Origin of the sequence: Shewanella sp. P1-14-1 (genome assembly GCF_001401775.1) — a bacterium.
Lineage (GTDB): Bacteria > Pseudomonadota > Gammaproteobacteria > Enterobacterales > Shewanellaceae > Shewanella > Shewanella japonica.
The window spans coordinates 115,344-230,686 of record NZ_LKTL01000005.1; the positions used below are offsets into that span (position 1 = coordinate 115,344).

The following is a 115,343-nucleotide window of genomic DNA, read 5'->3' on the forward strand; positions in this document are numbered from 1 at the left end:
ATCAGCACCACACCTTGATTGCCAAAGTCGATTTAGCAGGCGTTGATACTGAGGAATTTAGCCTGTTACATACACAAAATCTGGGGGGCTTTTTGAATTTATCTGGTGAGTCGAATGATGCCCTTGTTGGCAGCCAATTAGCTTACGGTGCGCTTATTTACCAGCGCCGCTCAGATTGGCAAATACTCAATAAAAATGTCCCTGTTTATATGGGATTATCAGTTGAAGCGGGCAATGTTTGGCAGTTAAAGTCTGAGCGCGATATGAATGACTTAATCTACGCCGCGAGTGTATTTGTGGGCACTGAAACAGACTTTGGTCCTGCTGTATTTGGTTTCGGAGTTAATGACTTACACCACCAATCTTTTTACTTAACCTTAGGTAAACGCTTCTAACACTGCGTAACATCGAAATGCCCATTGCCAAAAAAGCCCGCAATAAAGGGGCTTTTTTGGCTTTATTAATATTCATCAATTTATATGGCACCAATAATCAAGGTTTGCTCCTCTGCCTCCATATCATATGACCACATTTGATAAATAGGATCTGAACCATCGTAAAACCACACCACTGCCACTAAGTTTTGCTGATGGTTTGCCACTAATAGCGCTTCATTTAAGCTACCTTCATCTAATGCGCCACGTAATAAGCATGACTCAAAGTTAACCGTCACTTGGGCACCATTTTGCTCATATTGGTCACATAACGAAAAATAACCTCGCTGCGTAGACTCAAGCGCCACATCAATATCCAAATTAAAAGCCGCTTGTAAGTCAAAATCAGCATCAACAATCAGATCATCAATTGACGTTGCGGGTATCGTTGGCTCCTCAGGCGTTTCAGGATCCGTTGGTGTTTCTGGCGTCGTTGGCGTCGTTGGCGTCGTCGGTGTTGTTGGTGTCGTCGGCGTCGTTGTTGTGGTGGTTGTCGCTGGTGTTGCAGCCACTGGCGCTGGAGAGCTGTCATCGCCGCCCCCCCCGCCACCACAGGCAGTCAGTAATGTGAGTAACATTGTCGCCGCTACCGTTACACCTTTATTCGACGTGATTAACATTGCATTTTTAGCCGTAGTTGTTTGAGTTAATGTGTTCATAATATTCACCTTAAAATTCCGTTTATGACTTAAGTTAATTGGGTTTGCAGTTATGCGATTCATCGTGACTTTTAGTCTTTAAAAATCAAAGAATCTTGTGCATTTAGGTACCAGTAAGGTTTAGTCTCACCAGTTTCGTCTGCAGCAAATTCAATAAACTCAATGTAAGCACTATCAACACGTTGGTTTTCTGCAGGATGCTGCCATGAATCAGGTACTTCAATCGCCCAGCTCATGCCGTTTTGATCTTGGAAATACTGGCCTTGTGAAGCCGCTGACGCATCGTCATGCATGCCTAAAAAGCGCGTATCAAACAAATCAGTTGGTGCTTTATTTTTCAAATGGATTTCTAATTTACGGCCAGGGTTTTGCCCGTCAGTAATATTCTTCGCCGCTAAGCCATGATCTGTACCTGGAGTGGCAAAAATAAATGGGTCATAAGGAAATTCAGGCATGTCATCGACATGAACCGAATCAATAAATGGCACGGTCATTTGCCATGTCGCACGATACTGAGTACCACAACCTGGCTCTGTTCTGAAGTATAAACAGCCGTTACCTGGTGTAGCGTGCTGCCATAAATCTTGACTGAACAGTAATACCGCATTAGTTTGATTTTCTTCTAATGGCGAGGTGGTTTGTTTCACCCCTTGCATGCTCCACTCAATCGCAGACTCTTGCACATTACCGCGTCCCACATCAGGCAGTTGCACCGCAAAGCCGTTATGGTAAGCAGCGCCCATTGCCACTAACTGCGCATCAAATGCCACACGACGCACCATGTCATTTTTACTGAACTGGCTAATACGTAATTGCATCACCACATCATTCATATCAAAGTCACCTTGGTTCGGATATAAATCCTCATAAGCCAGCGTGGTGTACTCAGAAGAAGATGGGTAATAACTGATCGTGATACCCGTTTCAGTGACTGTAATAGGGTAATCCTCTACCTCACCATCACTCACACCACCAGTAGGCAGTAGATCAGCAACCGAACTTAAACGAAATCGTGCCCATGTCTCACCGGTTTTAGCCCAATTTGGGACATCAATTGATAAGGTGGTTGTACCCGCATTTAATGAGCGAGCAGCAATCACTTTTTCGTCAGTATCAAACTCGCCATTTTGGTTCCAATCAATCCAACCATTTAAAAATGCCGCATCACCTTGGGTTGTGACAATCAACATCGCATTTTCGCCGATTTCAAACCCTGTAGGCATACTGATACCGTCATCATCATCGATACCATCACTTTCATCATCAGATAATGGTGCTGGATAACCGTCTGATTCATTATCAACGACACTACCCAATTTCATATTGCCAACAATTCCGTGGCGAGCACCATTTGAGCCTATTAAGGTGCCGTAAGTGTCTGGCGCATCACCAAAATCAACACTGTCTCCTACTGGCACTTCGGCAAGCGCACAACGCGCACCGTCATTAGAAGTAGAAGAAGGACCATAAGAGAAAAGTTCAGCTTGTGGAGTATCAGCATCAACGTTGACTTTAAATACATTACCATCACCGTTGTTACTCAAGTATAAGTTGCCATCTGGATCAAAGAACTGCGCACCAAAGGTAAAGCTACCACTGTCTTTGGTGATAACGGTTCCAATAGTTTCTGATGCACCACTACTTGGATCAATTTTGATTAATTTACCTGAACTACCATTGGTAACGGCATATAAAAAGCCATTGGTTGGATGGAATGCAAAATCGGTAATATTGTAAGTGGCATTATTTTTACTGCCCGGCACAATGTTCATAGGATGGTCATTACCATCAAGCGGTACGGTAAATAACCCTTTACCTTTACGGTAGCCGTACCAAACGTTTTCGTTAATGGCGACGTCACCAACATAAAAGTTTTGATTAGCTGCTGCGCTGTCTTTGGTGATTGTTAATGGCTCTACTTGGTAATCTTTACCCACTTTACCGACTGTGGCATTTTCGTAATCCCAACCGTAGAGGTAATTATCAAGATAACTAAAACCCACACCGTTGAGTGCTTTGTTAATCCCCATATCTGGTGACAATACAGTATAACTACCTGTACCAAGTTCAACACCAAAGGTCTTTGGAATACCCGATGGCGTTTGCACGATAAAGGCTTCCGTCGGACAAGCATCAAATGCTTCAGCAGCATAGGTATTAGCACTAAATAGCGCCATGCCAGTGCCAATAGCAATACTACTGAAACCAAGAATATTGATGATTTGGACGTTCAATGAATTTACATTATTTGCTTTTACAGTTGCTGTTTTCATATTGCATCTCGCTATTCGTTATCAGGATGTAACGGTATAATGCACAGCGAATGCCAACTTTAATTATACTTTAAATACAGCAACTTATATGGTCAACAAAGATTTTCATTATGGCTAAAATGCATTCTGCAACGCATTCTGATTTTGAGAAGATGGGTGTTTATAACGCCAATCTTCGTATGAATTAAGGTCAAAGTCTTGGGGCTTCGCCCACACCAGGTTTAATGGTGCTTTCTCTATTTCCAAACTCCGTTTGGGTTAGCACCACGACTTTGATCTGCAAAAAAATGAACTCAAACGATATATTCATAAACGAAATTTGTATGATGCAAACAGTGTAACTAACTCTAATAATTTGATAATTCTCAATTTAAAGTAATAATCCTTTTTGCTGTCACTTTTATCAGGTAACCACACTTTGTTTTAAGATATTAATAATCAATCAGTATTTACATCAATAAGATAGAAAATATAGGATGGCATTAATCAATAATTTAAGCTGCCGACGTTAAAGCGTGAGCCGTTCAATAAGCTGTTATATGCAAAAAAGAGTTTAAAAGTGCGTAAACTTATTGTCTTTGATAAAAACACATTGAATGTCTGGGGTTATAGATATAATCCTTCTTAATACTCAAATTCAGGAAATTGAAAATGATGGATGGAAAATAATTTCGGTTACAGCAAACACAGCATTGTTAGGCAAGATGATGTCCTTTACCATCTTGATAGAATCTCCAGAAACCTAAATCAGTGGGGGGGACAGAGTAAACTTAATTACAAGCAGTCCGAAAGATGACTCGCTGGTACTCCTAAATTTCAGCTGTTTCGGACATTAGGCATCACTATGAAAATCACTCTATCTATTTTACTACTCATTATGTCAGCAAATAGTTTTGCAACCGATGTGAAGCTGGGAAATCTACAGCGATATGGCACCTCTCCGCATCTGGAGCTATTTCTAATGCCAAGCGGAGGCAATAGCATAGCTGAAGTTTTCGAAGTAATTACTTATCGTGAGCGCGAATTTACAGTCCGTCTCATTGGCCAGTCATCTGAATTAACCAATCAAGAGCTGCTAACCTTTTATCAAACTCATTACCCAATCGAGCTAGAGGCTGCATTTAAATCTTCAGGCAATATGCATAACCCCGCAATAAGCGGAGTGAGAGATAAGTTTCCGGAAGCGTTGAAGTCTACGACTATTTTCAAGCAGTTACTTATCGAATTAAATAAACTAGGGTATGAAGTGACTAACATTGAGTTTGAAAAATTTACCGCATATAAAAAACATGGCATATCAATACCTGATGTCTATATAAGAGTGGTAAAAAGTACCAAGCAAGACGAGGTAAATTAGCCCTACGCACAGTTATTGCCACGAATGGACAGTATTTTTATAAGTGGATATATAAAACCGTACTAAAAGATCAAGCTAAAATACGCACTGTTTTAAAAAGTAATGACCTGTACATTTAGCAATGTCTTCTTTCCAGCAAAGCTGTCAGGACGATAAACAGTTGTTTTTGCGTCTGCACCGCCTATGTTAGCCAACACATTTTAGCTCATTATTGTGGACGTTACTTTTTATCCACTTGCCATATATTCTCTAATGGAACGCATCATTTTAAGCGCCTTAACTCTAATAAGCTTTTGTCCATAAGCGAACCACGGCGTTTGCTTCATTTCGTTACTCACCCAATTCAATTACATCGAAAGTAAAATTATTCAAGCTTGTCGTTTTTATTCAATCTTAACGCTCTTAGCTTGATTACTATTTATCCCATTCAGAACAGCGCTCATGACTAAAATAAGCCTCTGTTCGTCATTTATAATTTAACCCGGTAACAGTAATGATAGACATTAAACCAATCGATAAGCTGGAAAATATCAGCCAACTTAAAACACAGTATTTTGCGCTATCAAGTGCTCCGCTAGATGGCATGTGGCATTTTGGCTTTGTGCCTATGGCGAGTCACTTTGGGTTTTATGAGCAAGATAACTTAGTCGGCTTTTGCTGTATTAATGATGAAAATTATTTACTGCAGTTTTACCTTGCCCCTGAAGCGGAAACTGATGCCAAAGCCCTATTTCGTTTTATTGCGCAGCAACAAAGCCAAGTCATCAAACAAGTAAAAGGCGCTTATGTGAGTACAGCGGAGCCACACTATTTGTCTCTTTGTATGGATAACTCAACACAATTTGCAGTGAGCGCCTTGATGTATCAGCAGCTTGTTCCAGTTAACAATAATGTGACTACGCTTACTTTAGCTTTAGCAAAACCAGAGCAATTGCAGCAATTTGTTGAGTTTGCCGCCACCAATATCGGCGCACCAGAGCAGTGGGTATCGGGTTATTATGGCAATCTAATAAGCCGTAAAGAGTTATTTGGTTATTGGCAAAATGGTGAATTGTTGGCAACAGGCGAATGTCGTTTATTCGATGAATATCAGACCGAGTATGCAGACTTAGGCATGATAGTAGCGCAATCTCATCGTGGTAAAGGCTTGGCGACTCAGGTGCTTTCAAGCTTGATTAACTTAGCCAATGATCGAGGTTTAACTCCTATTTGCTCAACTGAAACTGGCAACATCGGAGCACAAAAGGCCATTGAACGAGCAGGCCTAATGCCACAGAACCGCATTGTTCAAATAACGTTTGAAGCAAAATAATGATTGCTATTGTTAATCAGGTTTAGCGAGTATCACTTTGTGATTGGCACTGTGATTCTCGCCTTATTTCTTGTTGTATTGGCCGCGATGTGACATATAGTGATAAGTCATATTTTAACAAGGTTAATCTGGTTATGATCCATTGGTTGCGCTCGCCTAGTTCCCCTAGCATTGCTAAATATGTGCAATGCTATTGGTTAATTGAAAAACGCCCAGATGTGAATAGCCATAACTATCCAAAGCTTAACCCTGATCCTGCTACACATTTAATTATCTCGCCGGCAAATCAAGCCTACCGCTACGATACCAGTTCTGGTAGCGAAGCAGGCAAAGGTAGCCATTGGTTATACCCTCATCAAAATACATTCGAACTCGATCATTCACAGCCATTTATCCACCTTGGGGTTAAATTTCATATAGGTGCGCTTTATAGCTTGCCTGAATTTTTCGGTAAGACACTGCCACTTGATACAGTAGAGCAAGTCCAAGGGACGACATTGCTCACTGAACGTCAGCTCAATGAAGATGCACTGATGACTATGGCGAGAACGGATGCTGCCTTATGTTGTCAGCAATTAGATGCGTTATTAATGCCCTGGTTTGAGCAATGCACTGAAGATCAACATAGTAAGATTACCCGTAAAGCATTACATCACCTTGATGACAGCATTATATCTTCACTCGGAGAACAACTTCATTGCTCACAGCGTACATTGGAAAGAAGTTTTCAGCGTGTGACAGGACTAACGCTTAAACAATGCCAATCGATGAATAAACTTGAAGCTATGTTGGAGTATCTTTATCAACGCTCATCTGCCGAGCTTGATTGGGCTGAAATCGCGCTTAACTTCGGCTTTAGCGACCAACCTCATTTGATTCGGTATTTAAAAAAACAATTAGGTTTTACCCCTAAAACTTATGAAAAAGAGCGTGGGCTTACCATTGATATTTATGGTGGCGTGAGTTCTATCTCAAGCTGATATTGTCGGAAATATTCAATCATTCATCGCAGGCAACTTTTATAGTGTGGCTAACATGCTTAAAGTATCAATTATCACTGACTTGTAGATACAGCAACTCACGACACTTACGTTATAAAGACGTCAATGACACTAAACTTAGCACTAGCATTAAGGGCTGAAACACAAATGATAAGAGTAATGCGAGAACAGGATCTAGATAGTGCCGTCGCTATCTGGCTGACAGCATCAATCAAAGCACATAGCTTTGTAGCGGAAGAATTTTGGCAATCGCAACAGCAAAATATGCGTGATGTATATCTTCCTCATAGCGAGTCTTGGGTTTATGAAGACAATGGCCACATCCTCGGTTTTATTTCATATTACGAGGGCAGTATTCCAGCCATTTTTGTGGATCCTCAATCACAATCTAACGGGATCGGAACCCAGCTGTTAGATACGGTAAAAAACCAATATGAACAGTTAACATTAACCGTTTACGCTGAAAACGAAAAAACACACCAATTCTATCTTCGCCATGGCTTTAGTGATGTGGGCAAGTGTATTTGCGAACACACAGGGCAAAAGCAGCTTGAGATGCGCTGGATACGCGCCTAGTTATAAGTCGTTATGACTAACTATCTATGAAGTATCTATGATTAAGTCGCTTTGATTAAGTAGCTATGATTAAGTAGTTATGATTAAGTCGCTCGAAATCTTTGGGGTCATGTGGTTCTATCACGTGAGGGTAGAACGCTTGTTTAACGCTTTAATTTTCCTTCTAGAAATACATCAAAGCGAACATTTAATGACGCTTATCTTCAAGCAACTGCTTAAACAAGTTTTTCCATGCTTGCTGTAGCTCAAACCATTGTTGCTGTTTCCAATGATTGATATAGCCAATATTGGGGACAGGTGGATGTATTGAAGCCGTTTGAGACAGAAATTGATTAATTGCATCGGCAATAGAGTCAGCACTAACAGGCTCAGAAATAGGATGAATAACAGGAAGGTTTTCCCCTTGATTAACATCGCATGCAGCATGCTGACTAACTTGATCGCCTAAGCCATCAACTTGGCTTGAGATAATTGTTTTATTCATTGCCAATGACTCAATAAATATTAGCCCAAAGGGCTCCCAGCGAGATGGGATAACCACAGCATCAACTTGATTTAAAAACTCAGGGACACGTTCAACTTTCCCCACAAACTCAACATTCGCAACGCCACCAGCTAATTGCTCTAGCTCATCGACCAAGGGGCCTTCACCCGCTATTTTGAGTAAACAAGGTTGATTAATCAGCGACATCGCCTTTATCAATAAATCAAAGCCCTTTTGATAATGAAAACGCCCATAAGCGGCTATAACAGGCACTTTTATGTCAGCGGATGTTTTATTAACATTGCTTCGTTCAGCGTCGATTGCGGCGTTATTTAGGTCGTTAAGTTTAGGAATAAACCCACTTAAATCACGTCCTTGGCCTAATAAATTGATCTTATTTTTTGGCACTAAATCATGGTTAAGCATCCAAAACTGCTGTGAAGGCGCAATGGCAATAACCCTGTCCACTAGCCAATAATTGAGTTTAAGCATCCAGTAAAAACGTTTAGGAGACTGAATTTGCGAGCGCACAAAGCTTGCGCTGTAGTGATGTTCTTGCAAGACGAATTTTGCCTTGGGGTGCCGTAATGTAAATATGAAAATATTGAACAGATTTCGCCAATTTGAAGCACCATGTAAGCAAATGATATCCGCTGTTGAATTCAAAGAAACCGGCTTTGAAAAATCCACATATTTGATGTCGAATTCAAAGTCGTGTTGCAATGTTGAGCCACATAAGCTTTGAAGCGCAAAATTAACGCCGCCCATGTTTGGATCGTCAACACAATGCAATACTTTTGGTTTCACTCTCACCTCTTATCTACAAGGGCATGCCATAACACGTTTATTCACTGACACTCTATTCATCTCGGTTATCACGACTTAACCTAATGCACTCATCATAAACATAACCTTATCTTATTGATTTCGCAAAATTTGAATGACTCATTAATCAGTTAGTCAATTACGTTTTTAGTCAGTTTTAGCCACTTATTCGGCTATGTCGCCGCTATTTAAGCAGCGATTTGAGCAGTAATTATACCCGCCACGGTATTTGCTAAATAAAAAAGGCTAGCACTGCTGCTAGCCTCTCCCTTAACGAATCAAACAACTATTTTTTAGCCTTAAATTCGTCTTCAAGACCCATGGTCGTCATCCATTGCTCGAAATTAATCAAGTTAGCCGGTAATACCACTCGGTTATCGGCATCACTTAACCCTTCAAGTTGCTTGAAGTATTGCTCACCTAATTGCAAACGCAGTGCGCTGTGTCCGCCAGGTTTTGAAATAACGACAGCAAGACGCTCAATCGATTCAGCGGTCGCTTTAGCAAGGGTTAAAATCTCTTCAGCCTTACCTTCAGCTTCGTTAATACGGCGTTGCATCTCACCTTCTGACAAGTTAATGGTTTCAGCCATAAAACCTTCAGAGCGATTAATCTTACTTTGTTTATCACCTTCACTTTTTGCCAATAAAGCACGACGCTCACGCTCAGCATTTACTTGCATTTCCATGGCATTTTTAACTGTTTCTGGCGGGGTGATGTTTTTAATTTCATAACGATGAACTCGAATACCCCAAATCGCTCCAGCTTCATCAAGCACTTCAACCACTTTGGCCGATATAATATCGCGCTCTTCGAAAGTACGGTCTAAATCCAGCGTACCAATAACGGAGCGTGTGGTTGTTTGTGCCAATTGAATTGCTGCATAACGATAATCAGTAATCCCGTAACTCGCTTTAACGGGGTCCACCACTGAGATATAGATTACCCCGTCCACTTCAACATTAACCTCATCACTTGAGAAACATTCTTGTGGAGGAACATCAATGGTTTCTTCTTTCAAATCGTGGATATAAGCCACTTTATCAATAAAAGGCACTAAGGCATGAAAACCTGCATCTAGTGTATTGTGATATTTTCCTAAGCGCTCAACAATGTAAGCAGACTTAGTAGGCACTAATCGAATTGACTGAAATAACTTCAATACAAATATTAAAAAGATTGCGCCCCAAATGATCATCACGATGAAATCTGTATCAACTCCGTTTAACATTATCGTGCTCCTTTTGTGGCTGTTGATGGTTTAGCTACGGCGTGGGTCACTTGCTCCATACCTTCAAAAAAGCCTTCTAATTTAGCCATTTCAGCAGGTACTACCGACACTTGAGACTCAGACAAAATGTTACCCACTTGGCTAATAAACTGCTCTTTTAGCATCATGTTCATCGCATCATTACCGCCTTCGTTAGCCAGTGCAGTACAAATCATATCCATGCCTTCTGATTTTGCTTTAGCAATGATGGTAATTTCTTGCCCTGAACCAATTGCTTCGTTGATCCGTTTTTGTTTTTGACCTTCTGACAAGTTAATCGCCTCTTGGCGTTCACCTTCTGACATGTTGATCATGGCCGCTTTTTCGGCGTTCGCTAGGGTGATCTCAGCACGTTTACGACGCTCTGCTTCCATTTGCTTTTCAAGCGTATGAATCACATGAATAGAAGGAGTGATGTTTTTGATCTCATAACGCAGCACTTTGATCCCCCAAGGATCGGATGCTTTATCAATCTCACGTACAATCGATTCATTCAAACTGTCACGTTCTGAGAACGTTTGCGATAGGGTTAATTTACCAATCTCTGAACGCATGGTGGTTTGTGCAAGGTTAACTGCAGCGCGGCGATAATCTTCAATACCGTAACTGGCTAACTTACCGTCCATGACTTTTAGGTACACTAAGCCATCAACTTCTAATTGAGTATTATCTTTTGAAATACAGCTTTGCGGTGGGACATCGAGTACTTCTTCACGGGTATCGTGACGGTAAGCAACTCGGTCAACAAAAGGCACTAAAAAATGAAATCCCGGTTGTAATACGGTTCTAAATTTACCTAAACGCTCAATCACATTGACCTCACGCATCGGTACAATCAACATGAGTTTATACAAGATAAAAACGATGAATAAAAATGCTATGGTTAGTTCAAACATACTTCCCCTTCCTTTTGAAAATAATATTCAAGCCAATAATGAGCATGGCTTTAATATGACTTTATCCGTGATTTTTTATTAATTTGGCTTACGGTTTTGCGCTTTTGAAATACACATATAGCGCCTCGTTAAGGCGACACTTCAGTTTCGATATATGGCTCAACAATTAACGCGATGTTTTCACGGCAAATAATACGCACTTTGCTACCTGACTTAATCTCACTACCGTCGCCTAATGCTGGCCATTCAGTGCCTGAATAAGTCACCCGACCTTCTCGTTCACCTGGACCAATATCAGCCTTTACCGTGACAATTTGATTATATAAATCCATTTCTTCGTCGGTATTATCCACGTGAGCATCCCCTCCAATCATTCGTTGAGTGACATGACGAAAGCTCAGAAGTAATACAATTGAAGTGATAAACCACAGGGTAAAACTTTGTGTAGCACCATCAACAACACCAGTAAATAGTGCAGCCGCAACGATGACACAGGCTGTGCCGAGTAAGATAACGATGCCCCCGGGAACAATAATTTCCGCGAACATTAAGATGAGACCAACAATTAACCAAATGCTGGTTGGATTTGAAAACTCCATATACCCCCCTGTAAACACGTTATCATAGAATCCTTTAAGCTATTAAACCCTGATCCAACCCAGATTTTAGGCAGGGAGTTTATAGTCTTGATAACCATTGGAATGCTAAAAGCACTTTGACAATATCTGTACTGTTCACACCGATTAAGATAAGGGTTAACAACACGACATATTATGTCAACAATACAGTAAAATGACTAAATTGCAATCATATTCCACACTTGGACACGTTCGTTTACATTAAAAACACTGCGCAATTTACCAAATACAACCAATAAAAAAGGTGCCTAAGCACCTTTATATTCAAACAGTTAAGTTAATTTATAAACTTAACGATTACGCCATGAGTTTTCGAGCAGCATCAACTACGATAGTAATTGCACTGACTTCGGTTTTCTTCATCATCGCTTCGTCAGGGATCTCTTGTTGAGTACGATTCACAATCACGCCAGCAACGCAGGCTGCGCGCCAACCTTGTGAAGCACACATAGTAAATAGCGTCGCTGATTCCATTTCGTAGTTTAATACGCCCATCGCTTGCCACTCTTTCATTGAGCCAACAAAACGACTAGTCACTCGGCCTGAAACGGTATCGTAACGCTCTTGACCTGGGTAGAAGGTATCGGATGACGCTGTAATACCAACATGAGGCTCTAAGCCATAATCACGACAAGCGGCAACCATTGCTGTTGTACAGTTGAAGTCTGCAGCTGCTGGGAATTCAAGCGGAGCGAAATGTAAGCTCGCGCCATCTAAACGTACCGATGCCTGAGTCACAATCACATCACCAACATTAACTTGAGGCTGAATCGCACCAGTGGTACCGACACGCAAGAATGTGGTCACACCAAGTTGTGCTAACTCTTCAACCGCAATTGAAGTCGAAGGACCACCAATACCAGTTGAACAAACCACCACAGCTTTACCATCGATATAAGCAAGATAACTGGTATATTCACGGTGACTGGCTAGAAACGTTGCGTTGTCCATTAATTCAGCAATTCGCTTAACACGCTCTGGATCGCCCGGAACAATTGCCGTTGTTGCGCCATCAAGCATTTGCTTGGTTAAACCTAAGTGAAATACGTCGGCCATGTTGAAAACCCCTTTCATTATTGAATATAAAATCCTAATTATGTCGACTTTACCCCACTATTAACTCAGTTAGGGTTAACTCGATCACATAAATCTTGATACTTATAAAACGCTTGTTGTGACAAATTTACAAATGCCAATACCAATCTCTAATTTAGCGCACCATAAACTACCTGAAACTCAATAGTCAATTTTAGTTTATATTCAGTAATAACAAGCATTTTAATAATAATTGATCTTGGTCACGATACTGGCTTAAAAGTCGGCGTAATTTGGTATTAACAATAGAAAAAAAGGAGCCCTTCTATGTTTCCAGAGTACCGTGATTTAATCAGTAAATTAAAAACCACCAATGCCCATTTCTCAAAGATTTTCGATGAGCATAATCAGCTAGATGAACAAATTAAACAGTACGAACAGCACTACAGTAGCGATACCACTCCCGAGCTTAAAATTCTCAAATCCAAGAAATTGCATTTAAAAGAAGAAATTTTCTCAATGCTGAAAAAGCATTAACGCTGACACTTTTATCAATTTTCAGCCAATAAAAAAGGACGCATATGCGTCCTTTAATATTGTCAGGCATCAGTGAGATGCCATCGAGTTTGTCATTACTGAGAAATAGCTTCAGTAATAGCTTCACTTGAATCAAAGTGCTCAATGCTAACGACATTGAATTTATCTAATTTGATGACTGACGCCATGTCTTTTTCTGATGGGAAAGTTGCTGTGACATCACCTTCACGATCTAACCCCATTGAAAAGGGTAAGCCTTTCATTTTTGGGATAGCGACAAATCTAGCAATAAGAGAAGGCATACCGCTGATATCAGCAATATAAACTAAGTTCTCTGGTTGTTTTTCAGCTGGCAATGATTCAAGCGATGCTTGAATAAGCTCGCCACCTTTCATGCCTCGGCTAAATAATACCCATTGAGTTTGTTCATTTACCACTAAAGGCTGCTCAAACTGATCTTCTAAAGTCACTGGTTCAATTTTATCATTCACAACAAACACCTCAGCTTGTGCTGTCGTCATAAACAATAAACTTGCTACAAATAAAATGGCTTTCATCTTGTTATTCCTGAAGTAGAGTACAAACCTTACCGTGAGGCAAAGTGATAAATGTAATTGCGCACTAAACTATACCTTCAATGTGATTTAACACCGATGAAATTGCATTGGAACCTTGAGGTATCTCACGGAATGGCATCATTGTTATGTATGAAATAAGACTATTGCAATTAACTCACCTTTAAATGATTAAAAGTGTTAATAAACTCGACAAATTAGTGCTTTTTCGCAACACTATATTCAATGCATTCATGTTCCATCATTCACAGTAAAGAACACTATTATGAACGAAACAGGATTAGACCAAGAGCTAGCCCAACTGCAAAATGTTTACGATTTGCTCACCGAGTTTATTGTGCAATATAGCTTCCAGATTGTTGGTGCCGTAATCATCTTTTTAATTGGTGTATGGGTTGCGAATAAAGTCTCTAATGTCGTTACGAATCAATTCGAAAAACACAATATTGATGTCACCCTAGGTAACTTTGTTTCGAACTTAGTCAGAATCACAATTATCGTGATGGTGGCAATCATTGCACTTGGTAAGCTAGGTATTAGTGTCACTCCAATGGTAGCAGCAATTGGTGCGGCATCATTAGGTGCAGGTTTAGCACTTCAAGGCATGCTGGCAAACTACGCTGCAGGGGTTACCATTATCGTGACTCGCCCTTTTGTGATTGGTAACACTATCGAAATCCAAGGGGTTTCTGGTGTGGTGCAAAAAATCCAGTTGGGCTTAACGATACTGACCAATGAGGAAGGCGAGCTAATTAGTATTCCTAATAAACATATCGTCGGTGAAATTTTACATAACTCTCAAGAATATAAATTGGTCGACACTAAATTTAATATTGATTATCAAACCGACCCACAACACGTCATTCAACTGATTGCTCAAGCCCTACAAACGCAAGACAATATTAATCAGTCTCGCCCGCCTCAAGTGGGTATTAATGACTTCAACAGTATTGGTATGGAAATCGGCGTACGTTACTGGGTGCCAACTAATAGCTACTATGACGACAAATACCAAAGCAACTTGGCCATTATAAATGCCTTAAAAAATGCTGATATCACGATTCCTTGTCCGGTTAGAGAAATCCATTTACAACAGTAAACTTTAGTTGTTTCCATTAATTAGCGTTCAGCCAGAATAATTGCACTCTGGCTGAATAGGCTATTTCAAACAGTGCTAACTAAACTGGTGCCATTCTTAATATCAAAACCTTAACGACTTACCTACTCTACTTTCTCCTATTGGTTACCTCATCTGGCAAGCAACACCCTTGTCTTTAAAAGCAAGTTAGACAATACAAAATGTCGTCAAAACTTGACACGAGCAATATTTGAATACATATTTAAGTCAAGTTAGTTTGACATTTAGACAAGTTTACTTGAAGGAATCAGCGATGAAAACACCTCAATCAACGACAACAGGTTGGAAAGAGCGTAACGCTAACTACACAAAAAAACTGGCCAAGTGGACCGCTGCTTGGGTTGTGACGTTAGCGATTGCAACGTTTGGTCCAGTCTTTATCTGGCAACAAGAAGCGATAACCATAACAGCAATTGTGATTAACTTTTTAGTGGGGATCGGGATGATTCTAGCCAATAAGCATCATTTACTGAGCCTTGATGAGTTACAACAAAAAATACAACTTAATGCCATGGGGTTGAGTCTTGGCGTTGGGCTAATTTCAGGCATCAGTTACTCTACACTGAGTACCACTGGCGTAATAAACAGTCATGCAGAAATCTCCCATTTGGTGATTGTAATGAGCTTAACTTACATGGTCGGTATTATTCTCGGTAACAGGAAGTACCAATGAAAAACAGATTAAAAGTACTTCGAGCTGAGCGTGATTTAACTCAAGCTCAACTGGCGGATTTATTGGGAGTATCTCGACAAACGGTCAACGCTATTGAGAAGGGAAAATTTGACCCAAGTTTACCGTTGGCGTTTAAGGCCGCTAAACTGTTTGGCCTCACTATCGAGGACGTCTTCGAAGATGAGGCTTAGTTCAACGAGATTTTTTGTCGTTTACTTTTATAAAGAGAGCGACATAAAAATGCTATTTTCATCCGCTTGGTAATCAGCAAATGGGCCAGTTTCGATAAAACCATGCTGGGCGTAAAGTTGTCTTGCTGGTGCAAAAAATGCCATTGAACCTGTTTCTAGGTAAACAGTTTTAGCGCCAGCACATTTAGCTTCATGTAGAATATGTTGCAATAGTTGTGCAGCAACACCTTGGCGTCGATAAGCGTTTGCCACTCTCATTGACTTAATTTCCACACTTGTTGCAGAGTAAGTCTTTAACGCTCCGCAGCCTGCGAGCATTTGCTCATCCCATATGGTCCAAAATTTAATATTGGACTGACGAAGTTTAGATAAATCCAATGCGTGAACAGACTCAACTGGTGACGTCGCATACATATCTTGCAGATGCTCATTTAATAACTGCGCCACCTCATGACCAGATAAATCGTCCAATTTTATTGTAAACTTACTGACATCCATATCGCTTCACCTTTGTTTTCACCGAACATTGCAAATGTTTTATTGTTAGCCCACAAATCAAGAAGACTAGAGTGTTCTGACCACCGTTATTAACAATAATAGCCAGTGATGCTTTTTGTCATGCACTAGAACCAATATTGACTCTACCTTAATTCCTGCCATATTAATTAGCATCATGTAAATTAAGGGATTAAACATATGCGTCATATCAACACATCACATATCGCTATGGCAGGACTCGTTGTATTTAGCTTGTTTGGTTGTGCAACTCAGCCAGCCACACTTCAGCAAGGGCCAGATGCAGAAATCACCAAGGATGGGCTTGTTAAAGTCGATAACTCTAGATTGGCACTTTCGTACGTTCGACCTGACGTAGATTGGACCCAATACTCCAAACTCTATTTCAGGCCAACAAAGGTGACTAATGATCACCCTAAAGATTACCGTGCTCCTAGAGTCGATCCACAGACTGACGGCTTAAATGCCACCTATGACTTACCACAAGAATCGCTGAATAAAATGGCGCAACAGTTTTTAAAGACGGTGCAGGATGTCTTTAATCATGAGCAACCATTTGAGTTAGTGACTCGCGCAGGCCCTAATACCTTAGTGATTGACACTGCCGTTAGCGACATTCGCCTTAGCGCACCTGTTGAAAGCAGCCGCAGAAGCTATAATTCTATGGGTAAAACCTACACACAAAACTCAGGTTCAATGGTATTACTGGCTGTGCTGAAAGATGGCCAAACAGGTGAGGTACTCGCTAAGGCTGCCGATCGCGCTATCGGATTTGATCAATGGCGTCAAAACACTAAGGTATTTAATTGGGGTGATGTGAAAACAGTTTATCGACGCTGGGTAAATGACTTTAAAAATGCCTTGATGACCGCAGCTGCTGATACGCCTGAGACAAACTAACGATTGCTCATTTCCAATCGATATCTGAAAAAGTGAGTCACTAGCAACAACGATATGTGACTGCCAATTAGCGCAGCCACGCTTGTGACTCTTCGTTGCGGCCTTACAAACCTCGTTGCCATTCCTGTCGTAATGGCACCATACCTTGCATAGCCTGATTTACTTGGGCTAGTAACTGAGGTTTATCTTTACCAAGTACGCCCTTTAGCACCAAATAATTCGAAGCGTGATCAGACCTAAAAATCGTTTTGTCTAATTCCAAATTAGCCAATAGTGTTTGCATCTCATCAAGTAGACCTATCTGATCGGGTAGTTCAAAATGACCGTCAAATGCTGCATCCATTCTGTCAGTACCAAGCGGTAAGGTGACCACTAACGTAGATAGATACTCAGGCTGCGCTGCATTCATCAATTCAGCAGAGGCTTTAGCATGTTGCAATGACAAACTTTTGCCGCCCAGCCCCATTAAAATCATCACTGACGACTTGATACCCGCTTGCTTTATTTTATTGAGCGCCGCTAAAGATGAGTCAAAATCCTCCCCTTTTTCGATACGAAGAAGTACCTCGTTGTCACCACTTTCACAACCAACATAAAGCAATGACAAGCCCATTTGACGAAGCTCTGTAAGCTGTTCTACTGTCTTATTAGATAAATTACGAGGTAAGCAATAACTGCTAATACGAGTCACACTGGGTAAGTGCTTGTTAATTAGTTGGCAAATTTCTTTTAGCCGCTTAAAGGGCAAAGTCATTGCATCACCGTCGGCTAAGAATACTCGAGTAATGGAATGTCCCGATGCCGCTGCTGCTAATATGTCTTGTTCAATTTTATCAACTTTATGAGCTCTAAACTTTTTTTGCTCTTGAGTATACATATCGCAAAAGCTACAGCGGTTCCAACTGCAACCATTGCTCACTTGTAAAATCAGTGATTTCCACTCAGAAGGCGGCCTAAATACTGGCTCTATATAGCTAATCAATGTCGTATCCTTTCGACCTCTCAAAACACATTTTGTATAAACAGTGAGCGTAATGACTGTTTTTTATTCTATTTTCTGATCCAAAATGTTTGAAATGATCGTATTAGTTGTTATATTCATTTTGTTAACTCAATAATTATTCAGGCTTATTGATTATGAATCAAGTTGCATATGCTATCGGCGAGCGTCGTGGGGAACCTCTCGATCAAGAACAGCATTGGGAACGGATGACAGCAGACCAAAAAATGGCGCTGTATGATTTAAACCGGTTTGGCTACCGATTACTGTTTGTAAGAATGATGCCAGAAGGCCCTCTCGCGGTTGTTTCACAACAAAGTGAATTAGCAGTGATTGATTTTGAAGGCGAAGTGAATTTGCGTCCTGACATCAAATTACGTGAAGAGTCTCAATAGCAAGACGGTAATCTAATCATTGGTTCTATCAGTCACGCATAAAAAAGAGTGCCTCTGCACTCTTTTTTGATCCAATTTAAATCACACTTTAAGCAATGACTTCATTAAACACTTCCACATGATGAGACTCAACGAGCTCAGGCATGACGTTGTGGAAATAATGTTGAATATCATCTTTAGCGCAATGCTCATCAAACGTCGCTTTATCAGTAAATTTTTCAACGAATGCGACCTTACGATCGTCTTCTAAACTCACGTTTAGCTCATATCTAATACATCCCAATTCACGACGTGTGTCTGGGATCAACGATGCTAGCGCTTCAACTAATAACTCACGTTTGCCTTCTTTAGCGACAAACTGCGCAATACAAACTATACGAGTCGTATTAATTCTATAATCTGACATAGATATCCTTGAATAGTAAACTTAACTAGGTTTTAAAGTGAGTAACATATCAATATGTGGGATGCCGTCTTCAAGGTACATCTCTGAATTATTGATAAACCCTTGCTGCTGGTAAAAATGGTTTAAATGTTGCTGAGCGCCAATTTGAATATTTTCCTGTGGCCACAAATCCTTTACCACATCGATTGACCGTTGCATTAATGCATGGGCAATTCCCTTTCCGCGTGCAGATTCAGCAATAATAACTCTGCCAATACTCGCCTCAGGGTAGCTCACGCCTGCGGGTAAGATTCTTGTATATGCAATCAGTTCGCCTTGCGCATTGAGTCCTAATAAGTGTTTAGCGCCTGGCAACCTGTCTTTATTATCCAGTTCTGGATAAGGGCAGTTTTGCTCAACCACAAACACGTCAACTCTAAGCTTTAATACTTCGTATAGCTCATCTAGGCTAAATTCATTAAAGCTAAGTAATTTCCACTGCGTTGTATCTAGTTGCGACATTCTGATTGATCACCACTTAATGATTTTATCGCAAGCTTACCATGAATAAACAACATCACTAAATGGACAAATCAGGTTCAAAAACACAAAAAAATACCGAGCCTAAGCTCGGTATTTTTCAACAGGTTCTTGTTAGAACATGTATTTTACTCCAACCTTAATCTGCCATGCTGACTGATTAATATCGTAAGTATTGAAGTTGGAAGTATCTATGCCGTCTTGACCAAACGGAGTTGAGTAAGTGTAAACACCAGTTTCTGCATCATAGCTGTGATCAACAAGCACCTTGTTGCCATAACTTTGATATTGCACCTTACCCCAATCATCATTAAGCAAGTTCAATACGTTCTTAACATCGAAGTACAGCATGCCTTTATGTTTTTGAGTAAAGCCCGGTAATTCTTGGGTGAAACGGAAGTCTAATTGATGTACCCAAGGTTGATTGTGAGTGCCTTTATCAATGAGTCCGCCTGCGTATTTACCTAACCCAAGCTCATCAATGGCCTTTTTAAACTCTTCATAAGTTAAGCCACCAGCATATTCAACATTGGCATCATCTGCACCTGTTGGAATATACGGTAGATATGCATCAGAGTAGGCGTAATCACCTTGGTCACCAAATCCGCGGTCATTATACGAACCTAATACCCAGCTCATTGGGTTACCTTGGCGTGCTTCATAGAACATATTGAAGCTAGAGTTATAACCTGCAAATAACTCAGTGTCGTAACCTAAGCTAAGAGTGAAACGATGTGGTGTTTCATAATAGCCAGGCCCCATAGTGGTGCCGTTACGATCTGCGCCAACAATCGGGTATTGATAGTTTGAACCTGCTGTTGAAGATGAACCTTGATTACCTTCATCCACTTGGTTATATGCATAACCAAAGCGCATGTTCAGACCCATGTCCCAATTCTTCGCCAAGCTAAAGCTTAACGTTTTGCTTGAGCCGTCAGTATCTGCATTAGTGAGCATTAAATCTGAACGCTCTGTGTGTCCACCTTGTCCGTTGTTCGCTAATGGATCCCAGGTTTCATAAATTACACGGCCAGTATCATCAGTTCTGACTTTACGGCGAGATAAATCAACCCAAGTTACATCATTTTCTTTTTGGATGTAGAGGAATTCACCACCAAAGAACCAATCTTGACCTAAGGCCCCTAAGTCCCAAGTACTGTCAAAGCCAACACTGACTCGCCAATCTGATGGTAACTCAAAGTTCGGGTCAAGTGAGTTAGTATTACCGTCTCCACCCACAAGGCCATCTTGCGCTTCACCTGGAACATTACCAAAATCAGGTGTGCCCCACGCATCGTTCCAACCGCCGGTATAACTTAATAAGCTGTTGCCGTCATTTGAGAAACTATTCGACATCCAAACCGTTGGGTAACCACCACTGTAACGACCGACACCACCGCGTAACGTCACATCATCCGTTAGTACGTAATTTAATCCTACCCGTGGCAGCCAAATATCTAGACCATCCATTGTGCTGTTATTAGCAAAGCCGTAACGATCAACAAAGTTGCTATTTAACTCTGGTGAGTCTGACATCATGATCCTTTCATAGCGCACACCAAAGGTCATTTCTAAGTCATAGTTAATTTCCCAGGTATCTTCTAGGAATAATGCCAGCGTTTCCATGTTAAATTGAGCGGCAACATCATCTGGATTGCCTGATAAAGCATTTTGATAGCGGAAGCGATCAACAATGCCACGCTCGAAGTCTTCGATAGAATCAAAATCCCATGTACCCATAGTGTCTTGAGCAAACAGGTTAAAGACGTCAATGCTGTTGTACTGGAAACCAAAACCAATCTTATGCTCGTCTAGGTAATAATCACCCACAAAACGCACTTCCAAGTTTTGGTTATCAAGCTCATTTGATTGGCGCGAACGCTCAGTTCCAAAGGTTACAGTACCGTTGTCAGTTCTCACTGCAACTTGTCCAATACCCAAATTATCTACTGGGTTAGAGCTACTTACAGTGTCTTTATAAGCAACTTTAAATTCAGTCGTGAAGTCATGGCTCCAGTCACTGTATACAATCGCTGCGTAAGATTCGAAATCTTCTTCTTTATCGTACCAATAGCTTGATAAGTTTAAGTAACCTTCGGTATCAGAAACACGGTTAGTCATATTACCGACCGTTTTTTGATAGGTTAAAGAAGCACGGTGATCATCGTTAATGTTCCAATCTAACTTAGCCAGAATCTTCTCATCTTTTTCTTGAGGTGTGGCGTTATAACTACCAATATTATCAAGGCCATATACGCTACTAGCAATGCTGTTGATTCGATTTAATTCGTCTAGCGTTACATTTGAATCATTAGGAAAACCCGCTCCTGCAGGTCCCCATTCAGCCGCTTGTGGTGCATCAAAATTCTCGTAAGAGCCGAAGAAGAATAGCTTGTCTTTAATCAAAGGAAAGCCAATCGTGCCACCAAATGTGGTTTCTTCGAAATCCTGCTTTAAAGCTTCACCAGTGATTTGATCTTTACCATCACCTGCCATGCTGTCATTGGTGGTTTCCCAAAACATCGTACCCGATAGCTCATTGGTACCCGACTTGGTTACCGCATTAACCTGTGCTCCAGAAAAACCACCACTACGCGCAGTAAATGGCGAAGTATTTAATGCAACGCTCTCTACAGCATCAATAGATATTGGCGAACGCTGAGTTGGGTAACCATTTGAATTTAAGCCGAAATCATCATTTTGAGAGACACCATCAACCACAAAGGTGTTAAAACGAGGGTTAATACCCGCAACACTCATAGAGATACCATCATTCCCCACAACCGCCATTGGGTTTTGACGTAATACATCTTTTAAGTCACGGTTTATACCAGGTGAATTAGCAATATCGTCAGCACCAAACTCACTGTTACTGCCAGCTGAACGGTAGTAGTTTGCGTTGCCGACTACCCCAATTCGCTCGATATCAGCAGCAGATTTTAATTCACGATTAAAACGCAGTGTTTCGCCTACATTTAAAAACAAACCTTGCTCAACATCATCGGCAAATTCATCAGAACCTACTTTAATAATGTATGGACCACCAACACGTAAACCACGGGCGGCAAACTGACCGTCAGCGCCTACTGGCACTTCTGTAACGGTACCTGTTGGCTCGTGAATAATAGTAATAGTTGCATCAGTTACTGCATTACCCATTGGGCCAACAATGTGGCCTCGAATGTTAGATGCAGTCTGCGATGCGGTAGCTGGTAGAGATACGACACCTAAAGCAAAGCAAGTCGCCAGCGCTAAGCGACTAATTTTATGGTTAAACATTATCTGACCCCTGAAAATTTTTATAATTTAGCTAGTTGTTCTAGCTTTATTTGAAGCTGTAGAGTAAAACTTCAGGGCGGATGCTATTGAGCATATATTTCAGTGCCATTTCATATTTGTAGCAAAACGCATCAATGGCAAAGTACATCTATTTACAAAGCGTTAATTAACATATCGAATTTACCATCACCGAAATAACGGCATCTGGCTAAAAGCCCGATGAGACCTAGGTTAACTAATGTTAATCTTGTGAGAAGGGTATGATTTTTTTAAAAACTGAGGCAATAAAAAGCAAATTAATTCGGTTAAAAAGTATTTTAACACTTCAAAAAAACAAACAAACAAGTATCAATAGGCAAACAAACAAACCTCAATGCACAAACAAATAAAAAACAAATTACCCACCAACCAGTAACAACCTTGAGTGGTAGGCAAAAAAATACCGAGCCTAAGCTCGGTATTTTTAAACGTTAAATATGCTCAAATTAGAACTGGTATTTAACACCCACTTTTAACTGCCAAGCAGACTTATTAATGTCATAAGTATTTTGGTTAGCTGTTTCGATACCATCTTGGCCATAAGGCACTGAGTAAGTATATACACCCGTGTCAGCATTGTAGTTATGGTCAACTAGGATTTTGCTACCAAATGATTGGTACTCAACAACACCCCAATCGTCATTCATTAGATTAAGTACGTTTTTCACGTCAAAGTACAAGATACCTTTATGATCTTCTAGGAAGCCAGGTAGCTCTTGAGTGAAGCGGAAATCTAATTGGTGAACCCAAGGTTGGTTATCAGTACCCTTAGGTGCGATACCGCCTGCGTATTCACTTAGACCAATTTCATCAATAGCTGCTTTAAAGTCTTCGTAAGTTAAGCCACCAGCATATTCAACATTGGCATCATCAGCACCTGTTGGAATGTATGGAAGGTATGCATCAGAGTAGGCAAATGAACCTTGGTCACCGAAACCACGGTCATTGTGCGAACCTAGAACCCAAGTCATTGGACGGCCTTCACGTGCTTCATAGAACATGTTGAAGCTTGAGTTGTAACCGGCAACAAACTCAACATCATAACCTAAACTAAAGGTGAAACGATGTGGTGTTTCATAGTAACCAGGGCCAATTGTTGTACCGTTACGGTCATACTGAGTAATCGGGTATTGGTAGTTAGATGTCGCTGTTGAAGACGAACCTTGGTTACCTTCATCAACAGAGTTGTAGGCATAACCTAAGCGCATATTAAGACCCATGTCCCAGTTTTTCGCTAGGGTGAAGCTTAATGTCTGGCTCTTACCATCTTCTTCTGCATTAGTTAGCATTAAGTCATAACGTTCAGTGTTTCCACCTGCGCCATTATTTGCTAATGGATCCCACGTTTCGTAAATCACACGGCCTGTTGAATCTGTTCCAACTTCACGACGTGCTAAATCAACCCAAGCCACATCATTTTCTTTTTGGATATATAAGAACTCACCACCAAAGAACCAGTCTTGACCTAGAGCACCGAAGTCCCAAGTACTGTCAAAGCCGATGCTTGCACGCCAATCTGAAGGAAGTTCGAAGTTTGGATCTAATGAGTTAGTGTTACCATCGCCACCAACAAGACCATCTTGAGCTTCGCTTGGTACATTACCAAAATCAGGCGTACCCCAATCGGTATTCCAACCATCGTTGAAGCTTAATAAGCTGTTACCGTCATTTGAGAAGCTGTTAGACATCCAAACTGTTGGGTAACCGCCACTGTAACGACCGACACCACCGCGTAAAGTAACATCGTCAGATAAGACGTAAGTCAAACCGATACGTGGTAACCAGATATCTTTACCATCCATTGTCTCGTTGTTTGCAAAACCGTAACGGTCAACGAAATTTTGGTTTAATGCCGGAGACTCAGACATGGTGATGGTTTCATAACGCATACCAAAGGTCATTTCTAAGTCAGCGTTAATTTCCCAAGTATCTTCAACAAATAATGCTAACGTTTCCATTGTGAAGTTAGCAGCAACATCGTTTGAGTTGCCTGATTCAGCATTTTGATAACGGAAACGGTCAACAACACCATTTTCGAAATCATCAATTGAATCGAAATCCCATGACCCCATAGTGTCTTGAGCAAACAAGTTGAACACTTCGATGTCGTTATACTGGAAACCAAAACCAATGGTGTGCTCGTCTAGGTAGTAATCACCCACAAAACGAAGCTCTAAATTTTGGTTATTTAATTGATTTGATTGACGAGAACGCTCAGTACCGAAGTTAACATCACCACTGCCAGTACGTACATTAACTTGACCAATGCCGATGTTATCAACAGGGTTAGAGTTACTTGTCGTATCTTTATAAGCTAATTTGATTTCAGTAGTAAATGAATCTGTCCAGTCACTGTAAACCGTTGCTGCATAAGACTCTAACTCTTCTTCTTTATCGTACCAGTAGCTTGATAAGTTAAGTGAAGACTCATCGTCAGATACTTTGTTAGTTAAGTTACCAACAGTATTTTGATAAGTGAAAGAAGCACGATGTTCATCGTTAATGTTCCAATCCACTTTTGCTAAGATTTTTTCATCTTTTTCTTGTGGAGTTGAGCTGTAACCACCAATGTTATCTAGACCATAAACACTGTTAGAAATACTGGTAATTCTGTCTAACTCTTCTTGTGTTACACGAGAATCGTTAGCAAAACCTGCACCAGCTGGTCCCCACTCAGCCGCTTGTGGAGCGTCAAAGTTTTCATATGAACCAAAGAAGAATAATGTGTCTTTAATTAATGGGAAACCAACAGTCGCACCAAATGTTGTTTCTTCAAAATCTTGCTTTAATTTTTCACCCGTTTCTTGGTCTTTACCGTCGCCAGCCATGCTGTCGTTAGTCGTTTCCCAAAAAACAGTACCAGCTAACTCATTCGTACCTGATTTTGTCACTACGTTAACTTGTGCGCCAGAGAAGCCACCTGTACGAGCAGAAAAAGGAGATGTGTTTAATGCAACACTTTCTACCGCATCAATTGAGATAGGAGAGCGTTGAGTTGGGTAACCGTTTGAGTTTAAGCCAAAGTCATCGTTTTGAGATACACCATCAACAACGAACGTGTTAAAGCGTGGGTTAATACCCGCAACACTCATTGAGATGCCATCAGTACCTACAACAGCCATTGGATTTTGACGTAATACGTCTTTAAGGTCACGGTTAATACCTGGAGAGTTAGCAATATCCTTAGCACCAAATTCGCTGTTGCTGCCAGCACTGCGGTAGTAGTTTGCATTACCCACAACACCGATACGCTCCATATCACCTTCAGCTTGAAGAGTACGGTTATAACGTAAGGTTTCACCAACGTTTAAAAATAAGTCTTGCTCTAAATCATCCGCAAATTCTTCTGAATCTACTTTAATGATATATGGACCACCAACACGAAGACCACGAGCAGCAAACGTACCGTCAGCACCAACAGCAAGCTCAGTAACGGTGCCTGTTGGTTCATGAATGATGGTAATTGTTGCATCTGTTACAGCATTTCCTTGAGGGCCAACAATCTGACCTCGGATATTTGATGCAGTATCGGCTGCCATGGCTGGTAGAGAAACACCCATAGCAAAGCAAGTCGCTAGCGCTAAGCGACTGATTTTATTGTTTAACATTTTCAGACCCCTGAAATACTTTTATATTTTAATTTGTTTGCTAGTTAAGCTAGCTTTTAATATGAAGCCGTAGAGTAAAAACTTCAGGGCGGATTTTATAACCAATTTGTTTCAAAATCATGTCATTCTTGAACTATTTTTCAACAATATCTAAACTATTTGCGTCAAATTTGCTTCACAAATTTAACCAACCCCTTACTTGGTAAGGGTTCATGGTTGTTTTGTCACAAAAATTTAATTTGAAAAATATATGATAAAACGACCTCACTCACTCGATTTAGCATGCCGTACTAGGGTCAAAGCCTGTTAAATCGCTTTTGGAATAATAATAATGAAACCTGCAGTAATTCTTTTCAGTGCAACACTTGCGCTCAGTAGCCTTGTCAGCTCACCAGTTCATGCTTGGGGCCAAAATGGTCACCGTATTATTGGGGAGTTAGCACAAAATAACCTTTCTGCTGTCGCACAAGATAAAATCAATCAAATAACGCAAGGTGAATCTTTAGCACAAATGTCGACCTGGCCAGATGAAATCCGTTCAGATAAAAACTGGCATCACGCATCACCATGGCACTATGTATCAATTGCCGACGATGAAACTTGGGACACAGTCAAAAGAAACCCGAAAGGCGATATTATTGAAAGCCTTGAGCGTTTTGAAAAAGTGTTGAAGGATCCTAAGGTTAGCAATAAAGATAAGCGTGACGCATTAGCATTCTACGTTCACTTTGTCGGTGATATTCATCAGCCATTACATGTTGGCCATAGCCACGATCATGGCGGTAATAAGGTCAAGTTAAAATGGTTTGGTGAAGACACAAACTTGCATAGTGTTTGGGATAGTAAGCTGGTTGATCATAAACAGCTTAGCTACACCGAATACACAAAATTCATTGAACGTATCTCAGATAAAGACATCAAGAGTTGGGTCGGAAAAAGCTATTATGACTGGGCTGATGAGTCAAAAACATTGCGTGAAGCAACCTATGAATTAGAAAAAAACCGCGACGACCAACCAGACTTACGCTGGCAGTATATTTTCGATCATACGCCAACAGTTGAATTACGTTTACAGCAAGCAGGGATCCGTCTTGCAGAAAAGTTAAATATTATTTTCAGTAAATAATTGTAATGCTTGTTATGTGAATAAAGAGTGTCATATTAAGATAATTATGTCGTCATTGAACTGAAATTTATTCTTAATATTTTGTACAAGCCGCGTTATTACATAGCTTATTACGCATAAAAAGAGCCACTCATTTGAGTGGCTCTTTTGTTTAACACTGACTGTTAAATGAAACGTTCTAGTTAGTCAGCTTGCAGGCACTGACTCACTTTACCGTCATTAACGTTCAAATACATGGAACTTATCAATACCAAATGATTTACCTTCGGCGTGACAAGTTGAACAAGATTCCATTGTAGGTTGTAAATACCAATCAGCTACAACTTCAGCGTCAATCTCACCACCATTTTGCTCCATATGGTTCAGCGCAGAAGCTGAATCATGACAAGCGTAACAGTTGGCAGTGATTGGGCTAGCCATTTTAGTATTATCACCACCGTGGAAGGCTTTAGCGCGCATGTATTGATTAGGTATTGCATATAAATCAATACCATCAGCGTGACAAGAAACACAGTTATCCGCATTTAACTCTGTTGCAGAGTTAGGGATAGGATTACCGTCTTCATCAGTCTTAAGTAACTCACTACCTACACCCCAGTGCATGCTATGGACCATAGGACCAAAGCCAGGAGCCGAACCTGCTGAGTTACGGTCTTGACCATTGTTATGACATGCTACACAGTCGTAACCGCCTTCACTGTATCCACCATTTTTATGGTAATTAGTCTCGTTATTATGACAGGTACTACAACTATCAGTTGTCACTGCATGGCGACGGTCATAATCAGTCACTTCTCCATCAGCGATAGCAAACACAGGAGAGTAACTGGTAAATGTCACACCGTCATATGAAGGATCATCACCGTGAGCAAATGTGACGCGAGAGCTCGCCATAATTTGTGGTACATTGATACCAAAACTTGATGCGGCATAACACATGGTTTTAGTACCATCGCCTTTAAAGCTGGCTTCATAAGAATTGGTTTCACGGCCAATAATAGATTTATTGTTATAACCATGCATATAACCGCCTGCATAGCTTAATGTTCCATCATTATAAAGCGTTTCGATATCTAACATGCTCTCGCCTTGGTAAAGGCTAAGATCGGTACAATAGGTAACACCAGAGTCCGTAGTGTAGATATCAGATAGGACTGTAGAATGGTCATTTCTGTCAGCTTGTCGTTCAACTAAACCGATACCTGAAAGTGATGCATGGAATTCACGGGCATCAAAGTCATTCATCGCCATTACAATGCCGCTAGCAGCATCTGTTGAGTGACAATCGCTACAACCATTTCCTGCAATACTGGTATTAATCACTGGCTCAGCATGACAGGTATAACAGTTAGCAACCTCAAAGTCTTTTTCAAACTTCTGATGATTCACGTGACCGATTTTCTGTAATGTGTTGGTGGCATATCCGCCATTTTCTTCAGCGCGAGACACATTGTTATGACACACTAAACAGCCTGCAACGAAATCGACCTCACCTTCAACATTAATTGCTGTGTAGCTAGGATGCTTCATGCTAGAAGTGCCATAGTCCACGTGACAGCTATAACAGGTTTCTGTCGTGCTGGTGTGGATCATCTCAGGTTTATCCACCACCATAGGCTGTGAACGAGCGATTTCTGTTTCGCTATCTCCGCCTACACGTAACCAAACGATACCCTCTGAGGCTGCCGTCACAGCTGGCATAGCAGCAATAAACTCATAATGCCCATCACCGATAGCTGTTAATGATGACCCTTCTTTAGTGGAATCTGTATAGCCACCGACATTGCCATCACGATTTAACACCACACCACGGTCGGTTTTTTCAGCAAATTTAGCTTCTGCTTTACCTAAACCATTGACTAAAACGCCATCTTCGTTCGTCACTTCAAATTCGTAGCGAACTTGGCCTTCCTCAATCGCATGCGAAATCATAGTGATATGGGTAATATCAGCGGATTCTGTTACTGGTGGATTAGGTCCTGGACCTGGTTCACCTGGTGCGCCATCTGCACCGTCTTTTCCATCATCAGCACAACCAGCAATCCCCATCGCTGCTGCAACAACGAAGGCTAATCTGCGTTTCGTTAAATGTTTCATCATCACTCCGAATAGTTTAATTACTACTTTTTAGGTAAACACCTGATTGGCATAGTAGGGACTAACCGCTTTATCTGGAGTGATTAAGCTCACGAAAATTTATTGATTAAACAGCAGAAAACAGCCTTTGTGATTAAATTATGAATGAAATCAGAATCAACTTATCTGTAATTTGATTACTGGAAATGCAAGAGCAGCATAACTCCCTTAAAATTATACACTTGTATCAAAAAGAAACTAAAAAATGTAATAAGCAACGAGTGTAAATAGCAATAAAAACATAAGCATTATTACCCTTAAATACTAAATTAACCTCGTTTTTTGACCCGTTAACCAATAAAAAAGCCACTATATAAAATAGTGGCTTTTTTCAACTTATGACAATTATCTTAGCAGGGATAACATTGTCGTTAAGTTACTCTTAGCGTTCAAAGTTATGGAACTTATCAATACCGAATGACTTACCAGTATCATGACATGTTGCACAAGACTCTGAAGTACCTTCAGTGAACCATTCAGTCGTTGATGGTACATTCAACTCACCACCATTTTGCTCCATGTGGCTTAACGCTGAATCAGAGTTATGACATGCAAAACAGTTTGCAGTGATAGGGCTCGTCATTACACCAGCATTACCTTCATTATACGCTTTAGAAAGCATGTATTGGTTCGGTACATCAGCTAGGCTTACACCATCAGCATGACAAGAGACACAGTTATCGGCATTCAAGCTTGCTGCTGAGTTCGCTTCAGGCGCTTTATCACCTAACTCGTTACCCACACCCCAGTGCATGCTGTGAACCATTGGGCCGAAACCAGGACCAGACAATGCGCCTTTACGATCTTGACCATTGTTATGACAAGCAACACAATCTAAACCGCCGTCACCGTAGCTACCGCTCTTATGGTAGTTAGTGTCGTTGTTGTGACAAGTCGTACAGCTGTTTTCATCGATAGTATGACGACGACCCCAATCTTGTACTTTTTCAAAGTTGATTGGGTCAACTACATCACTGTATCCAGTGAAAGACACACCGTATTCATTATCGCTATCAATCCAATTGCTATCAGCAATCGTAATACGTGAGCTGGCAGACAAGTTAGCAAGTTCATAACCCGCAGTTAGCTCGCCGTAACATACTGAACGTGAGCCATCAGCATTTTCAATGTAGCCTTCTGAACCATGACCAATAACACGTGCAACAATAGAATCATTGTAGTAGTTATTAATGTAAGCACCGCCATATACTACTTCATGCGCAGCATACATTTCACCAATGTTTAATTGCACTGGTGTTTCACCAGAGTTATCAAACAATGCGATATCAACACAGTAACCTGATGTCCAAGCAACATCTTTGTGATCAATCCACTCATCCATTGTAGGATTAAAGTATGGCGCACTAGTTGTAGTGTAATGATTTGCACGAATGTCTTTACGCTCTTCTAAACCAATTTTAGAAGATTGGAAATGGAACTCACGAGCATCAAATCCGTCAGAAGGAACAATCACGCCTGACTCGCCTGAGCCATGACAGTCACTACACCCATTACCAGCAATACTGGTATTAATCACAGGCTCTGCGTGACAGGTGTAACAGTTAGTTGGGGTAAAATCTTTTTCAAACTTTTGGTGATTAATGTGACCAAGCTTTTGCATGGTATTTTTAGCATATCCACCGGTATCAAGTGAGGTACCATCTTCAGCAACATCACGTGGAACATTGTTGTGACACACCATACAGCCACCAACAAAATCAACTTCGCCATCAATGTTTTGTGCGACATATTTCGCATGCTTAATATCTGAAGTGGCGTAATCAACGTGACATGAATAACAAGTTTCAGTTGTTGAGGTGTGGGTCATTTCTGGCTTATCAATAATGATATACGGTGAATCAGCAATATCGCCACCGCCCACTTGTAAGCGAATTAATCCTTCTGTATCTGCTTGTACAGCTGCCATTGGAGCAACGAGCTTATATTGCCCGCTGTCAACCTCTGTAATAGTTGCACCTTCAGTAGCATTATCGCCACCAAACGTTGCACTACCACCGACACTACCGTCACGGCTACGTTGAATACCGCGATCTGTCTTAGCAGCTAAGTAAATACCTGCATTTTCAAGACCCGTAATCGCAACGCCATCTTCATCAGTTAAGTTAAACTCTACTGTCACTTGGCCTTCTTCAACCATATGAGCAATATACTCAACATTGGTTACTGTAGACACTTCAGTGACTGGTGGAGTAGCGGGTTCACCCGGTGCACCATCTTCGCCATCAGCACCATCTTTACCGTCATCAGCACAACCTGCAATCCCCATTGCAGCCGCGACAACGAAAGCTAATCTTCTTTTCGTTAAATGCTTCATCATCATCTCCTATTGCCTATTACCACTTTGTAGGTACAGGTCTATTTTTATACTAGGCATTTCTTGTTCGCTAAATAGTGACAATGATCACGACTGAATTAACACGAAGCTGATTAACACTTTTTAATGTTCAAAGTTTGACTCAGATCTAAATAACTACATCCTTATATAAATAACAACAACGGCAACAGCAAGCTAAACCATTGTTTTAAAAGGGTTTACAACTAATTAAATAATTTAACAAATAAATTAAACCTTATTATTCAGTAACTTAAACTTCATTTATAGTAAGTCAAAGCCTATTTACTCTATAACTGAAATTACAATTAAGTTTAAATTAAGTTAATTTTAAGGTTTAAAACTAAGCTCAAAAAATCAGTCAATGACATTATGTTGCTTTAGCAAGCACCGAAGAAGAATAGAATATGAAATTCAAACCTGCCAATTGACAGATGAAATAGAAAGGCAAAAATGAAAAAAAGCCACTATTTCTAGTGGCTTTTAATTATTTATGATTGCGATATTGAGCTTTGCAGGGCCAGTTAATATCGCAAGCTATAAAATGTCAGTGATTAACGTTCAAAGTTATGGAACTTATCGATACCCATTGACTTGCCAGCATCGTGACATGTTGCACAAGACTCAGAAGTACCATTTGTGTACCAATTAGTACCAGCTTCAACGTTCAGCTCACCACCATTTTGCTCCATATGGTTAAGCGCTTGCTCACCATTATGACATGCGTAACAGTTTGCAGTAATTGGGCTAGTCATAACGCCTGAATCGCCACCGTTATAAGCTTTTGAAAGCATATATTGGTTAGGGATAGCGTAAAGTTCGATACCATCAGCATGACAAGAAACACAGTTTGCAGCGTCTAGATTTCTTGCTGCTGCATTTTCACCGTCTTCACCAGCTTGGCTACCTACGCCCCAGTGCATGCTGTGAACCATTGGGCCGAAACCAGGTGCAGAGTTACCAGCACTACGATCTTGACCGTTGTTATGACAAGCAACACAATCTAAGCCGCCTTCAGCGTAGCTACCATTTTTGTGGTAGTTAGTTTCGTTGTTATGACAAGTCGTACAGCTGTCAGTTGTCACGGCATGACGACGATCGTAATCAGTCACATTGTTCAGATCAGCTAAGTCAGCTACTGGCGAGTAACTTGTAAGTGAAACACCATATTTACCGTCATCATCAATCCAGTTGCCACCTTTAAAGGTAACACGAGCACTTGCCATGATTTGTGGTGTGTTCAAGTCTAACTTAGCGTGACAGAAGGTTTTAGTTCCGTCGCCTTTATAAGACTCTTCGTAGTTACGAGACTCACGACCCACTAATGATTCATTATGGTAACCGTGAAGGTAAGTACTTGCGTAGCTTAAAGTACCGTCATTATATAGCGCTTCGATATCCAGTACTTCTTCACCTTTAAATAAGGTTAAATCAGTACAGTATTCACCTAAGTCATTCATGTATACAGCTGATAAAGTCGTGCTGTGCTCTTCACGAATAGTTTGACGCTCTGTAATGCCAATTTTTTCAGACTTAACGTGGAAATCACGTGCATCAAAGTCACTGTTTGCAGCTAATAAAGCCATGTTGTCAGACATATCAGTTGTATGACAATCGCTACAACCGTTACCCGCGATGCTTGTGTTAATCACAGGCTCAGCGTGACAGGTATAACAGTTAGTTGCAGTGAAATCTTTTTCAAAGCCATTGTGATTAATATGACCAAGCTTTTGCATGCTGTTGCGTGCGTAACCGCCATCATCACGAACCACGTTATTGTGACAAACTAAACAACCTGCGACTAAATCAGTTTCACCTTCGGTATCGATTGCTGTGTAGCTTGAATGCTTAACGTCTGATGCATGGAAATCAACGTGACAAGACTGACATGTTTCTGTCGTCGTTGTGTGCACGTTTTCAGGCTTGCTAACTACGATGTAGCGAGACTTAGCAATTAAGTCACCACCACCCACAGCTAAACGAACAATACCTTCAGTACCCGCTGTAACATTTGGCATAGGCGCTACAAATTCGTAGTTACCATTTTCCAGTACAGTTAAGCTAGCACCAGCAGTTGACTCGCTTGCACTACCACCAACGATAGTTCCTTCGAAATCATCACGACTACGAGCAATACCTTTATCAGTCATAGCGGCTAATTCTGCGTTCGCTTTTTCTAAGCCAACAATTAGCATGTCTTTTTCGTTTGTGATTTGGAATTCAAAAGTTACTTTGCCATCACCAATTTCATGGTGAATAACATCGACATTAGTAACCTCTGAGGTTTCTGCTGATGGTGGTGGTGGCGTTACGCCATCTTCGCCATCTTTTCCATCGCTACCACAGCCTGCAATCCCCATTGCTGCTGCGATAACGAATGCTAGTTTGCGTTTCGTTAAATGTTTCATCATCACTCCAATTTCTTATACCACCATTGAGGTAGCTCGGAATCATGTTAGGTATTAACCCAAACTTTATGAGTGATTCATGTCACGTAAGATCTGAACTTTAACAATTTCAATATTCTTTAAATTAAAACCTTGAGCCAGATCTAGTTTAGCTAGAGCTGATATTAACAATTAAAAATCATTCCTCAACCTGCTCGTTATTTACACGCAAACTACGTAACAAGCTGTATCAATCAAGATATTAGACTTAAGGTTCAGTTAATAAAAAAGGCCCTGAGGGCCTTTTTTATTGCTAAAGTAAAACAAATAACTTACGAACAGCAGTCTCGTCGCAAGCTTTTTTTCGGTAACTTATCATAAATAACTTTTGCCATTAACAAGGCCAATACAATCCCAGATCCCGTAGTAACAAAATGAGGTAATAACTCATGTTCTTCGCCAATTTGCGGCATGACAACAAAACCAAAGTGCTCCACAAGATAATTGACTAAGACACCAAAACTTAACGCTACGCCCAACACCCCGCCTAAATAGCCAAATAATGCGCGCTTACCTAGCTCTTTGGTGACAACACCTAAAGTGGCAATATTGGTTGCAGGCCCTGCCATCATAAAGACCAAAACTGCCCCAGGTGACACACCTGCTAATAGTAAACCTGCCGCAATCGGTGTTGAGGCTGTAGCACAAATGTACATAGGGACAGATATCAACACCATCACCAACATAGCTAAAATCCCGTCACCCCACTTTGCTAAAAAGTCACCAGGAACAAACGTTTGTACTAATGCAGCAAAAAATAGACCGACTAACAACCACATCGTCGTGTCTCTCACTAAATCCGTTGCCGCGTAATGCAAACCTGACTTTACCCTTGACAATACTGACTCGCTTTTTAGCTCTGTCGCCATATCTTTTGTTGACTCGCAGCAGCTTTCAGCCGCATGTTCATGCGTGTCATTGTTGTCACTGACTGCAGCGTGATCTGTCTTAGTGGCACAGCTTTTAGCAACTGTAGCCACTTTTTCGTTAGTTGTATTATCTGTCTTACCCGCGCAACAACTACTCGTGCTCGGGATCGCTTCAACGTTGTCTTTGTTGCTAGAACAGCAACTGCTTGATGCCGGTTTACTTTGCGCCTTAGAACTGCAACAGCTTGTTTCAGGAGCCTTAACCTCAGCGGCTTTTGAACTACAGCATGAGGACACCACTTCACCCGCGGTACCTAAATCATTCTCTTCAGCGTTTTTTGCAACCTTTGATGAAGCCTTAGCCTCACTCACCTCATCTTTATCATCTCGACCAACCAATAACCCTGCCACAACGGCACTGGTAATTGCAGCAATAGGACGAATAATTGCCATAAAAGGCCCAAGTAAAACATAAGAAACTGTCACAGAATCAACGCCCGTTTCTGGGGTCGACACTAAAAATGAAGTCGTAGCGGCCTTAGAAGCACCGCTGCGGCGCAGCCCCACGGCAGCAGGAATGACACCACACGAACATAACGGCAATGGCGCACCTATCACTGCGGCTTTAACCACGGTTTTAACCCCATGACCACCTAATTGCTTTTGCATCCATGCCATTGGCACAAACACTTTTAATAATCCGGCTAACACCAAGCCAAGTAATAACCATGGTGCTGACTCTAAAAATAATTCTACAAAGTTAGTGAATAACATCTCTTGCCCCACTATTTCTTGCCACTAATTCTTAACACTAAGGATTTTGTACTACAGCATGATGTTCAGATTTTGGCTGTAATTCTTTATCTGATGACTCTAATGCTTCTAATATAGAGCAGTGTTCGGCGCTTTCAGGTCCGCCACAACATGCCTCTGACAATTTACTCAACGAACTCGCAAAGAACTCCAGCTCAGCTATCTTTGCTTGTACTTGCTCCAACTTGATATCGACCATGCCTTTAACATCAGCACAAGCCCAATTGGACTTATCCAGTTCAATAGACAACAACTCAGCAATATCACTTAAACTAAAGCCTACCGCTTTAGCTCGAATAATAAATCGCAGCTTTTCGGCATCGTCTTGGTTATACAGTCGATAGCCAGAATCAGAACGATTCGAAGGGGCTAATAAACCATGTTTTTCATAAAAACGAAGCGTATCCGTTTTCACATCAAATAACGTCGCGAGCTCACCAATTCGATACATATCGTTACCTGTAAAGTTAGAATCTATATCAGTGTAATGTCATCATTATAAACCTTGGAGTTTAATCCAAGGTCAAGGGTTTTATAGAATAAAAAAGCCCCCGTACTTTGTTCTTATTTCAATATTGTGAAATCGCGCAGAAATTTCCCGAAATAAAACAGATTACGTTAAAATACGCGCGCTCGAGTACGGCTCACTAATAAAATAAAAACGAGATGTGCATCGTAGGAACTTTGGCAAAGCTGATTTAACAAACTCAGCTTTGCCAAACTTCCTTAAATAAATAGTGGACACTGTACCTACATGAATACTGTCAGACCTATTCGTCGCGCGCTGTTAAGCGTATCTGATAAAACTGGAATGCTTGAGTTTGCTAAAGCATTACATGAGCAAGGCGTAGAGCTACTTTCTACTGGTGGCACTGCTAAATTACTTGCTGATAATAATATCCCAGTGACCGAAGTTTCTGACTACACAGGTCATCCTGAAATCATGGATGGTCGTGTTAAAACACTTCACCCTAAAGTGCATGGCGGCATTCTAGCTCGTCGTGGTATCGATGAAATCGTGATGGAACAAAATGCCATCAAACCAATCGACTTAGTTGCCGTTAACCTTTACCCGTTTGCCTCTACAGTGGCAAAAGAAGGTTGTACTTTGGCTGACGCCGTTGAGAACATCGATATTGGCGGCCCAACTATGGTTCGCTCTACTGCTAAAAATCATAAAGACACCACCATTGTGGTTAACGCAAGTGATTACGATCGCGTGATTACTGAGATGCGTGCCAATGAAGGTAGTACTACACTTGAAACGCGCTTTGACCTAGCTATTGCAGCGTTCGAACACACCGCTGCATACGATGGCATGATCGCGAACTACTTCGGTACTATGGTGCCAGCACACAGTAAAGATGAGTGCCACGAAGATTCAAGCTTCCCACGTACCTTCAATACTCAGCTGATCAAAAAGCAAGATTTACGCTACGGTGAAAACAGCCATCAAAAAGCGGCATTCTATGTTGATGCACACATTGATGAAGCGTCAGTGGCTAGCGCAACACAATTGCAAGGTAAGGCACTGTCTTACAACAATATCGCTGATACCGATGCAGCCCTTGAGTGTGTTAAAGAATTCGACGGTCCGGCTTGTGTTATCGTTAAGCATGCTAACCCATGTGGTGTTGCACTAGGCGACACCATTTTAGAAGCTTACGATCGCGCATTTAAAACTGACCCTACATCAGCATTTGGCGGCATCATTGCGTTTAACCAAGAGTTAGATGCAGACACCGCGAAAGCCATTGTTGACCGTCAGTTTGTTGAAGTGATCATTGCCCCTAAAGTCAGTGCAGCAGCACGTGAAATCGTTGCTGCTAAAGCTAATGTACGTTTATTAGAGTGTGGTCAGTGGAACACTAAAACCACCACTCAAGACTTTAAACGTGTTAACGGTGGTTTATTAGTACAAGACCGCGACCAAGGTATGGTTAATGTCGCCGATGTTAAAGTGGTTTCAAAAGTCCAACCTACAGCTGAGCAATTAACTGACTTAATGTTCTGCTGGAAAGTGGCTAAGTTTGTTAAATCAAATGCAATTGTCTACGCCAAAGATGGCATGACTATCGGTGTGGGCGCAGGCCAAATGAGCCGCGTTTACTCAGCGAAAGTGGCAGGCATTAAAGCCGCTGATGAAGGTTTGGTTGTTGAAGGGTCAGTAATGGCATCTGATGCATTCTTCCCATTCCGTGACGGTATTGATGCTGCAGCAGCAGCGGGCATCAGCTGTATCATCCAACCGGGTGGTTCAATTCGCGATGAAGAAATCATTGCAGCAGCTGACGAGCACGGCATTGCTATGGTGTTCACCGGAATGCGTCACTTCCGTCACTAAATAGCATTTGAATAGAGCAGCCTCATTTGGCTGCTTTTTTCGTTTAAAGAACATGATAATTTTTACCAAATTGAATATAAAAAAGGTGAATAAAGATGCAGGTACTTGTAATTGGCGGCGGCGGACGCGAACACGCACTAGCTTGGAAAGCAGCTCAATCAGCTCAAGTTGAAAAAGTTTTTGTTGCTCCTGGTAACGCAGGCACATCTTTAGAGCCAAAATTAGCAAACGTCGGTATTCAGGTTGAAGCAATTTCAGAATTAGTGAAATTTGCCCAAGACAACAAGATTGAATTAACCATTGTTGGCCCAGAAGTGCCTTTAGCACTTGGCGTTGTTGATGCCTTTAACGAAGCTGGTTTAGCTATCTTTGGCCCAACTCAAGGTGCAGCGCAACTTGAGTCTTCAAAAGCCTTCACCAAAGACTTTTTAGCTCGCCACAACATCCCAACGGCTGACTACTCAAACTTCACTGAAATTGACGCAGCGAAAGCTTACTCTGTTGAGTTAACTGCTAAAACAGGTTTCCCTGTTGTGATTAAAGCTGACGGTTTAGCTGCAGGTAAAGGCGTGATTATCGCGCAAGACCAAGCTGAAGCCGATGCTGCAATTGAAGATATGCTAGCAGGTAACAAATTTGGCGAAGCCGGTTCTCGCGTTGTTATCGAAGAATTTTTAAAAGGTGAAGAAGCCAGCTTTATCGTCATGGTAGACGGCAACAACATCTTAGCTATGGCATCGAGCCAAGATCATAAAGCCCGTGATAACGGCGATTATGGCCCGAACACTGGCGGTATGGGAGCATACTCACCAGCACCAGTGGTCACGCAAACCGTTCACGACTGGACAATTGCTAACGTTATCCGTCCAACGGTTGATGGCATGGCAGCAGAAGGCAATGTTTACACAGGCTTCTTATATGCTGGTTTAATGATTGCACCTGATGGCAGCGCAAAAGTACTAGAGTACAACTGCCGCTTTGGCGACCCAGAAACGCAGCCAATCATGATGCGTCTACAATCTGATTTAGTTGAACTTTGTTTAGCAGCCACCCGTGGTGAACTTGATAAAGTGACCGCTGAATTTGATTCACGCGCAGCAGTCGGTGTGGTACTAGCAGCAGGCGGATACCCTGATGCCTACCGCAAAGCAGATGTGATTGACGGTTTATCTTTAGGTGATAACAACGCCAAAGTATTCCACGCTGGCACCGATATGAAAGACGGTCACGTTGTCACAGCAGGCGGCCGCGTATTATGTGCAACAGCACTCGGTAACACAGTGACAGAAGCACAAAAAGCTGCATATGGTTTAGTCGATGCCATCCACTGGGATGACGTCTACTTCCGTACCGACATCGCCTACCGTGCGATTGCACGTGAGCAAGGTAAAGACTAACTCGTTAGTTGGCTTGTTGTTGAAGCGATAAAAAATCCCTGTGATAGCAGTCAATGCTAAAAGTCACAGGGATTTTTTTTGATTAATTATCGATAGTAAAATTTTAATATTTATTAATTACGGGTAAATAAAACTCTGAAGATGAATATTGATAGAATAGAAACAATGATATAACTTGGGAAAACATACATAAAAATATAAGGCGCAATATCCATTCTTTGCTCTTCATGCAGCAATGGAGATACTAAATAATTATAAAACCCTAAAAAAATCCCTATGTTAAAAATGGAATTTACAATGATAAAAGTAACTTTCTTAATCAAACTATTCATAATTATCACTTAATTTCCCAAAAATGGATTTCTTTGCTTTTATTGAAATCAGAAACTGTCCCAAAAAACTCATAAATTGATCTCATTAACATACCGCTACTGCTTATTTCATCCTTGTTCCATAAGTCAATATGGTCACCACTTTGATTATTAGTTGTTTCATTTCCTCTTTGCCAATAATCTTTAAAGAAAATTATTCCAGTTCGATTTTTTAAGTCTTTTTGAAAAGTACTAGGTGAAATTTTTTCAACCTTATGGAGTCCACCTATATTAGAAGAAGTTAACCATTTAGCCATTTCTTCAGCTCTTAAAATATGCTTAGTTCCTGAATGTGACCAACACTTTGCGGCCTTAGCGCTTGATGTAGAAACACCAACATTAATTAAAGCTTCACTTAGTAATATTGCACAATAATTGTCAAAAGGTGCAGAGCTTGTTTCTTGCTTATTTTGACACCGAGCTTTCATTAAGCTTTTCTCAGGAAATGATTCCCATAACGTTTTAAAATCTAACAAAATAAATCCCTTTATAGTCTTTTGATTATTAATCAGTGAATTATAACCTGCCATTTTTTTATCTTTACTTCAATTACCCTATGTAGCTATTACTCAAGTAATCACATCCCAATTAACTAGAATAATGTAGACCTTCCACCAAATGCTTACCTTGAAATAGTCGACTAAATTTAACTCTCTCAGAGCAAATAAATATCCAACCATAAAGCGCCACGACTTTTCGGCCAATAGTCCGCTTATTTAATACCCCTGTAGATATTGAATAATGTATCTAAGTTCATAACTTCGACTTAACCAATTGCCTGCCGCAGGCTTTTGAACAGATTCATCTAAGACACGCTTCAAGTACGTCCATGTAAGCTCTGCGAAAACATCCATGTTTTCGAAGGTCTTAGACGCATCTGCACTGGGAATTTTAATCTCTTCGATTTAACCTCATTTGAAGTTTATAAAATAATTTAAGCTTAAAGTTTAAATTAATCATATGAATTGAGAGCATCAAGAAAATACGTGAGTCCTGACATGGCCTTTCTCGCACATCCATGTGCTTCAAGGCATTTTGTGCATCCTGCACTTAAGATATCAGCTAGCTTTCGAGGGGAAGGGACGCACCATCGTAAGCGTTTGTGATTTTTGAAGATGCACGAAGCTGAACCAAATGAAGCTAAAAGCTAAATAATACTCCGTTGGAAATTTTGCTTTTTAAATTTCGCCGGAGCGCTGAGCGATTACTCTTAGTATATAAAGTATGGGGACAAGCGCTTTATCCCTTGATTCAGGTGTGGGCGAAGCGCCACGACTTTGATCTTGCTTTGAGCCAAAGAAAACAAAACTAAACGCCCTATCAGAAACGTTAGTGATTTTTGAAGATGGACGAAGCGGAATAGAATGATATCTGAAGCTAAACTTTCTTCCGTTGGAAATAATCGTTTTTCAGATTATTTCGCCGGAACGGCTAGGGATATCGAAAAGGGAAAAGCTGTTGTTTCCCTTTCGTCTGGTGTGGGCGAAGCGCCACGACTTTGCTCTTAATAAAGTTAGCGATAAAAAGAAATTAAATAACTAGATATAATCAATCACATCTAAGTAAATATGCACCAATATCACCTCAAATGAATAGCTAATCTAGTATCTTAAATTATTAAGCAATAGATCTTGTAACCCTATGCTTTTCTAGCAAGTTGTTACAGTGCCAAAACATCGACTTATCCCTTGTATCTATGGCAGGATGTCGACCTAGTCACAAATTAACAACAAATAACACCGACTATTTCAACACCCCATAAGAATAAAAATAGGGATAGCTTTATGTCTGACTCTCAACTCAAACAACCTAGTTTGTTTGACGCCCTTGCACCTGTTATCGCCCTTATCACCATGCTGGGCGCTGCGGTGTACCTTTTCTCTTCTGATAGCTCATCTGGAGCAAACCAAATTGCACTGATTCTCGCCGCTTGCATTGCCATTTTAATTGGTTACAAAAATGGTTACAGCTGGAACCAAATGGAACGTGGCATCATTAAAAGTATTGGTGTCGCAACTGGCGCTTTACTGATCTTATTTACTGTTGGCTCCCTAATCGGTACTTGGATTTTAGCCGGCACAGTGCCGACAATGATTTACTACGGTATGCAAATCCTCCATCCACAATATTTTTATGCTGCCAGCTGTATTTTATGTGCCGTTGTAGCAATAAGCATCGGTAGCTCGTGGACAGTAGCAGGTACTATTGGTATTGCCCTTATTGGTATCGCTTCAGCGATGGGCTTAGATATCAATATCACTGCTGGTGCAATCATCAGTGGCGCTTATTTTGGCGATAAAATGTCACCATTATCTGACACAACCAATCTAGCTCCTGCCGTTGCTGGCTCAAATATCTTTAGTCATATTAAGCATATGACTTGGACCACTGTGCCCAGCATTATTATTGCCTTAATCGTGTTTACTTTTTTAGGTTTATCAGCCGATGTATCCAGCTTTAACTCGCAACTAGGTGATACGCTGACATTACTAGAAAATACTTACCAACCTGGGCTGCATTTATTACTACCATTATTAGTTGTGCTCTTTTTGGCAAATAAGAAAATGCCCGCCTTTCCAACCGTGATTATTGGTACCTTAGCAGGTGCTATCTGCGCAGCCATTTTCCAGTTTGATAATGTGATTACTTACGTTAACGACCCACAGTTATTACCAGTAATTGCCATCATTAAAGGCATTTGGATTGCGATGTTTGATGGTTATGTGGCTAATACTGGCGATGCCGTGCTCGACAACCTATTAAGCCGTGGCGGCATGAGCAGTATGGTGACAACAGTCTGGTTAATATTGTGTGCTATGGCTTTTGGCGGCGTGATGGAAGTGACAGGCTTATTAGCTCGCTTACTTGAAAGCATCATGAATTTAGTGACAGGCACCAGCAGCTTAATTATCACCACTCTTGGGGTCTGTATTGGCGCTAATGTGATTACTGCCGACCAATACATTGCCATCGTATTACCCGGTAGAATGTTAAAAATGGAATATCAAAAGCGTAAACTTGCACCTGTCAATTTAAGCCGCTCTTTAGAAGATTCAGCAACTGTCACTAGCCCACTGATCCCCTGGAATACTTGTGGCGCCTTTATGGCAAGTACCCTAGGCGTGGCGACTATCGCATATCTACCCTACGCTATTTTTAACTTAGTTTGTCCGTTTATCAGTGCGTCTTATGCCTATTTCAATATTAAAATTGAGCCATTAGATGAATCAACGCTCAGTGAAGAAATTCAAGCAAGCTAGCCTTGGTGGTATCGATGTATAAAATCAGTATTAACCGAATTTATCTTTGAGCCAGCCATAATGATAATAACCCCATTGCCCTAGCCGTCTTGCTTTTGCAAACGGCATCGGCGGTAATGGGGTATTGTAGAGCGGTAAGTTCGGTAAGGTTTCTCCTGCAATACTTTGTGCCAGTCTAAAGGCAGCTTGAGCGCTAAATGATACGCCGGCGCCGCAGTAACCTAAACTATATCCGACACCATCTTTGCCATATACATGGGGCATGTCATCCATTGATGCTGCTATCCACCCCGTCCAGTTATAAGCAACCTTCTTTCGGCTCAGATGTGGAAAGCACTTATCCATCGCAAGTTTCAAACGCTGACCATATATCGGCTTAGCTGCGTCCTTGCCCCATACGGCGCCACGGCCCCCGAACAATAAACGGTTATCGGGCAACAATCTAAAGTAATACTTTAATATTCGAGTATCCATGGTCACTTGGTGACTATGCAAACCTGCCACTTTGAGCTCATCTGCAGTTAATGGTTCAGTGACGATAATATTGCTCAGTATCGGCAAAAACTTATCATCTATTCTTTGATTCAGCTGCTTAGGCGAATAAGCATTACCCGCCATGATCACCTTATTGGCTAACAGTTCGCCTTGATCCGTTACTAAACGGTGCTTTCCATTTTCCTCTATCCAGTCACGCACACAGGATTGCTCGTTAATGGTTATTCCCTGCTTTTCAAGCATGGACTTATAACCCAGTAATAGCTTAAGAGGGTTAATTCCAAAGCCGTCATTCAGCCTTAACGCACCATAAGCTTGATGATGGTTAAGGTACTGCTCTCTAAAGTGTTCAGTAGTAATAAACTCGGCTGTAAAATCGCTGTCTTGCGCCATATTTTTTTGAATATATTTGGCTGCCGCTTTAAGGTTTTTTAACGCTTTTGGATTATGAGCGACCTTGAGATAACCTTTATCTTGTGGCTCACAATGAATGTGATGTTGCTGTATTAATGCTTCAACTCGACTTACCGCTTGAGTAAACTCACTGTAGATCCCGCGCGCAGTGTCTAGATCCCAACGTTCAGCCATTGCTGAATACCCCAAACGACCAGACCCTTTTAATACAAAACCCGCATTGCGAGCGCTAGCGCCAAACCCCACTTGATTAGCCTCAAGCACACGACAATCAATGTGGTATTGTGTCGCTAAATAATAAGCCGTCAATAGACCAGTATAGCCGCCACCAATAATAGCAACGTCTGTTTGCTGAGAACCTTTGAGTGAGGGAAGTAATGCGGGTAATGATTGTGTGCTCGCCCAGTAGCTATGCGCAAAAGGCTGCTTAGCAGGTGATTGATTAATTAAGGGATCATACAAAGCTTGAGGCATGTTGGGTACTCGTGGTTAACACCAATGTGGTCATACAGAGAAATGTTAAAATGAGTTATTTAGTTAAACTCAATCACCATTTCACAGGCAGTACAGTGGCAATCATCGCCGCATATCACGCACAAATAATCACTGTTGTCTTGCTGCTGGTTCCATCGACTCGGATGCTCTTTAATCAATTTACCGCCAGCATGAGTAAAGTAGCCCACAGCTGAATTTTTAGGGCTTTGTTTCCACAAATGACTCACTCCAGCTGTCGCACCTTGCGCTTTTACTGCTTTGATAGAGGCTTGTAGTAGTTGCGAACCTATGCCTTGCCCTCTAAGCTCTTGAGCCACTGTATTGCACTTGAAGTAACACATTTGATCGGGTGAAACTGGCCATTTTTGTGGTGTACACCATTTATCAATTGGCCAATTGCCCGCTGCATAGGTCAGTCTAAACCCAGCTATTTTTGATTGTTCTTGCGCCTGATGTACCGATGATAATTGTTCATTTTCTGCGATAAAATGGGCATTAATATTATTTTTTATTCCCATTTGATAAATATTTTCCAGCGAAGGCATGTCTAAGTAACCTTCACCATGCACTAAATTACCTAGCTCAATAACCTGTTGAAAATCTTCAGGAGTTAGTGTTCTTATTATCATTTTTACACCCTAAAATTTTACTATTCACCATCACGATAACACAAAAAAATCGCTCAAATAAACGATGTTAAACTTTTGTGATAATTTAGCGATAACCCAGTGAGATCCCTTTGTCAGAATCATTACCAATCAAACAAAAGGAGCTCTGTTATGAAATCATCAGTCTTAAAGACATCAACACACAAAAATTTATCAGTCAAAACCAGCTTGTTAACCCTTGGATTAGTTGCAGGCGGAATATTTAGTGCTCAAGCATCTGCAGCTGATTTAGAAATTAGTGTCGTTAACCTAACCCATGGTAATCATTTCACCCCTCTACTGATTGCTGCTCATGATACTGACAGTCACCTTTTCCATGTCGGTGAAATGGCCACGCCAGCCTTACAAAAAATGGCTGAAGGCGGCGATGTTGGTGATTTAGATGCCGCCGTAATGGGTGCTGGTGGTTTTACCGCTGTTAACCCTGCAATGGGATTATTAGCCCCTGGCGCGAATGTAAGTGAAGTGATGCTCGACTCTATGGATATGACACATTTATCGATTGTGGCAATGGTATTACCAACCAACGATGCCTTTATAGGTTTAGATAGCTGGGAAATTCCGACTGAGGCAGGCAGCTACACTGTGTATTTAAATGCATATGATGCAGGTACAGAAGCCAACGATGAAATAGTCAATGGCGGCGGCATGTCAGGTGTCCCAGGTATTCCAGCTGCTCCTGGCGGTGACGGAGGTATGAATGGTACTGGTGTTATGGATGGTTCTACTAATGCTTATGTTCACACTCATCCAGGTGTGCTTGGCGATACTGATGCAGTAGGCGGTGCCAGTGATTTAGACAGTCGTATTCATCGCTGGTTAAACCCTGTGGCGAAAGTTGTTGTTACCGTCAAATAAGGGGGAATCGCAATGAGATATTTAACGAATACGTCCAAAAAACGCAGTCATCCATACAGTTTATCAGCCGTAGCACTTATCGCTGTGATTGGGTTAAGTGGTTGTTCTGATGACGATGATGACTCACCAACACCGGCACCAGTGACACCAACGCCGCCAGCTGTGGTGATGCAAACATACACTGTCACTGTTACGAATTTAACAGCTAACCAGCCAATGTCTCCCATTGCTATCGCCTCTCATGGTGATGATGTCATGTTATGGCAGGCCGGTGAAGCAGCCAACGTTGCACTAGAGAAAATCGCAGAAGGTGGTGATGCAGCAGATGTTGCTGCGATTGAAGGCATTACTTCAACCGTCAGTGGCGCTGGTATTTTAATGCCAGGGATGTCAGAAACCATTACCGTGACACTCGAAGAAGCCGATGTAGCCAACCTCACGGTTGCCACTATGTTAGTGAACACCAATGATGCATTTACAGGCTTAAACAGCTATGACATCAGTATGCTCGCAGTGAGTGATTCAGTATCTATGCGTGGCATGGTTTACGATGCTGGAACCGAAGCAAACTCAGAAGCACAAGGCACTATGCCTGGACCTGCTGATGGTGGTGAAGGCTACAACGCTGAACGTGATGATGTTGATTTTGTCCATATCCACCCTGGTGTTATCACCATGTATGATGGGTTAATGGATAGCGTATTAACGCCTTCACATCGTTTTGATAATCCAGCGGTTTCTATCTCGATTAGCCGTACTGAGTAAGTGATGCGAATGCATAGCTAATTAGATTGTTCAGCGATAGATTAAATTCTGTTTGATAACATTATTTAAACAATTTGAAATTTAATCTGCCCAAGTCAGGTCTGCTCAGTAGGGATCTGATTTGGGACATTCTGGATGAACGATAGCACTAAGCATAACGGCCATCAGATAAAGCCGCATATTTTACTTGTGGAAGATGAACAAGACTTAGCAAAGCTTATCATGCTCAACTTAACGGCATTAAATTATGAAGTATTTCATGCGACTACGTTAAGTCAGGCAATGCAAATCATCGACACAAAAACGCTCGACCTCATTCTCATGGACAGGATGCTGCCTGATGGTGACGGCATCATGTTATGTCAGCAATTACGAGAAGCAGAAAAGTCATTACCAATAATGATGCTAACTGCAAAAGATTCTGAAGCCGATATTGTTTTGGGGTTAGAAGCTGGCGCTGATGACTATTTAGTGAAGCCATTTAGCGTATTAGAGCTTAGAGCCCGCGTTAAAGCCATGCTAAGGCGCAGTAAGGTTCAACAAGTACAAACTGAGCAATTGGACTTTAATGGGGTCACCATTAACTCAACCACCCGAGAGGTCGTATCCAATAACAGCCCACTTGAACTCACCGCAAGAGAGTTTGATTTACTGTTATTTTTAGCCAAGCACCCACTCCAAGTATTCAGTCGTATGCAATTGCTAGAGGCTGTTTGGGGTTATAACTATGATGGATACGAGCATACGGTAAATAGCCATATTAATCGTTTACGCAGCAAACTTGCCCGCAGTCCAGGTCATCCTGAGCTCGTAAAAACAGTTTGGGGAGTGGGTTATAAATTTTCTCCACCAGAAGCGTAAATGGATTATTTTTCTCTGATGTTACCAAGGCAGGCCAGTCATTATGAATCGACTATTTAATCGACTATTTCTTTCAGCGACATTGGTTGTGCTTATTCTGTTCATGGCGTTATGGCAATGGTTGCAACTCAATCATGAATTTAGTCGTAACCAAATTCAGCAATCTTTGCATCTCGAATTGGCTGAGCATATGGCACATATCAACCCATTACTCTCTCAAGGCATTACTTCTGATGCGGCATTAAAAGAAGCGTTTCATGATTTTATGTTACTTGGGCCCAGTTTTGAGATCTACACACTCGATCCAGAAGGCCGAGTCGTTGCTTATGATGCAAAAGAGGAGAAGATTAAAAAAAACCGAGTGAGTTTAGATAAAATTGAACAGTTTATAGCACGCCGAGATTTACCTATCTTAGGAACAGACCCTCGTTCGACTGAAACTGAGAAGATTTTTTCAGTCAGCCCACTTATCACAGAGGATGGCCTTCACAGCGGGTATTTATACGTGATTATTGGCGGTGAAGATTATGACAGCTGGCAGGCGCTGATTAATTCTGAAAACCAGCCTAAACTATGGGGCGCTACGATTGGTTTTTGGGTGATATTTGCCTTGATATTGTTTGTATTATTATTAGGCTTTTTTACCCGTCCAATTCAAAAGTTAGCCAGTGATTTAACGCGTCTTAAAGCGTGTTCGTTTGAAGGGAATTCCTTCGACAGCAGCCTGACTCTCCCAAACCGTTATAACGGTAGCTTAGAAATCAAAAAGCTCAGCGAACATATTAACCATTTACTGCAAGAACTGAATAATCAACATCAACAAGTTAAACGTCAGCAACAAGCAAAACATGACTTTTTACTGCATTTATCCCACGATTTAAAAACACCGCTCACCTCTTTATTAGGATATATAGATACCTGGTTGCTCTGCCCACCAAATGAGCGCCAACCAGAATACATAGAATATGCGGCTAACTCAGGGCAAAACTTGCAACAATTACTATCGCAACTGCTTGAACTTGCAGCACTAGAAAACGGTCAGATTAGCGCTCAAATTAAACAAATCAATTTGCGTGAGTTGTTACTCGATTTGAATCAGACATTTGCTCCTAGAGCTAAAAAGCTGGGAATAAGATTACAATTTAATATTACCGATGAATTACAGGTTTATACCGATCCACAATTGATGCGCAGAATACTCAATAACCTTGTTGATAATGCGCTCAGATACACCCCTAAAGATGGCACTATTACCATTTACAGTGAAACGTTAAATGGTCAAACTTGGCTAGCCGTTAAAGACACGGGGGCTGGTATGCACAAGCATGAAGTGGACGCTTTAAAACAATTATCAATGCAACAACTTACCTTTTCACCAGAACAACCACTCCCACAATTAGGTGTTGGGCTTGCAATTGTTAGACAGCTCCTTGGGATATTAAAGTGCCGTATAAATATCGATAGTCAACCTGGTACAGGAAGTTGCTTTCATATTGAGCTGCTTTCTTCAAGTCATTGAGTGTTATGTGAGTAATCGTTACTCCGATTTTGATTACTCACTTTTTTTACAAGTTAATGAGCCACTTTTCTACCCATCGCATTTGAATGTTGATAACATAAATTCAACAAGCACCGTCCGTATTAAACGAACAATTATTATTTTAAATCGTTTGCAGGTAGATACATCATGCACCCAATATATTCAGATGAACTCAACCTTCCTGATGCACCTTTCGATGCTCCTAAACTCAATTATGAAAAGCCCGAAGAAAATAAAAACTTTTGGATAATTGATAATTTCTTTTCTGAAAAGCAAGCAACAGAGATTGCCAATCGCTGTTTCATGAAAAGTAAATGGAAGCTTGGCAAACCTTATACTAGTGAGTTATGGCCTGGTATGCGCTCTAAAAACGCCTTGAAGAAAAAAGAGCTCTTACAAGTAGAAAACTGGATAAAAGAAACCCTAAAAGTCGATAAATTATGGGTTGCTGAATCAAACAGTGTCGTTGTTGATACAAACACAGCTATTTTGGTTGGGGCTGATGAAGGAGCGGCAAGACCTCATGTTGATAATCGGCAGCTTTGTCGATACGGCGCCGTGCTTTTTTTAAGTAAAAACCCTAAACCACACTCTGGAACCTCTTTCTATCGCTTGAAATACGCGAATGAAGCTGCTGGCGGTAATCTAGTACAAAAACCCTATAACAATTTAGTGGATGCGTTAAACACCGACAGCTTACCTCCAAGTGCTTGGTATGAAGACGAAGCCATTGAAAATAAATTTAATCGCCTCATTTTATTCAAAGGCAATATGGTTCACAGCGCCAGTAGTTACTTTGGTAAAGAAAAGAGAGAAAAAAGACTCGCGATTACTTTCTTCTATATGACAGAGGATTAAACGTATAATTGCTCAAAACATCAAAGCCAAAAACAACAAAGCCACCTATCAAGGTGGCTTTACGTATCAAGTCAATTAATAACGAACCTTGTATGTCTACAATTAATCGTTATAAATTGATTGATATAAGCTTTTAATTTTGTGGAAGAAAAGACTCGCAATACCAGCAAACAAGCTAATCCACATCAATAATACTGAAGCAACTGTGATGTATTGCCCCATGTAATAATCAGCATTGGCTACATAGATGTAATGGGTGCCAGGAAGCAAAGCAGCAAAAATAGCGAAGAACACTAAAGCAACAATAATTTGAATTTTCATATTTAACTCTCTTTTAGCGAAGGCTACTAGATGTGGCTTCCATCCCATCGTGAAACAAAACTAGTTAGCATAAAATATTTATTCTCAGAATGTGTATAAAATATCAAATTAACTCTCTGAAGAATTTTGCAAAGATCACAAATTAGAATATCTCATATTTACTTTGTGACACATATCACCACACCTTTAACTCGATGATTCCTATAAGCTAGTTCAGCTTTAGTCATTCGTCACTTTTTTCACAAATAAAAAAGACGAGCTAAGCTCGTCTTTTTTTACGCATCTTCACGACGCCTCAAACTTCATACCCATTACTTGTGGTATTTAGCCGATAACTCATGCACAGAGTTGATGAACGAACCGGCATGCTCAGGATTAACATGCTGGTGAATACCATGACCCAAGTTAAATACGTGGCCAGTACCTTCACCGTAAGATGACAAGATTTGGTCAACTTCTTGATGAATACGCTCAGGTGATGCGTAAAGTACTGATGGATCCATGTTACCTTGAAGTGCAACTTTTTCACCAACACGGCGACGTGCATCACCGATATCAACAGTCCAGTCTAAACCTAGTGCATCACAACCTGTTTCAGCCATAGATTCTAACCATAGTCCGCCACCTTTAGTGAATAAAGTAACTGGTACTTGGCGACCGTCTGCATGGCGAGTAAGGCCATCAACGATTTTTTGCATGTAACGTAGCGAGAACTCACGGTAAGCATGGTGAGATAATGCACCGCCCCATGAATCGAAAATCATTAACGATTGAGCACCGTTAGCAACTTGTGCGTTTAGGTATAAGATAACTGAATCAGCTAACTTGTCTAAAAGCATGTGTAGTGTTGCTGGCTCTTCGTAAGCCATTTTTTTGATCTTTTCAAACGTCTTGCTTGAACCACCTTCAACCATATAGGTTGCTAGTGTCCATGGAGAACCAGAGAAACCAATTAATGGTACTTCACCTTTTAGTTCACGACGAATGGTGCTAACAGCACGCATAACGTAACCAAGCTCATCTTCAGGATCTGGGATAGCTAGCTTTTTGATAGCGTCGATTGTATCTGTAGGACGCTCGAAACGTGGACCTTCACCGGTTTCAAAATATAAACCTAAGCCCATTGCATCTGGAACAGTAAGAATATCTGAGAATAAAATTGCAGCATCTAAATCATAACGACGAAGTGGTTGTAGCGTCACTTCACATGCTAAATCTTGGTTCTTACAAAGAGACATAAAGTCACCCGCTTCTGCGCGAGTCGCTTTATATTCAGGTAGATAACGTCCAGCTTGACGCATCATCCAGACAGGGGTTCTGTCAACAGGCTGTTTTAATAAAGCGCGTAAATAACGATCATTCTTTAATTCTGCCATGGGGCTTGATTCCTAAACATATAGTGATATCCGCTGGCGCGTAGTTTAGCACTTATGCGATTAATGTAACCAGCAATGCTAAATTAATGTGAAGTAACACCCCAACTAGTATCGAAATTGCTAATGTAATCGTTATCACGCTCACAATAATACTCATAATTAGGTATAGATTAGGCTAATTGGATAAAAAAGTTGCACCTATTGTTAGCGTTTGGTATAAAAAGTCTGCGCTAGCAAGAACAATCAAGAAGCACGATAAATCGAGCCCTTAAAAAATCTATTTGCCCAGTGATAGCTTGCTATCACTGGGCATTTTTCTTTCTGAACTCCACAGTTTCATTATTTTTTACAATTAAAACTTCCTTCTTCTGGTCGATCCATTCGATCTTTTACAGAAAATAGTTGATCAATAGTCACTTTCTCTCATACATTAAGTGTTATGGATTAGTTGCAATATTGGATTTCGTTATGCTGACAAAACTAGAAAAAGCCGAACAAAAATGGGGCGGTTCTAACAAGCTTGTCGATCAATGGCTACAACACCGTAGAAATTTACTGATCCAATACTTCAATATTGCCGGTCTAGCTCCTTACACTGCGCCAGAAAAAAGCCTTCCAACCACAGAAACGGTCAAGCAATTTTGTGCACAATTAGTGGACTACGTTTCCGAGGGCCACTTTGAAGTGTATGACCAAGTGGTCAACGAATGTGAGAAGTCTGGTGAAAGCAGTAAAGCCCGTGCACAACAGCTATTGCCTCAAATTAGCGAAACAACCGATGCTGCGCTTGACTTCAATGATAAATATACAGAAGTTGAAAGTGACGATGTATTGATGGACTTAGACGCCGATTTATCAAAATTAGCTCAAGCAATGGAAACGCGTTTTGCTTTTGAAGACGAACTTCTTGAGCAACTTTACGAGCATCATTCAAAAGCGGCCAGTTAACGCTATTGCCAATTGTATGGGTGCTAGTCATTACCGTTAGCGCTGAGCATTTACACATAAAATTAGCGCTTAAGAATAGTTTAAACCATTAGCTTTCCATTGCCCGCTCACAAGGCATACTCAGTTATACCTTCATTTACGCCAGTTATCTGGTAATTCCACCTGCGACCATAAATCGTTGCACAACATTTGATGTTGATGCCAGTCGCCTTGCTTTAACCATTTCACTAAAGCATCACCGACCTGTGGGTACTGAATAGGCTTTGGCGATGCAGACTTTAGCCAACGTTTTAATATACTGCCATCTAAAGTGTCCATGCTTTGTGCAGCAGCAAGTAATTCTAATGCGGCCACATTAGATGACTGCTCAAATTGACCTAATAACGGTTTTACCAACAGCTTTTTGCCAAGTGTCATGGCTTCACTGGCCAGTTCAAACCCAGCATTGCCAATCACGCCGCCACATTGTGACATATGGGCTTTAAAACCCGTGCGATTGAAACCGAACCAATTAATATGGTCTGCCAAAGCTATATTCGGCTCAGCAGCGTGATAGACAAAGAATTGATATTGATTAAAAGGCGCCAAGAACCGAGCAATCTCATCTGGGCTTTCAAAAGGCAAATACACCAAAATCTGATGATGGTGATCACCGCAGTTTGGCTCGACTTCAACAAAAGGTGGAATAATTGGAAAACCAAAGTGATGCCAGTGGCAACCTAGCTTAATATCTGTTGGAGCGAAGTTATTCAGTAAACGTTCGTCAAGCCAACTCATCCCTTGTTTAGGCACAGGATACTGCAATGCAGCTTGATGGCTGATGCTTATTGATGTAACTCCCTGTTTTTTTGCTGCCCAAGCCGTCACAGGCTCAAAATCATTTATCACTAAATCATAATCAGATAAGTCCATGTGCTGCACTTCTGAGAAGATGGACGTAGAAAGATTGCGTCTAATGGTTTTTGGCAGATTAACTCGCCCACCTTCTGTCATAAATGACATACCTTTTCGCAGCTGAAAGTCACCAAAACAATCCATATCAAAATATTGATGTTCTTCTCGGCCACTGAATAAAAAATCGACCTCTATATCCGTTTTACTCAGTGACTTCGCCATCACACGTGCACGGCTAATATGGCCATTTCCTGTACCTTGAACACCGTATAAGATTTTCATAAACGCCCTTGATTACCTGCCACTAATTTCTACATCCCACAAAATAAAAAGAGTTAAATACCCTGTGGTTAAATAAATTGCTCTGCCATGCTCACCGCTCCGAGCCCTAATGCTATTCCAGCTAAGATATCTAATGGGTAATGCACGCCAAGTGCGATTCTCGATAAGCCAATTGCCATAGCCCAAGTAAATGCCATCACAGCCAGTAATGGGAAAACATGCATCACGACTGATGCCATAATGAAGGCCGCCGCCGTATGCCCAGAAGGCAGGCTAAACTTATCTGATGGTTGAAAATCAGATTCAAACCCTGCAAATGCGGCGCAGGGACGATTGCGACGAATAAAATTTTTGAGTAATAAATAAAGAGGCAGCTCAATAATATAGCTGACTAACATAAGGTTGAAAAAGTGGCTTCCTTGAGGATGTAGAAACAACAATCCAACGGCCAAATACACATAAATATGGCCATCACCCGTTGCAGAGACCTGCTTAGCAAACTGATTAAGCTTATGCTCACGACAAAAGGTTAATATATGACAAAATAACAACTTATCTAAGTTTGCTATATTCACCATCTCGCTAGTCCTTTGGGTTATTTATTATTCAACCATGATTAGGACTGTAAATATGACCAATGACGCTGACATGACATTCTGTCGAAAGTTTTGTGACAATGACGAATCTGATACTAATATCAAGTGTCCGCAATAACAGTCATAAGAGGAAGTGATATCAGAGCACAAACAGGCAAGCTTGCATCAGCCATAAAGCATTGGAACTGACATAAAGATAAAAACGAGAGAGGATATATTAAGCGAGGTTGGTAAATAGTAAATTTCAGTGATGGATTAAGGTGCCCAATAAAGGCACCTCGCTTGACCATTTTTACGCAGACGCTTCAGATAAGCTTTCTGACTTATTGGTACGATAGATTTTGATCAAGTGGAAAATATTGATCCCCGCAACGAAGGCATTCATACCTGCTACTGGCCATGCTTCAATTTGCACACCGTAAATAACGAATAATGTACAACCCACAAAGTTTAACCAACGTAGCCAGATAATATCTTTCATCATTAATGAAATAGCCACCATAACTGATGCGCCATAACCTATGATTTCAACAACGTTTAACCCTTCCATAAGAACCTCTCATTAAGGCCCTCTGCCATCCATAAGCGTTACGGGGGGTCCGTGCCCCTAAAGCAAATAAAACAAACTGCATTTAATTAAGCGCTGATATTAACAAAAATTCATACAAGGTTGTAATAAAAAACCGTAATAAGATGACTAAGATCAATATAAACATCCTAATCCAGCACTAATGTAAGTTAGTTTCCTACAACCTAGCCTCAGGTGCGATGTTGTGGGATTTCTCAACATCAGTTTATAAATCAACTTGTTGGTTTATCGTCATCTGGTGATGAATATCGCTTTTAATTTCACAAAAAGCTCATATAATTCATTTAAGATTGCTTAACTACTAGCGAGAAGTAACAAATCGCTACCCCCAAGGAGTGTCACTATGGAATACAACACCTCAGAACTGTGTGATATGTATTTAGATGTTGTTGATGTCGTAGAACCTATGTTCAGTAATTACGGCGGTACGAGCTCTTTTGGTGGTTCTATTAGCACCATTAAATGCTTCGAAGATAACGGCCTTATCGCAGATGCACTGCAAGCAGATGGTGAAGGAAAAGTATTATTAGTTGATGGCGGCGGTTCGATGCGTCGTGCACTAATCGATGCTTCTATTGCCGAGATTGCTGTTGCCAACAAGTGGGAAGGCATCATTGTTTATGGTTCTGTCCGAGATGTCGACACACTTGAAGAAATGGACATTGGCATTCAAGCACTCGCTTCAATCCCAATTGGCGCTGATGGTAATGGTGTCGGTGAAGTTGAAATCCCAGTTAACTTTGGCGGTGTAACCTTCTTACCTTGCGATCATATTTATGCTGATAATACTGGCATTATTTTATCGCCAGAAGCTTTAGACATCGACTAATCAACTTTCACCTTGTGAAGGTTAATTGATAACTACTGTCATATCATGAGCAGTCAAAATTAAAGCCAGCTTTGCTGGCTTTTTTATTTACTGTAATAGAACATTGTTTAAGCTAAATCTGCTTTACTCATTCATCACTGTCATGAACAATAGTGACCCAAGACATCATAATAAATGCGCTAAAAAACCTTGTAGCGCAACAATAACGAACCCAACCTCGATAACAATAATACTTAACACGAGATAGAGTAGGTTTTTATGCTACAGATAATGACGCACGAAGCAATTAAGCAGTTTGTCTCCCCCCGTGATGGAGAGACAAAATTAGGACAAACAGTGCACGTGCTTGCACCATCCTTAACTAACAGTGCGGCGCAACAAGAAGCTTTACACCAGTTTAAATCCCAAGGCGGACAGTTCGTTATTCTTGGGATCAGCGAAGATGCAGGCCCTAGAGCAAACCTTGGTCGAGGTGGAGCAAATACGGCTTTTGAAGCAACGATGTCGCAATGGTTGAACTTGCAATCAAACCGATACCTTCATGGAAAAGAATGCCTTATTTTAGGCAACCTCCTACCTCACCATCTCGATGACAATGCCACTCAAGCCGACTTATCAAAAGCAACAGCTGAATTAGATGAGCAAGTTATCAACATCGTCAGTCAAATATTTGCAGCACAATTAACGCCCATAGTGATAGGCGGCGGTCATAACAATGCTTATGGCCTTTTAATGGCTGTAAAAGGTCAATTTAATCAAGCTGCTGCGGCGGTAAACCTCGATCCACATAGCGATTTTCGACCACGAGAAGGCCGACACAGTGGCAATGGATTTAGCTACGCAGCTGCCAATGGTGCATTAAGTTACTACCATGTACTTGGATTACATGAACTTAAAAATAGCGAAGCGACACTAGAACAACTCAGTTTATTTGGTGGTCAGTGGCATACTTTCCAGCAAATTTGGGTCAGACGAGAAATCAGCTTAACTGAGGCATTAACCCAGATAAGTAAGAATATTAATCAAACCCAATCACCAGTGGCGTTAGAGCTTGATGTCGATGCTATCGCTAAAATGCCGAGTAGTGCCTCTACTTTTGCAGGTATACCACTACTTGATGCCTGCCACTACGTCAGTTATATGGCTAAACATACTCAAACTGCATACTTACATATTGCTGAAGCTGCACCGTTATGTCATGAAGCGGGCGAGTCTGCTGGCAATAGAGATGTGGGTCAAAGTGTGAGTGAATTGATTTATGCTTATATTCAAGCCAAGCAACCGCAACACTATTAAAAACACAGAAACAACTTTAAATCAGGGTGTTACCGACATTCAATTTAAGACTAGGCGGTCATACAGGCAAAATGATAACGCCTACAAAGTATCAAGCACTGCGTAAAGTTGAACCCAGTGTTTAATTAAGGCGTATGATATTGACAGTTATGCTGTATTTGCGCCATTTGAGACTATTCAATATCGAGTCGTTTTGTGGTCTAATGCAGAGCAATTTTTTGCAAAGCTGCAAAACGATTCTGGTTTGCCACTTTCCACGCTGTTTCTAGTAAACTTGATCACACTCTCGCTGATTAAAGTTTCTGCAAAGCAAGCAATGGCATACACTCGCAGTTAATTATCGCACATTATAGGAATACACAAATGTCTGAGGGCGACCCAAAGAACACGCATTTTGGTTATAAAACCGTTGAATCAGAAAAGAAAGCTGACTTAGTTGCTGACGTATTTCACTCGGTTGCGGCTAAATACGACATTATGAATGACGTGATGTCTTTTGGTGTTCATCGTTTCTGGAAACGTCACACCATTGCGACAGCGGGTGCACGTCCAGGTATGAAAGTGTTGGACTTAGCAGGTGGAACCGGTGACTTAACCGCAAAGTTTTCACACCTCGTTGGTGATCGTGGCCAAGTGATCTTAGCTGATATCAACGACTCTATGTTGAAAGTTGGCCGCACTAAACTGCGTGACAAAGGCATTGTAGGTAATGTTGACTACGTTCAAGCTAATGCCGAAGCATTGCCATTTCCTGATAACTACTTCGACATCATTACCATTGCATTTGGCCTACGTAACGTCACCGACAAAGATGCCGCTTTACGCTCAATGCGCCGTGTATTAAAACCGGGTGGAAAGTTATTAGTGCTTGAGTTCTCTAAACCTCAGCATGAAGTCATGCGTAAAGTGTATGATATGTATAGCTTTAAAGTATTACCTAAGATGGGTGCATTAATTACACAAGATGCTGACAGCTACGAATACCTTGCTGAATCAATTCGTATGCATCCAGATCAAGACACATTAAAACAAATGATGGTTGATGCTGGTTTTGAACAAGTCGATTACACCAATATGACTGATGGTGTCGTTGCACTTCATCGTGGTTACAAGTTCTAATGCAACCGAATCATTTTTCACTCTTTGCTTGTGCAGGATTAGAAACGGCCATTGCGCAGTTACAAGCGCAAGACAAGGGTGAATATGCACGGCTTAAACAATTACACGGTAAAGTGTTTCGTATTCAACTAACCCAAGTTGAATGGCCACTTTACTTTGTTTTTGCCAAACAGATTCAAGTGCTCAACGCCTACGAAGGCGAAGTGGATGTCAGTATTTCAGCCGATGTCACGACCTTATATAAAGTCACTGACGGTGACAGCCTGACTGAGCTCATTAAAGAAGACAAATTGACACTAGATGGTGATATAAACTTATTACAAAGTTTTAGTCATTACTTGCGTCATATTGAGTTAGATTTTGCGGAGCCATTATCAAAATATATCGGTGATGCACCCACTCATTTGTTGATTTCAGGGGCTCAGCAACTTGCAAGCACTGCTAAAGACATATTCTACAAATCGCGTTCCCATGTCGGTCAATTAACCACCGAAGAATACCGTCTTGCCCCCCATCAAATAGAATTCATTCATTTTCGTGATAATCTGGAAGAATTAGCAGATAACACCAATGCAATTGCGGACAGAATTGCATCACTAAGAGAAAAGATTACCCCATGACAATTGCCAGTATCAGACGTGGTTATCAAGTCATCAAAACTGTATTGCATTACGGCCTAGATGAGATTATTGCTAATAAGAAAACCCCCTGGTACTTCAGTTTGCTTCGCAATTGCTTCTTCTGGCTTCGCAATCAACACAAAGATAAACCCGCAGCAGAACGCTTAAAACTGGCGATGCAAGAACTAGGACCTGTCTACATTAAGTTGGGCCAAATGTTGTCCACTCGTCGTGACTTGTTGAATGACGAGTGGGCAAATGAGTTATCAATGTTGCAAGACAGAGTCCCTCCTTTTGATTCAGCACTCGCTAGACAGGCTATTGAAGCTGAATTAAAAGCACCAATCGAAAGCTTATTCGATAACTTTGATGAAACCCCGCTCGCATCAGCCTCAATTTCACAAGTACATACTGCAAATTTAAAAGAAAATGGCGCCGAAGTGGTACTGAAAGTCCTTCGTCCCAATGTCGAAGCACAGGTGCAAGCAGATTTACAATTAATGTGTCAGGCTGCAGATCTACTTGAAAAGCTGTTAGGAGAAGGCAACCGCCTACGCCCTGCTGAAGTAATTGATGATTACCGCACCACAATACTAGGTGAGTTAAACCTGAATCTAGAAGCCCTTAATGCGGTTAAACTGCGCAATAACTTCTTAGATTCTGACGCCTTATATGTACCCTATGTCTATGAAGACTATTGCTACCCTCGTTTGATGGTCATGGAACGCGTTTATGGTATCCCTGTATCAGACGTTGAAGCACTGAAAGCCCAAGGCACAAACCTTAAATTACTAGCAGAGCGCGGTGTAGAGCTATTTTTCACCCAAGTATTCCGCGATAACTTTTTCCATGCTGACATGCACCCTGGCAATATCTTTATTAGCCGTGAGCACCCAGACAATCCATTTTATATCGGTATGGATTGCGGCATCATGGGCACATTAAGCGATGTCGATAAACGATACTTAGCTGAAAACTTTCTTGCTTTCTTTAACCGAGACTACCAACGAATTGCACAGCTTTATATTGAATCAGGCTGGGTATCTGAAAACACAGACGTACTGGCATTTGAGCAAGCCGTTAAAGTGGTGTGTGAGCCGATGTTCAATAAACCATTAGATGAAATATCATTCGGTCACGTGTTACTAGAGCTGTTCCGCACAGCCCGCCAATTCGACATTGTGGTGCAACCACAACTGGTTTTACTCGAAAAAACATTACTTTACATTGAGGGGTTAGGCCGTCAGCTTTATCCTCAACTTGACTTGTGGTCGACAGCAAAACCATTTTTAGAGCAATGGATGTCTGAACAAGTCGGGCCTAAAGCGATTTTTGACAAAGTGAAAATGAAAAGTCCTTACTGGGCAGAAAAGTTACCTGAATTCCCAGAACTGATTTATGACAACCTAAAAGTGGGCCGAAAACTGCTGGGGACTCAGCAGCAAATGCTTGATAAATATTTAAAATTTCAGCACAAGGCCCATAAAAGCAATTACTTATTAATAACATCTGCTGTATTGTTGATCTGTGGCACACTATTATTAAATCAAGACGCTACACTATGGCCTTCTTATATTTGTATCACATCAGGTATAGTGCTTTGGCTCACAGGATGGAGATCCAGACCAAAGAATCGTAAATTTTAACTAGCACTTATTCATTAGAGGTTCATAATACTCGATGTAATAAAGGTTATAATTTTGACTTTATTCAAAATCACGTTTTTATTCTTATAGAGGAAATGTTCATGGGCGGCATCAGTATTTGGCAGCTTCTTATCATTGCGTTAATTGTTGTTTTGTTATTCGGAACTAAAAAGTTACGTTCTTTAGGTGGTGATTTAGGTGGCGCTGTTAAAGGCTTCAAAAATGCTATGAATCCTGAAGACGAAGAGAAAAAGTCTTTAGAAGATAAAGAAAGCACAGCGAAAACTTCTCAACAGGCAACTGAACAAAAGTCCGAGTCAAAGGACAAAGAACAGGCGTAATTCATTATGTTTGACGGTATTGGCTTTATGGAGCTACTGCTGATTGGTATTTTGGGGCTAGTGGTATTGGGCCCCGAAAGACTCCCGACTGCAGTACGTTCAATATCTGGGTGGATTCGCTCATTAAAGCGAATGGCAAACTCTGTTAAAGACGAATTAGAGCAAGAGCTTAAAATCGAAGAGCTACATGCTGATCTGAAAAAAGCTGAAAGCAAAGGTTTGTCTAACTTATCTCCTGAATTACAAGAGTCTATTGATCAGCTAAAAGATGCTGCGCAATCGGTTAATCGTCCTTATCAAGTAGAGGACATTAATAAAGATGCTGCAACAGCAAAACCAGCTGAAAGCGCCACTACAACAAGTGAGCAAGCAGCAGACTCGACCAGTTCAAATACCAAAAGCTAGCGGGTAATCAATGTCACAACAGCTACCTCTCATTAGTCATTTGCTTGAATTGCGTAATAAGTTACTCAGAGCTATCGGCAGTGTTTTGCTGGTATTTATCTGTTTAGTTTATTGGGCAAATGATATTTATCATTATATGGCGATCCCATTAATGCAATCACTGCCTGAAACAAGCAGCATGATTGCAACAGATGTAGCTGCGCCATTTTTCGCCCCATTTAAATTAACCTTAGTGTTGTCATTTTTTGTGGCAATTCCCTATGTGTTATATCAGGCGTGGTCTTTTGTCGCACCGGGGTTATACAAGCACGAAAAGCGCCTTATTACACCACTGTTATTCAGTAGTACACTGTTGTTCTATCTTGGAATTGCATTTGCGTACTACATTGTCTTTCCAGTTGTGTTTGGCTTTTTTACCAGTGTGGCACCAGAAGGCGTTACCGTTGCAACGGATATCAGTAGCTACTTAAGCTTTATTCTGAAGCTATTTTTTGCCTTTGGATTAGCCTTTGAAATTCCCGTTGCTGTAGTATTAATGTGTTGGGCTGGCGTAACCACTCCCGAAGAATTAAAGCAAAAACGACCATACATTGTCGTAGGCGCATTCGTCGTGGGTATGATGCTCACTCCACCGGATATTATTTCTCAAACAATGTTAGCTGTTCCTATGTTAATATTATTTGAAGGCGGCCTCATAGCAGCTAAGCTATACACGCCAAAAGAAGATACAGATAACGAAGAGTCTAAGAGTGAAAGCACTGACAGCTAAGTAATGCATTTAATACTCATGGACTAGTAAAACAATAATAAAGAAGGATTCTGTTATGCGTTTAACCTTGGTTGCCACTTTTGCTTTGGCTATCACTTCTCAAGCTCATGCCTCAGTGGAAGAGCAATTGGCAACATGTGCCAATCATACCGATAAACTGGACCGTCTAATGTGTTACGACGCATTAGCGGCCTCAGTTTCTACAGCAACATCTACACTTTCAACATCCCAGACTGCTAAAGCAGTCACTGCGCCTGCAGCAGTTGCAGTGACGTCAACACAAACAAACACAGCACCTGTTACGCCAACAGCGCCAGTTGAAGCGAGTGCTAACACCGCTGAGCAAGAGTTTGGTTTGAAGAATGTCGCTGAAAAAGATGAACAGGAATTTGGCTTAAAACAAGTCGCTGATGACGAAGAAGATGTTCGTCTTTATGCCGAAGTGTCATCCATAAAGAAAGATCCTTATGGTTCATTAATTGTGACATTAGCCAATGAGCAAACTTGGAAACAAGTAGGAACTGAGCGCTATAAGCTCAAATCTGGCCAAACCATCTTTATCAAAAAAGGCGCGCTAGGTTCATTTTTACTTGGTAGTGATGGCCGCAATTCAACCATGCGAGTTAAACGTCTCAAGTAATTATGTCTCAACATATCGATATTGCGGTTAACCTACTCAGTAGTCGGTTAGTAGCAGATATAGACACTATTATTCACAATGCAGCGGAGAAAAATGTATCTCCGCTGATTGTTATTGGCAGTGACCTATCTGAAAGTACTGATGCCATCACCCTTTGCCAGCAATACCCAATGCAGTTGTTGTCTACGGCAGGAGTACATCCACACCAAGCCAGTACTTGGAATGAGTTCAGTAAAGCTGAGCTACAATCCCTAGTGGACTCTGAGCATGTCGTTGCGATTGGTGAATGCGGTTTAGACTATAATCGTGACTTTTCTCCTCGAGACAAGCAACGAGAAGCATTCGATGCCCAACTGGCTTTAGCGGTAAAACTGCAAATGCCAGTATTAATGCATTGTCGTGATGCCCATGACGACTTTGTTGAAATAGTATCTCAATATAGGCAACAATTACCTGCAGCTGTACTGCACTGCTTTACCGGAACAAGAGATGAGCTACTTGCATGTATTGAACTCGATCTTCATATCGGCATTACGGGATGGGTGTGTGATGAAAGGCGTGGTGCTGAACTTGCCAGTATTGTCCCTCTGATTCCAGATAACCGGATTATGGTTGAAACCGATAGCCCCTATCTGTTGCCAAGAAGTATGCGACCTAAACCTAAATCGAGTAAAAACTTACCGCAATATTTACCTTATATTGTCGACTATATTGCCCAGCTTCGTGGGCAAACCTATGAACAATTTTCGGATCATTGTTACCGCAATAGCGTTAACTTTTTTAATCTAGGCAACAACTAATGCCTAGAGCACCGCTAACTCACTACAGTGCCATATTATTGTTCTCGCTTTTCAGCTTACTTTTTTGCGCAGCGAGCATGGCAATCGATCATGATTATGTACAAAGCCAAACTCAAGTATCAGCGATTAATAATCAAGATGTTTTTGACACAAACGATCATAAAAATACCCCTCTCAGATTAACAGAATCTTCCATCACCAAAATTGATCTCACTGATTGGCTCTACATCCATAACTCCAATAATATAACCGAGCTTGCTACCCTCACCTTACACAATAACAACAAGCAAAATTGGCATAAATTTACCGAAGCAGACATGCGCTCAATTGGAGCGAAAAATACTTGGGTTAGCTTCAGTATTTATAACCCTAACGATCAATTGTCACGCATTATCGCCTTAGATAACCCACTGTTAGATAGATTGAAGTTGTTTCATCTAGTGGATAATGATTTAAAGAATGTTGAACTGATGGGGGATAGCCTGCCTTTTGATCAACGTCCGCTGCAAAGTAATTTATTTCTATATCCATTCGACATGAAACCCGGCGAGCTGCATACCTTTTATTTTAAAATTAATAATCGTGGCACACTCAATATTCCCTTAGTGCTTTGGAGCAAGAATGATTTTAGCCATGCGATAGAAACCCAGAGCCTAGTGCATGGGCTTCAAATTGGTATTTTAATCGCAATTAGCTTATTCAGTTTATTTATTGCACTGGCTTCTGGCTCGTTCAGTTACAGCTATTACTGTGGTTATGTCATGAGCTTAACGATCATTGTCACGAGTATTTATGGTATTTCATTTCAGTATATTTGGCCTTCATTGCCTGGACTGCAGCAATTAATCATTCCGATGATGATCCCTATCGCATTGGCTTTTGCATTGATGTTTACTGAAAAGGTTATGCAACTTAAATATCATAATAAACGCATGTTGCTAATGGGGCGCTACTTGGCAGTTTATTGTGTATTCCTAAGCTTAGTGATCTCATTTTTAAATTTTGAAGTGACCATATACCTCCTGGGTGTATCAATCATTTTAATTAGTTTTACCTTAATTGTATTTTCAATAATACAAGTTCTAAAAGGCACTAAAAACGCCCGCTTCCATGCCATAGGCCGTATTGGTTTATTTGCTGGTTCTTTAATATCAGCATTAATCTATTTAGGTCATATTAGCTGGCAAATCTTGCCGCAAACTCCAATTATGGTTGGGCTGACCTTTGAGGTCATTATCATGTCAGCAGTATTGGCTATGCGCTATAACGATGAGCGCAAAGCAAAATTACAAATGCAGAAAAAAGCGCTTGAACAAGCGGTAAGGTTACAACAAAACCGAGATGAAGCACTACGAGCTGAAGCGCAAGCGAACGAGCGCTTAGAACAAATGGTGGCACAGCGAACCTTAGAACTTGAAGTGACCTTACGTGAGTTAAATGAAGCTAACCAAAAACTCACTCAGCAGAATACCATTGACAGTTTAACGGGTGTGAAAAACCGTAGTGCTTTTGATAAGCGTCTTGCCGCTGAGGGTCGTATCAGTCGTCGTCAACAAACACCATTGGCGATATTAATGATTGATATCGATAAGTTTAAAGACATTAACGATCAACATGGCCATCTTGCTGGCGATCACTCAATAAAAGTGATTGCGACTACAATTTCAGATTTTTTAAAACGTCCAACCGATCTGGTGTCACGTTTTGGTGGTGAAGAGTTTGCTATTATATTACCGAATACTGATAGTGAAGGAGCCATGCAGTTAGCAGAGCAAGTTCGCTTAGCAATATCCAAGTTATCCATTGATTGGGAGAATAACCCTATTCCCCTTTTTGTAAGTATTGGAGTCAGTGCTTCGGTAATTGAAACTGATGAACACCCAACTCTGCTACTTGAACAAGCCGATAAAGCGCTTTACCAAGCTAAGCGCAATGGACGAAACCAAGTAAGCCTATTTTCGTCCGAATAAGAGCAAATTAATATCAGGAGTCGAATGTGAATATTATTACTAGTGCGTTTCCACAGCGCAGAATGCGCCGCATGCGTAAACATGATTTCAGCCGCCGTTTAATGTCAGAAAACAAATTGTCGGTGAATGATCTTATCTACCCAATGTTTATTCTTGAAGGTAACAATCGCACTGAACAAGTGGCTTCTATGCCAGGTGTTGAACGTTATTCAATCGATTTATTGCTTAAAGAAGCGGCTGAACTCGTTGAATTAGGTATTCCGCTTATTGCCTTATTCCCTGTGACTCCGGCAGAAAAGAAATCATTAATGGCTGAAGAAGCTTATAACCCTGATGGGCTGGTTCAGCGTGCTGTGCGTGAACTAAAGCAAGCTTTCCCTGAGTTGGGCGTGATGACTGATGTGGCTTTAGATCCATTCACCACTCATGGGCAAGATGGCATTATTGATGATGAAGGTTATATTCTTAACGACATCACCACTGAAATCTTAGTTAAACAAGCCCTATCTCATGCAGAAGCAGGTGCTGATATTGTTGCGCCTTCTGACATGATGGATGGCCGTATTGGCGCTATCCGTGAAGCACTGGAAGCTGCGGGTCATGTGAATACCCAAATTATGGCTTACTCAGCCAAGTACTCTTCTAGCTATTATGGCCCATTCCGTGATGCAGTAGGCTCAGCAGGCAACCTTAAAGGTGGCAACAAGCACAGCTATCAAATGGATCCAGCCAATAGTGATGAAGCACTTCACGAAGTCGCATTAGATATTCAAGAAGGTGCTGACATGGTGATGGTTAAACCTGGTATGCCGTATCTGGATATTGTTCGCCGCGTTAAAACAGAACTTGCAGTACCAACATTTGCCTATCAGGTCAGCGGCGAATACGCGATGCACATGGCAGCAATTCAAAACGGTTGGTTAGCAGAAAAAGCCATCGTAATGGAATCATTACTTTGCTTTAAGCGTGCTGGCGCTGATGGTATTTTGACCTACTTTGCTAAATCTGCCGCTCAGTGGCTTAAAGAAGACAAATAAAAATTATTGATTGTTTTAAAAAAGAGGCCAATTGGCCTCTTTTTTTGTATCTTTATGAATCAAAACAGGTGAATATTTCATCATCGCTTTAAAATTTAAAAAACAAGGTTTATGCTTTAAATTGCGCTTAATTTGTTGGTGATCCTCGTCATAAGCGGTAAACGTATTTGATTACTGACAACAATGGATTGAAATTAAGGAATGCAAATGATTGTTGATGGTGTAGATGTGTTGTACTACGTTAAAATTGGCTCAAGCATTTTCGCTGTAGCGAACGATGGTCAATGGCATGCGGTTACGCTAGATAACGTCAGCAATGAATTAACCGTTCATGACGTCAATGCTGAAAGTATTTTTATTAATGCAGACAGCGTCCCTTATATTGTTGTCGACCAACAAAGCGTTTTGCTGCCTAATTCATTACTGATTAATTCAGCCAAAGACGAAGGGCTGCAAAATAGCCCGGCTCAAGATAGTTCGACTGAACCCGTTTCTATCAGTTCAAATACTTCTGGCGAGAACAGTAATAATGTCAGTAATAGCGGGCTTAACTACTTCTACCAAATCATTCAAACTCGATATAATGCGCTCATTGCCCAATCTGGTTACGACACTCAAGGCGATGAACAATTCAATTCTACTGACTCAATCAATTCCCTTGTTGGCAGCCAAGATACTTTTTTAACGTTAACTTTATCTGTCAATATTGAAGATGCAAACGACGGCTATTTAAACCAGTTTGAAGTCCCTACGGTCGATATCAATGGACAAGCACTCGATGCTCGAAATGGGCAAGTACTCCAGCTCACGCTAACGGATATCCAGGGTCAGCAAATTGTATTGTCAGTATTGGTGATGAATGAGTCATGGCAAGTGAATGGGCTTGATATATCAACCCTAGCTGAAGGACTGATTACCGCAGAAATCAGTGCACCAACCTATCAAGGGGAAGCTGCACCAGCAACGGATCAAACCATTAAAGATACCCTCGCCAGCATTACCATTGAAATTGAAGACAATGATAATGTTATCAATGCTGCAGAAATTATATCTGTCACCATCAAAGGTAACGTCACTAACGTCGAAGATGGTCAGACAGTGCTTGTGACGTTAACTGATGCCAGCGGTCATTCTCGCACAATGTCAACTACGGTAATGAGTGGTGCTTGGCAGCTTGATGCTCAAGACCTTTCCGACTTTGATCAAGGTTCACTCACAGCAACCGCTGAAGTTATTGATATAGCGGGTAACCCTATTGCTGCCACTACAGCAGATCCTATTGATATCCTTGCGAATATTGATATTAGCGTTGATACAGGCAATGACGAATTTGTTAATCGGTTCGAGATGAAAAAGCTCGATTTCTCAGGTCGTGTGGTTGATGTCGAAGATGGCCAGACTGTCACCATCACAATTACCGATATCAATGGCCAAGTATTAACCTTTACCACCCAAGTTATTAATGGCGCATGGCAAATAGATAACGCAGATATTGAAGCTTTAGTTGATGGAGAGTTGCGATTTGATGTCGATACAACAGACTTAGCAGGCAATCCAGCCAGTGCTTCAACTACTGTGATTAAAGATACCATCGCCAATGTCACCATTAATGTCATTGACTCAGACAACCTATTAAACCAGCAAGAAATTGATGACCTCAATACTATTTTTGGTATTGCCAATAATATTGAAGATGGGCAAAAAATCTTCATCACTATCACTGATAGTTTAGGGCAAGTATTCACCCTGTCATCAGAAATCACTCATGGTATCTGGAGTTTATCAGGCTTAGATGCTTCAGATTTAGCAGACGGGGTATTGCACCTTTATGCCGTGGCAATTGATGCAGAAGGTAACCCTGCATTTGGTAGTAATACCATTATCAAAGATACCCAAGCAGGGATCACCGTTGACATTATCGATAATGATGGCGTTATCAATGCAGCAGAACAAACACAAGTCGGCATACAAGGTAGTGTATCTAAAGTTGAAGATGGCCAAATCGTCACAGTAAGAGTAAGTGATGCTCACGGCAATGCATTAACACTCACGACCACTGTCATTAATGGCCAATGGTCATTGCCTGCCCAAGATTTAAGTCATTTTGATGATGGCACTCTAATCGTTATCGCTGAAGTCAGTGATATCGCTGGCAACCTTGCTACGACGACGACATCGATGCCAGTCGATACCACCGCAGAGATTAGTATCGATTTTCTGGATAATGATGGTGTTATCAATTCAACAGAAATCACTAACGTATATTTTCATGGTAGCGTAGCGAATGTAGAAGATGGTCAAACTGTTATCATCAATTTAACCGATGATTTAGGTAACACACGAACGATAACAACCTCTGTGATTAACGGACTTTGGGCCCTACCTTCACAAGATCTGTCAGCCTTTGATCAAAACTCGTTAGTGGCAACCGCCACCGTCACAGATATTGCAGGAAATACTGCAAGCTCATCATTACCACTCCCGATTGATACCCTAGCAAGTATTAGTGTTGAAATTATTGATAATGATGGCGTGATTAATGCCGCTGAAATGACTCAAGTGGTGATTCAAGGGACTGTGACGAATGTTGAAGATGGCCAAACGGTCACCGTACTGCTCTTTGATAATCAAGGTAATACACTAACGTTAACCGCGATAGTCTCAAACGGAGAATGGCAACTCGCTGCGCAAGATTTATCAAGTTTTGATGATGGGTCACTGTTCGTAACTGCGCAGGTAAGCGATCTTGCAGGTAACCCTGCAACGGCAGCAACGCAGTTACCTGTCGATATTCTTGCTGACATTAATATCGACGTCGACACTGGCCGTGATGACATTATTAATCGTTTTGAAATGCTACGGTTAGATTTTTCAGGGCAAGTTAATGATGTCGAAGACGGCCAAAGCGTGACGATTATCGTCACTGACTCTTTGGGTACATCGTTAACTTTTACCACCACTATCACAGCGGGAAATTGGCAAATTGATAATGCCGATATCTCTTCACTCGTTGATGGCGATATCCAGTTTGCCGTTAGCACCGTTGATATCGCAGGTAACCCAGCCTCAACCTCTACGATTGTCACCAAAGACTCCCTTGCTGCTGTCACCATAGAAGCTGTCGACGATGACAATACGCTCAATGCGACTGAAGTCTCCACAACGACTTTACGAGGTGAAGCACTTAATATTGAAGATGGTCAGAACGTACTTATATGGGTCACCGATATTAATGGCTTACGCCTTATTTTCAATACGACAGTTGTTGATGGCCAATGGCAGTTAGATAATCTAGATTTATCTTCACTAGCAGAAGGTGAACTCAGCCTAAGAGCCTTATCCATTGACGTTGAAGGCAATCCAAGTATTGGCAACAATACCGTAGCCAAAGATACCCTTGCCGAAATCACTGTTGAAATCATTGATAGCGATGGCGTGATTAATGCCGCCGAAATGACTCAAGTGGTGATTCAAGGGACGGTTACCCATATCGAAGATGGTCAAACCGTAACGATAAATCTCACTGATAACCAAGGGCATAGCCTCACGTTAACAGCTCAAGTCAATGGTGGGATCTGGCAATTACCAGCCCAAGACCTATCAGATTTTGATGATGGCTCTTTAGAGGTCACAGCAACCGTAAACGATATTGCAGGTAATCCTGCTACTTCCACTGCTCAGTTACCTGTCGATATTCTTGCCGATATCACGGTTGAAATCCTTGATAATGATGGTGTCATTAACGCCACTGAAATGACACAAGTGGTTATTCAGGGCACGGTAACCGATGTTGAAGACAACCAAACCGTCACCGTTGTCATTACCGATAATCAAGGCCATAGTCTAACGTTAACCACACAAGTCATTGCTGGAGTTTGGCAACTTGCTGCTCAAGACTTATCAGGTTTTGATGATGGCTCTTTAGAAGTCACAGCAAGTGTTAACGATGATGCTGGCAACCCTACCACTGCGACAACTCAGTTACCCGTTGATACCACGGCTATCATCACAATTAACATCATAGATAACGACGATATCATTAACCAAACTGAGCTTTTGGCCGTCGTTGTTAGCGGAACCGTCACTAATATTGAAGCAGGACAAGATGTGACTGTCACGCTGACGGATGCGAATAATACTTCCACCAGCATCATCACCACGGTCAATAGTGACGGTACGTGGACCATTTCAGCGCAAGATCTAGCCGCATTAGGTTTTGTTGACGGTATTTTAACAGCATCAGCAACGGCAACCGATGTCGCGGGAAATACCGCCAGCGCAACGGATCAACTTCTTATAGATACTCAAGTAACCATTGATATCGATACTGACGCAGATGGGTTTGACGTCGGGTTATTTACCTATGGTCGAGAATCATCTTTATCTGGTACCACAACAGGTGCAGAAGAAGGCCAAACAGTCACTCTAACGCTAACTGATGGAGTCACCACCAAAACATTTACTACTGATGTTAAGGCCGATGGCACTTGGGAGTTTGATGAAACCTTAGATGTAGATGGATTAGATCAACGTGTAAGTTGGCAGATGAGTGTCAGTGTGACCGACCTTGCAGGGAATACCGCTACAGATGAAATGCCGTATTTAGATATTCCTGATGATGGTTATTTATATGAGTTAGTGTTAAACATTAACAATCAAACAAGTGCCCAGTTTAGTTTTGATATTCTTAATGCCGACCTGACATTATCAACTGACCAATCCTTCCTTTTACAAAACCAATCTAATGGCCAAGACTTGTCGATTGTGATCGCGCCAAACGGCCTGTCTTTCCAAGTTTTTAGGGATGGAGATAACGAACTCGTCCTTGAAGCGACGCTTATCGGAACCGAACTCGACGTTACCCTTTATCAAACGCTGGATAACCCTGCTACAGGTAATTTATCCACATTAATTCGAGTTGAGGGGCTGCAAACGGATACAGATGGCACAACTGAGCAAATCATCACTTACGCCATACTGCATGTAAAAGATACCCCTGAATTAGCCATTGACGATCACTTCACAGCCATTGAAGATACCGCTATGACGGGCTCGATAACTGGTAACGATTATACTATCGAAGGCCCACTGGTCGTCGAAACCGTCACATTTAATGGCATCGATTACCCCGTATTAGAAGGCTCTCCAGCTGTTATTGATACAGGTAAAGGTGAATTAACGGTTTTATACAATGGCTTTTGGCGATTTGAGGCAAGTGACAATCTAGATAACACCGTAGAACAATCCATAAGTTTTGACTACACAGTTACGGACTTTGACGGCAGTATTGCATCTGCAACCAGTACCATTATCATCGCTGACGGTGCAATTGGTAACATGAGTGATGCCAGCTTTTCGACTGCAGAAGCGATTATCAACTCCCCTAATACAGACTCACGCTCTTTTACCATTTCCGCAGGTTCAGACTCCATCGTCGCCAGTTCTGTGGTGTTTAGTAGTTTATCATTAATCCCATTAACCGCATTAGGACTAACATCTAATGGCGACAGTCTCAGTTATATCCTCAGTCCAGATGCTAAAACCATCACTGCATCTGCAAATGGAGTCACTGTATTTACCTTATCTCTTTCTGCTGTCAGTAATGGCGATGATGTCGATGTGACAGCGGTAATGACATTAACTAGGCCATTAGATCATTACAGTGCTGAATCACTGGAATTAGCCACATTAATCGATGCCAATGATATTGATGGCAGTCATATCGATTTAGGTAACCTTAAATGGAACATACAAGATGGCAATGATGCAGCTATCAATAATATTGAAACCTTGATTTTTGATGAAACAAATCTCATAGGAACACCTATTGCCCAAACAGGTCAGTTTGATATTCAAGTCGGTGCCGATGCTATCGACACATTAGGGTTTGATATTGACCAGCTTCCTGAGCTCACCGTTGGCGGTGAAGTAATTCAATTTGACTTATCCGCTGATGGATTAACGCTGACCGCACATACTGGCGATCCTTCTCAACCAATATTTACCATTGCGATCGACAATGGCTGGAATACTGAATCTGACACTTTATCTCATGGCTATACAACAACGCTCCATCAACCTTTTGATCAAATTGATACTGACGACATCAACTTTGGCTTATTCATAACTGATAATGATGGCGATACAACACAAGCCACGATGACGTTGACAGTAAAAGATGATGAAGCAGGTGAAATTACAGGTATCACAGTGCAAATTAGCGAGCTGCCTAGCGTTACTCCAGGCGTTGATAACCGTGCTAGTGGCTTTATTAATATCAGTGCTAAAGGCGACCCCATCGTCGATATCAAATTTGCCATTACCGATGGCGACGTGGTTGTAGATGCAGACAATAATGATGTGACTCAAAATGGGTCACTCGTGTATTGGGTGATATCTAATGACGGGGCAACAGCAGAAGGACAAACAGCTGACGGAACTGTTGTGTTCAGAATGAGCCTGCCAACAGACATCCATATCGATGCCGAGTCCACAGCTCAAATTGATTTTGAAATGCGTATGTTAGGCCCAATTGATAACATCGCAGGCTCGGGGGTTGAAAGCAAAATCAACGTCGATGTTGTCGCAACCGACAGCGACAACACAGATATAAACGCCATTATTTCTATCGATATTTACGATGGTGAATCTCCAAGTCTGCCTTCTTCGCTCATCTTAACAATCGACGAAGGTGAGCTAGTCGACAACAACAGCGTCCTTAGCAGTGCGGTATTAAATATCGATAATGGCAGTGATGATATCAGTAGTATTGAAATTGATCCCAGCTTTACTTTTGGGGCTTATACCAGTAGTGGGCAGTCAATATTACTCAGTAATTTTGCTGATGGTAACGGCTGGTATACCGCCATTAGAGCCGGAGACAGTAGTGAAGTATTTAGAGTGCGATTTAACGCCAATGGTAAAGTTGAATTTGAGCAATTTGAGGCCATAGATCATCCTGATGGCGATGGTGAAAATACCTTAACTATCAGCTTTGACGTTATCGCAACCGATGCCGATAGCGATACCTCAAACAGTCAAACGATACATATCAATGTTCAAGATGATGTCCCCATTCAGCATGACTCATCACTCACCTTTACCGAAGAAAACAATGCTGACCACAGTGTTAATTTGTTTAATCAAAAACAACAAGGCGCTGATGGAGCACAAGTCAGTAAATTTATATACAAAGGCACAGAATATTCAGCAGGCGATTCCGTTGAACTCTTTACCGATACCGGAGTTAAGTACGGAACGTTAGTGATTACCGCCAACGGTAAAGCCACAGTAACCAGTATGATTTTTGAATATGATGAACTGTTTTATAGTGAAGTGGTTCAGGTATATGTCACCGATACTGATGGTGATACCGTCATTGATAACCTCACCATCACGGCTAACGATAAAGCAGGCTCTATCAAGGTGCTCAACCCCAATTATACCGAAGATACACCAGGGGCTTTATCTATCGTCGCCTTGCCTGGTGATATTGATGAAGGGGAAATCATTCAAAGCATTGTCATCAACAAAGCATCTTTAGCAGGTGGCACACTCACATTAGATGGCCAACCTGTCAGCCTAGATGCCGATGGGAACTATATCTTGAGTGGTGGAGATCTGTTGATCAGTAACCTTGGTATAGCGATCCCTAGTGGTGACTTAGTGTTCCATCCTCCTGAAGACGCCTCGGATGCAACTTTAACCATCAACGCTGAAATCACAGTCAATATTAATAACAAGCCGTCAATCTCGACTGAAGTTCCGTTGACTATCGCCTCTGTTGCCGATACACCTGAATGGGAAAACACCAGCCAGTTTACCTATGATGTCAATGAAGATGATGGTGCTTTCAATATAAGCCTGTCAGCCAGTACTAAGGATGTGGTTGGTATTGATGCTCAGGGCTCTGAGGTCATGACCTATGTCATTTTCAATATTGCACTAGGTATTCAGCTCACCAGTACAAACAGTGAAGGCGTGCAATTCTCTATCGCCAATGGCCAAGAAATCAGTGCAGATGAATTAGCATTATTACAAGCTACAGTCGGTGAAAATTTAGCGGGCCAATATAGCTTTGATGTCAGAGCCATCTCGACTGAGCCTGATAATGGCGATACTGCGCAAAGCCCCAATGAAACAATCACCATCAATGTCACCCCAATTGCTGACGCCCCCACATTGGTGACTCGTGATATCAATGGTCAAGAAGATCAGCCTATCGCTTTAAACACAATTTTATTTGGCGAATTAACCGATACATCTGGCTCTGAAAGCCTCCACTTTGAATTAACCTTACCAGATGGGTGGCAGATTGATGCCCCAAGCGCTATCCATTTAGGCAACAATGTGTGGACTGTCTCGGTAGACGATCTTTTTGCCAGTCCAGAAGCCATGCTAGTGCCTTTAGCAGACGCAAGCTCTGCAAATCTTGGCGACTTTACTATTTCGGTTCGCAGCTATGCGACAGAAACTTCCCAGGATGGTATCGATCCAGTAGACAGTATTATCAATCCCAACCCCAATTACAGTGCCCCACAAACCATAACGATAGCTCTCACCGGTGTCGCCAATGATGCGCCTACCATCACCTCAGATCCCACAGTCTGGGAAATTACCAATGATGGTAATATCAATTCAGTGGCGGCGTTCAATGAGGACACTGATATTCCACTATCATTTACGGTAATTAGCTCAGATGATGATGGCTCAGAAAGTTTAAGCTTACGCATTGTGGGCTTGCCTGACGGTGCAAACTTTGTCGACAGCAATGGCCAGATTGTTAATTTACCCGTAGTCGGTTTTGACGATTCAGCACCTATTTATAGCGTTACAGCAGCAGAGTTATCTGCACTGTCAATCAGACCCGCTGAAGATTTTAGTGGTCAAATTAACTTACAACTATTTGTCGAAAGCACCGAATTAGATGGCGATAGTGCGCAATACGAACTCAATCTCAATATTGATATTGCCCCAGTAATTGATGAAACATCCGCAACATTAACTACCACCAGCAATGGCAAAGAAGATCAACCTATTGTACTGAGTTTAATACCGGCTTTATTAGCCGATACTGACGGTAGTGAAAGCATCACAGATATGACGATCTTTCCTTCTAGTGAGGGGATCATTTACTTATTCGATGGCGCCGAAATAACCGTGGGCAGTTCAGGCCTATTACTATCTGAACTTACCGATGAATTTAGCCCAACATTAATAGAGTTACTCAACTCGGGACGCTTAGCCGTACTGCCACCACAAGATGCTGACGGTACTTTCTCATTAGACGTTATTTATCAAATTACCGACACCTCTGATACAGGAGAAACGTCGGTTCAAGATATCGCGAGTCAGCTTTCTATTGAAGTCGATGCCGTTGTAGAAGGCATCACACGATTACAGGTGAACAACACCGTCCTTTATAGTCCAGATGGCCAACCAATTACCATTGGCGATGATATTGTGTTTTTTGATGGTGATATTGATGGCTCTGAAGTACTCGACTATATCGTTATTACAATGCCAAGTGCTGACGGCTGGTATGTCACCCATCCAAATGGCGCAATTAACGACGGTGATGGCCGATGGATAATTCCTAGCAATAATATGACCAGTGACTCAGTTCAAGAACAATCACTGGCGATTTTAGAAGGAATGACCATATCAAGTGACCACATCACACTCTTTCAAGCTATCCTTGTAGAAGCCAGAGTGCTAGATAGAGATGACCCAGAAGTTATTTCAGCCAATATTTTTGTCACCTTTGATCAACCCACTTCAACCTCAACAGCTTCAACTGTGACGGCACTGCAATCGACGACCGTAGAGGCTACCGAAGATAACGCCATCAGTTTTGCTGGCCACTTAAACCTATCCATCACGAGCGATAATAATGATGTGATTAACTTTAGAGTACTTGCTAGCGATCTCCCACAAGGGGGCTATTTCAGTGGCAGTGATGTCATTGCGCTTTATGATGCCAGCGGTGAAAACGTGATTGAATATGTCTTTACCACAGCATCATTAAGTAACCTCACACTGCACAATGTTGCCGACGACTTTGCCGGAGATATGGTCATCCCTATTCGCATTATTGCAACGGACTCACTCAGTGGTGATACCCTAGTTGATGATAGCCAGAGTCTGGATATTAATATCTCCCCTATCGCTGATGGCCTATCGCTAGATGTATTAGTTGATACTATGGATGAGGACGATCCGACACCACTTGGCTTATTCCTTACTTATGAGGATCTAGATCCAACTGCTGATAATGGTGGTGTTGAGAAAGTGGTGCTTGATAATCCCGCCCAATTATTCACCATTCAACTGCTCGATGGTGGTCAGCTAATTGATAACTCAGGATTATTCCAATTAAAGTCTGGCACCACAGATACATGGGAATTCACAGGTTCTACCAATGCTGCATTAAATTCAGCGCTGGCCTTATTACAATTTTCGCCTCCCGAGCATTTAAGTGGAGACTTTAGGTTACAGATATCAGGTGCAGTCAGTGACACCGCTGATATTGACTCAGCAGATGTCATCGATCCCACCAATTTCAGTGACACTATTACGATTCATGTAAACCCTGTAACCGACGCTGCTGACATTCCAGCAGGCCTAATCACTATCAACGGTTCAGAAGATACCGATATTTTGCTTAGTGGTATTAATAGCTCAGTTATCGGCTTAATTGATTTAGATGGTTCAGAGGTGCAATACATCACTCTTAATGGCGTGCCAGAAGGGGCGACTGTCTATTACCAAGATGCAGGTGGTGATTTACACATTCTGCCAAACAATGGCGCTGATGGCGGTCAACTCAATGGTACTCCGACAACCTATTGGACTGTCACACCCGATCAACTAGATAGCATAGTCGTTAAGCCTCCACACAACTTTAACGGTGATATGCCACTGTCTTTATCCATCATCACCCAAGAGTTAGGCACAGATGATTTTGTGACTACCTCAATGGACTTTATTGTTGGCGTCAGCCCTGTCGCAGATGGCGTACAAATCATTTCTGCTCCAGACGATTATACGGGTAATGAGGGCGATGACATCAAAGTAGAAATTGCCGCAGAACTACTTAATCTCGATGGGAGTGAATTCTTTGTTGTTGATTTTCTAATCACCTCCAGTGACGCCAGTGCCCTTGTCGACCTTGAAGGAGTAGAAATTGATGGGCAATTTGTCGCTTTAACCGCCAATGGTTCAGATGGATATATCGCCAGCTTAATTGTTGAAGCAGTCAGCTTAGCAGAAGTCAAAATATTACCTGGTGAACTTGCCTTTGGTACGCTCAATGTTGAAATGGCAATTTCCAGTATTGATACAGCGGAAGTCCTCGGCTCGGAAGAGCTCGACAGAAGCCAAAGTCAAACCGTGTCCTTTGATATTGAATTAACCCCAGAGGTCGATCCGCCTATTTGGACGCAATTTGCCGACTTCACGACCAATCAAACTGACAATATCGCTTTAAACTTGGGCTTAGAGCTGCAAAACCCTGCACCAAATGAAACCGCAACATTAACGATTCTTGGCCTATCGGATGGCATGACGCTTTCGAAAGGTGAAAAACAAGGCAACAAATGGATTGTTAATATTGAAGATGTCGCAGGGCTTACATTAAGCGGTGCGACAGACGGGGAAACAATTACCTTATCACTCGATCCGATTGCGACATTAGGTTCTGATGTGGCCGATGGTGAGCTTGAAACCATCACCATTACCGTTGATAGCAACGCCGTTGTGGCTAATGCATTTGCAGCGAATGCCGCCTATGCTTCAGCTTTCAATATGGCAATGGCGATGACGGTTACCCAGCCAGCGGAACTCGACGATCCGATAGTCCACCCATTTAATGATGAAGCAGCGCTAGAGATGATGCAGCTCGATATCATGCAAAAAATGCATGAAAGAGCACAATTTGAGCAAGTGCGGCATTATGAACATGGCTATCGAAACCTGACTCCAACTGCCGCAGCTGTATTTGCTGAAATCGAGTTAATGGAACAAACCGTCGCTCGTTATCAATATGAGCAGTCGCGTAACCCATTATCAAGCCAACCTATAGACGCAATTTTACCTATTGATGAACCAGTCATATCAGATGACATACCGATTCATCAAGATACAATGCCCCCTGTAGCGTCCAATGACTACAATAAATTTACCTTAGATTCTGAGCCCGACTTTGAACCAGGGTCTGAACCAAACTTTCAACCAGAATCTGAACTAGAGTTTCAACCAGAATCTGAACCAGAACCTGAACCATTGCTCAGCGGTAAACCTGAATACGGATATCAAGATCCGCAACCTATTACCGACGCTGAAGCTCAAACTGTAGAGCTTATTTTTAGTCATCTCGATAATAACTTAGCCCTATTCAATGAAATGAGCCCAGTAGCGCAAGAGTTGTTGGAACAAGCACTGCCCAATGAAGGTTTATCAACAATAACGATTGAGTCAACCAGCCAATTATCAATCGATATGCAGCAAACTTATTCATATGACAAGCTTATTCAGCAGCCAGGTTTTGATGAGATACAGCCAATTCCAGACGACACCCAAATGAATGCAACATCAGAGAATCAAACAGAGGCTGAAAACCTATTAGCGCTCACTGATGCGATAAAACAGTCCATAGCACATCAGCAAGATATCTCATTATTCGATGTGCAAACAGATGTCCATTTAAGCCAAACTGAATTGGATGAAATAAACCAATTAGCCGCCCATCAGGCCTTATTAAATCAAAGCTAGAATCAAAAACTAAAAATGCATAAGGATACGCAATATTACAATGTCAGTTACAGATAGCAGTCATGCCGATATAGCTCAACATGAAGCCTTAGTTAATATTCTAGTATTAGCCAAAGCTCACTTTGGTTTAAGCATTAGCACTGAACAAGTGCAGCAAGCACTGCCCGTACAAAAAGACATCGCCATCCAACTCACCACGGCGATGGCCAAAATAAGCTTGGACGCTGCTTCACAAAAAATTGATAGCCAACATTTAGCGCTACCTGCACTCCTGACCGATGCTAATCAACAGGTTTTTCTCATTACCCAAAAACAAGCTGCAGGTTTTTCCTTACTCAATGCTGCTGGTGAACAATCAACAATCTCACCCAAACAATTAAGCCAACAGTTTCCTCAAAAAAACAGCCTGTGTTGGTATCTCAAGCCACTCGAACAACTCGACGAGCGAGGTACTGAGCACCACAAAGAGACCAAAAGACATTGGCTTTTAGCCGCATTTGATGAAGTAAAACCGTTTTACGGCAGTTTTCTGATTGGTTCTCTGGCCATTAATTTACTCGCCTTAGTCACACCATTATTTACCATGAATGTGTATGACCGCGTTGTGCCCAACCAAGCCATTGATACCTTATGGGTCCTCGCTAGCGGTGCATCCATTGCGATTGTTTTTGACTGGTTACTGCGCCAAGCTCGTACCCGTCTTGCTGACGTCGCTGGCAAGCAAGTTGATATTAAACTTTCAAGCACATTATTTGAAAAAGTCGTCGGAATGCGGCTTGAAAACCGCCCTGCATCATCAGGGGCTTTCGCTAAACAATTACAAGAATTTGATAGCATTCGTGACTTCATCACATCAGTTACCCTTGTCACAGCAGTGGATTTACCTTTTACCCTATTGTTTTTGCTTTTAATTGCATGGTTAGGTGGCGTCATGGTGTTTGTGCCATTAACCTGCATGGTCGTACTTATTTTACTGAGTGTTTTTATGCAAAAGCGCTTATCAGTGACCATAGAAGAATCATCAAAACTGTCTACTCAGCGCCAAGCACATCTAGTCGAAAGCCTAAATATGCTAGCCGAAATTAAACAAAATAACGGTCAAGCTAAAGCCTCACGTATTTGGCATGAAACCGTCAGTAGTCTTGCAGATTGGCAAAATGAGTCTCGTATTAGCTCAAATACCCTAAGCCATAGTGTGATGAATTGTCAGCAGCTAGTGTCCATTGGCCTGATTATTACTGGCGTTTATCAAATTCATCAGGGTAACTTGAGCATGGGCGGGCTTATCGCCATCGTCATGCTCAGCGGACGCGCCTCAAGTGCTATCAATCAAATAGCCATGCTATTACTAAAATACCAACAGACTCGCTCAGCAATTACTTCGGTTGAATCTATCTTGTCTTTACCCCAAGAAAACCAGCAGCAATCGATGAGTGTGTCGCAATTCCCATTTAATGGCAGCCTACATCTACGACACGCAAGTTTCAGTTACCCTGAGCAGCCACTAACTGCATTTAATGACATATCCCTTGATATCAAAGCAGGAGAAAAAGTCGGCTTTTATGGCCCCGCAGGTGCGGGAAAATCAACATTACTGGCACTCATTGCAGGGCAGTATCAATTAAATGAAGGTCAACTTTTTTACAATCAACTCGAAGCGCAACAATGGTCCGTTAATCGACTTCGTGACCATATCGGCTATATGAGTCAGCAACCCTGTTTAGTCTATGGCACCGTCCTAGACAACTTACTTTACGGGCTCCAACACGTGGATGAAGCATTACTGGCTAAAACCATGATGAATACGGGTATCGATAAGTTAATGGATAGGCTCGGCAGTGGTTTAAACAGCCAAGTGGGTGAATTTGGCCGCCAATTATCGGGCGGACAACGTCAAGCTATTGCCCTTTGCCGTACTTTACTCAGACAACCTAAACTACTGATATTAGATGAGCCAACAAGTGCCATGGATGAGCGCAGTGAAACACAAATTATCAGTAGCCTGAAAATGAATACGGCTGATTGCACCCTGCTAATCTCATCCCATAACCCCAAAGTATTGAGCCTTTGTGATCGCATCATAGTGATGGATAAAGGGGCGATAATCGGCGAGAAATCTGCCAGTGAATTTATTGAGCCCAGTAAGCGCCGAATTAAAGCGGTCAATGTGCGCCAACATACAAGCAATGAGGTGAAATCATGAGTGCCAACATGCACATCAAACACCTTGAAGGGGCAAAACGTGCCAACACTGTCATCATGCTGACTGTAGCCTTGCTTTTGGCCACGATTACTTGGGCAGCCTTCGCCACCTTAGAAGAGGTGGTGGTTGGCGAAGGCAAAGTGGTGCCAGCCACAGCCGTTCAGCAAATAGAAAGTTTAGATGGCGGCAGCTTAAAAGAAATTTTAGTCAAAGAAGGAGATACCGTTAATGCGGGGCAAACTTTATTAGTGATAGATGAGTTACGATTTGCCTCGGCATTCCATGAGGCAAGACTCAATAGCGTTGCCTTAAAAAACCAACTCACACGATTAGAAGCATTACTTGAAAGTGTGCAAATCAATGACAATGAACCATTATGGTTTTCACAAGTGCAAGTCAGTCCGCAACTGTTTGAGATTGCAGACCCTTCAGCCAATCGTCGTGCTCAAGCAATATACTCATCGCAACTCTCACAACTAATATCGCAATTAGATCAAACAGCGCAAATCGTCGAGCAAAAACGCCAAGCCAAAGAAGAAGTGAATATTAATATTGAGGCTCAACGCAGTGGTCTTAGCATGGCGAAACAAGAAATCCGTATGACCCGTGAAGCGGTTAGTGAAGGCGCCGTTGCCGAACTTGAACTATTAAAACTTGAGCGAGACGCGGTTCGTTTACAGGGAGAATTATCTGCCTCGCAAGCCAGTGAAAGACAGCTTCAGGCCGCGATCAGTCAAGCGGTTGCAGAGCGTCGCAATGTGGCACTCGATTTTATTAATCGCATGACCGATGAGCGCAATAAAACCAGTAACGAACTCTCAGCGTTAACCGAAAACATGAAAGCGCTAGCCGATAGGCTCGAACGCACCCAAATCACTACGCCAGTCACAGGTAGCGTGTCGAATATTCTGGTGCGCTCCGCCGGTCAAGTGGTTGAACCGGGGCAAGTTATCATGGAAATAGTGCCGCAAGATGATCAACTGATTATTGAAAGCCAAATAGCGCCTAAGGACATCGCATTTGTCCATACTGGACTGCAAGCCATGGTGAAATTCACCGCTTATGATTTTGTCATTTATGGTGGCATTAAAGGTGAGGTGATTTATGTCAGTCCAGATGCCCAGCAACTAGAAGATGGCACCACCTATTATGAGGCGCACATAAAAACAGATGAAACTCAGCTCAATGGCTGGCCAATTATCCCTGGAATGCAAGCTTCTACAGATATTTTGACCGGTCAAAAAACAGTTTTAAATTACTGGCTTAAACCATTATTACGAGCCAAAGCAAATGCACTAAGAGAACCGTAAAGGTACCAGAAGGTAAGGATACTATGCAAAAACTGCTATTCATTTCTGCTTTAGTGATGTCCACTCAAGTTCAAGCAATGACGCTAGAACAATCGGTGGCTGAAGCGATAAATCATCACCCTAGGCTGCAGCAAAAATACGCTAGCTTTGAAGCTGCTGTTCGCTATAAAAAAGCCGCAGTAGGAGACTATTTACCCCAAGTGAAGTTGTATGGTGGTGTAGGCTATGAAGAGGTGCGCTATAACAGCGGCCAACGCGTCGATACTGATTTAAATCGCACCGAGTTAGGCGTGAAAGTGTCGCAGTTATTATTTGATGGTTTTAGAACCACTTCAGAAATTGACCGCCTCGAATTTGAACAAGAGGCTGAACGCTTTGGGCTGATTTCTGAAGCTGAAAACCTCAGCTTAGATGTCGCAACCGTGTATCTCAATTTAATGCTGTCTAACCGTGTAGTGGGGCTTGCTGAACGTAATATTGTCGAACACGAAGACATCTTAAAAGACATTATTTTGCGTCAAGCAAAAGGCCTGAGTAGTGAATCAGACGTCGCGCAAGTCAAAGCCCGTGTAGCAACAAGTCAATCGGGATACCTTGCAGCGCGCAATGAGCAAATGGATTTACAAGCTCGTTATTACGACCTAGTTGGCCAACTTCCCACAGAGCTGCATGATGCCAAGCCCGATTTTAATTATGTACCCACATCACTCAAGCTGGCACTAGAGCAAGCCGTTAAAAACCATCCAGAAATTGATGCGGCCATCAACGACACTCAAGCTGCTTCGTCACAGTATGAGCGAGAAAAAAGTGACTACTGGCCTAAGTTATCAATCGAGTTACAAGCCAATAAAAATGACAACATTGGTGGGATTGAAGGGCCTGATGAAGATGCACGAGCCATGCTAATGCTCAGTTATGACCTCTACAATGGCGGTTCAACCAATGACCGAGCAGAAGCTGCGGCCTGGCAAGTACAACAAGCAAAATCAATTCGTCAGCAAACTGAAAAACAAGTAATTGAAGGCACTCGACTTGCTTGGAACGCCTATGAATTTGTTGGCCAGCAACGTAAGTTTTATCAAGTGAATGTGGACCAAGCCGTGCAAGCAGAGCAAGGCTATCAACGTCAATTTGAGCTAGGAAGACGTTCACTTCTTGATGTGTTAGATGCCAAAGTAGAAGTCTATTTAGCCAGAAAAAACTACCTTAGCGCCTATTACAATTATCATATTGCATCGTATCGATTAATTAACGCCACAGGTCAACTCATTGAATCATTTAGAGTCGACACCCCAACACAATGGCAAGAGGAGAAGTAATATGAAACACCTTAACATGCTTCCACTTTGCCTCGTGGCATTGATGCTATCAGCCTGTATTGAAACACCTAAACCAGCCATAGTTGAACAGCAAAGTCGTGATTTAACCGATGCCGATGCCGATGGTGTGATCACAGCTCGAGATCTGTGCTTAACGACTCCTGACGGTTCAGTTATCAATAACGATGGCTGCGAGAATGCCGTCACCGTGGAGAAAAAAGCCAGCCGTGTGGTGATGTTTGAATTTGATAAACACACACTGACTGAGTATGAATCGAATCGTTTGGCTAAAATGGTAAACGCAGTCAAACACCACCCAGACGCGAAGATTTATTTGATTGGTGATACAAGCCCCGAGGGTAGCGATACCTATAACCATGAACTCGCTAAAAAGCGCACCGAAGAAATTACCCGCTTGATTGTGGCGCAAGGGATCAACAAGCAAAACATTACTTCGCAAGTGTATTTTGAAGATAATATGATCCCAGCAGCCATCAAGGGACGTGAACACAGATTAGTTGCTGTGGCTAAGTGGCAAGAATCAGGAATTGAAAAGTCTTGGCATATTTTCTCGACAGAAAAACAGCCCCAAAAGGACAAAAACCGCGCATCAGGAATATGATATGCAATAAGATTCTTATATCTGTAACAGTATTTATCGCACTTATGGGCAAGTTCAAAGTTCTCTTTGAATTATTGCCCTTGTGAGTGATCTAGCTAACAGGTCGCTCATATTCAACTTCCCTAACTTACGTCAAAATGATTGAATTATTGCATTCTTCTTTCATGAGACTTTATCATGCATAAAACTGTTAAAACATTATTAGCCACAACCGCCCTTTTCTTTAGCAGCCAATTGGTTGTAGGTTCAGCCTTAGCTAGCAGCGGCTGTGCGTTTGATGAAGAGCAATCAGGCTTCATGGCAACATGTAGCGAGGAGAAACAAGAAGTGATTATCACAGGTATTGTTGAAATTTCAGCATTAGAAAAAGATTTACCAGGCTATGCAGAAGAGTTTGAAAACTATCAAACAGATGCCGCGACTATCTCAGCATTAAAAGCCATTACCACGCCAACAAATGTGGTTGTGATTATTGGAACTTGGTGCCCTGATTGTCATCGTGAAACACCACGTTTCATGAAGCTAATCGAAGAAGTTGCTAACCCGAATATCACCGTTACCTACATTGGTGTTGATCGCAGCAAGCTTGATCCTGAAGGTTTAGCCGCTAACTATGACTTTACACGTATCCCAACCTTTATCGTTGAACAAGACAATAAAGAGATTGGCCGTATCGTAGAAAGCCCTGAAGTGACACTAGAGCAAGATTTATTGAATATCGTTAAATAAATCAAAATACGCCACAATAAAAAAGGACCTATTTAGGTCCTTTTTTGATCGCTCATAACAAGCACTTTTTCAAGTCTTAGCCCAGCTCAACTCTGTCAGCCAACATTTTCAGCACCCCTTCTCGAAGTGCGCCGCCAGATAAATTTAACGACTCAATATCAAGCAATTCAAATAAGGCGATTAATATGGCGATGCCTGAAGCAAAAGTCGGTGCTTTTTCTTCAGATAAGCCTTGAATATGATGCAAAGATTCATTCTTTTGCGCCAACACTTCATCACGAAATCGATATAAGACTTTCAGGGTGATGATTTCAGACAGCTCACGATGATTCAGTACCGAAACCACGGACTGAACCGCGCCTGAGGCACCAACCACGCCTTGCCAACCTAGCTCTCTAAGTAATTCACTATGAGGAAGCAACGCATCAGATACCGCTGCTTTAGCTTGTTCAAAATGCTGAAGCTGATGAGGGACTTGATTGAAAAACTGTTGATTAAAGCGCACACAACCAAAATCTAAGCTGGTTTTAAATAGCACTTCGTTGCCATTACCAATAATAAACTCGGTACTTGCACCGCCAATATCAATCACTAAACGCTGGCCATCACCTTCGGTTGTCGCTGCCATGCCTTGATAAATAAGCTCAGCTTCACGTAAACCACTGATCACTTCGATAGGGTGACCTAATATCGGTAACGCACGTTGATGGAATTCAGCCGCATTAGAAATAACACGGAGTGTTGCTGTCGCAAAAACAGCAACATGTTGCTGAGCTACTTGATGTTTTTCAAGCATATCAGCGAACATTTGCAAGCAATCAAGACCACGCTGTAACACAGGTTCAGCTAAGCGATTATCCTCGCCAATACCTTCAGCCAAGCGCACCTTTTGCTTATATTTAGCAATAATTGTTGGTTGGCCATCCAATGTTTGGGCAACCAACATATTAAAGCTATTTGAGCCAAGCGTTATCGCGGCGTAACAGGGTAATGTAGCTGAAACAGTCATTTACGAGTGTCTGCGATTCCTTTGAGGTGGACGACCACCACTGCGGTGAGCACCATTACGGTTAGCACCATCACGACCACGAGTCGTTGGGTGTTTACGATGAATACGCACTGGTGGCGGTAAATCATCAAGTAATGCTTCACGATCGTAATTTGTCACTGGAATTGAGTGCTTAATGTAAGTCTCAATTGCAGGTAAGTTTAATGCATATTCTTCACAGGCAAAACTCACTGACACGCCTTTTTGACCTGCACGGCCAGTACGGCCAATACGGTGAACATAATCTTCACAGTCATCCGGTAAGTCATAGTTATATACATGAGATACATCAGAAATATGTAAGCCACGCGCAGCAACATCAGTTGCCACTAACACATCAAGCGAACCATTAGTAAATTGCTCAAGAATACGAATTCGTTTCTTTTGCGGCACGTCACCTGTCAGTAATCCAACACGATGACCATCACCTTCTAACCATGACCATACTTTTTCGCAGCTGTGCTTGGTATTAGAAAATACAATGGCTTTTTCTGGCCAGTCTTCTTCTAATAATGTTAGCAACAAGCGCATTTTGTCATCTGTTGAAGGGTAAAAAATTTCTTCTTTGATGTTTTTTGACGTTTTTTGCTCGGGCGCAATTTCGACTTTCTCAGGATCATTCATATGATCATAAGCTAGCTCTTGTACCTTCATTGATAATGTCGCTGAATAAAGCATATTCAAGCGAGATTTCGCATCAGGCATACGTCTAAACAAGAAACGGATATCTTTAATAAAGCCTAAGTCGAACATACGGTCAGCTTCATCTAATACGACAGCTTGAATCGAGTTCAGACTAATCACACCTTGGCGAACGTAATCAATAATACGACCCGTTGTGCCAATAAGGATATCAACACCAGCATCAAGCACTTGGCGTTGAACATCATAGCTTTCACCGCCATAAACAATACCCACTTTTAAGCCGGTATGTTTTTCTAATAATTTGGCATCTTTTGCAATCTGAATCGCTAATTCGCGAGTCGGCGCCATGATAATTGAACGTGGCTGATTGACTTGTCGCCCTTCTGGCACGGCAACGGATAAAAGATGGTTAAAGGTTGCAACCAAAAAAGCCATTGTCTTGCCAGTACCTGTTTGTGCCTGACCTGCAATATCTTTTTGTTGTAATAAAATGGGGAGAGATAACGCCTGTATCGGCGTACAAAATTCAAAGCCATTTTCGTTTAAAGCCTGAACAACCTCTGGTTTCAGAGGGAAGTCGGCGAATCTTTGGGTAGATAAATGTGTTTCGCTCATAGCACAAGCATACTCGTTAGTGTTGCAAAAAAAGACTTAATCGTTTGAAATAGCCCACACGTTTACTTGAAAACTATTTAACCGCCCCAATATACATGGTAAGCCATTAATAAACTAGCAATGGTGCCAAATCTGGAGATTTACATGAGCGATAAAATTGTATACCTAAGCGATGACAGCTTCGAAAATGACGTTATTAACTCAGAATTACCTGTATTGGTAGACTTCTGGGCTGAGTGGTGTGGTCCTTGTAAAATGATTGCCCCAATCTTAGATGACGTAGCTGAAGAGTACGCAGGTAAGCTAACAGTAGCTAAACTTAACGTTGACCAAAATAATGTTTCACCTGCTAAGTACGGTGTACGTGGCATCCCGACATTATTAATGTTCAAAGGCGGCGAGTTAGTAGCGACTAAAGTTGGCGCACTATCTAAGACTCAATTAAAAGAGTTCATCGACGCACAAGCTTAAGCAAGCCTCAAATCAGAATCACAGCCTATCTGATTGAATGTTGAATATTATTCATAACGAGTGCTGTTGTTAGACTCGTTATTGGCTTAGAGACTCTCATATATGAGAGTCAATAACGCTAATCAATCATGACGATGCTGCGCATTTTGAGCTTGAATAGTGATTATCGGCACAATATGTGAACAATTTGTGCCGATAATTAGCTAAAATTCTGGACGCACACTCCATATAGTGCTAATTTATTCAGCAGATTTTTTCAACTAAACTCCTACTCGCTTATCAATCACACTTTATCTACACCGTTATACCCTATGATTGATTGCGGTAAGCATCGTCGCGTAATACAAGACCCCCAACATGAATTTAACTGAATTAAAAGACACGTCTATATCGGACCTAGTTTCACTCGCTGAAAGCATGAAATTAGACAATATGGCCCGTGCTCGCAAGCAGGACATCATTTTCTCAATTCTGAAAGCCCACGCCAAAAGCGGTGAAGATATCTTTGGTGGCGGTGTATTAGAAATCCTTCAAGATGGTTTCGGATTTTTAAGAAGTTCAGATGGTTCTTACTTAGCAGGCCCTGATGACATTTATGTCTCTCCAAGCCAAATTCGACGCTTCAATATGCGTACCGGTGATACCATCTTTGGTAAAATCCGCCCACCAAAAGACGGTGAACGCTATTTTGCCCTGCTAAAAGTCAACGAAGTAAACTTCGACAAGCCTGAAAATTCTCGTTCTAAAATCTTATTCGAAAACTTAACCCCGCTACATGCAGAAGATCGCCTACGCATGGAACGCGGTAATGGTTCGACTGAAGATATTACCTCGCGTATTCTTGATTTATGCTCTCCTATCGGTAAAGGTCAACGTGGCTTGATTGTCGCACCGCCAAAAGCGGGTAAAACCTTATTACTTCAAAACATGGCGCAAAGCATTACCTACAACAACCCAGAAGTGGTGTTAATGGTATTACTGATTGACGAACGTCCTGAAGAAGTAACCGAAATGCAACGCATGGTAAAAGGTGAAGTGATTGCTTCAACCTTTGATGAGCCAGCTTCACGTCACGTTCAAGTGGCAGAAATGGTTATCGAAAAAGCTAAACGTTTAGTTGAGCACAAAAAAGACGTGGTGATTTTATTAGACTCAATCACGCGTCTAGCACGTGCATACAACACCGTGATTCCATCATCAGGTAAAGTTCTGACCGGTGGTGTTGATGCTAACGCACTTCATCGTCCAAAACGTTTCTTTGGTGCTGCACGTAACATCGAACACGGTGGCAGCTTAACCATTATCGCAACAGCGCTTGTCGATACTGGTTCTAAGATGGATGAAGTCATTTACGAAGAATTTAAAGGTACAGGTAACCAAGAGTTACACCTTTCTCGTAAAGCAGCTGAAAAACGTGTATTCCCAGCGATTGATTTCAACCGCTCAGGTACGCGTCGTGAAGAAAAACTTACCACGCCAGATGAACTTCAGAAGATGTGGATTTTACGTAAAATCCTTAATCCAATGGATGAAGTATCAGGCATGGAATTCCTTATCGATAAATTGGCCATGACCAAAACAAACGATGAGTTCTTCACTGCAATGAAACGCGCTAAAAGCTAACGTTTATTCTGCATTAAAAAAACCACCTATATTGGTGGTTTTTTTGTGCCTGTACTTTCAACAAGCGGACATGTCAGCATGCAATACTTCAGTAAAAGCACTGAGAAAAGCTAATTATTTAACACTTTAGGGTGTAGGTACTGTTTTTGATTATGTTCTACCTACTCGGTTTCTAAATCCAAATACCATCATTATGAAAAACAGTGTTATATCTAACAAACCTAGTGCGCCACCTTTAGAACTATAACCTTCACTATGCGTTATTTTTACTTGATCAGGGTTTTCTTTAACTCTCTTTTTAAAGCTATCCAATTGAGTGTTTAAATTCATAACCATACTATCCGCTGCTTGCTCAAAGCCTTGAATACTATCTGCTCTTAACTCTTCACTTAAATTAATAGGTGTTGAGCTGCCTGATATCTGACTGGTTCCTGGCGCCCTAAATAGCATCATTTTACTGTCGATATCGTAGACAACTGTATCCATCAAGGTATTCGTATCATTCTTCTCGCCTGATACCACATAAGCACCGACAATTGTCCAATAGCTTAGCGATAATATGCCCTCATCGGTGAACTGTACTTGGTCATAAGAAACCAATGCGATCACATCAATACCATACATAGTTTGTATTTGAGACAAATTAGCAAAACTACCACCAGCAGTTAAATACGCAGAAGGGATCACTTCTATGCTGCTAACAAAATCCAACATCCGAAAGTTACTAGCAACACTTTCTAAAATTTCGGTTTTCTTAGATTCCGATAACCCTGCAGAATAACTATTTCCGGTCCAAGAGTTATGAGATGAGCTATCACTTTTACTTGCAGGAACAAACGCAACACCAACCCGTAACGGGAGAGTTAACTGAGGGATTGCAGGGGTAATTACTGCTTCGCTGGACTTTGGATAAAGGTAATCCATCACACTACTTTTGGTATTCACTTGCTGCGAAGCGCATCCAGATAACAACAGCATAGCCAGTATGCTGACCAACCTAATGTTCTTATTTAACGGCCAATAAATCATAAATCCCTCTATGTTATTTTGGTGCTTATCTATTGCGAGTCATTGATCCGCAACTGCCACAAACACTCATGATCAATACTCTTCAAACATCTGAATCAAATGATTAAATAAAAATGACTATATCATTACTGCACATGATTGCATCGGATAAATTTAAACCTAAATAAACATGCTCGATTAACATGTGATGCTCTTGGAATGTAAAACTGATAGTAGTACTGGTAGTAGTATTGATATTAATAATGGAATAAGTGATTTTCGCCGGGAGTCAATTTCCACAGCTAATGTGAGAAATAATCTAACGCTATAAATATTGTGAGTACGATAAAGCCGCTAAACAGTATATGTTAAGCGGCTTTTTTGAGGGTTAAACTCCAAGTTTTAAACTGACTAACTGATATAACTTTGCCCTGCATACACCACAAAATGCCTAAGGGCTAATACCCCAAGAATGGTGCTACAAGAAACCGTGATTAAAAACCCTTTTGTATGACGCCATGACTTAGGTGCAATCGTGCTAGCAAGCACTGGCACAACTAAACCTAAACCAACAACCCCTAACCAGAATACACTCGCCCACGTTCCTGTAGTGATGGCTGACGTTGCCGCTTGCGCTGCAGGGCCTGAAAAGTTAAGCCCAACAAACAATAACACTAGACATAAGGCTTCGTTAAAGGCCACAGGATATTCGATACGATGCACTTGCTCGATACAATCAGATTCTTTTTTGCTAAAGAATAAGGTCGCAACCAAAATGTTACCTGCTGAACCTACCGACAAAGCTGATGCTAAAAATAGTGCTGGTAACACAGCAGTATTTAATATCGGGTAGCTAATGAGCGCTGATAATAAAAAGCCTGTGTAAACCCCAACCCCTATCGCCAATATAAAGATCAACTTGTTAAGGCTATTCTCAAGTTGGCGACATACTTTAGCCACACCAGCTAACCAGGGTGCATATTTAAGTAGCTGCTTTTCAAACACTAAACCAGCAAATATAAACACCAGCGGGATATAAAATAATAATGCTAATACCCCCCAAGCCATCACCGAAGTAAAGTTGTAGTTAAGCAGAATATGGTAAAACTCAAATGGCTTGGTTAAATCAAGCACTAATAGCGCCATGCCTAGACAAATAGAGACAGGGCCAACTACCGCTGCGGCTTTGATCACCGGTAACCCTTCTGTCGGTAAACCTCGGCTCTGCTTGTACCATTTGAGCCCTATTGCCACCAGCATTGAACCTGCTGATAACCCTGCCATAAATAAATACACTGCGATTATCCAGTTCCAGACGACTGGATCGTATTGCTCCATTGAGCCCCAGATATTATTCATGCTTTGATCCCTCCTTTACGGCTAGGAATACGATAAACCCTTGGCTCAGTGCCTAGATTCACTTTTTGTTGGTAATGATTTTTGGTGTCTAGCAACTGACTCACTTCAGAAGTTAAATCATTGGCATCACCAAAGGTCAGCGCTTGGGTTGGACACACTGCTACACATGCAGGCTCTTCTCCTCGAGCTAAACGGGTTTCTTTACAGAAGTCACACTTGTCCGGCACGCGGGTTTCAGGATTGATAAAGCGCACTTTGTAAGGACACGCCGCCACGCAATACAAGCAACCAACACACTTACCTTCATTGATGGACACAATGCCATCATCGTTGACATAAGCCGCTCCAGTTGGACAGACTTTCACGCAAGGTGCATTTTCACATTGCTCACATGACACGCGGTTGTATTTAAAATGCAGGTGAGGGAAATTACCGTAAGGCCCCTCAACTCTTACCTGAATACGGGTCACCGACTCAGGGACATTATTTTCACTGCGACAAGCGACATTACACGCTTGGCAGCCAATGCACTTATTTTCATCGTGCACAAGGACATAACGTTTAGTCATAATGAACTCCGATTAAATCTTGGCTATTTTGACGCCGGTAGTATGTAGGTTCATACCTGTTACCGGAGCCGTGACATGAGGAAGTAAGTTACCGCAATGAATACCCTTGCCTGTGGCACGCGCAAGCTCTTTGTTTTTAGAGCCACAACCCATATAAGCAAATACGGTATCAGGACGTATACCTGGCGTGACTAAGGCATGACCCTCTTCGCTGCCTGTATCGTTGAAGATACGAATTTTATCGCCGCTCGAAATCCCCATATGTCCCGCTGTTATCGGGTGGATCCACAAGGCATTATCAGACATCAAGTTAGCCAGCATAGGGACATTTTGCGTTGCGCCATTGGTATGTACGGCGACCTTACCTTGGATGAAAAATAGCTCATCAGCTTTTTTCATGGTGACTTCGCGGTATTTAATCACGCCGCGCCCAGGTGCCATTTTTTCCACTTTATCTGAGCTTAATTCAATCTTGCCTGACGGTGTTTTAAAGCTCAGATGGCTGGCATAAGTGCTATCTTCATCTGGCGCTTTTGCATTAGCGTATTCAGTTACAAACGCATTCACCATGCTCGGTTCACGTAACATTAATGGTTTGCCGTAGCTTACCCAGCCATCACGCTTAATTTTATCCAGCAAGCTAATATCTTTATTCACTTGGAACATCTGCAAGGTCTGCATATTTTCCCAAGGGAAGTACTCACCTAGGCCTAATTTATCTGCCACCTCTTTCCAAATCTGCCAGCTTGGCTTAGTGTCACCAATGGTATCGACCACCCGCTGGCGCACGTAATAAGCTGGGTTCTTGCCTGACTTATCCTTAATTTCTTCATCACGTTCAAGGTAGGTAGATTCAGGTAGGAACACATCAGCATAAGCTGCGCTTTCGGTGATGTATAAGTCGCATGCGACAACAAAGTCGAGCTTTTTCATCGACTCTACAATCCGTGCTCTGTCGGTCATGGTTTGCATTGGGTTGGTGCGGCTCATAACCCAGCCGTGTAATTGATAAGGCACAGCTTCAAGGGTGGCATCTAAAATGCTTTGATACACCCCGCCTGATGACCACAATAATGCGTATTGCTCATCGACCATATCAATACGTTTAGCATCAATTTTAGGTAGGTTTTTCACCCCAGGTTTTGACAAGGTTGGCGCTACGGTTTCGCCCGCATATTTATTGTAGCTAGATGCTTTTTTACCGAAGTATAAGCCACCTTTACGCTCAATATTACCCACTAACACGTTGGCGGCATAAAGTGCGCGGCGCATTTCAAACTCTTCAGTTGTAAATGAGGCTCGGTGACCAAAATCCACTAATGCATGAGGCGCTGCAGCAGCATATTCATGGGTAATACGGCGAATATCTTCAGCGGGGACATCACTTATCGCTTCGGCCCATTCAGGTGTGTAGTTTTTGACTTCTTTGGCAAACTCATCAAAGCCTTCAACGTACTGTGCGACAAAATCTTTATCGTATAAATCATCATTAATCAGGGTATGACAAATCGCCAAGGCAACCGCTACATCTGTACCTGGTTTAATGGCGTACCACTCATCAGCTTTATCAGCCACGATAGAAAAGCGTGGTTCAAATACCACTAGCTTGGCGCCCTTTTCCATTTGTGCATTCATCATCCCGCGCGTTTCAGACATATTAATGCCTTCATACAAGTTATGACCGAAGTTGATGATGTACTTTGAGTTACTTAAATCACGTTTAATTTTGCCACCAAAGATGGCTTTAGCTGCAACCACATAACCAGCTGGACAAGTCGATGCGTGAGTAAAGGTATTTGGACTGCCAAAGGTTTTGGCGAGATGAAAAAGGTGGCTTTCAAGCGAGCCAGACTTAGAAGAAAATGCAACAGACTCTGCGCCATGTTTGGCTTTAATTTTATTGAGGTTTTCCGCTATCAGACTGTAGGCTTCATCCCACTCGATTTCAGCCCATTTGCCTTCGCCACGTTCCCCCACTCGCTTAAGCGGCTTAACAATACGCTGCTTATCGTAAAGTAAACTATGACCTGCGCCACCACGGGCACACACAGCCCCGCCAAATGATTTCGCTTTTTTATTTCCTAAAATAGAAACGTTTTTGCCGTTTACTACTCGAGCAGAAATAGGACAACGTGTTGAACACATCTCGCAGCTACTTGCGACTAGCTCTTCACTCCCTTGCACAGTGACGCTACCCAACGCAGCAATCGAGCCTGGCAGCGCAGCGAGTGCACAACCTGCTGTGCCTGCTCCTGCGCCTTTGATAAAGGTTCGCCGATCTAGTTTCATGGTACTTCTCCCAATTGACAACGATGCCCAAGAACCTTAATCAGCTTGCTTTAATATCCAATCAACTGGATGGCATAACGGTTAAGTAGTTCTAAGGTTTTCATCATTCTCAAACAGAAGAAGCGAATTGAATATTGTGGTAAACCACATATCTTCGGCGGGTATTTCTGCTTTGTGACTGTGTTCACGGTTTAAAAAATCACCAACATATGTCTGTTTTTTTCGCTATTGTGGTAAACCACATTTTGTCCATTATCGTGATAAAAACAAAATAGTCAGTATTTATGCGACTCAACCAGCCTCTATCGAGGCGGGTTGTTACTCAGGTTAAACGATGAGTTTTTGCTGGCTGCCTCTTTTCTTCAAACTGATTTTGGCAATGCAACCAGATTGAATATCTTGTCGATTGTTAAGACTAAAGGCGCCTTCATGCTCCTTGATGACTTCATTACAAATCGCAAGTCCAAGGCCTAAACCATTTTCTTTGGTGGTATAAAAGGTTGCCATTAACGCATCTGATGTTTCAGGTAAGCCTGGGCCATTATCGATTATCGAAACATCCACCTGATGCTCTTTAAAATCCATTGCGATGACAATTTTGGCTCGTTTTACAACTTCAGCACTATCACTTATCGCATCAATACTGTTTTTAATTAGGTTAATCAGCACCTGCAACAAGCCAACTCTATCGGCGGTAATAAAAAATGGCTCACCTTTGATATTGTTTTCAACACTGATATCGTGTCTAGCCAATTCAATTTTGAGTAATGACACACTCTCATCGACCAAACTCAAAATGTTGACATCCACCATGACCGCTTCTTTGCGCTTTAATAAGCCACGAATACGGTGCACCACTTCGCCAGCTCGGGTGGATTGTTGATGGATTTTAGTCAGCAATGCTTTGGCTGATTGTTCATCAAAAGGCTGATTATTTTCCAGCCTCATAATAGCGCCTTCACTGTAACTGGTAATCGCCGCAATGGGCTGATTAATCTCATGTGCGAGCCCTGCGCCAATCTCACCAATAATGGCAGCACTTTGCAGTTTTTCTAACGCCAATTCTTGTTGTTTTAATTGCCGCTCAGACTCAATTAACGATTCACTTTTTTGATGAAATCGATACTCAATCCATAAGTGGTAAACCGTCGCGACGATAAATAACAGCACTGCCAAACCACCCCAATGACGATTATCATTAAGCCATTTTAGTAAAGTGTCCCAGCGGTTTACTTCTGACGCTTCAACATGAAGCTCACTGAATAACTGAATCACTGCCAGCTGACTAATAGGTGACGTCCACCCTTTTAGTTTTGCTTGTATTGCAGCAGGGTGATCTGAAGGTAAATCCATTAGCGCTTGAGTGATATGTTTACTGAGTTCAATATCCACGCTCTCATTCGCAGCAAACGACCAGTTAGGATAAAGATTAGTACTGCACTGACAGTCGAACCCTTTCGGGCGACTCGGGTTCAATATACGAAACTCATCCGCTTTAATCAGCCCTCGCTCGACCATATCTTCAAAGGTACATAAAGGCGTTATTGCCGCATCCACGTTGCCGTCACGCACTTGATACAATAATGGATCGAGCGGGAACCCAAGAAACTTAATCTCTTTAAAGTAATTTTTAGTGTCCATGCCCAATTTATGCATCAGGCCAATGGTAGCTTGATAGCCTCCCAACGCATGAGGGTCGCTAGCCGCAATGGTTTTTTGCTTTAAGTCGTACAAGGTGCGGTAATCACTGTCAGCCCTAACAATAATGGCAGAGCCAATAGCAGATGTAGCGCCGTTATGACGCCTTGAACGCATCGTAGCAAGCCAAGATAAAGGGAACTGATTGGATAAATAAAGGTATTGACCAGGGTTGGTAATAATAAACTGGATTTTTCCTGATTCCATTGCCGCATTCAAAGCTTCGAAATTACCTGGATAAACATGAAATCGGGTATCTGGTACCTGTTCATTCAAGTAATCCATCATCGGCGTCCAACGAGCAATCGCCTGTTGATCGCCCCAATTGGCAAGCACACCGACATAAAGCTCTTGCGGTTTAGCCCAAACTGGTGACAAAAAGCTAATGGCGATAAAACAAAGCAATATCCGCAGCACAATAAAACCTTTCATTAGAAAACTATAATAAGCTTACGATGAGCGGCAATCACGCAACGTGATGGATTTCATGGTTTGTATAAAATTAGTTAGCATATCGATTCAAACTGAGATACTTATCAATGATGCATTCAAAACGTTGCAAGGAATACACATGCAAACTGACATTCATTGCCCTGTCTATTTAGTCGATGATGATGAAGCCATTATCGATTCAATATGCTTTTTAATGGAAGGGTTCGGTTATCAGCTAACCAGCTTTAACTCTGGAGACGCCTTTCTCGCTCAGGTTGATTTGTCATTAGCAGGTTGCGTTATATTAGATGCCAGAATGCCTGGACTTAGCGGCCCAGAAGTACAGCAATTATTGAATGAAGCGAAAAGCCCATTGTCGATTATTTTCTTAACAGGACATGGCGATGTGCCCATGGCAGTAGATGCCTTCAAACAAGGCGCTTTTGATTTTTTCCAGAAACCAGTACAAGGCAAAGTGCTAGCGCAATCCATAGAAAAAGGGCTGCAATACAGCGTTAAGCAACATTGGAAAATGCACAATTTGGCTTTGATTGATGCCTTATCTGAGCGTGAACATCAAATATTCAAACTGGTCATTGCAGGCAAAACCAACAAACAGATGTCTAACGAGTTATGTGTGGCTGTCAGAACCATCGAAGTTCACCGCTCAAAGTTAATGGAAAAACTCGGCGTGCAAAATATTGCCGAGTTAATGAAGTTAGCGCCTTTGGTTTAGTTTTACCTGCTAATGTCTTTAATGGGTTGAGTTTTAAGCTTGTTTTGAGACATAGATGTGTTTGTAACGCCTTGCTTAGGTGCGGCTAACTGCTACTAAGCCCAAGTAAAGCCATCATTATCACCAAACTCAACCCAACCAAAAGCTAAAGGTTAGCTGTCACTTTTAAGCAATTTGTTAGAATTTATCTATCGCCATTGTATGAGATTACAGATTTATCTATGCCTATATCTTTACGCATTGCATTGGTCAAATTCAGAGCTTTAAAACGAATAACTTCCCATTTTACGAATTGTCCATCAAATACTAGCGCTACCAGTTGGTCAATAAATGCATCATTTGCATCCATAACTTCTTGCGGGGCTATCATAGCTAAGTAACCATATATCTTAAGCCGCTCTGATTCGAACTGTTCTGCTTCTTCTAGTGATAATTGTTGATTATTTTTAATGACTATCATTTCTACCTTTGCCAATATCTTAGCAACCATATCGATTGTGGCACGGTAGATCGCAAGCTTATCACTGTGCTCTCTGAGCTGAGTTTGTTTATATACTTCGATTTCGCTGTGAAACTTAGCTAATTCCTCTTGGCTTACTTTATATAACTGCGTTCTTAATTCTTCTAGATCTCGATCATGCTTGGCTTTTTCGGCCACCATCAATCTACTAGCCCAATGCTTTCCAAGATAATTCGCCAAACCTAGGATTATTGCACCACTACCACCTAGAGCCGTGATAATAGTAGCACTAATTTTTAGATATTCGTCCATGTTGCCTCGTGAATTCTAACGCCGCACTAAGCAGACTAAAGCATTGGGGAAAAATGTACAGCGAAAGTAACCAACTGTTTTAGTTCAGTTTAAATGCATTTTTATACATTTTGCAATTTAAAAAGAATATCATCTTCATCACTTAAGGGAACTTCATCACGTAAAAGATACTTCTTACCGACTACGTCTGTTACAGTCCTCCACTCCAATTCAGGGATTTTAGCGACAATACTCTCCGCTGTTTTTCTGCAACCAAAAAAGCCAGTTAATCGATAGCTTTTATTCCATTCTAGTGCCCACGACCAACATTTTTCAGTCGGATGTTTTTTAATTATTGACTTAAAGAAGCCATTTGCAGTTATTCCCTGCCACCTTGTCTCCCAATGCCTAACTTCATTCATGAACCCTATTTGCTCTTTGTTCCCCCAGTCTTGGAAATTCACTTGGAATGCAGGATGGAAACCATTCTGCCAGAAACCACCTTTCATTGTTTTTTCATCAAAAGTAATGAAATAGAAGAATGCCATTAAATGATATTTAGCAAGCTCAAAACACCTAACTTCATCTAGTCGTGCGGGAGCTTTATAGTGATGAATTATTGTTTTTCCATCAGTATATGGAAAAGTTACTTTACCCACAATTTCACTATCCTTTATTAACTTTTTCGTTTGACGACTAAAACAGTTTTTAGATTTTCTTTTAGCGTCAGCTATAGCAAATTCAGGTGCATTTTTTTCAAACCTGTTATAAAGCTCTAGTGTTATTGCCGATATATCATTTTCTAAGTCTGACTTTACACCATTGCATTCTTTGCAAGCTTGAACAATTAAATTCCATTTGTTATCAAAGCTGCTTTTAGGAACAAACTTCCTACTGATAACATGCTCTTTTGAGTCATTCTGTTTAGTTATCGGAGTGCCGCAATAAACACAAGTAACATTCTTTAATAGAGCACTTCTGTCATTTTTTAGATCTGATAGAATTTTATGAATCACAGCTCACCCCATAAATGTATAACAGCTTATTAGCGGGAATTCCGATAAACACCCATGGGGACATTACCGAGCCCTAATCATTTTTAGCTTTATTTATCAATAATTTTAATAATTTATCAGTAAGATATCGGTGAGGCAATGACCATTTTGGCAACGAAAATGAGAACGTGGATAATCGAGAATTATTTTGGGTCGTTAGAAATTAGTTGGGTCAAAGTAAACTTTATAGGGTTGGCGATAGACACATTTTATTGAATGGCCTTTTCTTCCCTAAATGGCGTATTCGAGGTTACCCAACTCTATCCTTTAGTGGTTATACCCTAATATAACTTATGGCCTTAATTAAATGCTTTACTTGGTTTTTATTAACTAAGTTATCGAAGGTCATCACTTCAATCTAATCCATTGCCTGCCGCAGGTGCTGTATAGGATATACGAATGTCGCGATCACATGGATGTGAAAGAGAGACCTTTTATGCAGATACATCCAAGACACGCCGTAAACACATCCATGTGGGCTCTGCGAAAACATCCATGTTTTCGAAGGTCTTGAACGCATCTACACTGGGATTATTATCTCTTCGATTTAACTTTATTCGTGACAATTTAAAGATCAAAAAGATCAAAAAGATATAAAGCTAAAAGGCTCAATTTGAATTGAGGTCATCGAGAAAAGGCCGTGAGCTTGGCATGGATGCCAAGCTAGCTTTCGTTAGGCCACGGATGGCCTATCGGAAGCGTTAGGGCTTTTCGACAATGACCGAAGACGGATACAAACGAAGTTAAAAGCTGGATCAATCCTCCTTGAAAATATGCGCTTTTCAGCATTTTTCGTCGGGGGCGGCAGGGTGATCCAAGAGGGTATTGCTGTTGATACCCTTTTGGTCGGGTGTGGGTGGAAAACCCACGATGTTAATCCAAACGGAGTTTGGAAATAAAGGATAGAAACCTGAGGTCTAAATCTGGTGTGAACTAAGTACCACGACTTTGATTTGATCAAAATGACAAGCGTGGAATGGGGCAAAGCTTATTTCATATTCCAACTATTAGTTAAGCATGTAGTTAACAGCTAACCCATCGACAAAAAAGCCGCTTACCTCTGCAGATATGCGGCTTTTAAATGTTTAGCGATTAATTAACAGCTCACAATCGTTTGCGCCATCTTACGTCTTAGGTAAGCGATTTGCTGCATATGCGGTAAATCTTTTGGACAGGCATCTTGGCAACCCAATAAGGTCATACAACCAAATACACCATCTTGATTACCAATCACATGATAGAAATCTTCCGCTGTGCGGGTATCACGGCTATCCATTTCAAAGCGGGCGATTTTCATCATACCCACTGCGCCAACAAAAGTGTCTTTCATTTGTTTGGTCGCACACGCAGAAACACACACACCACATTCAACGCAGCGCTCTAATTCATATAACTTAGCCGCTTCAGCTGGATCCATTGGGTTTTCTAAGCGGTGAATGTCGATGTCATTACTGTCTGGTTGCAGCCACAGTTGTAAACGCTCTGCCAGCTCACGCATAAACTTACCAGTATTCACCGATAAATCGCCAATTAGCTCGAATCCTGGTAATGGCATAAGTTTAATTTTGCCATCAGGGAAATTCGCCGTCAGTGTGCGACACGCTAGTGTTGGTTTGCCATTAATCACCATGGCACAGCTGCCACAAATGCCTGCACGACAAACAAAATCAAACTGCAATGAAGGATCTTGTTGTTCACGTAACAGGTTTAATGCAATAAACACCGTCATTCCTGGCGCTTCGGTGATCTCGTATGTCACCATCTTTGGCTTATCGTTAGGATCTTGTGGATCATAACGAAAAATATCAAAACTGATAGTACGTGGTGCACTCATTACTTCTCTCCCGACACAGGGCTTGTGTCACTTAATCTTTCATTACGAGGGCGTAATGTTTCGGGTAATTCAAAAGGCATGATGGCTGCTTGTTTGTCAAATCGGTCGGCATCATCACCTAATTCGGCAAGAATATCGGCAATTTGGGCTTCACGCGCTGCAGTATCAGGATGCGCCACGGCATTGTCATTACCATAGCCACGATATCCTGGTGGCAACTCCATCTTCATCACATCAAGTTGCTCGTAATGTAGTTCTGGCTCAAGTGCATTTTCATCTGGCCATGTTGATAGTGTGCGATTTAACCACTCTTTATCGTTACGTTGCGGGTAATCTTCACGGGCATGGGCACCACGGCTTTCTGTGCGCGCATTTGCACCACATGCAACCGTTAGGGCAACACGCAGCATACGCGGGACTCTTAATGCTTCGACAAGCTCTGGATTAGCGTGACGTTTTTTACATTTAAGGCCAATGTTTTTACTGCGTTTAAGCAAGTCTTTTAACTCGCTGACGGCTTTTTCAAGCTCAGGGCCATTACGGAAAATACCCACGTAATTCATCATAATGCGCTGCATAGCGAGTTTGATATCAAATACGTTTTCAGTACCTTCACCGACTAATAGCTCATCAATTTCGCCTTGTAATTTTGACATGGTGTCATCGATGACTTGTGTATTAATCTCTAGGGTATTCTTCTCACAAAAATCGGCCACATACTTACCGATAATCATGCCGCCAACCACGGTTTCTGCTAGTGAGTTACCGCCTAAACGGTTAAAGCCATGCATATCCCAACAGGCTGCCTCACCGACACTGAATAAACCTGCAAGCTGCGGACTTTCACCGGTAGCATTCGTGCGTATGCCGCCCATTGAGTAATGCTGAGTTGGTCTGACTGGAATCCAATCTTTCGCAGGGTCGATACCAAGGAAGTTTTCACAAATCTCTTTGACTTCACGTAAGTTGGTTTCAACGTGTTTACGGCCAAGCAGAGTAATATCGAGCCATAAGTGTGGGCCATAAGGGCTATCAACCCCTTTACCTTTGCGCATATGCTCGGTCATGCGGCGTGATACCACATCACGTGATGCAAGCTCTTTCTTTTCTGGCTCATAGTCAGGCATAAAGCGATGACCATCTTTATCACGTAATAAGCCGCCATCACCACGACACCCTTCTGTGGTTAAAATCCCTACAGGCACAATCGCTGTTGGGTGGAACTGCACCGCTTCCATGTTGCCTAAGGCGGCAACGCCTGTATCTAATGCCAATGCTTGGCCTATACCTTCACAGATGATTGCATTGGTAGACACTTCGTAAATACGACCATAGCCGCCAGTAGCAATAGTGGTTGCCTTGCCAATATAGGCACGTAATTCACCTGTAATTAAACAGCGTGCAATCACACCATGACAGCGTTTGCCGTCATGGATAAGTGATAAAGCTTCAATACGTTCATGAACAGGGATATCCATTTCAATGGCTTTGTTATCTACTGCGTATAGCAATGAATGGCCTGTACCGTCAGCGGTATAGCATGTACGCCACTTTTTAGTACCACCAAAGTCACGGGCATTAATTAAACCATGGGCTTTTTCAGCTTCAGTAATCGTGACCTTTTCAGCATTCACTACCACTTGGCGATCGCCAGCAGTAATACGTGACCAAGGCACTCCCCAATTTGCTAATTCGCGTACCGCTTTTGGCGCGCAATGGGCAAACATTCTTGCTACGTCTTGATCGCAGCCCCAGTCAGAACCTTTTACAGTATCTTGGAAATGGACATCTTCATCATCCCCCATACCTTTAACTGTATTACCAAGGCTCGCTTGCATGCCGCCTTGAGCCGCTGCAGAGTGAGAGCGCTTAGCAGGGATTAGCGATAGCACCACGGTATCTAAACCACGTTCTTTTGAAGCAATAGCAACGCGCAAACCAGCAAGGCCTGCGCCAACGACTAATGAGTCTGTATAAATTATTTTCACGGGTATTCCTTAAATTCGATACGAGGTTAATGGCATATGTGACTCATTAACCTAAAACTCTTAAGCCTCTAGCTCGGCACAAAAGGAGTCACTGGTAACTCCAACGATTGACCAATCACGATGTAAGTCATCAAACTTGCGATACCAATAATCATCAAGTAAATCACCATAAACTTGGCAAGTTTTAACGCTGCCATACGTTTAGTGGTAATACCCCACTTAACGGCAACACGGTATAAGCCGAACATGGCATGAATAACTACGGCAGGAAGCAGTAATACATACAGCATCCACACATCTTGGTGGTAAACACGCTCTGCTGATAAATGCGGACCAATCGCAGGATTAGTGATCATGTCGTATAGATGAACAGGCGCGAGGAAGAATAATAAAAAGCCTGTGATCAGCTGCCAGAACCAAATTTTTGTATCTTGGTGAGGCATGATGGTCATTTGACTACGCAGCGCTCGCCATTGCTGAATCTGAGCAGGAAAACGGCGCAAGGCAAATGCAGCATGAATAATCACCACAATTAACATGAAGGCAGAGATAAATTTGGTTAGTACTGGGAAGCCATGTCCAGTTTCACTGAATATTCCCCCCTCTAAAAAGTGACCGACATGATAAAACGCCTCTTTACTGATTAGGATGCTCGACTCAAAATGCAAATGCATAATGATAAAGAAGCCCAATAGTAATCCAGTGGCACTTTGTAATTTATCCGCTCTGGCAGCCCAAATGGGGTTCAAGTACCCTTTTGACGATACGTCATGTATTTTTTGATTTTGTGTTTGTGATGAAGCTGTCATAGTTCTCATGCCTGTTAATGACATATTGCTGGTGATTTCAGCTTATCAGTTATCACTATTTCTCCTTGTGCTAGAAAATTAAATCGTGATCAAGCTCACCCTGCATTCACCGTCTTTTAGAAGTTGATCACAGTCACAGATTGTTCAAATTTAAGAACTCAAAATTTACCTTATGTTTCATAAATTTATCGTGACATTCAAACAAACGGATGAATATGATGATTTCATCATGGATATTAATAGCTTAAAGATTAACCAGTAGCAAAAGGTGTGAAAATGGCCCTTTCAATGCAATTGAGCAATATTTCACTATCAAATGCTGCTGTTTTACCCGCCAAGCAGGTACAATAGGCCATTAAATTATTCTCATAGGAAAACTCCATGCCTTGGATTCAACTTCGCATTAGTACTCACAGCGACCATGCCGACGCGCTTGGCGACCTCTTAATGGAGCAAGGTTCTGTATCAATTACCTATGAAGATGGTAAAGACACACCGATATTCGAACCCAAATTAGGTGAAACACCACTTTGGCAAGACACTATCGTAATTGCCCTGTTTGATGCTGGCACCGACTTAGCTCCGACAGTGAGCTTTTTAGAAACCCTGCCTTATCTAGGCAAAGGGTTTACACATAAAATCGAACAGATTGAAGATAAAGATTGGGTTCGTGAATGGATGGACAGCTTTCACCCGATTAAATTTGGTAACCGCTTATGGATCTGCCCAAGCTGGCGTGATATTCCTGAGCCTGATGCTGTTAACGTTATTCTTGATCCAGGTCTTGCCTTCGGAACAGGTACCCACCCAACTACAGCATTATGTTTAGAGTGGTTAGATAGCTTAGATTTATCTGATAAAGAAGTGATCGATTTTGGTTGTGGCTCAGGTATTTTAGCCATTGCAGCACTAAAACTTGGCGCTAAAACAGTTACTGGTGTCGATATTGATTATCAAGCGATTGATGCATCAACTGCCAATGCAGAACGTAACGGCGTTGCAGATAAATTAGCGCTATATTTACCAGAGAACCAACCTGACAATCTGCAAGCGGATATCTTGGTTGCTAACATTCTTGCGGGTCCTTTACGTGAATTAGCGCCTTTAATTGCAGAAAAGGTTAAAACAGGCGGTAAATTAGCCCTATCTGGCCTCCTACAAGAGCAAGCAGAAGAAATATCACAATTTTACAGTCAATGGTTCATCATGGATGAAGCGGCTCACAAAGAAGACTGGAGCCGCTTGACAGGTACACGTAAATAACGGTAAAGGCAGTACACCCCTTATGGCAGCTAGATCTCTGCCAAAAGGGGCTATTACGACTCCCCAACTAAAAGTCAAGAAAAAAAGTTACATTTAGTTCATTTATTGACCTTTTCAGCAGCGCAAAAAAGGGCTAATATAGCGCCCCTTTGACGAGCAAGGTGATTAACTCAATGCAAATTGGCCCTTATCAACTGAGCAATCAGCTGATCGTGGCACCAATGGCAGGTGTCACCGATCGCGCTTTTAGAAACCTCTGTTTACGCTATGGCGCAGGCCTAGCAGTATCAGAAATGCTTTCATCGAATCCTGATGTTTGGGATACAGATAAAAGCCGCCAGCGCATGATGCATTCTGGTGAAGAAGGTATTCGCTCAGTACAAATTGCAGGTGCAGATCCTGATTTAATGGCAAATGCCGCCCAGTTCAACGTTGAACAAGGTGCGCATATCATTGATATCAATATGGGCTGTCCGGCAAAAAAAGTGAATAAGAAGCTTGCAGGCTCGGCATTAATGCAAGATCCCCAGCTAGTGAAAGAGATTTTACAGGCTGTTGTTAGTGCAGTTGATGTCCCTGTAACACTTAAGATCCGCACAGGTTGGCAACCTGAACATCGTAATGGTGTTGAAATTGCCCACATTGCTGAAGATTGTGGTATTGCATCGCTCGCCGTTCACGGTAGAACGAGACAATGCATGTATAAAGGCTTTGCCGAGTACGACACGATTAAAGCAATAAAACAAAATGTCTCAATCCCTGTTGTTGCTAACGGAGATATCGACAGTCCTGAAAAAGCTAAGTTTGTCTTAGATTACACAGGCGCCGATGCTTTGATGGTAGGACGAGGAGCCCAAGGCAGACCGTGGATTTTTAGAGAAATTCACCACTACTTGGAAACAGGTAAAAAATTACCGCCAGTTGAGGCGAGCGAGCAGCGAGAAATCATGCTCGAACACCTGAACAAATTGTACGAATTGTACGGCGAATACAAAGGTGTCCGATTTGCGAGAAAGCATATGGGATGGTACCTAAACCAAGAAGAACAGCGACAATTCCGTGCTGACTTCAATAGGCTTGAAACCGCTGAACAGCAATATTCCCTTGTGGAATGTTACTTTGATGAATTAGTAAATTTTTAATATAAAGAGCAGAATAGAATGTTTGATCAGACAACTACTAACACAGAAGTTCACCAGCTAACCGTAGGTAAGATTGAAACCGCTAACGGTACAATCAAGCCACAACTATTACGTGACGCAGTAAAGCGTGCAGTAACAAACTTCTTCTCTCAGTTAGACGGTCAAGAAGCGTCTGAAGTATATGAAATGGTTTTAAGCGAAGTTGAAGCACCATTACTAGACATCATCATGCAACACACTCGTGGTAACCAAACACGTGCTGCGAACATGTTAGGTATCAACCGTGGTACTTTACGTAAGAAATTAAAAAAATACGGCATGAACTAAGAAGCGATTCTTAAGTTTGCTGCATTTAAAAAGGCTAATCAGAGATGATTAGCCTTTTTTGTTTTCCATGTTTTACCTACTGCTCGACGAATTAAGTAATCTTAAATCGATACCGCTTCATCACCATATTTTCAATCACCCAATACAAACCTGTAAGCGATAAAGTCAGCATCATTAACCCAAATAGCCAACTAAAAGGATTATTAAAACTGCCTTGGTGCAAGTAGTCCATAAAGTGCAGTTTAAACATTAAGTCAGCGAGTTCAGTCTGATCATTTTTATGACCAACAACTCGGCCATTAATCGCGTTAACATAAATTCGTGTACTCACATCGTCATCAATACTGACTTGCCATAATGGATTACATTCTTTGGGCCATTCATCAAAAGGCGCAGTCATTTTTTGCGTTTGTATAACCTTACCGCGACCTGTGTAGGTATGCTTGGCTAACTGCTCAGCAAGATGCGCGTCCATCATCATTTTTTCGCCGCTCAACGCATCGATGAGAGTTTGCTGTTGGCAGTCATGTGGATAACGCTGCACTTGTTCATCTAACACATATACGGCTCGCTGATTCAAAGTAATCAGACTTACCTGCTCTACAGATTTTACTCTTGCCAATATTGAGGCTAACGGCAAGAGTTCGTTAACGCTAAATGACTGCTTTTCTAATTGTGGTGCCGTTTTAAAGTACAACTTACCTTTAAGCGATTCATGGGGCGTGATGTTGAAATAAATACCTGTACCCAACCAAATGAGCAACTGCACACCGACGATCACCCCTAACCAATAATGACCGACTCGTAACCAACGTTTGAGCGCTTTCCCTTTCATTAGCAATACCTCTTTCGGCGTTGCCAAAGTAAAACACACCCTGCAAAAACGGCGATAAATGAGCCTATTGCACTGTAAAACAATAATGCATTATCAATCGCTTCCCCTTCCTCATAATCCATAATGTGCCATTTCCAAAACAGGTCAAACCAACGCCAATATTCATGACGTTTTGTCACCACATCGCCTGTCTGTGCTGATATATACAATGTCGTTTTAGCCATATCATCAAACACAACCTGCCAAACAGGCAAATGCCTTGAAGCTAACTCAGCTGGAGCTTGCTCTACTAATAACTTAGCCGCAGCAATGCTGGCTGAAGGTGAAATAGCATTATTATGCTGAAAAGACTGAGCTATCTTTGTTGCCTGCTCATGGGTTATTGCATCGAGTTGCGTACCCGATTGGGCACTAACCAGTACGGTTTTTTCAGTTAGCGTCACGTGATAAACAGCTTGTTGAAGCAATGATTTCACGCTGATGCTTTTAGCGTCAGGGAAGTCTTGATAGAGCTTGGAAATAGGGTAAGACACTGATAGTGGGTTAATTTTATCTGATTTTTCCACGGCAATATGATCGCTTCGGATAAAACCAATATCCATCAACACGAAATAGCTGCCCGTAAAACCCCAAATCACAATTGGGATAGCCAATATTAACATTAACCAGCGATGGATAAATTGAGCCGAGGTCACTTTACTTACGACACCTCGAGAGTTTTTTTTATGATTCAAAATAACAATTTGCCTGTGTTCTGCGGTGTTTTATATGATTTTTATATTGGCCGTAAACACTAGTTATATTTACATCGGCACTGATATTAGTAAAAACTAACTTACCGTAAAAACGTCACTATCGCAGCATTTAAATCGCTCAAGATAAACATAATAAATCATGTCATTAACGCTACATTTACTGCAGTTTGGTTACCCCATGAGTCAGCAAATATGATTAAATATCCACAATAAAAAATCAAAAGGATTGATAATGAGCCGATTAACTCAACTCGGTGCGATAGCAATGACGACAATTTCAGCCATGTGCGCTGCGCCATTAGCCTATGCGAGTTACCCACAATTGCCTGAAGGCGTGTCTAATAATGCCGTAGCTAAGGTCTCCACCACTAAAGGGGATTACCTTATTAGCTTTACTGGGTTAGCAGCAGAAAAAGACTACCAAGCGGTTCATAATAAAGTGTGGGGCGTTAATCTTTCGACTTCAGACTCCCAATGGCAAGCATTAAAACCTGTGCCATTTGTTGCGCCGTTAGCAGGTCGCCTCGCATCAATTGCTGTCGGTATTGATGAAAAAGCTTATGTATTTGGTGGCTACACAGTTGCTAAAAACCATGAAGAGATCAGCACTGTCGATAATTATCAGTTCGATATATTAACCAATCACTACCAGCGAATTGCTGACATGCCAGTAGCTGTTGATGACACTGCTGCCAGCGTTTATCAACAGCGTTATATCTACTTATTTGGTGGCTGGCATAACGACGGCAATGTTAATTTGGTTCAAGTTTACGACACTAAAACAGATACGTGGGAGCAAGCAAGCCCTATCCCTGCTCCTGCCGTATTTGGTCAAGCTGTCGCCATGAGTGGCAATAAAATCGTATTGTGTGATGGTGTAAAAGTGCAGGCAAATATCGATAAACGCCGCAACTATCAGTCATCGCCAGTGTGCTTGTTTGGTAAAGTGAATCCCAAAAATCATTTAAGAATAAGCTGGCAATTATTGCCGCATTATTCGATCAGTGAACAGGCTGCCAAGCTTAATAAAGCACCAACAGCCACTGCACATTACCGTATGGCTGCCACAGGAGTCAGTGATTCATCTGAAGGGCAAGCAATCTTTATGGCTGGCAGTAACAACCCATACAATTACAGCGGCATCGGCTATAACGGCGACCCGAGCGCCCCTCATAATGTTCAATACACATTTGATTTTAAATCTATGCAATGGTTAACGCCTGTAACGCTTGATGTACCCAGCATGGATCATCGTGGCTTAATTTGTCACCATGATCAGTTGCTTCGCATCGGTGGCATGCTTGAACAGCAACAAGTCAGTAAACAGGTGTTAGTGAGTCCACTAATAAATGGGCAAAAGTGTACTCAGTAAGAGATACTCGCCTTAAAATTATGTGATCCAACTAACAATTACTCATCAATATGATTGCCCAACCAAAAGATGCATTTAAAATACAGGTATTAACTTATTGCATCTTTTGGAGCAACCATGCCTTCTACTCGCTTTGAGCAATTACAAGCTTTGCCTATTCCTGCTTTAATTGACCATTTAGAAGCAACGCATCACCAATACGTGCGTGAAACAGCGCCGCTGCTAGTTGAATACTCGCAAAAAATGGTGCAAGCCCATGGCGAAGATTATGCAGAGATTAAACCATTAGCCATGCTAATTGGTGCGCTGATTGCTGATTTGATGCCGCATTTAATGAAAGAAGAACAGATTTTATTCCCTGCGATGAGAAGACTCGCTGCTGGCGAAGAAGTGAATGGTTGCTTTGGCCATATTGGTAATCCAATTAATGCCATGGAGCATGAACATGATCATGCAGGCAGTGTTTTACAACAGTTACGCGAACTCACCAATAACTACCAAGTTCCTGAAAGAGCATGTAGCACTTGGCAAAAATGCTACCAAACCTTGGCTGAATTTGATGCTGATTTACAGGTACATATTCATACTGAAAATGAATTACTGTTTCCAAAAGCACTCGCAATCTAAACCTTAACCCGATTGGTTAAGTAAAAAGTTTCATCAGGTCCTTGGCTCTCGCTCCCCCAGCAGAGCCATTTTTTTGCTTTTATACTAATGCCATTCAGCAACTCCAGCGTAATTTGATTGCTCAAGGCGTTATAACAGCTTTGACTAACGCGCTATAACCGCAAAATATGCCTGTCACCACAGCCAAAACCTCACGGTTTATCTTCAAAGCAATGTGTGCTTAACTAATAAACAGTATGGTTAACAGTTAAACAGCTTATTTAAGCGATAGGCCATGCTTATTGTAATAATGGTTCTGGAGAGTCAGCATGGAAAAAGCTGGGGTATTTATTGCCACAGACGGCACAACATACGTAGACAAAAAACGTCACTTTTGGTGGCTGTCATTATTGATCCCCACTATTGCTGTCGCAGGGCCTTTGCTATATCAAACCTATCAGCAAGAAATTTTTCTATGGTTGTTTTTTGCAGTGGTCTATATGTTGTTTCCCTTAATTGATTATGTCATGGGAGAAGACACCAGCAATCCACCTGAATCAGTTATTCCTGAACTCGAATCCGACCCATTTTACGCTCGAATTACACGGTTAAATGTGTTTGTCGTACTGGCAACATTCATCTATTGTGCTTGGTTTGTTGCCAATTATTCCCTTAGTTATTCCGGATACTTAGCCGTTGCCTTGTTGGCTGGCAGCATTGGTGGGCATGGGTTAAATATTGGCCATGAACTCGGACATAAACGAAAAAACATAGACAAATGGTTGGCCAAGATTGTGTTGGCTCCTGCAGCTTACGGTCATTTTTTTATTGAGCATAATCGTGGTCATCATAAACATGTGGCCACACCAGAAGATCCCGCCTCAGCTCAAATGGGAGAAAGCATCTATCGATTTGCACTGCGAGAGCTCCCTGGAGCCATCATGCGTGCTCACCAAATCGAAAAGTTACGGCTCAACAAGGCAGGAAAATCCTCCTTGAGTTTACACAATGAGTTTTGGCAGGCCATGCTATTAACATTTTCGCTATTTATTGGTTTGGTGATCTGGTTAGGTGTATCAGTCATTCCCTATCTGCTCATTTGCGCTTTTTGGTCTATGTGGCAGTTAACCTCGGCAAATTATATTGAGCATTATGGCCTATTAAGACGTACGCTACCCAATGGTCGTTATGAGCCTCCGCAGCCTCATCATAGTTGGAACAGTAATCATATTTTCTCCAATTGGGCACTGTTTCATTTACAACGTCATTCTGATCACCATACCAATGCAACACGCAGTTACCAATCATTGCGACATTTCGATGACTTACCAACACTGCCAAGCGGCTACTTTGGTATGTATGGTCTGGCTTATATTCCTTGGTTGTGGTTTAAAGTGATGGATATACGACTATTAGCAACCACTGGTGGCGATGCAAGTAAAATCAATATGCTTGCCAGTAAACGGCAACATCTCATTGAAAAATATAAGATGGTGATACAACATCCTACTGATTAACTGTCAATGCATTGAATTAAAGCAGCTTGCAATGCGGGCAAAGCTAAACCGTTAATATAAAGACTTATCGTAAAGCCCAGCAATCGCTGGGCTTTGTCATGTGTAAATACACTTAATCACTTCACGCTTTAGCTCTACCATGTATCCATTGATACAAAGCAGGTAAAACAAACAAGGTGAGAATAGTCGATGAAATAATACCGCCAATAACCACTGTCGCAAGCGGACGTTGCACTTCCGCACCGGTACCAATATTCAGCGCCATCGGCACAAAGCCCAGTCCGGCAACCAATGCTGTCATTAACACAGGCCTTAGTCTTATCAAAGCACCATCAACAATTGCATTTAATAGTTCGCCTTTTTCTTGGTGAAGTTGACGGATAAAGCTCAGTAATACCAATCCATTAAGTACAGCCACACCCGATAAAGCAATAAAGCCTACACCTGCAGAAACAGACAATGGCATGTCTCTTATCCACAATGAAATGACCCCACCAGTTAATGCCAGCGGAATACCGGTAAAAATAATCAACGCATCTTTTACAGAGCTAAACGCCATAACTAATAAACCTAAGATAATAGCTAAGGTCAAAGGCACCACAATTGATAATCGTTGACTGGCTGATTCAAGCTGTTCAAACGTTCCACCATATTCAAGCCAATAACCTGCTGGAATATCCACTTGTTCGGCAATGTCTCTCTTGGCTTCAGCGACAAAAGATCCCAGATCGCGCCCACGAACATTTGCAGTAACCACAATACGGCGTTTACCATTTTCGCGACTGATCTGATTTGGCGATGGCGCAATAGATAAACTTGCGACTTCCGATAAAGGAACAAACTCACCAGAAGGCATCACTATTGGTAAATTGTGTAAGTGCTCGACATCTTTACGGATATTTTCAGGCAATCGAGTCACTATTTTGAAACGGCGATCGCCTTCAAAAATCAATCCGATCTCATCTCCGCCAATCGCTGTCGCCACAAAATTTTGCAATGCTTGTACTGATAAACCATATTGAGCAAGCGCCATTCGGTCAGGTTGAATCGACAACATTGGCAAGCCTGTCACTTGCTCGACTTGTAAATCCGTCACACCGTCTATCTTCTCTAACACTTCATGAATGTCATTAGCTGAAGTTAATAATTGCTGTAAATCATCGCCAACGACTTTAATACCTAAATCTGCACGCACACCTGAGATGAGCTCATTAAATCGCATCTCAATGGGTTGAGTTAGCTCAAAATTATTACCTGGTTGCCCCGAAACAGACTCCACAATATCAGCCGCTAACATTTCATGGCTCATTTTAGGATCAGGCCATTCATTACGAGGTTTTAGCATGATGAAAGTGTCGGCAATATTTGGCGGCATAGGATCATTCGCCACCTCAGGCGTTCCTATTTTAGAGAACACGTTTAAGACTTCTGGAAAGTGCTTAATACGATCTTCCAATAGTAATTGCATCTCCACAGATTGCTCTAAACCAGTACCTGGAATACGAATAGCCTGCAGCAATATATCCTCTTCATTAAGCTGTGGAATAAACTCTGAGCCTAACGTCGTCGCCAGCCAAATAGAGAAGGCCACAAGAGTTAGTGCTGCACTTAATACCAACCAACGTAATTTCATCGCAAGCAAAAGGAGTGGCTTATAAACCGATTTACTTAATGCCATTACTCGGCTTTCTTTTTCGTTGATTTTACCCGTCATGAATAACGCGACAGCCGCTGGCACTAGGGTTAACGATAAAACCAATGCCGCCAATAACGCCATAACAACCGTAGCAGCCATAGGATGGAACATTTTTCCTTCCACGCCCGTTAAACTAAATAGCGGGATATACACCACAGTGATAATCAATACACCAAATAAGCTTGGACGAATCACTTCGTTAGTGGCTTCGTATACCAGTTGCAACCTTTGTTTACGTGCTAAAACCTGCCCGCCATTTTGCGCCTGAGCTTGACCTAAACGGCGTGTGGCATTTTCTACAATAATCACTGCACCATCGACAATAAGGCCAAAATCTAACGCCCCTAAACTCATTAAGTTTGCCGAAACACCTGCTTGTACCATGCCAGTCATCGTTGCCAGCATTGCCAATGGAATAACTGCAGCAGTGATTAATGCAGCCCTAGCGTTACCAAGTAGGATGAATAGCACCACAATGACCAGCAATGCGCCTTCAACGAGGTTTTTTTGCACCGTATGGACTGCTTTATCAACTAAGGTCGTGCGGTCATAGACCGCTTCTACTTTAATCCCTTCAGGTAATGACGCCTTGATATCCTCAAGCTTACTTGCCACCGCCAAAGACACTTGACGGGAGTTTTCCCCCACCAGCATCATGGCACTACCTAGTACTGTTTCTTTACCATCACGTGTTGCAGCGCCCGTTCTCAGCGCTTTACCGATACCAACATCGGCAACATCACTAATAAACACTGGCGCATTATCAATATGCTTAACAACAACTTGTTCAATATCATTAATCGAAGCAAGTTGCGCCGCTGAACGTACAGTCAGCTGCTGCCCTTCTCGCTCAATAAAACCT

General features: G+C 41.7%; 89 protein-coding genes and 1 pseudogene (2 of these 90 cut by a window edge). 48 read left to right on the plus strand and 42 right to left on the minus strand.

What is annotated here, in order from left to right:
• Nucleotides 1-395: the final stretch of a patatin-like phospholipase family protein gene (locus tag AN944_RS05080; protein ID WP_055023515.1), read on the plus strand. 1,924 nt of this gene lie to the left of the window's left edge; only the last 395 of its 2,319 coding nucleotides appear in the window; its start codon lies beyond the left edge, outside the window; the stop codon is at nt 393-395.
• A gap of 80 nt (nt 396-475) precedes the next feature.
• Here AN944_RS05080 and AN944_RS05085 read toward each other — a convergent pair whose 3' ends face one another.
• Both AN944_RS05085 and AN944_RS05090 read right to left on the minus strand, forming a co-directional pair.
• Nucleotides 476-1,093, minus strand: coding sequence for a hypothetical protein (locus AN944_RS05085; RefSeq protein ID WP_055023516.1), 618 nt, complete (start codon nt 1,091-1,093; stop codon nt 476-478).
• Between the two features lie 71 nt (nt 1,094-1,164).
• Complete coding sequence (locus AN944_RS05090; protein ID WP_162838648.1) at nt 1,165-3,366, minus strand: LruC domain-containing protein; 2,202 nt, start codon at nt 3,364-3,366, stop codon at nt 1,165-1,167.
• An 844-nt stretch (nt 3,367-4,210) separates the two neighbouring features.
• Between AN944_RS05090 and AN944_RS05095 the strand changes: the two genes are divergently transcribed.
• The 4 genes from AN944_RS05095 to AN944_RS05110 all read left to right on the plus strand — a co-directional run bounded on the left by AN944_RS05095 (nt 4,211) and on the right by AN944_RS05110 (nt 7,612).
• Nucleotides 4,211-4,723, plus strand: a complete 513-nt coding sequence (locus tag AN944_RS05095) for a hypothetical protein (RefSeq protein ID WP_055023517.1) — start codon at nt 4,211-4,213, stop codon at nt 4,721-4,723.
• 493 nt (nt 4,724-5,216) lie between these two features.
• Nucleotides 5,217-6,035, plus strand: coding sequence for a GNAT family N-acetyltransferase (locus tag AN944_RS05100; protein WP_055023518.1), 819 nt, complete (start codon nt 5,217-5,219; stop codon nt 6,033-6,035).
• Between the two features lie 134 nt (nt 6,036-6,169).
• Nucleotides 6,170-7,015 (plus strand): AraC family transcriptional regulator, encoded by an 846-nt coding sequence (locus AN944_RS05105; RefSeq protein ID WP_055023519.1) that lies wholly within the window; start codon nt 6,170-6,172, stop codon nt 7,013-7,015.
• Between the two features lie 126 nt (nt 7,016-7,141).
• Nucleotides 7,142-7,612, plus strand: a complete 471-nt coding sequence (locus tag AN944_RS05110) for an N-acetyltransferase (protein WP_225442111.1) — start codon at nt 7,142-7,144, stop codon at nt 7,610-7,612.
• Nucleotides 7,613-7,799: 187 nt separating this feature from the next.
• Here AN944_RS05110 and AN944_RS05115 read toward each other — a convergent pair whose 3' ends face one another.
• The 5 genes from AN944_RS05115 to udp all read right to left on the minus strand — a co-directional run bounded on the left by AN944_RS05115 (nt 7,800) and on the right by udp (nt 12,781).
• Nucleotides 7,800-8,903, minus strand: a complete 1,104-nt coding sequence (locus tag AN944_RS05115) for a glycosyltransferase family 4 protein (RefSeq protein ID WP_055023520.1) — start codon at nt 8,901-8,903, stop codon at nt 7,800-7,802.
• Between the two features lie 304 nt (nt 8,904-9,207).
• On the minus strand, nt 9,208-10,152 hold the full coding sequence (locus AN944_RS05120) for an SPFH domain-containing protein (protein ID WP_055023521.1): 945 nt from the start codon (nt 10,150-10,152) through the stop codon (nt 9,208-9,210).
• Entirely contained in the window at nt 10,152-11,087 is a 936-nt protein-coding gene (locus AN944_RS05125; RefSeq protein WP_055023522.1) for a slipin family protein, read from the minus strand. The genes AN944_RS05120 and AN944_RS05125 overlap by 1 nt, the downstream gene beginning before the upstream one ends.
• Before the next feature lie 128 nt (nt 11,088-11,215).
• Entirely contained in the window at nt 11,216-11,686 is a 471-nt protein-coding gene (locus tag AN944_RS05130; protein ID WP_055023523.1) for an NfeD family protein, read from the minus strand.
• 336 nt (nt 11,687-12,022) lie between these two features.
• Complete coding sequence (gene udp, locus AN944_RS05135) at nt 12,023-12,781, minus strand: uridine phosphorylase (protein ID WP_055023524.1); 759 nt, start codon at nt 12,779-12,781, stop codon at nt 12,023-12,025.
• Nucleotides 12,782-13,087: 306 nt separating this feature from the next.
• Here udp and AN944_RS05140 point away from each other — a divergent pair, with 306 nt between their 5' ends.
• Nucleotides 13,088-13,297: a YdcH family protein gene (locus tag AN944_RS05140; RefSeq protein WP_055023525.1), complete on the plus strand. Its 210-nt coding sequence runs from the start codon at nt 13,088-13,090 to the stop codon at nt 13,295-13,297.
• A gap of 95 nt (nt 13,298-13,392) precedes the next feature.
• On the opposite strand, the gene AN944_RS05145 is transcribed toward AN944_RS05140, so the two are convergent.
• The gene (locus AN944_RS05145; RefSeq protein ID WP_055023526.1) at nt 13,393-13,854 is read right to left on the minus strand and encodes a hypothetical protein; all 462 of its coding nucleotides are present in this window, start codon (nt 13,852-13,854) and stop codon (nt 13,393-13,395) included.
• Between the two features lie 283 nt (nt 13,855-14,137).
• Here AN944_RS05145 and AN944_RS05150 point away from each other — a divergent pair, with 283 nt between their 5' ends.
• The 3 genes from AN944_RS05150 (at nt 14,138) to AN944_RS05160 (ending at nt 15,874) form a co-directional block, all read left to right on the plus strand.
• Complete coding sequence (locus tag AN944_RS05150) at nt 14,138-14,971, plus strand: mechanosensitive ion channel family protein (RefSeq protein ID WP_055023527.1); 834 nt, start codon at nt 14,138-14,140, stop codon at nt 14,969-14,971.
• Nucleotides 14,972-15,263: 292 nt separating this feature from the next.
• Nucleotides 15,264-15,683 (plus strand): hypothetical protein, encoded by a 420-nt coding sequence (locus AN944_RS05155; protein ID WP_055023528.1) that lies wholly within the window; start codon nt 15,264-15,266, stop codon nt 15,681-15,683.
• Nucleotides 15,680-15,874 carry a helix-turn-helix transcriptional regulator gene (locus AN944_RS05160; protein WP_055023529.1) on the plus strand — a complete coding sequence of 65 codons (195 nt, stop codon included), beginning with the start codon at nt 15,680-15,682 and terminating at the stop codon, nt 15,872-15,874. The genes AN944_RS05155 and AN944_RS05160 overlap by 4 nt, the downstream gene beginning before the upstream one ends.
• A 27-nt stretch (nt 15,875-15,901) precedes the next feature.
• Here the strand turns inward: AN944_RS05160 and AN944_RS05165 are convergent, their stop codons facing one another.
• Nucleotides 15,902-16,372 (minus strand): GNAT family N-acetyltransferase, encoded by a 471-nt coding sequence (locus AN944_RS05165; RefSeq protein WP_055023530.1) that lies wholly within the window; start codon nt 16,370-16,372, stop codon nt 15,902-15,904.
• 198 nt (nt 16,373-16,570) lie between these two features.
• Between AN944_RS05165 and AN944_RS05170 the strand changes: the two genes are divergently transcribed.
• Entirely contained in the window at nt 16,571-17,290 is a 720-nt protein-coding gene (locus AN944_RS05170; RefSeq protein ID WP_082419906.1) for a DUF3313 family protein, read from the plus strand.
• A gap of 103 nt (nt 17,291-17,393) precedes the next feature.
• Here AN944_RS05170 and AN944_RS05175 read toward each other — a convergent pair whose 3' ends face one another.
• On the minus strand, nt 17,394-18,272 hold the full coding sequence (locus AN944_RS05175; protein WP_055023531.1) for a radical SAM protein: 879 nt from the start codon (nt 18,270-18,272) through the stop codon (nt 17,394-17,396).
• A gap of 155 nt (nt 18,273-18,427) precedes the next feature.
• Between AN944_RS05175 and AN944_RS05180 the strand changes: the two genes are divergently transcribed.
• On the plus strand, nt 18,428-18,685 hold the full coding sequence (locus AN944_RS05180) for a hypothetical protein (protein ID WP_055023532.1): 258 nt from the start codon (nt 18,428-18,430) through the stop codon (nt 18,683-18,685).
• Between the two features lie 88 nt (nt 18,686-18,773).
• On the opposite strand, the gene AN944_RS05185 is transcribed toward AN944_RS05180, so the two are convergent.
• From AN944_RS05185 to AN944_RS05200, 4 genes are all read right to left on the minus strand, one after another.
• Entirely contained in the window at nt 18,774-19,091 is a 318-nt protein-coding gene (locus AN944_RS05185; RefSeq protein ID WP_055023533.1) for a putative quinol monooxygenase, read from the minus strand.
• A gap of 21 nt (nt 19,092-19,112) precedes the next feature.
• Nucleotides 19,113-19,592, minus strand: coding sequence for a GNAT family N-acetyltransferase (locus AN944_RS05190; RefSeq protein WP_055023534.1), 480 nt, complete (start codon nt 19,590-19,592; stop codon nt 19,113-19,115).
• Between the two features lie 132 nt (nt 19,593-19,724).
• Complete coding sequence (locus AN944_RS05195) at nt 19,725-22,889, minus strand: TonB-dependent receptor domain-containing protein (RefSeq protein WP_055023535.1); 3,165 nt, start codon at nt 22,887-22,889, stop codon at nt 19,725-19,727.
• Nucleotides 22,890-23,374: 485 nt separating this feature from the next.
• Nucleotides 23,375-26,536, minus strand: coding sequence for a TonB-dependent receptor (locus AN944_RS05200; RefSeq protein WP_055023536.1), 3,162 nt, complete (start codon nt 26,534-26,536; stop codon nt 23,375-23,377).
• Between the two features lie 331 nt (nt 26,537-26,867).
• On the opposite strand from AN944_RS05200, the gene AN944_RS05205 reads away from it, so the two are divergent.
• Nucleotides 26,868-27,662: a S1/P1 nuclease gene (locus AN944_RS05205; RefSeq protein ID WP_055023537.1), complete on the plus strand. Its 795-nt coding sequence runs from the start codon at nt 26,868-26,870 to the stop codon at nt 27,660-27,662.
• A gap of 219 nt (nt 27,663-27,881) precedes the next feature.
• On the opposite strand, the gene AN944_RS05210 is transcribed toward AN944_RS05205, so the two are convergent.
• From AN944_RS05210 to zntR, 5 genes are all read right to left on the minus strand, one after another.
• Nucleotides 27,882-29,759 (minus strand): multiheme c-type cytochrome, encoded by a 1,878-nt coding sequence (locus AN944_RS05210; RefSeq protein ID WP_055023538.1) that lies wholly within the window; start codon nt 29,757-29,759, stop codon nt 27,882-27,884.
• 421 nt (nt 29,760-30,180) lie between these two features.
• The gene (locus AN944_RS05215; protein ID WP_055023539.1) at nt 30,181-32,133 is read right to left on the minus strand and encodes a multiheme c-type cytochrome; all 1,953 of its coding nucleotides are present in this window, start codon (nt 32,131-32,133) and stop codon (nt 30,181-30,183) included.
• Nucleotides 32,134-32,705: 572 nt separating this feature from the next.
• Entirely contained in the window at nt 32,706-34,559 is a 1,854-nt protein-coding gene (locus AN944_RS05220; RefSeq protein WP_055023540.1) for a multiheme c-type cytochrome, read from the minus strand.
• A 311-nt stretch (nt 34,560-34,870) separates the two neighbouring features.
• Nucleotides 34,871-36,241, minus strand: a complete 1,371-nt coding sequence (locus AN944_RS05225; RefSeq protein WP_055023541.1) for a permease — start codon at nt 36,239-36,241, stop codon at nt 34,871-34,873.
• A 37-nt stretch (nt 36,242-36,278) separates the two neighbouring features.
• Nucleotides 36,279-36,731 (minus strand): Zn(2+)-responsive transcriptional regulator, encoded by a 453-nt coding sequence (gene zntR, locus AN944_RS05230; protein ID WP_055023542.1) that lies wholly within the window; start codon nt 36,729-36,731, stop codon nt 36,279-36,281.
• A gap of 303 nt (nt 36,732-37,034) precedes the next feature.
• Here zntR and purH point away from each other — a divergent pair, with 303 nt between their 5' ends.
• Nucleotides 37,035-38,624 (plus strand): bifunctional phosphoribosylaminoimidazolecarboxamide formyltransferase/IMP cyclohydrolase, encoded by a 1,590-nt coding sequence (gene purH / locus AN944_RS05235; protein WP_055023543.1) that lies wholly within the window; start codon nt 37,035-37,037, stop codon nt 38,622-38,624.
• A 95-nt stretch (nt 38,625-38,719) separates the two neighbouring features.
• A complete protein-coding gene (gene purD / locus AN944_RS05240) occupies nt 38,720-40,021 on the plus strand; it encodes a phosphoribosylamine--glycine ligase (protein WP_055023544.1) in 1,302 nt (433 codons plus the stop codon).
• A gap of 337 nt (nt 40,022-40,358) precedes the next feature.
• Here purD and AN944_RS05245 read toward each other — a convergent pair whose 3' ends face one another.
• Complete coding sequence (locus tag AN944_RS05245; protein WP_082419908.1) at nt 40,359-40,922, minus strand: type VI secretion system amidase effector protein Tae4; 564 nt, start codon at nt 40,920-40,922, stop codon at nt 40,359-40,361.
• Between the two features lie 1,254 nt (nt 40,923-42,176).
• Between AN944_RS05245 and nhaC the strand changes: the two genes are divergently transcribed.
• Complete coding sequence (nhaC, locus tag AN944_RS05250; protein WP_055023545.1) at nt 42,177-43,652, plus strand: Na+/H+ antiporter NhaC; 1,476 nt, start codon at nt 42,177-42,179, stop codon at nt 43,650-43,652.
• 30 nt (nt 43,653-43,682) lie between these two features.
• Here nhaC and AN944_RS05255 read toward each other — a convergent pair whose 3' ends face one another.
• Both AN944_RS05255 and AN944_RS05260 read right to left on the minus strand, forming a co-directional pair.
• Complete coding sequence (locus AN944_RS05255) at nt 43,683-45,035, minus strand: FAD-binding oxidoreductase (RefSeq protein ID WP_055023546.1); 1,353 nt, start codon at nt 45,033-45,035, stop codon at nt 43,683-43,685.
• Between the two features lie 59 nt (nt 45,036-45,094).
• On the minus strand, nt 45,095-45,685 hold the full coding sequence (locus AN944_RS05260) for a GNAT family N-acetyltransferase (RefSeq protein WP_055023547.1): 591 nt from the start codon (nt 45,683-45,685) through the stop codon (nt 45,095-45,097).
• A 150-nt stretch (nt 45,686-45,835) separates the two neighbouring features.
• Between AN944_RS05260 and AN944_RS05265 the strand changes: the two genes are divergently transcribed.
• From AN944_RS05265 to AN944_RS05285, 5 genes are all read left to right on the plus strand, one after another.
• On the plus strand, nt 45,836-46,582 hold the full coding sequence (locus AN944_RS05265; RefSeq protein ID WP_080916941.1) for a spondin domain-containing protein: 747 nt from the start codon (nt 45,836-45,838) through the stop codon (nt 46,580-46,582).
• Nucleotides 46,583-46,594: 12 nt separating this feature from the next.
• On the plus strand, nt 46,595-47,347 hold the full coding sequence (locus AN944_RS05270; RefSeq protein ID WP_055023548.1) for a spondin domain-containing protein: 753 nt from the start codon (nt 46,595-46,597) through the stop codon (nt 47,345-47,347).
• Nucleotides 47,348-47,482: 135 nt separating this feature from the next.
• Nucleotides 47,483-48,208 carry a response regulator transcription factor gene (locus AN944_RS05275; protein ID WP_055023549.1) on the plus strand — a complete coding sequence of 242 codons (726 nt, stop codon included), beginning with the start codon at nt 47,483-47,485 and terminating at the stop codon, nt 48,206-48,208.
• Between the two features lie 43 nt (nt 48,209-48,251).
• Entirely contained in the window at nt 48,252-49,727 is a 1,476-nt protein-coding gene (locus AN944_RS05280) for a HAMP domain-containing sensor histidine kinase (protein WP_055023550.1), read from the plus strand.
• Between the two features lie 168 nt (nt 49,728-49,895).
• Nucleotides 49,896-50,606 (plus strand): DUF6445 family protein, encoded by a 711-nt coding sequence (locus AN944_RS05285; RefSeq protein ID WP_055023551.1) that lies wholly within the window; start codon nt 49,896-49,898, stop codon nt 50,604-50,606.
• A 102-nt stretch (nt 50,607-50,708) separates the two neighbouring features.
• Here the strand turns inward: AN944_RS05285 and AN944_RS05290 are convergent, their stop codons facing one another.
• Nucleotides 50,709-50,927, minus strand: coding sequence for a hypothetical protein (locus AN944_RS05290; protein WP_055023552.1), 219 nt, complete (start codon nt 50,925-50,927; stop codon nt 50,709-50,711).
• Between the two features lie 311 nt (nt 50,928-51,238).
• Nucleotides 51,239-52,303 (minus strand): uroporphyrinogen decarboxylase, encoded by a 1,065-nt coding sequence (gene hemE / locus AN944_RS05295; RefSeq protein ID WP_055023553.1) that lies wholly within the window; start codon nt 52,301-52,303, stop codon nt 51,239-51,241.
• Nucleotides 52,304-52,771: 468 nt separating this feature from the next.
• On the opposite strand from hemE, the gene AN944_RS05300 reads away from it, so the two are divergent.
• Nucleotides 52,772-53,251, plus strand: a complete 480-nt coding sequence (locus AN944_RS05300; RefSeq protein ID WP_055023554.1) for an Rsd/AlgQ family anti-sigma factor — start codon at nt 52,772-52,774, stop codon at nt 53,249-53,251.
• 132 nt (nt 53,252-53,383) lie between these two features.
• On the opposite strand, the gene AN944_RS05305 is transcribed toward AN944_RS05300, so the two are convergent.
• The 3 genes from AN944_RS05305 to AN944_RS05315 all read right to left on the minus strand — a co-directional run bounded on the left by AN944_RS05305 (nt 53,384) and on the right by AN944_RS05315 (nt 55,573).
• Nucleotides 53,384-54,427 carry an MJ1255/VC2487 family glycosyltransferase gene (locus AN944_RS05305; RefSeq protein ID WP_055023555.1) on the minus strand — a complete coding sequence of 348 codons (1,044 nt, stop codon included), beginning with the start codon at nt 54,425-54,427 and terminating at the stop codon, nt 53,384-53,386.
• 68 nt (nt 54,428-54,495) lie between these two features.
• Nucleotides 54,496-55,005 carry a phosphatase PAP2 family protein gene (locus AN944_RS05310; protein ID WP_055023556.1) on the minus strand — a complete coding sequence of 170 codons (510 nt, stop codon included), beginning with the start codon at nt 55,003-55,005 and terminating at the stop codon, nt 54,496-54,498.
• A gap of 310 nt (nt 55,006-55,315) precedes the next feature.
• Nucleotides 55,316-55,573, minus strand: coding sequence for a YgjV family protein (locus AN944_RS05315; RefSeq protein WP_055023557.1), 258 nt, complete (start codon nt 55,571-55,573; stop codon nt 55,316-55,318).
• A 382-nt stretch (nt 55,574-55,955) separates the two neighbouring features.
• Here AN944_RS05315 and rraA point away from each other — a divergent pair, with 382 nt between their 5' ends.
• The 18 genes from rraA to AN944_RS05405 all read left to right on the plus strand — a co-directional run bounded on the left by rraA (nt 55,956) and on the right by AN944_RS05405 (nt 86,038).
• Nucleotides 55,956-56,441 (plus strand): ribonuclease E activity regulator RraA, encoded by a 486-nt coding sequence (gene rraA / locus AN944_RS05320; RefSeq protein ID WP_055023558.1) that lies wholly within the window; start codon nt 55,956-55,958, stop codon nt 56,439-56,441.
• Between the two features lie 258 nt (nt 56,442-56,699).
• Complete coding sequence (locus AN944_RS05325; RefSeq protein WP_055023559.1) at nt 56,700-57,737, plus strand: formimidoylglutamase; 1,038 nt, start codon at nt 56,700-56,702, stop codon at nt 57,735-57,737.
• Between the two features lie 363 nt (nt 57,738-58,100).
• Nucleotides 58,101-58,856, plus strand: a complete 756-nt coding sequence (gene ubiE, locus AN944_RS05330) for a bifunctional demethylmenaquinone methyltransferase/2-methoxy-6-polyprenyl-1,4-benzoquinol methylase UbiE (RefSeq protein ID WP_055023560.1) — start codon at nt 58,101-58,103, stop codon at nt 58,854-58,856.
• The gene (locus tag AN944_RS05335; RefSeq protein ID WP_055023561.1) at nt 58,856-59,476 is read left to right on the plus strand and encodes an SCP2 domain-containing protein; all 621 of its coding nucleotides are present in this window, start codon (nt 58,856-58,858) and stop codon (nt 59,474-59,476) included. Before ubiE ends, AN944_RS05335 begins: the two co-directional genes overlap by 1 nt.
• The gene (gene ubiB / locus AN944_RS05340) at nt 59,473-61,122 is read left to right on the plus strand and encodes a ubiquinone biosynthesis regulatory protein kinase UbiB (protein ID WP_055023562.1); all 1,650 of its coding nucleotides are present in this window, start codon (nt 59,473-59,475) and stop codon (nt 61,120-61,122) included. Before AN944_RS05335 ends, ubiB begins: the two co-directional genes overlap by 4 nt.
• A gap of 101 nt (nt 61,123-61,223) precedes the next feature.
• Nucleotides 61,224-61,463 carry a Sec-independent protein translocase subunit TatA gene (tatA, locus tag AN944_RS05345; protein ID WP_055023563.1) on the plus strand — a complete coding sequence of 80 codons (240 nt, stop codon included), beginning with the start codon at nt 61,224-61,226 and terminating at the stop codon, nt 61,461-61,463.
• Between the two features lie 6 nt (nt 61,464-61,469).
• Nucleotides 61,470-61,868 carry a Sec-independent protein translocase protein TatB gene (tatB, locus tag AN944_RS05350; RefSeq protein ID WP_055023564.1) on the plus strand — a complete coding sequence of 133 codons (399 nt, stop codon included), beginning with the start codon at nt 61,470-61,472 and terminating at the stop codon, nt 61,866-61,868.
• A 10-nt stretch (nt 61,869-61,878) separates the two neighbouring features.
• Nucleotides 61,879-62,637 (plus strand): twin-arginine translocase subunit TatC, encoded by a 759-nt coding sequence (tatC, locus tag AN944_RS05355; RefSeq protein WP_055023565.1) that lies wholly within the window; start codon nt 61,879-61,881, stop codon nt 62,635-62,637.
• Nucleotides 62,638-62,692: 55 nt separating this feature from the next.
• Complete coding sequence (locus AN944_RS05360) at nt 62,693-63,277, plus strand: hypothetical protein (RefSeq protein WP_055023566.1); 585 nt, start codon at nt 62,693-62,695, stop codon at nt 63,275-63,277.
• Nucleotides 63,278-63,279: 2 nt separating this feature from the next.
• The gene (locus AN944_RS05365) at nt 63,280-64,077 is read left to right on the plus strand and encodes a TatD family hydrolase (RefSeq protein ID WP_055023567.1); all 798 of its coding nucleotides are present in this window, start codon (nt 63,280-63,282) and stop codon (nt 64,075-64,077) included.
• Nucleotides 64,077-66,047: a diguanylate cyclase gene (locus AN944_RS05370; protein ID WP_225442112.1), complete on the plus strand. Its 1,971-nt coding sequence runs from the start codon at nt 64,077-64,079 to the stop codon at nt 66,045-66,047. Before AN944_RS05365 ends, AN944_RS05370 begins: the two co-directional genes overlap by 1 nt.
• Before the next feature lie 26 nt (nt 66,048-66,073).
• Nucleotides 66,074-67,084, plus strand: coding sequence for a porphobilinogen synthase (gene hemB / locus AN944_RS05375; protein ID WP_055023568.1), 1,011 nt, complete (start codon nt 66,074-66,076; stop codon nt 67,082-67,084).
• A gap of 207 nt (nt 67,085-67,291) precedes the next feature.
• Nucleotides 67,292-79,855: a hypothetical protein gene (locus tag AN944_RS05380; RefSeq protein ID WP_055023569.1), complete on the plus strand. Its 12,564-nt coding sequence runs from the start codon at nt 67,292-67,294 to the stop codon at nt 79,853-79,855.
• A gap of 40 nt (nt 79,856-79,895) precedes the next feature.
• Nucleotides 79,896-82,058, plus strand: a complete 2,163-nt coding sequence (locus AN944_RS05385; RefSeq protein WP_055023570.1) for a type I secretion system permease/ATPase — start codon at nt 79,896-79,898, stop codon at nt 82,056-82,058.
• Nucleotides 82,055-83,368 (plus strand): HlyD family type I secretion periplasmic adaptor subunit, encoded by a 1,314-nt coding sequence (locus AN944_RS05390; protein ID WP_055023571.1) that lies wholly within the window; start codon nt 82,055-82,057, stop codon nt 83,366-83,368. Before AN944_RS05385 ends, AN944_RS05390 begins: the two co-directional genes overlap by 4 nt.
• Nucleotides 83,369-83,391: 23 nt before the next feature.
• Nucleotides 83,392-84,687, plus strand: coding sequence for a TolC family outer membrane protein (locus tag AN944_RS05395; protein ID WP_055023572.1), 1,296 nt, complete (start codon nt 83,392-83,394; stop codon nt 84,685-84,687).
• A 1-nt stretch (nt 84,688) separates the two neighbouring features.
• Nucleotides 84,689-85,309: an OmpA family protein gene (locus tag AN944_RS05400; protein WP_055023573.1), complete on the plus strand. Its 621-nt coding sequence runs from the start codon at nt 84,689-84,691 to the stop codon at nt 85,307-85,309.
• A gap of 177 nt (nt 85,310-85,486) precedes the next feature.
• Nucleotides 85,487-86,038: a thioredoxin family protein gene (locus AN944_RS05405; protein WP_055023574.1), complete on the plus strand. Its 552-nt coding sequence runs from the start codon at nt 85,487-85,489 to the stop codon at nt 86,036-86,038.
• 76 nt (nt 86,039-86,114) lie between these two features.
• Here the strand turns inward: AN944_RS05405 and AN944_RS05410 are convergent, their stop codons facing one another.
• Nucleotides 86,115-87,047 (minus strand): exopolyphosphatase, encoded by a 933-nt coding sequence (locus tag AN944_RS05410; protein WP_055023575.1) that lies wholly within the window; start codon nt 87,045-87,047, stop codon nt 86,115-86,117.
• Nucleotides 87,048-88,346, minus strand: a complete 1,299-nt coding sequence (gene rhlB, locus AN944_RS05415; RefSeq protein WP_055023576.1) for an ATP-dependent RNA helicase RhlB — start codon at nt 88,344-88,346, stop codon at nt 87,048-87,050.
• Between the two features lie 144 nt (nt 88,347-88,490).
• Here rhlB and trxA point away from each other — a divergent pair, with 144 nt between their 5' ends.
• The gene (trxA, locus tag AN944_RS05420; protein ID WP_055023577.1) at nt 88,491-88,817 is read left to right on the plus strand and encodes a thioredoxin TrxA; all 327 of its coding nucleotides are present in this window, start codon (nt 88,491-88,493) and stop codon (nt 88,815-88,817) included.
• A 357-nt stretch (nt 88,818-89,174) separates the two neighbouring features.
• A complete protein-coding gene (gene rho, locus AN944_RS05425) occupies nt 89,175-90,440 on the plus strand; it encodes a transcription termination factor Rho (protein ID WP_055023578.1) in 1,266 nt (421 codons plus the stop codon).
• A 150-nt stretch (nt 90,441-90,590) separates the two neighbouring features.
• Here the strand turns inward: rho and rhlP are convergent, their stop codons facing one another.
• From rhlP to AN944_RS05450, 5 genes are all read right to left on the minus strand, one after another.
• On the minus strand, nt 90,591-91,469 hold the full coding sequence (gene rhlP / locus AN944_RS05430; protein WP_055023579.1) for a rhombotarget lipoprotein: 879 nt from the start codon (nt 91,467-91,469) through the stop codon (nt 90,591-90,593).
• A 390-nt stretch (nt 91,470-91,859) separates the two neighbouring features.
• The gene (gene nrfD, locus AN944_RS05435; protein WP_055023580.1) at nt 91,860-92,807 is read right to left on the minus strand and encodes an NrfD/PsrC family molybdoenzyme membrane anchor subunit; all 948 of its coding nucleotides are present in this window, start codon (nt 92,805-92,807) and stop codon (nt 91,860-91,862) included.
• Complete coding sequence (locus AN944_RS05440; RefSeq protein WP_055023581.1) at nt 92,804-93,376, minus strand: 4Fe-4S dicluster domain-containing protein; 573 nt, start codon at nt 93,374-93,376, stop codon at nt 92,804-92,806. Before AN944_RS05440 ends, nrfD begins: the two co-directional genes overlap by 4 nt.
• Before the next feature lie 12 nt (nt 93,377-93,388).
• A complete protein-coding gene (phsA, locus tag AN944_RS05445; protein ID WP_055023582.1) occupies nt 93,389-95,665 on the minus strand; it encodes a thiosulfate reductase PhsA in 2,277 nt (758 codons plus the stop codon).
• A 327-nt stretch (nt 95,666-95,992) separates the two neighbouring features.
• Entirely contained in the window at nt 95,993-97,795 is a 1,803-nt protein-coding gene (locus tag AN944_RS05450; RefSeq protein WP_235530854.1) for a sensor histidine kinase, read from the minus strand.
• Between the two features lie 139 nt (nt 97,796-97,934).
• Here AN944_RS05450 and AN944_RS05455 point away from each other — a divergent pair, with 139 nt between their 5' ends.
• Nucleotides 97,935-98,531 (plus strand): response regulator transcription factor, encoded by a 597-nt coding sequence (locus tag AN944_RS05455; RefSeq protein ID WP_055023583.1) that lies wholly within the window; start codon nt 97,935-97,937, stop codon nt 98,529-98,531.
• A gap of 184 nt (nt 98,532-98,715) precedes the next feature.
• On the opposite strand, the gene AN944_RS05460 is transcribed toward AN944_RS05455, so the two are convergent.
• The 5 genes from AN944_RS05460 to AN944_RS05480 all read right to left on the minus strand — a co-directional run bounded on the left by AN944_RS05460 (nt 98,716) and on the right by AN944_RS05480 (nt 104,968).
• On the minus strand, nt 98,716-99,303 hold the full coding sequence (locus AN944_RS05460; protein WP_055023584.1) for a hypothetical protein: 588 nt from the start codon (nt 99,301-99,303) through the stop codon (nt 98,716-98,718).
• 101 nt (nt 99,304-99,404) lie between these two features.
• Nucleotides 99,405-100,298 (minus strand): HNH endonuclease, encoded by an 894-nt coding sequence (locus AN944_RS05465; protein WP_055023585.1) that lies wholly within the window; start codon nt 100,296-100,298, stop codon nt 99,405-99,407.
• A 1,135-nt stretch (nt 100,299-101,433) separates the two neighbouring features.
• Complete coding sequence (locus AN944_RS05470; protein ID WP_055023586.1) at nt 101,434-102,171, minus strand: fumarate reductase iron-sulfur subunit; 738 nt, start codon at nt 102,169-102,171, stop codon at nt 101,434-101,436.
• The gene (locus AN944_RS05475) at nt 102,171-104,159 is read right to left on the minus strand and encodes a fumarate reductase flavoprotein subunit (RefSeq protein WP_055023587.1); all 1,989 of its coding nucleotides are present in this window, start codon (nt 104,157-104,159) and stop codon (nt 102,171-102,173) included. The genes AN944_RS05470 and AN944_RS05475 overlap by 1 nt, the downstream gene beginning before the upstream one ends.
• Before the next feature lie 68 nt (nt 104,160-104,227).
• Nucleotides 104,228-104,968, minus strand: a complete 741-nt coding sequence (locus AN944_RS05480; protein WP_055023588.1) for a fumarate reductase cytochrome b subunit — start codon at nt 104,966-104,968, stop codon at nt 104,228-104,230.
• Between the two features lie 381 nt (nt 104,969-105,349).
• Here AN944_RS05480 and prmA point away from each other — a divergent pair, with 381 nt between their 5' ends.
• From prmA to fis, 3 genes are all read left to right on the plus strand, one after another.
• Entirely contained in the window at nt 105,350-106,231 is an 882-nt protein-coding gene (prmA, locus tag AN944_RS05485) for a 50S ribosomal protein L11 methyltransferase (protein WP_055023589.1), read from the plus strand.
• Between the two features lie 173 nt (nt 106,232-106,404).
• Nucleotides 106,405-107,373, plus strand: coding sequence for a tRNA dihydrouridine synthase DusB (dusB, locus tag AN944_RS05490; RefSeq protein WP_055023590.1), 969 nt, complete (start codon nt 106,405-106,407; stop codon nt 107,371-107,373).
• Nucleotides 107,374-107,391: 18 nt separating this feature from the next.
• Nucleotides 107,392-107,700: a DNA-binding transcriptional regulator Fis gene (gene fis / locus AN944_RS05495; protein ID WP_055023591.1), complete on the plus strand. Its 309-nt coding sequence runs from the start codon at nt 107,392-107,394 to the stop codon at nt 107,698-107,700.
• Nucleotides 107,701-107,791: 91 nt separating this feature from the next.
• Here fis and AN944_RS05500 read toward each other — a convergent pair whose 3' ends face one another.
• Both AN944_RS05500 and AN944_RS05505 read right to left on the minus strand, forming a co-directional pair.
• Nucleotides 107,792-108,535: a PepSY domain-containing protein gene (locus tag AN944_RS05500; RefSeq protein ID WP_055023592.1), complete on the minus strand. Its 744-nt coding sequence runs from the start codon at nt 108,533-108,535 to the stop codon at nt 107,792-107,794.
• Nucleotides 108,535-109,269, minus strand: a complete 735-nt coding sequence (locus tag AN944_RS05505; RefSeq protein WP_235530855.1) for a peptidase — start codon at nt 109,267-109,269, stop codon at nt 108,535-108,537. The genes AN944_RS05500 and AN944_RS05505 overlap by 1 nt, the downstream gene beginning before the upstream one ends.
• Nucleotides 109,270-109,555: 286 nt before the next feature.
• Here AN944_RS05505 and AN944_RS05510 point away from each other — a divergent pair, with 286 nt between their 5' ends.
• From AN944_RS05510 to AN944_RS05520, 3 genes and pseudogenes are all read left to right on the plus strand, one after another.
• Nucleotides 109,556-110,662 carry a kelch repeat-containing protein gene (locus tag AN944_RS05510; protein WP_055023623.1) on the plus strand — a complete coding sequence of 369 codons (1,107 nt, stop codon included), beginning with the start codon at nt 109,556-109,558 and terminating at the stop codon, nt 110,660-110,662.
• Nucleotides 110,663-110,773: 111 nt separating this feature from the next.
• Nucleotides 110,774-111,289: pseudogene (locus tag AN944_RS05515) on the plus strand (hemerythrin domain-containing protein); the annotation flags it as partial.
• A 308-nt stretch (nt 111,290-111,597) separates the two neighbouring features.
• Nucleotides 111,598-112,785, plus strand: a complete 1,188-nt coding sequence (locus tag AN944_RS05520) for an alkane 1-monooxygenase (RefSeq protein WP_055023594.1) — start codon at nt 111,598-111,600, stop codon at nt 112,783-112,785.
• Between the two features lie 121 nt (nt 112,786-112,906).
• On the opposite strand, the gene AN944_RS05525 is transcribed toward AN944_RS05520, so the two are convergent.
• Nucleotides 112,907-115,343: the 3' portion of an efflux RND transporter permease subunit gene (locus tag AN944_RS05525; RefSeq protein ID WP_055023595.1), read on the minus strand. 677 nt of this gene lie beyond the right edge of the window; only the last 2,437 of its 3,114 coding nucleotides appear in the window; its start codon lies off the right edge, out of view — the gene reads right to left on this strand; it ends in the stop codon at nt 112,907-112,909.

Excerpts from the sequence above, each read along its gene's own strand:
- AN944_RS05085 (WP_055023516.1), bottom strand. The coding sequence starts at position 1,093 with ATGAACACATTAACTCAAACAACTACGGCTAAAAATGCAATGTTAATC.
- AN944_RS05090 (WP_162838648.1), bottom strand. The coding sequence starts at position 3,366 with ATGAAAACAGCAACTGTAAAAGCAAATAATGTAAATTCATTGAACGTC.
- AN944_RS05095 (WP_055023517.1), top strand. The coding sequence starts at position 4,211 with ATGAAAATCACTCTATCTATTTTACTACTCATTATGTCAGCAAATAGT.
- AN944_RS05100 (WP_055023518.1), top strand. The coding sequence starts at position 5,217 with ATGATAGACATTAAACCAATCGATAAGCTGGAAAATATCAGCCAACTT.
- AN944_RS05105 (WP_055023519.1), top strand. The coding sequence starts at position 6,170 with ATGATCCATTGGTTGCGCTCGCCTAGTTCCCCTAGCATTGCTAAATAT.
- AN944_RS05110 (WP_225442111.1), top strand. The coding sequence starts at position 7,142 with ATGACACTAAACTTAGCACTAGCATTAAGGGCTGAAACACAAATGATA.
- AN944_RS05120 (WP_055023521.1), bottom strand. The coding sequence starts at position 10,152 with ATGTTAAACGGAGTTGATACAGATTTCATCGTGATGATCATTTGGGGC.
- AN944_RS05125 (WP_055023522.1), bottom strand. The coding sequence starts at position 11,087 with ATGTTTGAACTAACCATAGCATTTTTATTCATCGTTTTTATCTTGTAT.
- AN944_RS05130 (WP_055023523.1), bottom strand. The coding sequence starts at position 11,686 with ATGGAGTTTTCAAATCCAACCAGCATTTGGTTAATTGTTGGTCTCATC.
- udp (WP_055023524.1), bottom strand. The coding sequence starts at position 12,781 with ATGGCCGACGTATTTCACTTAGGTTTAACCAAGCAAATGCTTGATGGC.
- AN944_RS05140 (WP_055023525.1), top strand. The coding sequence starts at position 13,088 with ATGTTTCCAGAGTACCGTGATTTAATCAGTAAATTAAAAACCACCAAT.
- AN944_RS05145 (WP_055023526.1), bottom strand. The coding sequence starts at position 13,854 with ATGAAAGCCATTTTATTTGTAGCAAGTTTATTGTTTATGACGACAGCA.
- AN944_RS05150 (WP_055023527.1), top strand. The coding sequence starts at position 14,138 with ATGAACGAAACAGGATTAGACCAAGAGCTAGCCCAACTGCAAAATGTT.
- AN944_RS05155 (WP_055023528.1), top strand. The coding sequence starts at position 15,264 with ATGAAAACACCTCAATCAACGACAACAGGTTGGAAAGAGCGTAACGCT.
- AN944_RS05160 (WP_055023529.1), top strand. The coding sequence starts at position 15,680 with ATGAAAAACAGATTAAAAGTACTTCGAGCTGAGCGTGATTTAACTCAA.
- AN944_RS05165 (WP_055023530.1), bottom strand. The coding sequence starts at position 16,372 with ATGGATGTCAGTAAGTTTACAATAAAATTGGACGATTTATCTGGTCAT.
- AN944_RS05170 (WP_082419906.1), top strand. The coding sequence starts at position 16,571 with ATGCGTCATATCAACACATCACATATCGCTATGGCAGGACTCGTTGTA.
- AN944_RS05180 (WP_055023532.1), top strand. The coding sequence starts at position 18,428 with ATGAATCAAGTTGCATATGCTATCGGCGAGCGTCGTGGGGAACCTCTC.
- AN944_RS05185 (WP_055023533.1), bottom strand. The coding sequence starts at position 19,091 with ATGTCAGATTATAGAATTAATACGACTCGTATAGTTTGTATTGCGCAG.
- AN944_RS05190 (WP_055023534.1), bottom strand. The coding sequence starts at position 19,592 with ATGTCGCAACTAGATACAACGCAGTGGAAATTACTTAGCTTTAATGAA.
- AN944_RS05195 (WP_055023535.1), bottom strand. The coding sequence starts at position 22,889 with ATGTTTAACCATAAAATTAGTCGCTTAGCGCTGGCGACTTGCTTTGCT.
- AN944_RS05200 (WP_055023536.1), bottom strand. The coding sequence starts at position 26,536 with ATGTTAAACAATAAAATCAGTCGCTTAGCGCTAGCGACTTGCTTTGCT.
- AN944_RS05205 (WP_055023537.1), top strand. The coding sequence starts at position 26,868 with ATGAAACCTGCAGTAATTCTTTTCAGTGCAACACTTGCGCTCAGTAGC.
- AN944_RS05210 (WP_055023538.1), bottom strand. The coding sequence starts at position 29,759 with ATGAAACATTTAACGAAACGCAGATTAGCCTTCGTTGTTGCAGCAGCG.
- AN944_RS05215 (WP_055023539.1), bottom strand. The coding sequence starts at position 32,133 with ATGAAGCATTTAACGAAAAGAAGATTAGCTTTCGTTGTCGCGGCTGCA.
- AN944_RS05220 (WP_055023540.1), bottom strand. The coding sequence starts at position 34,559 with ATGAAACATTTAACGAAACGCAAACTAGCATTCGTTATCGCAGCAGCA.
- AN944_RS05225 (WP_055023541.1), bottom strand. The coding sequence starts at position 36,241 with ATGTTATTCACTAACTTTGTAGAATTATTTTTAGAGTCAGCACCATGG.
- zntR (WP_055023542.1), bottom strand. The coding sequence starts at position 36,731 with ATGTATCGAATTGGTGAGCTCGCGACGTTATTTGATGTGAAAACGGAT.
- purH (WP_055023543.1), top strand. The coding sequence starts at position 37,035 with ATGAATACTGTCAGACCTATTCGTCGCGCGCTGTTAAGCGTATCTGAT.
- purD (WP_055023544.1), top strand. The coding sequence starts at position 38,720 with ATGCAGGTACTTGTAATTGGCGGCGGCGGACGCGAACACGCACTAGCT.
- AN944_RS05245 (WP_082419908.1), bottom strand. The coding sequence starts at position 40,922 with ATGGCAGGTTATAATTCACTGATTAATAATCAAAAGACTATAAAGGGA.
- nhaC (WP_055023545.1), top strand. The coding sequence starts at position 42,177 with ATGTCTGACTCTCAACTCAAACAACCTAGTTTGTTTGACGCCCTTGCA.
- AN944_RS05255 (WP_055023546.1), bottom strand. The coding sequence starts at position 45,035 with ATGCCTCAAGCTTTGTATGATCCCTTAATTAATCAATCACCTGCTAAG.
- AN944_RS05260 (WP_055023547.1), bottom strand. The coding sequence starts at position 45,685 with ATGATAATAAGAACACTAACTCCTGAAGATTTTCAACAGGTTATTGAG.
- AN944_RS05265 (WP_080916941.1), top strand. The coding sequence starts at position 45,836 with ATGAAATCATCAGTCTTAAAGACATCAACACACAAAAATTTATCAGTC.
- AN944_RS05270 (WP_055023548.1), top strand. The coding sequence starts at position 46,595 with ATGAGATATTTAACGAATACGTCCAAAAAACGCAGTCATCCATACAGT.
- AN944_RS05275 (WP_055023549.1), top strand. The coding sequence starts at position 47,483 with ATGAACGATAGCACTAAGCATAACGGCCATCAGATAAAGCCGCATATT.
- AN944_RS05280 (WP_055023550.1), top strand. The coding sequence starts at position 48,252 with ATGAATCGACTATTTAATCGACTATTTCTTTCAGCGACATTGGTTGTG.
- AN944_RS05285 (WP_055023551.1), top strand. The coding sequence starts at position 49,896 with ATGCACCCAATATATTCAGATGAACTCAACCTTCCTGATGCACCTTTC.
- AN944_RS05290 (WP_055023552.1), bottom strand. The coding sequence starts at position 50,927 with ATGAAAATTCAAATTATTGTTGCTTTAGTGTTCTTCGCTATTTTTGCT.
- hemE (WP_055023553.1), bottom strand. The coding sequence starts at position 52,303 with ATGGCAGAATTAAAGAATGATCGTTATTTACGCGCTTTATTAAAACAG.
- AN944_RS05300 (WP_055023554.1), top strand. The coding sequence starts at position 52,772 with ATGCTGACAAAACTAGAAAAAGCCGAACAAAAATGGGGCGGTTCTAAC.
- AN944_RS05305 (WP_055023555.1), bottom strand. The coding sequence starts at position 54,427 with ATGAAAATCTTATACGGTGTTCAAGGTACAGGAAATGGCCATATTAGC.
- AN944_RS05310 (WP_055023556.1), bottom strand. The coding sequence starts at position 55,005 with ATGGTGAATATAGCAAACTTAGATAAGTTGTTATTTTGTCATATATTA.
- AN944_RS05315 (WP_055023557.1), bottom strand. The coding sequence starts at position 55,573 with ATGGAAGGGTTAAACGTTGTTGAAATCATAGGTTATGGCGCATCAGTT.
- rraA (WP_055023558.1), top strand. The coding sequence starts at position 55,956 with ATGGAATACAACACCTCAGAACTGTGTGATATGTATTTAGATGTTGTT.
- AN944_RS05325 (WP_055023559.1), top strand. The coding sequence starts at position 56,700 with ATGCTACAGATAATGACGCACGAAGCAATTAAGCAGTTTGTCTCCCCC.
- ubiE (WP_055023560.1), top strand. The coding sequence starts at position 58,101 with ATGTCTGAGGGCGACCCAAAGAACACGCATTTTGGTTATAAAACCGTT.
- AN944_RS05335 (WP_055023561.1), top strand. The coding sequence starts at position 58,856 with ATGCAACCGAATCATTTTTCACTCTTTGCTTGTGCAGGATTAGAAACG.
- ubiB (WP_055023562.1), top strand. The coding sequence starts at position 59,473 with ATGACAATTGCCAGTATCAGACGTGGTTATCAAGTCATCAAAACTGTA.
- tatA (WP_055023563.1), top strand. The coding sequence starts at position 61,224 with ATGGGCGGCATCAGTATTTGGCAGCTTCTTATCATTGCGTTAATTGTT.
- tatB (WP_055023564.1), top strand. The coding sequence starts at position 61,470 with ATGTTTGACGGTATTGGCTTTATGGAGCTACTGCTGATTGGTATTTTG.
- tatC (WP_055023565.1), top strand. The coding sequence starts at position 61,879 with ATGTCACAACAGCTACCTCTCATTAGTCATTTGCTTGAATTGCGTAAT.
- AN944_RS05360 (WP_055023566.1), top strand. The coding sequence starts at position 62,693 with ATGCGTTTAACCTTGGTTGCCACTTTTGCTTTGGCTATCACTTCTCAA.
- AN944_RS05365 (WP_055023567.1), top strand. The coding sequence starts at position 63,280 with ATGTCTCAACATATCGATATTGCGGTTAACCTACTCAGTAGTCGGTTA.
- AN944_RS05370 (WP_225442112.1), top strand. The coding sequence starts at position 64,077 with ATGCCTAGAGCACCGCTAACTCACTACAGTGCCATATTATTGTTCTCG.
- AN944_RS05380 (WP_055023569.1), top strand. The coding sequence starts at position 67,292 with ATGATTGTTGATGGTGTAGATGTGTTGTACTACGTTAAAATTGGCTCA.
- AN944_RS05385 (WP_055023570.1), top strand. The coding sequence starts at position 79,896 with ATGTCAGTTACAGATAGCAGTCATGCCGATATAGCTCAACATGAAGCC.
- AN944_RS05390 (WP_055023571.1), top strand. The coding sequence starts at position 82,055 with ATGAGTGCCAACATGCACATCAAACACCTTGAAGGGGCAAAACGTGCC.
- AN944_RS05395 (WP_055023572.1), top strand. The coding sequence starts at position 83,392 with ATGCAAAAACTGCTATTCATTTCTGCTTTAGTGATGTCCACTCAAGTT.
- AN944_RS05400 (WP_055023573.1), top strand. The coding sequence starts at position 84,689 with ATGAAACACCTTAACATGCTTCCACTTTGCCTCGTGGCATTGATGCTA.
- AN944_RS05405 (WP_055023574.1), top strand. The coding sequence starts at position 85,487 with ATGCATAAAACTGTTAAAACATTATTAGCCACAACCGCCCTTTTCTTT.
- AN944_RS05410 (WP_055023575.1), bottom strand. The coding sequence starts at position 87,047 with ATGACTGTTTCAGCTACATTACCCTGTTACGCCGCGATAACGCTTGGC.
- rhlB (WP_055023576.1), bottom strand. The coding sequence starts at position 88,346 with ATGAGCGAAACACATTTATCTACCCAAAGATTCGCCGACTTCCCTCTG.
- trxA (WP_055023577.1), top strand. The coding sequence starts at position 88,491 with ATGAGCGATAAAATTGTATACCTAAGCGATGACAGCTTCGAAAATGAC.
- rho (WP_055023578.1), top strand. The coding sequence starts at position 89,175 with ATGAATTTAACTGAATTAAAAGACACGTCTATATCGGACCTAGTTTCA.
- rhlP (WP_055023579.1), bottom strand. The coding sequence starts at position 91,469 with ATGATTTATTGGCCGTTAAATAAGAACATTAGGTTGGTCAGCATACTG.
- nrfD (WP_055023580.1), bottom strand. The coding sequence starts at position 92,807 with ATGAATAATATCTGGGGCTCAATGGAGCAATACGATCCAGTCGTCTGG.
- AN944_RS05440 (WP_055023581.1), bottom strand. The coding sequence starts at position 93,376 with ATGACTAAACGTTATGTCCTTGTGCACGATGAAAATAAGTGCATTGGC.
- phsA (WP_055023582.1), bottom strand. The coding sequence starts at position 95,665 with ATGAAACTAGATCGGCGAACCTTTATCAAAGGCGCAGGAGCAGGCACA.
- AN944_RS05450 (WP_235530854.1), bottom strand. The coding sequence starts at position 97,795 with ATGAAAGGTTTTATTGTGCTGCGGATATTGCTTTGTTTTATCGCCATT.
- AN944_RS05455 (WP_055023583.1), top strand. The coding sequence starts at position 97,935 with ATGCAAACTGACATTCATTGCCCTGTCTATTTAGTCGATGATGATGAA.
- AN944_RS05460 (WP_055023584.1), bottom strand. The coding sequence starts at position 99,303 with ATGGACGAATATCTAAAAATTAGTGCTACTATTATCACGGCTCTAGGT.
- AN944_RS05470 (WP_055023586.1), bottom strand. The coding sequence starts at position 102,171 with ATGAGTGCACCACGTACTATCAGTTTTGATATTTTTCGTTATGATCCA.
- AN944_RS05480 (WP_055023588.1), bottom strand. The coding sequence starts at position 104,968 with ATGACAGCTTCATCACAAACACAAAATCAAAAAATACATGACGTATCG.
- prmA (WP_055023589.1), top strand. The coding sequence starts at position 105,350 with ATGCCTTGGATTCAACTTCGCATTAGTACTCACAGCGACCATGCCGAC.
- dusB (WP_055023590.1), top strand. The coding sequence starts at position 106,405 with ATGCAAATTGGCCCTTATCAACTGAGCAATCAGCTGATCGTGGCACCA.
- fis (WP_055023591.1), top strand. The coding sequence starts at position 107,392 with ATGTTTGATCAGACAACTACTAACACAGAAGTTCACCAGCTAACCGTA.
- AN944_RS05500 (WP_055023592.1), bottom strand. The coding sequence starts at position 108,535 with ATGAAAGGGAAAGCGCTCAAACGTTGGTTACGAGTCGGTCATTATTGG.
- AN944_RS05510 (WP_055023623.1), top strand. The coding sequence starts at position 109,556 with ATGACGACAATTTCAGCCATGTGCGCTGCGCCATTAGCCTATGCGAGT.
- AN944_RS05520 (WP_055023594.1), top strand. The coding sequence starts at position 111,598 with ATGGAAAAAGCTGGGGTATTTATTGCCACAGACGGCACAACATACGTA.